The sequence below is a fragment of the Photorhabdus caribbeanensis genome (assembly GCF_018448885.1).
GTDB lineage: Bacteria > Pseudomonadota > Gammaproteobacteria > Enterobacterales > Enterobacteriaceae > Photorhabdus > Photorhabdus caribbeanensis.
In genome coordinates, this window is sequence record NZ_RCWB01000015.1 from 1 (window position 1) to 107,369 (window position 107,369).

Consider the following 107,369-nt stretch of genomic DNA (forward strand, 5'->3'; position numbering starts at 1 on the left):
CAATTGTCTGGCAACCGGACCTTCCTGACCTTTGCTTTCGGCTGCCTGATGGTATAGGGCTACACCGGATTCAACATCATAAGCACTAACCACATGCAGGGCTTCAAATAATGTCCCCTTACAGGTTCCTCTCAGGGTTTTTCCATCAATGGCGATAAGACTTTTTCCTGCCCTGACCCGACGCTGGTTGATCCAGGCATAAAAGGCTTCAACCAGTGCATCTTGCTCTATCATTTTGATAATATTAGCAATACAGTGACGACGGGGAATACCGTGAGTAAAATGCGTGTATTGTTTAAGCCACTCGCTCTGTAACTCCCCAAATTCCTGAATCGATTTCCAGCCAGAAGCGCCGCATAATACAGCGGAGAAGGCTAAAAAAATCACATCCATTAGCTCATGTTTTTTATTGATGTCAGAACGGGGGTCTTCTATCTTGCTGATAAAATTAAAAATACTCATTATTAGGATCGCTTTTTTATGGAAGAGAGAGATCTTAACGTTTTAATGAGAGAAATACCTATAAAAAGTCATGTTCTGATTTTTATTTAACCAAAATAACCTTATTAAAAGTGTGAGATCCCACCCTGGTCAATCAGCAGAATTGAACTGAAAGAAATACTAAACAAGGGTCTTTCAAGCATAATTCAATGGAATAAAACATTCGTCCGTTATGAACATATTGAAAACGGTGGTATTAAAATTTTCTTTGCCGATGGCAGTCACGAAAATGTCGATGTGCTTGTCGGTGCAGACGCCAGCAATTCAAAAGTACGTAAACAGTACCTTCCTTTTATCGAAAGATTCGATGTTGGTGTTAGTATGGTCATTGGTCGTGCGCGTCTTACCCCGGTTCTCACAGCTTTACTACCCCAAAATTTCCTGGATGGCACACCTAACAGTATCGTACCTAAAAGCCCCGACTGGTTGTTCATCTCTATGTGGCGTGCCCCAGTTAATATCCATGTAGAGGCCGCCTCAGCAGAAATCGATAACTTTATCGTATGGGCTTACGTAGCAGCAACAGATAGTTTTCCTGACAATATCACTGATTTTTCCGCTGAAGCCCTCTGCGATTTGGTTCAATCCCGTATGATTTCATGGGACCCAAACCTACATACTCTGATTAAACAAAGTGATATGGAAAACATATCTCCGCTACACTTACGCAGCATGCCCCATCTTCCACCCTGGAAATCGAGTGCTGTCACACTACTTGGGGATGCTATTCATAACATGACGCCAATGACAGGCGCAGGAGCGAATACAGCGCTGCGAGATGCTCTTTTACTTACACAGAAGCTTGCCAGTGTAGCGTCTGGCCACGAAGAGTTAATCAAGGCAATTTCAGATTATGAGCAACAAATGCGCGCATATGCTAATGAGATCGTTGGAATTTCACTGCGCAGCGCTCAGAACGCTGTAGTACATTTTTCAATACCACCATTAAAACAACGGCATTTGAGCATAAGAAGAAAAAATACATCTCAAAGTTATCAGCACCGACGTTAATATTCCGAGTGAATTGTCATACCTGAGAGTTAATTCCATACCATTACTCTAGATATACTGATTACAACGATAAGAATGAGGTGAAGATAAAAAAGACCCGCCACCAGTATATATCATACTGGTGGCTTAGTTTAATTAATTATGCAATTTTTACCCAAGGATAAGCATCAGATGTTTCTGCGCCGTCTGGCACGGTACCTCTATTCCACCATTTAGCTTCCCAATTTTGATTGTTCCAACTCACTCTATCGCCAGCTTTATACACCTTATTTGCATCCCAGACAGGGTAATCACTGCCTGTATCTGGATTAACTGGATCAACCGGCTCAACATTAATACCTTTGAAATAGAATGGCGCCATATCTATTTTTTTCGTAATTAACTCACAACCAAGACCTTCTCTAGCCGCATTGATTAATAAACCACGATCTTGGTCTGCGGTCCATGTAAATATTCCCCCCAGATTCTTTTCTAATGCATATTGTGCTTTAGCTTTAACGGAGCGAGGAGTATCAAGAGAAATAAATAACTTGCTTTCCTTATTATAGAGATAATCAGCATCCGCTATTTCATCGGTATACAAGTCAAAATTATATCTCCCCCTCTTTTCTTCCAAATCTAGATAATTATATATCGTGTCATACCATTCTGTTGTCCCTGATTCAAATGAACCGGTCGTTGTAATCTTCGGATCTTTTTTCGGGACATAGCCAGGATCATAACTGCCAGATAATGGAGAATAACTATCAATCACCGTATTTCTACCATTGCGTGAATAGCCGGTGTAACCAATATTGATTGCAGATGCAGGCACGCCAAGGCTCAATAAGTATTCAACCGCTTTTTCTACACTATTATCACCGCCAGGATAATTGCGGAGATTGGTGTGATGTAACAACCTTTCAGCCCACGGAGTACCAAAGAAATCATAGGTCATAACGTTAATACCATATAACCCAACTTGCAGTAATTCAGGTATTTTTGATTTTTCCATTTTCTCTGGTACCGCCGAACAGGCAATACTTATTTTTATATCTGAACGCCCTGCTTCTTTAAAAGCAGCAGTTAAGTCTTTAATTAAACTAACATAATAATCGCCATCGTCTGGTGCATACATGTTACCTTCATTTCCAGCAACGCCGGGATACTCCCAATCAATATCAATTTCGGTAAACATAGGGAAACGCCGGAATATATCAACTAAACTCGAACAGAAATAAGATTTTAGTGTTTCGTCTCTGACCATATTATAAAAGCCATTACTCATGGTCCAACCGCCAACACTAAATGACATAATAAGGTCATGGCCTTGAGCTTTTGCAGCTTGTTGAACTTTAGCCAACCCACCTAATACGCCCATACTTTTAGATTGCTCAAAATCCCTTGGCATTTGGATATCTTGCCAACCAGAATAGGTACAATTCTGATAAGATTGGCAATCTCCCCAAGCATCTGTGAATGTCACTTCTCCATTATTGGTGCGGGAAAATAATGGCGCTTGCTCTTTAATTTGCTGCTTTTTTTCACCCTCATCACCTAATATTCCACAGAAACCAATAACTAATTTATCATAAGCAAAAGGATTATCTAAAAGGTGCTGTAAATCTATTCCTCTACCTCGACGAATAGGATCTTGATTGCCTTGTAATCTACCATCATATTGCGACCAATCTGTATAATAGCCAAAAACTTTAGGCTTATTCCGTGTGTCATATTTATTGTAGACTGGTAATGCGGTTCTTCCCGATGTGTAACTGAAATTTATTGTTTCAGTTGATGGATTGAAATTATCTATCTGATAAGACTGTTCACTAAGAAAATCTGTCTGGATTATTTTTGACATAAATCACCTCGACTAGATATCAATTTATTTTTCGATGAACACTCCAATTGCTTTACTTGCGTGGTAACATAATTACATTCTAGCTTGTATTCTTAGGAAAACAAATAATTGCTATTTGTTTGATTGTTAATGGTCAACTCAAATTTATGTCAATGAAATTTATATTACCGACTATTTATTATCAAATGGTAAAAACAAATAATTGCAAATTGTAAATATATTCATTGTCATTGTTACAATGATCCATCTAAATTAAATTTGTAAATTAATTTTTACGAACCATTTATTTTAATTTTATTTTCAATTGACTATTCCTTATATTTTATATTTATACTAATTTGTATCCTCAGCGGTGTTCGTTTCTTTGAAATATTATTACCATACTTATATATGGAGATTAAAATGAAAGCTAAAGATGTTCAGCCAACCATTATTATTAATAAAAATGGCCTTATCTCTTTGGAAGATATCTATGACATTGCGATAAAACAAAAAAAAGTAGAGATATCAGAGGAAATCACTGAACTTTTGGCGCATGGTCGTGAAAAATTGGAGGAAAAATTAAATTCAGGAGAGGTTATATATGGAATCAATACGGGGTTTGGGGGGAATGCCAATTTAGTTGTGCCATTTGAAAAGATTTCAGAGCATCAGCAAAATCTGCTAACTTTTCTTTCTGCTGGTACTGGGGACTATATGTCCAAACCTTGTATTAAAGCGTCACAATTTACTATGTTACTTTCTGTTTGCAAAGGTTGGTCTGCAACCAGACCAATTGTCGCTCAAGCAATTGTTGATCATATTAACCATGATATTGTTCCTCTGGTTCCTCGCTATGGCTCAGTGGGTGCAAGTGGTGATTTAATTCCTTTATCTTATATTGCACGTGCATTATGTGGTATCGGCAAAGTTTATTATATGGGAGCAGAAATTGATGCTGCTGAAGCAATTAAACGCGCAGGGTTGACGCCATTATCGTTAAAGGCAAAAGAAGGGCTCGCTCTGATTAACGGCACACGAGTAATGTCAGGTATCAGTGCAATTACCGTCATTAAACTGGAAAAACTATTTAAAGCCTCAATCTCTGCTATTGCCCTTGCTGTTGAGGCATTACTTGCATCTCATGAACATTATGATGCCCGAATTCAACAAGTCAAAAATCACCCTGGTCAAAACGCGGTGGCAAGTGCATTGCGTAATTTATTGGCAGGTTCAACTCAGGTTAATTTATTAACTGGGATTAAAGAACAAGCCAATAAAGCTTGTCGGCATCAAGAAGTTACCCAACTAAATGATACCTTACAGGAAGTTTATTCAATTCGTTGCGCACCACAGATATTAGGTATAGTGCCAGAATCTTTAACTACCGCACGGAAAATATTGGAACGGGAAGTTATCTCAGCTAATGATAACCCATTAATAGATCCAGAAAATGGCGATGTTCTACACGGTGGGAATTTTATGGGGCAATATGTCGCCCGGACAATGGATGCATTAAAACTGGACATTGCTTTAATTGCTAATCATCTTCATGCCATTGTGGCGCTTATGATGGATAACCGCTTCTCACGTGGATTACCTAACTCACTTAGTCCGACACCCGGTATGTATCAAGGTTTTAAAGGCGTCCAACTTTCTCAAACCGCTTTAGTTGCTGCCATTCGCCATGATTGTGCTGCATCAGGTATTCATACTCTCGCCACAGAACAATACAATCAAGATATTGTCAGTTTAGGTCTGCATGCCGCTCAAGATGTTTTAGAGATGGAGCAGAAATTACGCAATATTGTTGCAATGACCATTCTGGTAGTTTGTCAGGCGATTCATCTGCGCGGCAATATTAGTGAAATTGCGCCTGAAACCGCTAAATTTTACCATGCAGTACGCGAAATCAGCCCTCCTTTAATCACTGATCGTGCATTGGATGAAGATATAATCCGCATTGCGGATGCAATTATTAATGATCAACTTCCTCTGCCAGAAATCATGCTGGAAGAATGAAAAGAAAGTCACTGAAAGTTTTTCAACCATCGCTTGACTAAAAATACAGAACCCCCTTTACTGAGGTAGAAACAGTGTAAGTAAATAAGGGGTTTTGTATGATCGTTTTTGTGACAGGAGCAACTTCAGGTTTTGGTGAATCAATTGCCAGAAGATTCATTCAAAACGGTGCTAAAGTTATTGCGACTGGACGACGTAGAGAACGGTTAGAGAAATTAAAAGCTGAACTAGGTGATAACTTTTACTTTGTCCAATTTGATGTAACTGATCGGGCAGCAATCAATCAAGTTGTAGAACAATTACCAGAATCACTCCGTCCTATCGATATTTTAGTCAATAATGCAGGTTTGGCGCTTGGATTAGAACCTGCTCATCTGGCTAACCTGGATGACTGGGAAATAATGATTGATACCAATGTCAAAGGGCTTGTCAATATGACCCATGCTCTGCTGCCTGGAATGGTAGCAAGAAATCATGGGCATATTATTAATATCGGTTCTACCGCTGCAAGTTGGCCATATTCCGGTGGGAACGTTTATGGCGCAACTAAAGCCTTCGTCAAACAGTTTAGTTTAAACTTACGAGCTGATTTGCAGGGAAAAAATATCCGTGTTACTGATATAGAACCCGGTTTAGTGGGTGGAACTGAGTTTTCTTTAGTCCGTTTTAAAGGCGACAATGATAAAGTGAATAAAACCTACGATGGCACTCAGGCATTAACCGCTGAAGATGTCACCGAAGCTGTTTTTTGGGTTGCCAATTTACCTGCCCATGTCAACATTAATACACTAGAAATGATGCCGGTTTGCCAATCATTTGCCGGACTTAGTGTGCATCGGAATGAATAATCACATTCTTCTTGATAATTTGTTGAACATCTTGATGCTATCTTATAATTTATCTATCTGATAGTTTCTTATTGCGCCATCTAAATTGGCTCCATCTCTTTCAAGAGTTCCAAGAGGATAAAAGATGAATATTTGTAATTCTTTGATATTAAAAGCTATGCCAGCTATCGCTCTGGCAATACCACTGTTATGGCAAACGCCAGCATTGGCGGCAACTTGCACTTCGGGAAGTACCTGCGTCACAGTGCATGGCAGCGGAGATTCTGTACTCGATAAAGAAGCCGCCCGTCAAAGCAAAGAACAATGGGATGAAACCAAAAATCTTCGCACTAAGATTAATAAACGTGCTGAGAAAGAGTTCGACAAGTTCGATAAAGCCATTGATGCTCGTGATGCATGTATGAAAAGTACCAATATCAATGCTTATTGGGAACCCAATACCGAACGTTGTTTAGACAGCAATACAGGTATGCCTATCAGACCGTAATGTAAAGGTAATGATAATGAAGATGAAAAAAGCACTTTTATGTAGTGCGCTGTTCTTTACCCTATCTCCACTTGCACTTGCTGCACAAGCTTCATGCGAAAGCGTGAAAGAACAAATTGCGCAGAAGATTATCAATAATGGTGTGCCGGAATCTGGCTTTACATTGGAAATTGTTGCTAATGACCATGTTGAACAAGCCGGAAGTAAAATCGTTGGGCATTGTGAAAATAATGCCAAAAAGATTGTGTATACCCGGCAAGGAAACCAATCTCAACCTCATCCGACCTCCAAATAGACCAACATCATCTTTCTGAAGGAAAACACATACAGTTCAGAAAAAATATTACGCCAATATTTACCATTAATGAGTAGAGGCCGAGGCTATGCGCTTCGGCCCTTTTCCATATTATCTCTCGGAGAACAACATGTTAGCAGTGTTTTCCGTGGCAAGTTGCACCTGAATGATAACCCTAAATACAGTTTCATATGTAAACCATTATTTTTTTTAAAACTGACAATTTAAATAATCAACTCTAATATTATAAAGTTTTAAAACATAAATATTCGCCGAATAATGGTGAGCTAAATATCTTATTTACTCAAAAAATCATATTGAAATTTTAAAATAGGAAATCGTTATGAGTGATCTTATCGCTAAGAAAATTCTCTCTATCATGGTGTTTTTAATAACATTAGCTATCTCAGGATGTAGCGCTGTCGCAGGAAATCAAACAGAAACCGAAAATCTTAATAGCAGTAGCAGTGAGCAATATGTAAAAATTTATTTGCATAATAATACATCACACTTATTAGAGGCTGAAAAAATAGACTTACTTTGGGGAAGCTGGACTAAAAAACCATCGTCATCAATATCTGCATATAATTGCGATTCATTTACCTCAAAAGGTAAGATTTTGAGTGGCACTGAGGGCAAAATTATTTATCGTTTACCCAATGGTGAAAATAAGTTAAATGTTCATTGGAGCCTTTCATATTGGGGTACTCAGAACCAAGATATTCATCTTTCTGAAGGATCAGATAAGTATAAACTTGAAAAAACAGTTAAAAGTTTATCTCCTTCAGGCATAAAGATTGATATCTATCTCACTGAAAAAAATATAGACAGCAATTATAAAATTGCCGTGATGTCAGATCCTCAGCCGTGGCGTTTAGATCCTGAAAAAGGTGATCCTAATGCCGACAAAAAACCGTGGGAAGAATTAAATAGAAAGGTAGCAAACAGTATCAATAATATTTATGAACGTAATCATCTTGCTTTTGGCATCGTTAATGGCGATCTTACCGAATTTGGACGTGCTAGTACCAGAAGAAGCCTTGAGGAGATATATACATCAAAAATCAAATTCCCGCTATTTATGGGATTAGGAAATCATGATTATGCAAATAATGTTAATGATTGTACTTACCCCGAAGGTCTTGATTTCAGTCGTAATGCCTGCGCCAGATCTGCTGTCTTTGATATGGCAGAGAGAATAAGTAATTATAGTAAAGAATTAAATAATTTCTCCTATGACTATGACAATGAAGCATGGAAAGGAAGTCTATCTTATTCATGGGATTTTGGTGATATTCATTACGTTCAATTGCAAAATTATCCTACTTATAGTGTCAATTTGGATCACTATGTCAGTCCAACTGTTTATATTACAAAATCCCTTAACTGGTTGGAAAGCGATCTTAAATCTGCTCAAACAAGAGGAAAAGCAGTGGTTTTAAATTTTCATGATGGGTATGACCATTTTATTAACAACAGCAGCTATGCTGAAAAGGAAAAATTTAAGTCACTGATTAAAAAATACAACGTTATGGCGGTTTTCGTTGGACATTCACATTTTCTTAAAGAATACAAATCCTCTGTATTTGGAAATGCAAGAGTCTATGACAGCGGAGCACTATTTAAAGGTAATTTCTTTATCATTAATGTTAATAAAAAATGCATGCAAATATCTGCATATAATGGAATAGATGGCACTCCCAAGTTTGTTAAAAAAATGACCAGTGTTTGTGGTACATAGAGCTCAAACCTATTTATTATATCGTACTGAAATTTTAGTCTGATGATAAACCTCACTTTCTCACAAGTGAGGTTTTCTTATTGATTGCTTATAGATCACAATCACGATATTTATGTATATACCCGTCATCTTTCAAGATGCAGTTTTTAGCACCTGAAAATGGTCGTTAATTCCAGACATCAGCGAGTCCGCTATATCAGGTAGCGTTGTGGTGAAAAATTTGAATACTTTGTCTCGAAATTCATGTTTATCAGCGAAATAATGGTTATTTCGAACAGGTTCATTCATAACCTTCCATAATCGTTCTATCGGGTTTAAATTTTGGCTATATGAAGGAAGGTAATGTCACTCAATGTTGCTAACATAAGCCTACTCCTCCACAAGATGAGCTTTGTTGTCACCCGCACCATCCACAATAAGATGAATTTTTTAATATTTGCCATTTATTAACCATCCTGAATTCGATGATAGGAATATTTTTGATATTACGTCCCAAATATCACCCGCTAAAACACCATTATCTCAAGAGGAGATACAAGCTCATATTGCTGCCGGCAATAAAAGAAGAAATAAAAAAAGCAAATAATCTTATTATTAGGGAGTAGCATAGGATGCTCCCCTGATAACATTGCTGATAAAAGATCACAGGAAACAATGTACTTGATTAGAAAACCGAACTCTTTAATAAATTTACCCGCTCTTAATTAATAAAACCGACAAAGAAAAAAATAACTTGCATAAAATAACTTATTTTGGTAGCTATAATTGAGAATACTAATGTCAACAATGAGGGCAAACTGAATGACTAAATTCATCCTTACGCTGTCTATTATCCTTGGTCTTACAGGGTGTGTTTCGCAGAAGCAACCACTTTCTCTTGATTACATCGCAGGTAATGAAACATTTCATTTATCCAAACCTTGTATAGAACAAGCTCTTCCTGTAGGAGAAGTCGGTGATGATTTAGCTGTGAATGTCAATAACATTTTTATTAAGGTTAAAAAAGGACTGAATTGTAGTGACCGGTTCAAACTTTTTTTAGCAAGAAACTTAGGGAAAGAGTTGTTTATTTACTTTGACGGTAAGCCAGTCATAAAAACCAGACTTGTTTCTATGATTCATCCAGAAGAAGGCTTCCATCAAGCAATAGAATCGAAATCATTGTCAGATGGAATTCTTAGATCCTTGAATTAATGAAAAGCCTATGGTTGCTACTCTTGTGTTTCATTTATCCATCAAAAAAAGCAAACCATAGGCTCAACTTTAAGCGTTGTAAATGATCCTAATGACTTGACCTATAGAGTAACTTTTAAACCTAATACGATCCGTACCAGCACCATTATTATCCGTAATTTGATGTGATCCAGGTCCCGTTGTACTTATTCGTTTCACTCCAGTCGATACGGGATATTCAATTTCAACACCAAAAGCTGATGGGGCCGATGAGTCGGTATCAAAACTTATGGTATATACTGAAATTCCTGAATGCATTCGAAGATCAACCCACGGTCCCCATGTTAATGGCGGTGCCCAACCTTGCCTTATCGCCATAACAACCTCCTTCCCAATCAGACCATAATTATGAATGGCATTTATAAGATAGACTGTCACAGCATATATGCACATTTTTTTATGTATTTTTTCAGTATATATCACATCCTTGTGTGATTTATATAAGTGAATTCAAAAATTATCGCTTTTATCATAAAAAAACCAAGATTACGGTTTATAAAAAACACAAAATAATTAGACAGGAAATTAACTAAATTCGAATTAATATAAAAATTATAACTCATTATAATAATATTTTATGTAGATTAATGAGTTATTAAATGATATATATCCAAAATGGAGGAAGGTAATGATCTCCATTTCGGATAAAATCAAGCATCTTCAATGACTACGGGTATATTTATGTATATTGGTTCTCTATACCAACTTCACTCTCATTTCCCCCAACTTGTTTAAATATAGTGGCGACATCCAAGTAGCAGGATAAATCTTTTTCTTCTGGACGTAAAATATAAGGAATTTCACCTAACTGTGGCGCATTAATGTGACGGCGTAACCTATCCATCACTTTCGTATAGTGCGATAAACCAGGATTAATTCTGTTAGCTACCCATCCGACTAATTGCAATCCATCATTTATTATTGCCTGCGCGGTTAAAATTGAGTGATTTACACAGCCAGGCTGAATACCAACAACTAAAATGACAGGGATTTTTTCCCGAATCACCCAATTAAAATAAAAAGTGTCATCATCCAGTAATACACGCCAACCACCGTTACCTTCAATAATAACGCGATCTGCTTTATTACTAAGATTATTTAATCCTTTTTTCATCTGTTCGAAATCAACCTGATTTCCTTCACAATACCTGCTTTTCCAGATAACTGGGTTAATTTCTTCATATTTAAGCGGAACGGGAGATGATTTTTGTAGAATCACGCCATCTCGATTACGCATACCTTCTTCTGTTTCGTACCCTTCTGTGGCGATAGGTTTATACCCTACTGCCGTTGCTCCGTCACGATTAAAAACTTGTAATAATGCACGGGTAACAACTGTTTTACCTATGTTGGTATCTGTCCCCGTAACAAATAGGCGCGTTAACATAAATTCTGTTTTCCATAATGACAGATAGAATCCGATTAGTGAGCGCTTAAGTCTAGAGGATGCAACTATAAGGGAGATTGCGTTAGCTCAATGTTTTGTTTAATTGCTACGTCAATTTAGCAAAAAAATCTATATAAAGTTAATATTACAACCAGAGAACCGCTATCAAGCATATTATCCTTTCATTAAATTGATCAATAATGAACCATCATATAAAGCTTTTTTAACTGATGCTACCGCAGATAATGTACCTGAATTATTGAATTTTGTCGCAACTAACTCAATCTGTTTGCTATAAGCAGGCAAAGAGTGCCGTTGAATACATTCATTAATCACCGGATACAAAATTTGCTGTGAAGCATTAAGGGGAGAACCCATCAAAATTTTTTCTGGGTTAAATAAATTAACCATAATTGCGATAATATGACCAATTTTCATCCCAATATCACGAATAATATCTACTGCCAAAGTATCGCCGTTATTAACCGCCTGACAAAATGATTCAATAGTCAGTGGCTCACCGTTCAGTAAAGAATCTGGCACCACTGCCAATTGCTGTTTTGCTCTGGATAAAATATGGCTGATACCCGCAACCGTTTCCAAACATCCCAAATTCCCACAATAGCAGCGTTTACCATCAGGTTCAGCCTGAATATGCCCTATCTCCATTACACCACCGTTGCCAGCATGTAATGTTTGCCCCGCAATAATCACGCCAACGCCAACATATTCATCAATGACCATTTGGATAATATTCTGACAATTTTTTGCCGCTCCATATAATGATTCAGCTATCGTCCAGGCAGTTATTTCATGTTGAAGAAAGACCGGTAATCCAGTGCGACGATGCAGATATTCTCCTATTGGTAACTCTTGAACCTGATAATAAGGGAAACTGTGGATTAAACCTTTGGTCGGATCAACAATGGCGTTTATAGTTATGCTAATTGCCGTCAAACGTTCAAGACGGGATTGATAACGACTAAAAAATGCATCAATCTCATCAATAATACTATCTAAAAAGGATTTTTCCTCGTTGACCGGTAATGGCAATATATCTTCAACAACTAACTTGCTGCTTAAATCACGCAGTCCCAATATTAAACTTCCCAAGTTAATACTGACACACAAGAAATGCCAACTTTCAGAATCAAGCTTCAGTCCGGTCGCCGGGCGCCCTCGGAATCCTAAATCCAAAAATTCCGTTTCCATGACTAAATGCGCATCGACCAATTCACGGACAATCTTAGTAATACTGGCTGGAGCAAGTTGAGCTTTTTTAGATAGCTCAATACGGGAAATTGGACCATATTGATCAATCAACCGATAAACAGCACCAATATTAATCTGTTTTATCTGATCAATATGCCCTGGTTGTCCATCCATTATTTACCCTTTTACGCTCTAATTAATTCACGCTTCAAAATAATTGTTGACTGATTATGTCTAGGTTTTAGGCAAAAAGTATGATTCTTTCAGTAAATATGTGATATTCAGCACGAAATTTAGCTGATTTCTACTTATTTTTTCCATTCAATATATTAGATATGAGTAGGTTTATCAGCCTGTCTGCTGCGGCCGATATTGGCCGATTTTTGTGATTTACCAACCAGACCTCAGAGCAAGAATGATTATCAACTAACGGAATATACTGAACACCATCCACTTTCATGCGGGTAAAAGATTCAGTCACAACACTGACGCCTAATCCCGCAGAAACCAGCCCAAGAATGGTCATTGCTTCACCTGCTTCCTGTGAAATCATCGGCGTCACGCCTGATTGAGCAAGTAATGTCATGATTTCATCATATAAAGCAGTCCCTACTTCACGCTCAAAAAACACCATCGGATAACCTGCCAACATTTCGAGCTTTATTCCCTGAGGAGCATATTCCAGTAAAGGATGTCCATCATAAACAGCAAGCATAAAAGGTTCTCGAAATAATAGCCGATACTCAAGATTATCTGGCAACTGGGTATTACGCATGATGCCAACATCGATCCGTCCAGTCAGTAATGGCGCAATCTGTTGTTTAGTATTCATCTGGTGCATATGAATAGCGACTTCCGGGTAACGTTCCCGAAATTGCCGTAAACTCAGCGTAACCTTATGCATAAAAGGCGTCGTAGAGGTGAAACCGATAGATATTTCACCTAATTCTCCTTTTTGCATTCTTGCTGCTTTTGTTGCAGCCGCATCAACTTGAGCCAGGATCTGATAAGCTTCTTTTAGAAACATGTTACCTGCCGGCGTCAAGCTCACATTCCGGTTATTACGTTCTAACAACTGCGCATTTATACTATTTTCAAGTGATTGAATCTGTTGGCTTAACGGAGGCTGTGAAATATTAAGCCGTTCTGCCGCACGACCAAAATGTAATTCCTCTGCCACCGCAATAAAGTAACGTAAATGCCGTAGTTCGATAGCCATAATCACCTTTAAGATCTAATACATATTATTATTAATGATTAATATATTAGACAAAATATTTTGCAATTCATATGCTTGATCTTCATAAAGATATAAGCTAACTAATGAGTTAAGTAAGGAAATTATGTGAGTACCAGTCATAGTATCAGTGAAAATCCGGCTCCTGATAATCATCTTGTCCAAAATGTTCAAAATAAGAAAAGTTATATCCAGAAAGACGATCCTCTCTATGTTAAAGTTACATTGTCACTCTTTACCGTAGGATTAGCTGCATTTGCCCTACTCTATTTCGTTCAACCAATCTTACCCATGCTGTCGGATGATTTTGGTGTTTCTCCCGCTACCAGTAGTTTATCTTTATCCCTTTCAACTGGCATGCTGGCGTTGGGATTATTAATCACAGGTCCTCTGTCTGATGCTATTGGCCGTAAAAATGTGATGGTGACAGCGCTATTTGCCGCCGCACTTTTCACTTTACTCAGTGCATTTATAACCAGTTGGCATGGAATTTTGATTGTACGCACTTTGGTTGGTTTGTCTCTCAGTGGCGTAGCCGCCGTTGCAATGACTTACCTTAGTGAGGAAATCCACCCTAATCTTGTTGCTTTATCAATGGGACTTTATGTTAGTGGTAATTCTATTGGCGGCATGAGTGGGCGATTAATATCAGGCGTTATCACTGATTATTTCTCATGGCGGGCTTCTGTCATCGTATTAGGTTTATTGGCCTTAATTGCGGCAATGATGTTTTGGCGTATGTTACCTGAATCACGTCATTTTAGACCAAGCTCTCTCAAGCCTAAATCTTTATTAGTCAATTTAAGATTACATTTTCGTGATAAAGGATTGCCATTACTGTTTTTTGAAGCCTTTTTACTCATGGGCAGCTTTGTTACCCTATTTAATTACATAAGTTATCGTTTATTGGATTCACCCTATCATTTTAATCAATCAATTGTCGGTATGTTGTCTATTGTTTATTTGGCAGGGACATACGGCGCCTCTAAAGTGGGCACATTAACCAATCAATATGGGCTTGGAAAAGTGCTGATCGCGACGATAAGTATGATGCTAATCGGTACGCTTATTACCCTCTTCTCATCCGCGGTGATGATTATCATTGGGATGATAGTCCTCACTTTCGGTTTCTTTGCTGCACATGCTGTTGCCAGCAGTTGGGTCGGACGTCGCGCTCGCCGGGCCAAAGCACAAGCGTCTTCTCTTTATCTGTTTTGTTATTACTTTGGTTCAAGTGTGGTAGGTACTTTGGGCGGTATATTTTGGCTCCAATTAGGTTGGAATGGCGTTGTCTTATTTATTGCTATTCTTATCTTTTTGGCTCTACTTTTAGGGTTTAAACTCGCCAAACTTCCAGAGGCAAGATAATAGAAAGGGAGAATGAGGCAGTTAAGGAAACCTGTTTATACCCGTCATCTTTCAAATTGCCTCTTTGTTGGCTGCGCTCACTCACCCCGGTAACATAGTTTGCTATGCTCCCGGGGATTCTCTCTCTTGCCGTCTCGATGTATTTTGAAATCCATTGGGTATATACAACCAAGCCGTTGACTAATTAATAATAACTTCAAAATCTGTAGAAATTAAATTTGCTAAAAAATTTGAACTCACTTTATTTTTTACAAAAAAAGATAGATTTGGAAAAATAGAGCCTTTACCACTATAACTCAACTCACCCTCTTTTATAATATAACAACAGGGTTCAATTAAATTTATGCTGTACTCTCCGGAACCTGTATCATCGGAATATATGCCAAAATTATCAAAACCATTCTCAACGTATTCCCCATTATTGAAAAACCAATCTTGAGTTGGCTTCTCCCTGGACATTTCTGCCGTAGAGTTTCTCGGAGTGAAAAACTGTGCTTTAAACGTGAATGCAAGATAAAGATTTGAAATATTTGGATAACAAAATAAGTTGCGAAATTCTGAAACATTTCGGCCATCCAACCATATAAATCCTGGAGTACCAATGCGAAAATTCAAATTTTCTGCTTTCCACTTCTCTATCTTTCTATCGGGTGCCAATGGGAATTTCATCACGATACCATTTGGAGCATATTTGTTTACATAAATATTAGTCATCATTGTGCCTCATTTTTTAATTGATTTACTTGGCTCAATAGCCCCAACCTTGTTTATTATCTCTTTTTTACAGTATAATGCCATAATCGGATTATCGCTAATATTCCACGGTCAAAATTACTTCACGTTCATCACACGGATAAAAAAATAATAGGATGATTCAGAAAATAGGAAAACACCGAAATTCATTTAGGATAAATGCAAAATATTCACCTATTGAAAAATTATTATCAACACTGATATCAATATTAAAATAATATACAAGAAGATTATTCCCATGTGGGAATAAACAGGAAATCGAGTAACGAGAATACGCCGGATTAATATCTTAAAACCTTTTTGGGATTTTAACTCGATATCTCCGCCTACATTGAGAGAAAATTTACAACAATTTTTACTAACGTGTTGCATGTAACGTTTTTTTGGTTATATTATAGACATCGTTACATGTCACGAGGGTGAAGTATGAATAAGGTTGCAGATCGTGTCAAAAAACACAGACAACAGCTCAGGATGTCAGGATTAAGGCCCGTTCAAATATGGGTGCCTGATACACGCCTTCCTCATTTTAAAGAAGAGTGTCGGCGTCAAAGCCGTCTGGCTATGGCAACACAGGACAAGGAAACGGATACACTATTGGAAAACGCGATAAATGAACTAGCTGATTCAGGAGACTGGGAGTGAAACGGGGAGACTTGATAACAGTTGCTCTACAAGGGGCTTATAGCAAGCCCCGCCCTGCGCTGGTTATCCAATCTGACAACTTTGATGAACATCCCAGTGTTACTATTTTGCCCGTGACCTCAACATTAATTGATGCACCACTTTTCCGGGTGATGATCGAGCCTCTTCCTGAAACAAATCTTGAAAAACCGTCACAGGCCATGATTGATAAAACCATGACTCTCCCGAAAGAAAAAGCTGGCGCAGTATTTGGTAAACTCGATTACGCGACAATGCAACAAGTGGATCGATGTTTAGCTTTGTTTTTAGGTATCGCAAAATAAAAAAATCATCATATAACTTCTTGCAAAATAGTTTTAAATTCAATTTTCAACTTCTCATAAAAGGCGACATCCATGTCGCCCCAAGCCGCTGACATCCAGTTTTACTGAATGGTTGGATGGAGAAGATCGCTGGGTATTAAAAGAGTGCAATGAAGATTACATTTGAAATTTTCTCGCATCGTAAACTCTTATCCTCCCCATCCTAAGAGGCAAGGAGGATAAGTGACTAATTAAGGTGCAGTATCACGTGTATTAACAAGTCGCTATCGGCCGTAAAACAATTTCTGCCGGACAACTCCCTGCTGGATGCTGAAGAATAAAAACAATCGCGTCAGTGACGGATGAAAGCGGGATAGTTCCTACACCATTTGGTAATACCGTGCCTAACACTTCAAGCTGACCCGATGAGATTGCACATATTCGTATACCTTGTTTCCATAGTTCTTGCTGTAACGCTACAGTAAATCCAATGACTGCCCATTTTGATGCTGCATAGCAACTGGCCCCTGGTAAGCTGGCTTTTCCAGCCAAAGAACTAATATTGATAATCGAGGGCTGTGCGCTTGATAATAGATGTGGCAAAGCGAGATATGTCATATGAATTAAAGCAGTGACATTAGTCGTAATAACCTGATCAATTTCTTCCGGTATTAGATCCACCAGATTGCCAAAATGGAAAGCACCGGCATTATTGATTAATACATCCAATCCCCCCAACTTTGCACAGGTGAAATCTATCAACTGCTGGCGGAAATTATCATGACAGATGTCCCCTGCAAATGAATATATTTCGCAGTTATCCTGATATTGTCGGGACAATTCTTTAAGTCGATTCTCACATCTTCCGGTTACCACCATTCGAGAGCCATTGCCTGCAAGCATTTCAGTGATTGAATGACCAAGCAAGCCACTGGCGCCGGTGAGTAACACACGTTTACCATTCAACACTTTCCCTCCCTAATAACTCAAAATAGCGGACCTCCATCCGGTGGTATTATTCACCAATTAGAAATCCGCTCAACTTTATATTGCTATCAAATAGCTACAGAATTATTTATCACTCGTGTTTTGATGATTCGGTACAAGAGCGACAACCAAAGCCAAGCACCCTTCCCGCTTCACTACCAGATAAGGTACGCGGTACGGCCCCAGCCAGACTAACCGGTTGGGAAAAAGTCGCTAACCGGAGAGAATTTTCCATTTGGCCTGTTTCAATCTTGCCCAATTTGGTGTTTTTCATATAATTTACCTCTTTTTTATATTAGTGCGTCTGATATGACGCGGTACTATTAACGCTCGCTAAGCCAGCGCTAACATACATTGCTGAGCTTGCACACGGACATAACTACTGGGATCACTCATGGCAAGGTGATAAATCTGATCACGATATTGTGTATCGGTAGAAAAACTCAGCATGGAAACAAAAGCGATAGAACGTAGCTCTTCACGAGTATGGCTGCTGGCGATTATATGCAGTAGCTCTCTGCTGCGTTCATTGCCTTCTTTCATCAAAACAGAAAACAAGGCTTTATGTGCACGGAATCGTTCAAACCGCCCGTTTTTAATACGTGCAACCTGAAAGCCAGAATTATTTTCCCTATCCAGATCAAATTCATATTGGCGCTGTCCATTCCCTCTGGGTTGAATGATGATATTGATAGAGACGGATAAATTTGGTGGTGGAAATTGAATATGCATATCTTTACTGCGAAAGAAAAATATGACTTTGCCTGGGGATAACATCTGTTCGCCAAAGTAATTCATCGCGACTTCTTCACCCTCAACGCCATCAACACTGTCATAGTCGTACTCATAAAGACGTGTCGTATAGCCATCACCAAAAAAGTTAGTGGTCAAAAAATCAAAATTATGGTCATGAGGTTCTAGCCAGGAAAATGGCGCAGGCGCGGACTGAGGCCCAGGTGGTAACCATAGAACCATACGAATAGCAAATCTCCAGTCGCTGTATAGAATAAATGTCGGCGGCTGAACATCGTTTCCAGACTGGAACTGGTTAGGGGAGACTAATTGGTCACAGATGATGTCCAATATTTCTTGCTTGTTAGCCGCAAAATCTACCAACCATTGACTGGCTATCTCTATCTCTTCCCGCTGGTAATGGCCACAGGAAACATTGTCCACCATATTACTGGTCTTCAAAAGCTGAACCAACTCAGGCAATGCCAATGGTTTACCGGGTTTAGGCGTGAATTCAAGCGTCATGAGTTTTCTCCTGCAAAGTTGCCAATACTGCCTGAATCGCATTACGAACATAGTTGCTATTGTCAGCCAACGCGCTATCAATCAACGATTGTGGGGCCTGATGACGAAGAATAGCAGCCCATGCCATTGCCCTGGCTTCTTCCGACTGGTGAGTTTTAGCAATATGGATCAACAGTTTTTGTGTACGTAGATTCCCCTGATTCGCCATCAATGAAAAAATCGAACGTTGAGAAATTACCCGTTGTAAGCTATTGAATATTGGTTTACCAACAATACGCCCTTCCGATTCCGATAATTCAAAAATCGTTTGTCGGACTGAAGGAATACTTTTAGGAATAATGAGATTCAAAGATGCTGACAACGAAACAGGTTCATGCTGAATGTGCACATCCTTATTCGCGTAATAATAAATAATATCCCCTTCCTCCAGAAACATATCTCCTGCGTAGCTGAAAAGTGTTTCCCCGCTGTCACTCTGCTCGATCTGAGAATAGTCAAAACCATACAGAGAAGTACGATATCCAGGACCAAAAAAACCAACACTCATCAGGTCAAATGCATGATCATGGGCATAACGATAGGAAAAAGGGATACTCCGAGCCTGAAATCCCGCAGGGATCCAGACCATCAAGCGCAATGTAAAAACTGGGCAAGTGTACAAAACATAGCTTTGTGATTGTCCATTATTAGTATCTTGGAAAGTTTCAGGTGTCACTAAGGCATTACTTATATGTTGCAACATTTCATGGCGATTAAGCGCTAAAGCCTTAAGATGAGTTGCCGTATTTAACATATCATCCTGGCTATAACAGGATGCTCTCAAACTCTCAAGCACGCCGGAATCGGTCAGATATTCAATTAAAGCCGTCAAAGTGATTTGAAAGCCAGGCTCGACTGCCAATTTTATCGCCATGTTTAGTCCTCCCTTGCAACGTCAAACCCACTGAGCCGTAAACTATTTTTTGCCGTTTCTCGCATCATCATATCGGTATCTTCACGAGCTATCTGGTGTAACAATTCCAGACACGCAGCACTATCAATCTGTGCAAGACTTTCAACCGCCTCCCAGCGAACAAAATTGGCATAATCAGATGTTGCAAGTTTCTCCAGTACAGCACTTGCGCCATGATATTTCATCGCCCCCAGCAGCCGGACATATAGCTGAATACGTGACGCACTTAAATTAGTACAAATGGTTTCGACTGGTTGTAAGCTCACTCGATCGTAAATCCAACTAATCCACCCTTTAGCATCTGAATGTGCAATGAGTAAGAAAGAGCCATTACGATTCTCATAACCGAAATCAAGAATATCCTCGTAAGCTTTAAAGCTATATAGCTGGTTTGGTTCGAAAGTAAAAACGCCTAATGAAGTCAATGCTTCTGGTTGTATAAATGGATCATTATGATTAATTTTGCATTTATAATAAGGAACTTGTATTGCCTCTTGTGACGGATTGATAATAAAAGTATCGAATTCATTGACGTACAGTCTTTCATTATTGGTTTTGCCAATAAAGCGAACAAGTAAATGAAAGTTTTTCTGTCGGTGAATATAAATACTATCTTCAGAAAGAAGTTCATATTTATCAGTAATTTCTTTCTTTTCTAACAGATCATTCAATATATCGATAATGTTATCACGTGATAACTTACCCAAAACCTCACCAACCGACCAGAAATCTCCACCGTTATCCGCCATCTTCTTGGTAATTATTTTCTGCAATTGGTCTAATTTGGCAATTTCCGCTGCTGCCTGCTCATCGAAATGTAATTTTTTACTCTGACCAGCTTTGGGTAATCCATGTTTTTCATATAACGAGGAAAAATAACTATCACGTGAAGCACGTAACCAGTCTGATAGAGAAATATTTTTTTCTTCTGCTTCAGTGATAAGATTATCAATGCCTTTTTTAGCGATTAACTGGGCAATACCTTTATTAATGAGCATGTTTTCCAAACGATCTTCTGTTTCTTTATTCACTACAATACCCATTCCAACTGAATATTGTGGCGTATTGCCAATATGATAATGATGTGGTGGAAGAATAAATATATCCCCGGCTTCTATTATCCAGTTATCGGCATAAGGCCGTAGTTTCTCCATATTAAACCGATACTTCATCCCCTCTATTTTTTCAAAAATCTCCTTATTAAACAGAGACATTTCTTTGGCATTAGGCCCACAATGGAAATGCACCACCGAACTATAAGGATCATCAAGATGAACACCAAATGGCGTGTACCCATAGTTACCAATAAACAGACAAGTCCCTATGAAAGTATTTCTTTCGCCAAGAATTTTTCGCAAAGGAGCGAAAATAGAAGAAACTGCTTGAAAAATATAATCAGACCAACGTTCAGTATCATTAACAATCACACAGAACCGTTCACCTCCCGTCGCTCGTGATATCCAATTCTCAAATGTCTCGTTTTCATGAGGCTCAGTATAAAGAATAGGATCAATATGTTCCGCGCTCAATCGCCCTTCGATATATACCCGAATTAAAGACTCTTGAGAAACCATCATTTCTTTTTTCAATATGTCAAATAGTGAAAATAAAACATCATCAGAAAACAGCTCAGGATCAAAAGCTTCTTTTATTAACTTAGCTGACATAATCACAGGTTTATTAACTGGATCGTAGGTTTGTTCATCTTCTCTTACCTTATGCGCCTGATAATGCTCACAAACCTCATTAAATTTTTTAACGTAATTAATATAAGCGTTCATATGTGATCCCGCCTTTTGATGATAGCGAAGAGAGAGATAGGTAGATAAAAAAATAATAGGTCAGGATGATAGAATAGCAAGGGACAATTATATAAATTCTCATTAATGTAAATAGGTTTAAAAAGTACTTTGGAGCACATTAATTAAAACAGGAACTGGATAAAAAAAACAAATTCAAGAATATGATCTATAAATAATTTATTTTAGTTTCATAACGAGATAATAATTTATTAAAAATAAAATTATAAGGCAGTTTTTCATAGTAAGTACAATAAAATTAAATAACCAGAGGCACTATATTGACATATAAATGTTAATAAAATCACACATTTGAAAATTAACTATTATAATCATTGACAATATCTCATTCTATGTGCGCCGTTTTGCTTTGTAAATCAAGTGCTTAAGATTATTTATAATCAAAAGTATAGGCTGTTGGAAAGCCTATTGCAAGCCTGACTTATCCTTGCTTAGTAATAAGCTTGAACCTTGAAAGAGGAAGGGGAGTGCAGCATGTCAGGGAAAAGGCTGGTGGCGGGGAAACTATCTACTTTGCGCCAGTCATTGCAAGTCCTATAAGGTTAAACCTGATTGGTTGAATCATAGTTCATAGTGGGTTTCGGGATATCTTTGACTCACGATAGTTTAGGAGTCTTACCAAAGTTTATGACAATTATAGCTAGAAGGTTGTCATATCCAACAACTTTGGCACCTGCTCGGTGAGAGTGGAAATTGGACGTAAGTGGAACCTAAGTAGGACGCATCTTGACTACAGAGAAATGCGGGATCATCTAAGTTGGTTTGAACTAAACAACCAATATGATGACAGAGGCTCCATAGTACCCAATGTAGCTCTGTAATGGAGTAGCAATCGGTTTCAATCCGATCTGAAACCTAAGTATAAGTGATAGAGCAATTTATTTCGAAAGCTTAGATGTAGGGGGAAGGGAGACAGTTAGACACAATACTAATAGAAGCGAGGTTCGATAGTCAGTGCTATCAGCAAGAACACTCAAAGCTCTAAGTGGTATTAACAAAGCAAGTGTACAAGGACATAAGGTCAAGAAATTACACAAGTTAATGTGTAACAACCTTGATTTATGGGCAACGGCATATGCCAACATTTACTCTAATCGTGGTGCCATGACGAAAGGGGTGAATGACAATACGCTTGATGGAATGGGTAATGACAGAGTTCTAAACCTAGTCAGCCTCATTAAATCTTCGGATTACCGCCCCAAACCTTGTAGACGCACTTACATACCCAAGGATGCAAGGAAGCCTAATGGTAAGAAACGACCTCTTGGTATTCCTAGTGGTGATGATAAGTTAATTCAAGAAGTCATGAGAATGCTTCTAGAAGGAATTTACGAACCTGTCTTCAGTGACTGGAGTTATGGTTTTCGTAGAAATAGATCTTGTCATACAGCTCTAACTGAGATTCGTAACAGTTGGAAAGGAACCAAGTGGGTATGTGATGTAGACATAAAAGGTTATTTCGACAACATTGACCATAACCTCTTGCTCAAATTCCTAGGTAAGAGGATAGATGACAAAGCTTTTCTGGCACTGATTAAAAAGTTCTTGAAAGCTGGTTATATGGAAGATTGGCGTTACTTTGGCACCCACAGTGGAACACCACAAGGTGGAATTATTTCACCGATACTTGCCAATGCTTTCCTCCATGAACTTGATGAATTTATGAAATTGAAAATCAAAGAGTTCAGTAAAGGGGATAGAAGGAAGCCTAACCCAGAGTACAGAAGGATTCTACAGAATAGAGCAAACCGCATAAAGTGGATAAGACAAGGATATGGTGTATCTGGTTTTCCTGCTGACGAGCAGAAGCTTGAAAAATGGAAGCAAGAGGCAAATGAGCTAGAAGAAAAACTGGCAAATAAGTCCAGTGTTCTGATGGACGATCCTGACTTCAAACGGATGCGGTATGTCCGTTATGCTGATGACTTTCTAATCGGAATTATTGGCTCAAAAAATGAAGCAGTGCAAGTGATGAAAGAAGTTACTGAATTTGTGGAATCAGAGCTAAAACTTGAAGTTTCTAAAGAAAAATCAAGCATAGTAGATCCTAAGCAAGGTTTTGTCTTTCTCGGATATGAAGTTAAATGTCGTAGGGAAAACAAACGAGTTAAATGTGTTGTGGGACACAACTCGGATGGCAGTAAAACGCACGCTGTGAAGCGTACTATTACTGAACATATTCACCTTGGTGTACCAAGAGAGAAAATCCAAAGATTTTGCGCTCTTCGTGGCTATGGGGAATACGATTCACACAATGATAAGAGTAGTAGCAAGCCTGTAATGGCATTTTTATCTGATTACGAAATAATCAGCCAATACAATGCTGAAATGCGTGGCTTTGCAAACTACTATAACTTGTCGCCAGTTCTGTATCTCAATAAATTACATTGGATATGGATGAATAGCTTATTCAAAACACTGACAAATAAGCATCAGACATCAAGGACTAAGATTGCTAAGCGATTGAAGCAGCCCGATGGAAAATACGTTCATCGTGAGAGTCGTAACAATAAAGTCTACGAACTGGAAATTTTTCAGTTGAAAAACAGAAGTGTGTCGATGGCAGAGTTCGTTGATCCGTTACCGAATACATTTAAGTATACGTCCCGAACTGAACTGCTCGATAGAATGGCAGCCAGAAAATGTGAGTATTGTGGTATTCAATCTGGATATCTGGAAGTTCACCATGTGCGGAAACTAAAAGATATCAAGGGTGATACAGAGCCTTGGAAACGACTAATGATCTCTCGAAGAAGAAAGACTTTAGTTTTATGCAAAGACTGTCACATTGATTTACATCGCGGAAAGTTACCTGACTATCGTAATCTTGCTAAAGTCTAACGGAGAGCCGTATGCATAGAAATGTGCATGTACGGTTCGGTGGGGGGACAACGGCTAACCCTATCGGCAAAAAAAATGTTTGAATAGGGCGCACGTGTTCTACCCAATCTTCTGCCTCAAAAAAACCAAAAGGCGACGCAAGCGTCGCCCAACAGCTATTTTTCGTGGGACTTAACAATCAACCCACAGAATCTTATATCGTCAAACGGCCTCGTAAAATATTACGGGTTTCAATGGACGATTGACTAAACAGAGTTCCGGTACTATTTCGAAATGCTTGATTCACTTCAACAGCTCGAATAGAGGGGTGAACATTTACCGCTTCCGGCTCCAATTGCGTAAGACGAGATAAAGTATAGGCTTCACTTCCCTCAGAAGTACCTGCTGATGAGCTGAGTTCCCAAGTATGATGATTCACTGCATAAGCATTACGTGCAAGGTTGATTAGCCCCGAAGTTGTTGACACCGCACCAAAACCCACAGAGACCCATCCCAAGATATTAGCCGCATTCGCATTACTATCCGCAACAGCGGAAGCTGCTATTCCGGTAGAGAGCGCCACAGCATTAGCACTCAATGACACCGTAGATAAAGCGATATCCCAGCGTCGGCTAGAACGGCTGGCAATTTCACCAAATTCAATAGGTACTGATCCGATAACACCCGTGCTGACCGCCTGGGAACCACTCCGTGCCGATTTTATCAGCGAAGAGGTAAAGGTTATTGCGCTGATACCAAAGCTTAAAACCCCCAACCCCGTACTAATCCAATTTAATACTCCAGCTGTCTTCGGATCTTTTTCCGATAATGCGGCTGACGCAATCCCTATCGAATCAGCAGCCAATCCAATGACGGTCGCAGTAACTGCAAGTGTACTGGTAGAAGCAATCGCCCCCAGAGCTCCCCCTGCGGCAATTAAACCCGCACTAATTGCCGCGCCAGCCCCCAGCGATACAATCCCAACAATGATACCGATTGCCCCCAGCACAATGCCTAATATCCCGCCGGCACTAAGATGACCATTCAGATCAATCCGATTTATAGGATCGCCTTGACAATAAGTGTAGAGATTGACGCCACCCCGACCAAAAGGACTCCAGCTATCAGGACTATGAAATCTCATGAGAACCGGATTGAAAACACGATATCCGTTACCTAAGAAGTACCATCCTGTTACCGGATCAATCTGCACGCCATTCAAACCCGGTAATGAAGAAATTAAACTCCTAAAGCCATAAGGGGTGTAGGATAAAGCCATCAACTCGTTTTCGTTTTGACTGGCTACAACCGTACTATTATGGTCAGTACCGTATTGATAGTAGGCGGACTGGCCATTCTTGGTACTTTGATGACCAAGCCGTTGCTTATCGCTGTTCAGCCAGGTAATGGTTTCATCACCCAATTGGATATTCGTCACTTTACCTGAAGCATAATGCTGACGATTAACCGTACCATTCGCTAAAACTTGTGCGGTTAATTTGTTCAATGCATCATACTGATATTGGCATACCAGATTACCCTTACTGTCTTTGACCTGTACCAAGCGATTATTCTGATCGTAAATAAGCGTCTGCCCTTTTTCGTCGCGCGTCAGATTACCGTTGGCATCATAACTTAACTCTATTTGCTGTTTGTCGCTGGTAATACGAATAAGTTGAGTTGGATCAGTTTGACTGAAATGATAGTTTACGGTTTCCTTACCATCTCGATATGTATTATCAACCCGTTTAATATTTCCCCATTGGTCATAATGGTAAATCTGCTGATTTAACACACGCCCGGTATGATCAACCGGAGATTGTTCCCCCTCGCATTGGTACTGGCTTAAGCGTTGATTACTATCATATTGATAACGTTCATTTTTCATAACCACCCCATCGACGGAGGTGATACGTTGACTAATTTGATTATTCTTTGTGTAGCTTAAGGTCATTACTTGTATTGAGAAATCACTAATTAGCGAGCGTTTTATTTCTCGATCAAAGACATCGTATTCGATTTTTGTAACTAATTGGGATAATGATGCTGTGTCTTTTGTCGTCGTTGTTATTAAGCGTCCAACACTGTCATATTCAAATGTCGCGTATTGTGAGCCCTGCTCTGTTTTAACTAATCTCCCTTGTCCGTCATAACTATAAACATGATCATAACCAAAACTATCTTTATGACGTTGAATTAAGCCGGACATCGTATAACGGTAATCGCCCGATGAAACGGGTTTATTATCCCGTGAAAACGATTCATGCTGTAATACACCCGATGGGAAATAACTGTAATTGCTCTGGGATACCCCTTCTGACGCAGATAATAATGCCCCCGTTTTCGGATGATAACGAAAGTTTTGTTGGCTCGTTTCTGTGGTAAATTTGGACATCACACTGCCGAGAGAGTAAAGATAATCAATGTTTTGTTTATTATGCGCAGGAGTGACAGACTGAATAGGTTTATCACCTTGAGGACCATATAAATATTCCGTTTTGCGACCACCTACCATATCGCTGGTTACTCGCCCAAGACCATCATAAACTAACGAACCTAATTGTGTTCCATTCACGTTCAGCGCAGAAATTAATTCTTCATGGCTAAAGCTTGCATAAGCGGATTCTAATATTGTTCTGTCTGGCAACGTTTTTTTCACTATACGATCAAATACATCGTATTCAATCTGGGTAGCATAACCTTCCGCATCAGTTTCAGTCACCGTACGGCCAAATCCATCATAACGATAGGTGCGAGTGCTATATATCACACCATCAGGATACACAACTTTGATTGAGGCCGGTTGTTCAAAGTTATTTTGCTGAATATTTAACATCCCCAATCCTTTGACCCCTTGGGTAACTGTCCTCGTAATAGGATCATGGATTTCCAGTTCTATCCGACCATCGCTGTATTCAGTGCTGTAACGATTTCCCCAACCATCATATCGATAGGTTTTCGTTGTAACTAAAGGAGTCGTCAAGCGAGTCAAAGGATTAGCAGATAAATCCCATAACCAATCATTTGAAATTTCTTTGATCAATTGCCCCAAAACATCATATTGTCTGGCAAGCACTTTGCGATATGTGCCTTGATAAATCCCCGATGTTCCCCAGGTACTATCATCATCTTGTTCTTCAATCGAACAAATACGCCCCATTCCATCGTAATGGGTTTTACGCCTGACACCTTGGGAATCAATTTCTATCATCACCGGCCAAAAATCATTTTCGTCACCACCGGGATATTGATAAACATAACTACGTTTAATTTCTTTCGTCGTTCCTGGGTCAACAATTTGACCTGTAATTCGTCCCACAAGATCATAAGACTGATCTGTAATTACACGGTTTACATCAACTTTACGAAGCTGGCGATGTGTATAAATAGAGGTGACATTTTTCGATTCCATATGCGTACCATCAAAACCCGTCACCGTAGAGTTTGTGGTAATCTCACTTTCTGAATATTCATATTTAAATGTTGTTACCGTTTGCTGATTATTCATTACCGACGTTATTTTCGCTAACGAGCCATGAGATTTGCTCGTTGGTGAATTAACATAGCTAAAGGTTCTTACTATTTTAGTATCTATAGTTTCTGAAGCTTTGCTGACATATTCTTTTATATAAGCACCGGTAAAAGTGGGCAATTTTTGATATGTGTAGTGAGTCACTCTATTCGCGACACTTTGAGCGGCATCAGGCGCTCCTTTTTGCGTAACTGATTTTAAAAACCGGGAAAAACCCAATGGATCGGCAGGACAATTATTACCTTCACCCTTCACCGGATAATAAACGTATTCTTTCTGTATCCCACTGGTCTCAGTAATAAGTAGAGTATTTCCCCAATCATCGCTTTTAATATTAACCGTCTCTTCTCGTGAAGTATTGGTCTGTAAGTCTGTGTAACGCGTTAATACCCGAGATGGTTGTTGTAAATTTTCCGGCTGCTCGGAGAAACTTTTTGATGGATCTTCATTGTAAGTAATTTCTGTTGTAATTCTCTTATTGTCTTGTGTTCTTGCTTCTTTGGTCATTAAATGGAATTTATTAAACACCCTTTCTGTTACTGAAACGACATTTTGACCGTCTAAAACCCGCTCAATAGATGAATAGGTATATTTCCCTGTAACCAGATACAAATTATCCTGGTTAGAATCAAAGCTTGTCCGGCCAGAAGAATAGCCCAAAAAATTATGCACTGAGCTATATTCGTAGGATTTGCTGATCGCGGGTTGCCCATTACCAGGTTGAATAGTCAATGCAGCAGCATACGGAATAGATTCCGTGTCCGTCACTTTATGTCCATTTTCCTTATAACTCACCAGCTCAACATAACCTGTCGGCGTACGAAAAGTACTAATAACCGGAAATACCCCTTTTAATGTCTGATAGGTCATCTTAAATCTGGCAGAATCAATAGGACCAGAAGCATCATAAGGTACCGTCACTGTAATAAGGAAATCATTACGATAATCGAATGCTATTTTCGCAGAGATATTATTATCATCAGGGTATTCGACTGATGTACAATTATTTCCAGAGTAATTGAGTTTAAGGTAAGTTTTACCGGTAACACGGTATTTTATTTCGGATAATGCAAACCTTGAATTATAAATTAAATCAAATACTTCACCATCTGGAAATTCAAGTGCAACCGTTTTTGCAATGTCACTCGCTCCAATTCGCTTAAGTGTTTCTATAATGCCATTTTTGTTATAAACATAGAAGGTATTGCTATCGAGTTTATATACGCGCAAATCTTTTAGTTTTTTATCTTTAAAGCTAATATCATTATTGTCAGGCGGCAATGGTTTACATTTAAATTGCTCCCCATTTGCCCGGCTAAATGTGAGTGTTTTTACATCCAATGTTGTTAATGAAAATCGCCATCCAATCCCAAACCCATTATTTAACGTTGTTAATGGCGAGAATGATAGATTAAGTACCTGCTCAACATTACCGATATTATTTGGTCTTAACGTGATAATATTGATATTTGCGCTATATTGACCTGTTCTGGGATCGACACCGGTATTAATATAAGATCCAAAATTAAATGCATTGGAATATATATCGTTAACTTTCATTTTAAATTTCCTATTTACTTAACTAAGATTATAGCCAAATAAATGTCAATTTAGCCATTTATTTGCATACAATAACAAATATTGCTATATTTCTATTTCAATAATGGAATATCTTAATTGCCGGTAAACTCATATGCGATTACCGGCATAGGCAACAGTTCTTTACTAAGGAAAATCAACTTATTCTCGCTATGCTTAGCGCACGTCCAATATTAACCGAGGAGATTCTAAATTTATGCTGGCAACCGTAGTTATCAATGATTGTGATATCATAATATCCATCGTAATAACCGGTCGTCCATGAACATCCTGTTACATAGATCACTTCAGCAGCAAGCTGTGTATCTGGGATAGTTACGGTATAAGAATGGTCCATAACACACCCTCCACTCATATTATCCCGCGCATTTACCTTTGAAGTTCCTCGCTTAAATACCCTTGCTCTTGTCAAAAATCTATCATCTGATGAATCGTTACCACGAGCATATATATTATTCACAGTCCTATCATTCCCTTCAAAAACTCTCAAATGATATGGTAATGTCCAAGTATAAAGATTAATGGTTTGACGGTGGGTATCGGATTTCGTCGGTTCTTCTGTTTTATCAAAAAATTCGTTGATATTTTCATGCAATTGATTTGCATTAATTGCATAAGGAGCAATGGATTTTAATAAGATCTTGCTATCAAAAACTTCATCACCAACCGACATATTCGTTGTTAATGTACGCTTCCCATCCGTATCTTCGAAGGTCATTTTTGCTATTAAATATTCTGTACTTGTTCTATTACTACTAACATAACGATAGATAATTTCAGGAACACTTTTCACACTGTTCTGATAATTTTCATTTGTACAACAATCTCCAGCACGATTTATTACAGGATCTTCAATAAAAACATCAGCACGATAAACACCATTTAATAACCCAAGATCATATTTATTTCTCGCATCCGTCGTTGTCCATCCTGAAGGCATTTTTAATTGGTCATATATGAGGCTATCACTCAATGCTGCCACCTGAATCGATCTTTTTTCAGCATCACTCAAGGCTAATTTTACCCAATCACCATTCCTATATTCTTGTTTAAGTACAGAGATTTTCACCATACATTGATGACGCTCATTAGCATAAAAACTATCATCAGTTTTTTCAATGGTAAATGTTGTTATTCTTTTTTCCATAACATTCTCCATAATATTGTAAATTAAGCTGTAATAGAAATAATATCAAGTTCAAAGCCATAATATGGCCCTTGCAATTCGGGAATAATTCTGACGCGATAGCGTTTTGATAATTCGTCTTCAAAGTCCCTCAAGGCGTTCATGATAAATTCGCTGTATTTTCCTTGTGCAAAAAAGATAAATTGCGTGGTTGCAGGATTAATAGCAACATATTTGCCAAGAGCATGGCGTAATGTCTTAATAAACAGTGTTCCATCTTCATTTAATTCGAATAGCTTTTTATCTGTCGTCGTTCTATCCATAAAATTACCTTCACCTAAAAGATAAATATTTATTTCACGATGGTCACGACGCAGTAAAAATTGTTTATTGATATCCAAATCGAATATTCTGGGTTTAACCGTTTTATCAAGTAAATGATCTGGAATAACAAATTCAATCAAGAAACGACGCCCATTCACGATAATAGGCAAATGTTCTCGATCAATTGAAAAACAGCACAAATTTCCAACCCACGAAGAACCTTCTGTTTCCGAATAACCTGAATATAAAGCAGCGACTTTACCTTGCTCTAAAATGTTCATTTTAACCTCTTAAATATTAACAGTAGAGAATAGGATTAGTAAAAGACCACCTCTCCAAGAGGAGGTGGTTTAAAAATGAAAACTAAAATCTCGGCTTATAACTTAGATTTAACATAATCAGTGAGTTCATTTAACGTTGAAATAGAATGATTTGAAAAAAGCTCAGCTTTAATACTAATACCATATACCTCCAATACAAAAACCTGAATTTCCACATAGTCAAGGCTATCAAATTTAAGCGAAACAAAGGAAGATTTTGGTGTTATTTCATCCTCTTCGATATCCTTCATCACTAATATTCTATTCTTTATCTTAGTAAAAATATCATTTTGTGTTGGCATTTCGCTTTCCTTTTATTTCATTTTAGAGACAATTGAAACCTTTGACACGAAAATAGGTTTTTTATCATATAAACATCGATAATGAAAAATACGAATATAGTCTTTAGGGCCATTCTTAATTATTAATGGTGGATTTAATTCAATACAGATATCCGGTGCAGATGATAGTAGTGTACTATTAACAACCATTTTCTTTATTTTAATCGCTTGTCCAGTATGCAAAGTATAAGATTGGTTTAGGTAATCCTGTAACTGATTAAAATGGTAGTGCTCAAAATTAAGAAATTTTGTCGAATTAATGACAAGATGAAAAGCAAGCGCATCCAAGAACCAGCCAACAGAAGTAACACTTGGGAAATAATCTCTAAAGGCAGCATACTTTTCACAAACTTCTTCCCCTGTTATTGTTAACCTTTGGCAGTTATCCTGAACAATCCAATCTTCAATTGACTCCCTTGTATTTTCTACGCTGGTATTGCCAAATAACGTGCTTTCTTTGCTGGGATTTTCCAATTTAAACGTTTTATTTTTATTATCAATCCTCAGTTGATGTGGTAATGCAGTATAAACATGTTGACGGAATGACGTATCAATGTTCAATATTCCAGTTGTAAAAGCTGAAGTTAATTGAGAGAACTGTTGCCTCACATATAGCAGACTCAACATCCCCTGAACCGGATGCTGCTGCATATTGTGTAAAGACTGGCTTTTTGCCGGATAATGGATAGGATTAAAATCCCCAGAGAAATTCGACCAATGTTCAATATCTTCTATTTCAAAAATCAACATATCAGTTACCCTACCTTAGAGATAACCAACGCAGCGTTATGCCCCCCAAAACCTGAACTAATATTGAGCGCCACTTCTGGTTGAGCGGTATAGCAATGTTGATTAGGCAAATAATTAAGGTCACAATCTGGATCGGCCCGATGCAAATTCAATGTCGCCGGCAAGCAATTTTCAGTCAATGCCTTGACACATACGATAGTTTCGAAGCTACCGGCAGCAGCAATGAGATGACCGGTATAAGATTTTGTGCTTGATATAGGAACCTGATAAGCATGTTGCCCCAATGCCGCTTTAATTGACTGAGTTTCATAAAGATCATTCAACTGTGTAGAAGTGCCATGAGCATTAATGTAGTCAATATCTTCCGGCGAAATCTGTGCCTGCTCAATGGCTTTAGTCATCGCTAATATTTTAGGTTCAATATCTTCTGTTGGCCGAGTTAAATTAGTGGCATCTGAATATTGAGCGTAACCTTTAATTTCCGCCAGAATCGTTGCACCACGCTCGACGGCCGAATTGTAATCTTCCAAACAAACCACCGCCGCTCCTTCAGCTAATACAAACCCAGAGCGATCAAGGCTAAATGGACAACATGCGAGATTTGGGTCCGTTTGCTCTTTTGATAATGCATTCAGTACATCAATACTCCAAATATTACATTCCCGAGTCAATGATTCAGAGGCTCCGGCAATCATACATTTTGCACGTCCTGAGCGAATAATTTCAAAGGCATCACCAATTGCCATTGTGCCCGTTGCGCAGGCGGCCGCTATAGTATTCTGATAACCACGCAGTCCATACATAATTGAACATGTCGCCGTCATGGCGCTTGGCATGGTGATGAGATTACTCATAGGATGAGCTAATTTAGCTTTCTTATATTGATAGGCATAATCTCCAGCATTATCGATAGCTCCCCAACCACTGCCAAGGATCACTCCACATTCGTATTTATCGTAATATTCAATAGGTGATATGTTCACACCAAATGCTTGCGTAAGAGCTTGATAAGTTGCTTTCAATGCTGCTTTTCCGCAATCTGAAAGCGTATGAGTCAACTTTTTTGGTAATAACTGATAGCGGGATGGGTTTGGTGCAAGGAAAGAAAAGAAACGTGAATTAATGAATGAATCGGGAAATTCAATTTTGTGAAATCGATGTTGTTTCTCGATAATACTTTGCCAGCATGATTCAACATCTTCACCAATCGGTGTCACCGCTCCCATACCTGTAATAACAACTCTTTGAGCTCTCTGCATATTGATTACCATTTATACATGGATTGAGAATGTCAATTTTTCTAATTATAAAAGTAGGCTAATGAAGATATATCACCATAATCATAAATAAGTATTTTCAATATTTATACTTATTTTAATCGCCATTTGTGAATTATGTAAAACTAATTGATCGATTATTTTCCCCTGTAATAAAACCGATGATAAATATCCATAAGCAAATATATTGTTATTTTAATACCATTATATTATCAATCTGATTATAAAATAATTGGTTACGTCACATTCGGCTGTAATATCAGGATAAATCCTGAAGGTTTATTTATCATTAACTTATTATTCTGTTTAATAAAGCATATCATTGTATAAAAAAATAAAAATAATAGCCTTAATTATTGCACGATTTTTATTTCATAGAATATGAATTCAATTGTTATATTAATAATCCAGAAGTACAATTAAGTAAAAGAAAATAATAAATATTTTATATTATTCTCGTGAATGAGTACATCAACAATGAATACATTAATATTGTCCTACCGCATATTCTCACGGCTAACTGATAGCATACAATGAGGTATATTTTCTAATCATTTTCTGTATCAAAACATATACCCTGCCCCGTTGTCTGTAATATACTGACACAACTGGATAGATACACAGCATTGCGCGTCTTCACTGTCCAGTTAATGTAATAAAACCGGAGGCAATATATGGCTGAAACAGGCAAGAATACAGGAGTGTTCAGTGGTAACAAAATCAGAGGTAAGTCCTGACTCAGTGACAAAGCAGCAATTAGACACCCTCACCATCGATAAAATTACGCAAAGTATCATTATCATCTCAGTCGGTACAATTTTTTACCGACTACAAGAGGGTGAACACGGAGGCAGTGGCGTATTCTTTAACCGCGATGGAGGACATACCCGGTACGGGTTAACGAACGGCACCGTTGGTAATTTATATCTTGCCAACTCGCCAAGAACATCGATGAAGGAGGTGTTTCAACGTCTGCCAGCCATTACAGACCGGGAACTAGATGGGTACCATATGGCGACATTAGTGACAGAAAAAGCGTTACGTATTGTAGACATTACCCGGCTTGCGCCGAAAATGCATATCACCGCCCATCAGCTGACCGGCACAGACTACCGGATCACACAGCAACTCGCGGCGAAGCTGTCACCGCACGCGGATGGACTTGCCTACATGTCCAACGTTACGCTTGAGCCCTGCATCGTGCTCTGGCATGACGATCCTTCTGGCAAAGGCATGATACGCACCGAGGAACTCAAGGTGCTTAGGGAATTTGAGTATGAAGGAGAAATTGCCGAAGATATCCTGGTAAACGACCTGGATATCCCCGTAATATGACAAAAGGGGGAGCTAGCATGTGCCTGTTCCCCTTCTTTATTTATGCAGCATCTTGAGTGCCAAACAACTTGGCTAAACGGATTATATGTTGAAGCTTATCATCCGAAATACCCTCTCTCAGCAAATCAATAATCGTGAACTCTTGGCCTTCTGGTAAACGATAATCCAGTACATTACGTTTCTGCACGAAAAATCCATACTGCATTACACCGCTAAAGTGATTGAGATGAAACAGAATCTCCGCTATCCCCCTGAGCACACCTTTTTCGCCTTTGCTTTCATCATCGGTAAACTGAAAAGCCGGATAAATAAACTCACCATCGTATTCCAGGGCCAGTAATTTACCTGTGTCTTTTTTCTTTTTAACGGTTACTTTACTGACCCCTAGCAAACTCGCTACCTCGGCAGAACTTAACACACCACCGTTTTCACGCACGTTGTCAAAAAAGCGCGCGCGGCTACGCACACGATTAAGTAACCTCTTCTTTTCCGGCGTCAGTTCAGCAAGCGCCCGGGCCGGTATCGCCAAAAACAACATATTCATCAGAAACTGATTATCCGGCAACGCTAGCTGACGCTTGATGTTAGCCTTACCTTTACTGCGAATACCATCAGCCAGTTCCTTAATAATATTCTCCAGACGATCAGCCGCGGCGTTAGCGTCGTCATACTCATCATGAGGTGCCGACACGTTATTATCGAATCTGGTTTTCCTATACAAAGTTTGCATGATGCACCTCAAGTTAACGATTGATATAATCAAGAATATACATACAATCGTTAACCAATGCAAATTTTATCCATCTGTGCCGTGTGCGATTTCTCCTCTTAGCTTCTTTTCTTTATAAAACCTCAAGGTAAAAATTAGCAGGCGTAATAATACGAATACGGCCAAAACATCTACGCTGTAATAAGCCAGCTCGACGAGCTCCAGTTACAAGATAATCTGCTTCACCAGCACATGCCATAGCGAGTAAAAACGCATCGTCAGGATCATGCGTTTCCTCTTTAATATATAATTTCTCCAATACCAGAGCACGTTGTAACTTATTGATCATAGCCCCCACTTTAGCTGGTTGTAAGACAGCTTGGAATTTTGGATAACGACTTGCACGGCGAATTTCATCAAGCTGTAACCGTGAAGTCACCACTTCGAAACGTGCCGCACGCCAAGCTCAGTAAATCGTATCTGGTGCACCATGTGGTGAGATCAAAGCATTAAATAGAATATTAGTATCAAGAACAACCTTCATTAGCGCTTACGAACCCAATCCAGAGCCTCATCAACTATTGAAGCAAGCTCCATCTCACTAACATCAGTGTTAGCCACTTTAACTTGTTCTGCTGTCAATTCTAAAATGTGTGACCGTACTGCCTCTTCTATAAAGCGGGATAAGTCTCCTTTTTTCCACCTCCTTGATTAGCCAGAAACATACGAAGGGATTGGTCAGTGTCAGCAGAGACAACAACGTTCCAACGAACACTATTCATAATATATTTTCCTTGTTTATGTGTTTATACATGAAACGCAAAATCTTACCCACCCGCTAATCTACAACATTCATACTCACCTCTTACACTACATAAATCTTCGTTAATACCCGACAGTAACATAAAATTGTACTGTTGATAAATTGTGAGTTCATTCACAAAACACGATTTTAAAAGTTAAAAACCAACTAATATCTGAAACGGATAATACTGTTGTTAAATAAATATTTTTAATGAAAAAATTAACCATGTTCAGATAAATTTTTATAAAAATAAGTCATTAAGGTTATTTTTATCACTCTTTAAACAGGGTAATTAGAAAAATAAAATTATCAATCACCGATATTTGGAATGAAATAATACATATTTGGCTATAATTATCTTCGGTTCCACATTTGACTGAATTAATTACCATAAACTGATTTCAGGCGTTACAACTTGCAATGTCAATCTAAAAAATGCGTTATTATTGGAGAAATTACGATGAAAAAAACAATAAAAAACATATCATTATTCACAGGAATAATAATTGGAAGCTTAACATTATCTCATGCAGCAATTATTCCACCCGGTACACAACTGGCAACCAACCAGAATATTGTTCGTCATAATGGCTCAGAACCTGCTTCTCTTGACGTGCATAAAGTTGAAAGCGATGTTGAGTTTGATATTATAAACGACTTTTTCAGTGGATTAATTAGTATAGGAAATGATGGTAAATTTAATCCTAATTTAGCTATCCGTTGGGAAACTAACGATAATAAAACCTGGGTGTTTCATCTAAGAGAAGGAATAAAATGGTCTGATGGTTCACCTATTACCGCTCATGATGTGGTTTTTAGTTGGAGACGTTTAATTGATCCCCAAATGGCATCCCCGTATGGCAGTTATATTGAAAACATGTATATAGTAAATGCTAAAGATATTCTTGCTGGTAAGAAAAAAACCGATGAATTAGGTGTAAAAGCATTAGATAATTTAACGATAGAAGTAACATTAGAGCAACCGTTATCCTATTTTTTAAATATGCTGGCACACCCAGTGATGGTTCCTATCAGCCAGAAAGCGGTTGAGAAGTATGGTGAAAAATGGACTCAACCGAATGTGTTTGTCAGTAGCGGCCCATTCAAACTCTCTGAATGGATCGTCAATGAGAAAATAATTGGCATCAGGAATCCACAATATTGGGATAATGAACACACCGTGATTAATAAAGTCACCTATCTTAACGTAACATCAGAAACAGCAGTAGCGAATCGTTACTTGGCAGGAGAGATAGATATCACAAAAAATATTCCGTCAGTTTTATTTAATTCTTTAAAAACCAAGTTAGGCAGCCAAGTCCATATTTCGCCTAAATTAGGTGTTTACTATTACGAATTTAATACCCAAAAAGCTCCTTTTAACGATATTAGAGTCAGACAGGCATTAAATTTGGCTTTAGACAAAGACATCATAACCAATAAAGTCTTGGGGCAAGGCCAAAAACCAGCCTATAATAATACTCCTCCAAACGCAGGAGGAATGAACTTAAAACAACCTGATTATGCATCATGGACGCTGGCAAAAAGAATTGAAAAAGCCCGGCAATTATTGAATGAGGCAGGTTATAACAGAAATAACCCATTAAAATTAAATCTTCTTTACAATACATCGGAGGATCATAAAAGGATTGCTATTGCAGCCACCTCAATGTGGAAGAAAAATCTGGGCGTAGATGCTGTCTTACAAAATCAAGAATGGAAAACCATGTTAGACACCATGCATCAAGGTAATTTTGATTTGGTAAGACACGCGTGGATAGCTGATTACGATAATCCTGCTTCGTTTTTAAATAATTATGTCACCAATAGTTCTAATAATACATCATTATATCATAACGATATTTATGATGACCTGATCAGTAAGGCCAAAGCAACAAACGACATAGAATATTTCCAGCAAGCACAAGATATTCTCACAAGAGATGTCCCGTCAATTCCTATTTATTACTATGTTAGTGCCAGATTAGTAAAACCTTATATTGGTGGATACTATATCAGCCCACTCGGTCTTATGTCATCGAAAGATCTTTATGTTATTAAACATTAATAAGACATCGTTGTAATATTAAAATAAAGATTACGGTTTTTAACCGTAATCTTTTTCAGAGGCAGTCATCTTCTTAAGGGTAAATACGGGCAAATCTAACCTATCCAATACTACACCGGAACAACCGTAGAATTAGCAAGTAATTTGCGTAAATTGCGCATTTCCCTTCCCTGATTAATCGCCACAGCTCCCACTAAGATTTCGTTTTCTGTACCAAATAAAATGGCCTTATCTGATTGCAAATCACCCTGAACATGCCACTCTTCAGCCTGCATGTTGCCAACCATCTGGATGTTAATGCCCCACTGATCGGTCCAGAACCACGGAGCGCCCGGCTGCGGGGGTTCCAACCCCATCATGGCATGTGCGGCGATGGTTGCCTGGCGGTTAGCATTTTCCCAGGTTTCACGGCGCTGGAGATCACCAGTCAGTGGCTCTCTCTGGAGGCAAACATCCCCGGCAGCGAAAATATCCGGTTCAGAAGTCTGACAACGGCTGTCAATGACGATACCGCCATTAGTCACCAAACCAGCATCAGCGGCAAGCTGATCCCTGAATTCAGCGCCGATACCATAAATAATAATATCTCCGATCACCTTTTCTCCGGTGTTCAATATAAGCACTAATTCACTTCCTTGCTTTTGTGCGGAAACAATATTGGTATCAAGGAAGAATTGCACCCCCTTTTCCTGATGACGGTTCAAAAGATAATCCTGCAATAACGGCGGGGCACAACGCCCCATGATGTTATCAGCCTGTTCGATAACTGTAACATTTGCCCCCAATTCACAGGAGGTCGCCGCCAATTCCAAGCCAATCACTCCACCACCCACAATCAAAATCCGTTTGTCTTTTTTCACCGCCTGGCGTAAACGTTGCGCATCATCCAACGTTCTCAGGGTATAAATATTTTCACCCAGTTGATCAAGTAGCGGAAATCGTCTGGCTCTTGCCCCCATAGCAAGCAAGAGCTTGTCATATCTGAGTTCGCCGCCATTTTCTAAAACAACACAATGTTTTGATGGCATAATCTGGCTGACCGATTGGCCTATGCGTAGATCTATCTGGTTTTTCAGATAAAAATCTTCGGAGAACAGATATTTCGGCGTTTCTTCTGGGTTGATTAAATACTCTTTCGATAAAATTGGCCGTTCGTAAGGCGCATGGTATTCCTTACCAATTAAAATAATATCGCCATCAAACTGCTGCTGTCTTAAGGTTGCGGCGGCCATAGCCCCAGCTTGCCCTGCTCCAACGATAACAAAAGTCTGATTCCGCATATATTACGCTCCTATCTGAGTTACAGGTTGAGCACTGACCATTGCCATCCCTGCCAGCCACTCCTTAATAGGTTGGTAATAATGCCGTTGCGCTTTATATTCGCCATAAACAGAAAGCGCTGCAAAAGCCGCAATCCAACAACGAATTTCCTGTCCACCTTTTCCACCCTGAATGGCAATCCCTCCCTCGGTTAATGAAGCAAGACGCCGAATATCACCACTACAAAAAATACGTAATAACTCGTCATCCCACTGTGGATTCAACGGAGCAACGACATTCTCACCACGAGCCAACGATTTTCCAACCTCAATTACCCGGTTTTGCCGTTTCTGGCGCGTTTCTTTTGTCGGATTTCTTCCGGCAATCAGTCCTTCCTCAACTTCCGGCGGCACTTGTCCCATCTGAGGTATCGGGGGATCATGTGATAAACCACCGGAACCTAGCAGCAATACCCGCTGATCTGTGGTGAATAGGAATTGACCAACCGCACGACCTAACGCAACAGCACGACGGCATGTCGGCAATGGTTTAGCTGCACAGTTAATAAATATTGGGATAGTTGGATAACGCTGTAAATCTTGGCAAAGCAACATCAATGGTTGAGTAAAACCGTGATCGGCCTGCATACGCCAGGATTGGGCAACATCAATATCGGCGTTATATAAGGCAGAAATTAAATCCTTCGCTGTGTTCTCAGGAACATTGAGTGGACCTTTACCAATATCCCAATCTCCCACTGCATTCGCCCTTACTCCAACACAAAATGCCGGCATGAGATCATAAAAAAAACCATTAAAATGGTCAGGAGCGAAAATCACTATCAATTGTGGATCGTAGGCTTTTATCTGTTCAGCCAATTGCTGAAAAACCTGCCGAACATGCTTTTGTGTCGTTTCAGGTGGAGAACCAAAGTCCATTAAAGGCGTGTGTGAAGTACAAATCAATTTAACGGTCATTTGAACTCTCCTTTTTGTTCGGAGACATCACCCCCGCTGTGGTTTGGCGAATGCCGCGAATACTTAATCCCGCATCAGCCGTTATCATCACCCCCGTTAAAGTACGGTTATTGGCACGAGAAGCCAGCATGACATACGGACCGGTGAAATCTTCTGGCTGAGGTATGAATTGCAAAGGCAAAATTGCACCGAGACTTTCTAATGACAGGTTATCTGTAATACATCTATCTTGCTGAGATAGTGAAGCCGCCCCGCGCAGATCACTTGGCATACCACAAGGCGCAACACCATTAACCCTGATAACTGGCGCTAATTCATAAGCTAACTGGCGAATCATGCCGACCGCACCGTGCTTGCTGGCGGTATATAACACACCACCGCCACCAGAAAACCATGACGCATTTGACAATGTAAAAATCATGCTGCCTTCTGATGCGGTTAACGCCGGTAACGCGGCTTTAGCCCCTAGAATATATCCTTTCAGGTTCACACCCATCAGCTCATCAAATCCTTTATCAATCTGCTCTGGTGAGGCGTCGAGCAGGCTGATTTTGTGATCCCATATTCCGGCATTACCAACAAAGCAGTCTAGTTTGCCAAAACGCCGAACAGTTTCAGCCACTGCTCGTTCATTGTCCTCAAAAGAAGCAACATCACCGTGAATAACACAAATATCTTTACCAAAACAGTGCGCCAAAGCTGTCGCTTTTTCTGCCGATAGCTCCAAAACGCCCACTTTAGCTCCTTCAGCAATAAAACGTTCTACTAAAGCCAAACCTAAACCGGAGCCACCACCTGTTAATAAAATGACTTGATCTTTGATCCAACTCATTATTACTCCTCCGATACAGTGATATAAATGTTTCCGTCTTTAACAACAACAGGATAGGTCTTCAATGGATCTGTTGCAGGAAGGCAAAGTGCCTTCCCGGTTCTGAGACAAAAACTGGCCGTATGCAGTGGACACTCAACTGTCGCATTGTCTTCCAAATACCCTTCGGATATCGAGGCATTGCCATGACTGCACCGGTCATCAACAGCAAAGAATTCGCCATCATAGTGAAACAACGCAATATCCGGTGTGTATTCAACCTTACGCGCTTCTCCGTCGGGCAATTCTTCAACAGTACATACGAATAATTGGCTCATCAGAATAAGACACTCAAGTTATGGAAAGTTAAGACTGCCTGATCCAAAGTAATTTCACGTTTGCAAATCAGCCAGCTATCCGTTTTCGGATTACGGCGAACACAATCCAGCCGCTTACCAACATAAAAAGCTTCATCTCGCTCTTTTTGTGAGCGGTACAGCAAATAATTGGACTGAACATGAAATTGGTCAGGTAAATCCGTTTCAGTAATCACTAAGTTTGTCAGTAAATGACGTGTACGGGATGGGGGTTCCTCTGCCCATGCCATACCGGTTTCCAACCGGGCTATCCGGCGTTCAAGCTGAAATTTATTATCATTGAACAACCAAGTGGTTGGCGGCTGGATACTCTTACGGCGATCGCGGGTTTGAGCATTGACAATGGTACGCATGGTATAGCTGAGATCTTCTGACAATAGTTCAAGCCAGTCACGAAATTTCCACTCATCCAGTAATGCAATTTCGTAATACAAGAACTGGCTTATTTCATAATGCAGTTCCGGCGATACCCTTTTTTCCTGATTGATAATTAATTCTTTCATTTGACCAACTCCTGCTGATAAACCCGGTTTTTTTCCTCTACTTCATCCCAGGTTTCGCTGGTGAGTAAGTCAGCCCAACGTTGATACATACCACGGGCAACGGTTTCGGAAAAAACATAATTGGTAACACCTGGAATTCCATCATCCCGCACTCTTTCTTGTCCTAATCTCATTTCCATACACAATGCGCTGTTACGAGCTTTGTAACCTCTAAGTACCTTCTGGATTTCTACCCAATTTTCTGAATCATCCTGTTCGAGAAAACCTGCCGGACCGAATGCACGGGTAGTACTGTTCTCAAAAGCGGCTTTTACTTCTGGAGAAGCGGCTTTATCTGCGATGCAGAACGCCCAAACTTCTACCTGATCAGGTCCACGTGGGTGCCACACCCGCATAGTTGCGGTACCGTTAAGCCAGGAAAGTGTCGGGAAAATATTGTTGTGACCGGCAAGACGCAGTGCTCTGACTTTTCCCAGTCGCTGCTCTGCCTCAGCATAGGTTTCACGGTAGTAACGAGCAACGACGCCATCAACCCAAACGTTGGCATCGGGTTTTTCGGTCAAGAAAAATCCACAACCGTGACCATTCTGAGCAAATTGCACAGCATCTTTTGCCGTTTCCCAAACTGGCCGTGAAGTCTGATCAGCACCTAATGCTTTGTTACTGTCGCCCTCTTTTACACTTAAAACCTGTACCGCGGAGGCATGGCTGAATAAAGCATGGTATTGATCACCGGCAAACTGTTCAGCGGGTAATTTCCAGTTACAATTGATTACCCACTTTTGCACACCACCAATAACCTCAGTTCCTCCTTCACGGCGATCAAGCACACCATCAAGATACCAAGCCATATCACCAAGATAATCAATCAGAGAGGGTGCCGTCGTATCCCAGTTACCAAAAATCAATCCCTTATAATTTTCCACACACGGCACTTCCTGAAGTCCCCATTGCTCTTTGCAAAGCCCATGTGGATAAGCACACGCTTCCAACGGAACGTCGATTAAGCTCCCATCCACACCATATGACCAACCATGATAAGGGCAAGTAAACGCACGGGTATTGCCACTATCCGCGTAACAAACCCGCATAGAACGGTGGCGGCACTGGTTAAGGAAAGCTTTGACGGAACCATCTTTCTGGCGGACAACAACAACACTGTCCTCTCCCATATAAGTATTGAAAAAATCACCCGGACTGGGGATTTGGCTCTGATGAGCTAGAAACAGCCAACAACGGCCAAATATTCTTTCGAGTTCTAACTGATAGAGCTCGGGATCGATATAAATCTGAGGAGTTACACGACCGGCTCGGGCATCAATCAGGCGGTAAATATCTGAATTTTTGCTCAATGTCATATTATTTAATCCTCAAGTAAAAGAAAGGTTGACTTTTTGCCAACATGCAAAATGAATGCTATTAATAGATTAATATTTTGTGAAATACATTGTTTGTTTAAATTGAGACTTTTTTTCGATATGTGAGGAAACGGCAATGGAATTAAGACACTTACGCTATTTTATTGCGGTGGCAGAAGAATTAAACTTTACTAAAGCCGCAAAAAAGCTACATACTGCACAACCTTCATTAAGTCAACAAATAAAAGATTTAGAAGATTATATTGGTTCCACACTATTAGAGAGAAATAAACGTAGAGTCTCTCTAACCAAAGCGGGAGAAGTTTTTTTCCAACAAGCAAGGCTTATTCTTGACAATGCAGAGAAAGCAAAAAAAATGGCACGCAGAGCGGCACAAGAACAAATTGTGCTAACTATTGGTTTTGTCCCATCAGCAGAAGTTAAAGTATTACCTGAAGTCATCCCAATATTCCGCCTGGCTCATCCTGGAGCAAAAGTAGAACTTATTAGTTTATTTAATCCCGGACAAGAAGAGAAATTATTACAAGGTGACATTGATGTCGCTTTCATGCGTCCGCCAATAAAGAGTGATTACATTGATTTTAAAGTCATTCTTAATGAACCGCTGGTGGTTCTGATGCCTGCTAATCACAGGCTAAGATATTGTGAGAAAATTTCAGTCAATGACCTACACGGAGAAAATTTTATTACTCCCGATCCAACACAATCTGGCGTATTACAACAGATTATAGAAAATTACTTTACCGAACATAATGTCGTTCCTAATATTATTCAAACAGCTAATAATATGCTATTAATCTTAAACATGGTTAGTCTGAATTTAGGGTGTGCAATAGTACCACTCTATATTACCAGCATCATGACAGATGCCGTTATTTGTCGACCATTATCAGGCTATTCCCCCACAATAGAGTTAATAATGGCATGGCGAAAAGATAACGCTTCAGAATTATTATCGCACTTAATAGATGTTGTAGAAAACAAATACCTGTAAGAATAAAAATAGGCATCATCGTTTTTGCCTTTCAGGCTAGACATATTAAGTATTAGTGAATATTACCCGCTGTCGTTATATTAATAACGTATTAACTTAAAATAAATAAGGGAGATATCATGATGTCAATATCAGCGAATCCTCAACATAAACCTACACAACCTGAATTACGTTCGCTTTGGTCGGCCATTGCCAGTGGTGAAGTCCATCTGCACCATCTCAATGTGAAAGGGATAAAAACCCGTGTCCTTGAAGCAGGTAACGGACCCACTCTCATCTTCTTACATGGTATTGCCGGTCATTTAGAAGCTTATATGCGCAACATACTGCCCCATGCTGCCCATTTTCGTGTACTGGCAATCGATATGCTAGGGCATGGCTTCACGGATAAACCTGTCCGTTCCTATGAGATTATCGATTATGTGGAACACCTGCGGGATCTTATTGAGACATTAAATCTGAAAAAAATTCACCTTTCTGGCGAGTCGTTAGGTGGATGGGTAGCAGCCCGGTTTGCAGCAAAATATCCGCAATATATTCACCGTCTGGTGTTGAACACCGCCGGTGGCATGATTGCTGATCCAAATGTGATGGAACGCCTGCACACACTGAGTTTGAATGCAGTGAAAAACCCGAATCGGGAAACTACTCGCAAGCGTCTTGAATTCCTGATGGAAGATCCTGCCATAGTGACAGAAGACCTGGTTGAAGCCCGTTTTGCCATTTATCGTCAACCGGGAATGTTGTCGGCAATGGAAAACATTATGTGCCTGCAAGATATGGATACCCGCTTACGTAACCTCTTGACCGAAGATGAACTGGCAAAGATCCAGGCTGAAACCCTAGTGCTATGGACCACACACGATCCGACTGCTGCGGTTTCAGTAGGTCAACGCCTTGCCGGACTTATCAAAAAGAGCCGTTTTGTCGTGATGGAAAAATGCGGTCACTGGCCTCAATATGAAGACCCGGATACATTCAACCGGCTCCATATCGATTTTTTACTCAACGGCAACAAATAATGTCTCTTTCAGACGAGTGATATTCCCGTTGGAATGTCACTTCTTTGGGGTTTGATTAGGAGCAACAACAGATGAATAACGTCATAACCCATCTCGGTGAAAAATTATTTCAATCGTGGCAAAATCGCCAAGCTATCGATCCTATCTCTGATGAATATCCAGAACTAACATTACACGATGCCTATCTCATCCAGCAAAAAGTTATTGTTCGCCGGTTGGAAGCAACTGGGGCACAAATTGTCGGCAAAAAAATCGGTATCACCAGCCAGAAAGTTATGGATATATTGGGTGTCGATCAACCCGATTTTGGCATTCTCACCTCAGATATGCATTACAAAAACAACGCCATTGTACCCATTGAGCAATTAATTACACCGAGAGCTGAAGGTGAAATTGGCTTTATCCTGAAACACAATCTGAGTGGACCAGGTATTACGGCGGGAGATGTACTCAGAGCAACAGATTATGTCGTGCCCTGTATCGAAATTGTCGATTCCCGTATCCGTGACTGGAAAATAAAAATCACAGATACTGTTGCTGATAACGCCTCATCAGGGTTATTTGTCATTGGCAATGGCGCCCGTCTGCCATCAGAAATTGATTTAGCTGCCGTTACAATAACGCTAGAGAAAAACGGTAAACTGGTTGACACTGGCATCGGTGCCGCTGCACTAGAACATCCCGCTAACGCTGTTGCCTGGCTAGCGAATATGCTAGGAACACTGAATATGGCATTACTCGGCGGAGAAATCATTCTCTCTGGCTCCCTCACCACAATGGTGCCAGTTAATCCTGGCGATCAGTTGAAAATTAACTTACTCGGCGTGGGATCTGCCAAGGTAAGTTTTACCTGAAAAATTAGCTTTAGTTTATTAATAGGAGTCATAAAAAGCCCCACCAAAGTTACTGGCAACAAAATTACTAGCAACTTAGTAGCAGGGGCGTAACTCACTTATTATCATTTCAAGCCTAATAGAATGTATTTATTACGTTAATATTATTTTTATCAAATTAAAAATAGTAATTTTATAAATATAGTTTTTTCTATATTAACATTATAGGTGACATAAATTATTATCAATCACTTTCTTCATATAATTAAGATGAAAATATAAAATGAAACTTATTATCTTTAATTATAAAAATAGTTAATTAATAATAAAAATACGAAACTATATGCATTCAATTTTCATTTGCTATTTAAATCAACACATTATATCTATCAGTTTAAGTTTCCACTATTTTCAATGATAATCCTATTAAGGATATTTTATTTGCTATTTCCAGCCATAAAAATCATTGCAATTTATATCAGATTCATCTACTCAAGTTCAGCGAACTTTAGATGCTGACAATGAATTATTTCTACAATGGTTAAAAATATTACTCGAAAAATATCAATCAACGGGTAAATTTACAATCTCATATGAAAGCTAACAGTTTATGATCGTTAAACAGAACACACAATGAGAAAACGTGATGCGATCAGATCCCTTATATCAACCATAGAGGATACCAACAGCATGTTGATCCCTTACTTAAGCCCGCTTATTCAACAAAACCCTGCATTGTTCGACCTTAATGCAAACAATAGCAATAAGTGAACATCAACCTCATACTATGCAATAATTTCTTATGGATAGGATAAACAAGTAATACATTTTCCTAAATAAATTGCAGAAAGCTATTATAGCTCTTACCAGAATCATCAAGAAATGCTAAAGTTGAACTATATGAATATTTCAAATGAGCATGCCATATGATCCAGGAAAAACGTGTTATTCGTCGAATCCAGTCTGGTGGTTGTGCGATCCACTGCCAGGATTGCAGCATTAACCAGCTATGCATTCCTTTTACCCTGAATGAACACGAGCTTGACCAGCTTGATAATATCATTGAGCGTAAGAAACCTATCCAGAAAGGGCAAACGCTATTTAAAGCAGGCGATGAGCTGAAATCTCTTTATGCTATCCGTTCTGGCACAATTAAAAGCTACACTATCACTGAAGAAGGTGATGAGCAAATTACAGGTTTCCACCTCGCGGGGGATTTAGTCGGTTTTGACGCTATCCTCAACACTAAACACCCAAGTTTTGCTCAGGCTCTGGAAACATCAATGGTCTGTGAAATTCCATTTGAAACATTGGATGACCTATCCGGGAAAATGCCTAATCTCCGCCAGCAGATGATGCGCCTAATGAGTGGGGAAATTAAGGGCGACCAAGAGATGATATTGCTGTTATCTAAGAAAAATGCGGAAGAACGGTTAGCTGCGTTTATCTACAATCTCTCTCGTCGTTTCGCTCAACGTGGCTTCTCACCAAGAGAATTCCGTTTAACTATGACCCGCAGCGATATTGGTAATTACCTCGGTTTAACTGTTGAAACTATTAGTCGTCTGCTCGGGCGTTTCCAAAAAAACAATATTCTCGGTGTAAAAGGTAAATACATCACGATTGAAGACATGGATAAGTTGTCTGAGTTGGTCGGAAAAAAATCTGTTTCAATTACCTAATCTTCAAACCAGATCATCTTATTTTGTTGATCTGGTTCTCCTCTGACCTGTTCGGTTTGCTTATATTGGTTTATCTTTAGTATTGAAACGTGAGTATTGACGCGTGTTTTGTCTAGCCTCTGCGAGGATACCATTATGGCAAACTATCAAAACCTTTTAGTTGTAATTGACCCAAGTCAGGACGATCAACCGGCATTAAGACGCGCTGTTTATATAGTGCAACGTAACGGTGGCCGGATTAAAGCTTTCTTGCCCATTTATGATCTCTCTTATGAAATGACCACCTTACTCTCCCCAGAAGAAGGTAGTGCTATGCGTAAAGGTGTTACCAGCCAACGCACTGCCTGGCTTAAACAACAAGCGTACTACTATCTGGAAGCCGGTATTGATATTGAAATAAAAGTGATATGGCATAATCGACCTTATGAAGCGATTATCCAGGAGGTCATTACAAGTAATCACGATTTACTTCTGAAAATGACACATAAACATGACAAGCTAGGCTCCTTGATTTTTACCCCGCTTGACTGGCAGTTACTCCGCAAATGCCCATGTCCAGTATGGATGGTAAAAGATCAGATATGGCCTGACCAAGGCTCCGTTGTAGTTGCAGTCAATTTATCTAATGAAGAGTCATATCATCATGAACTGAACCTGAAACTGGTTAAGGAAACTCAGGAACTGGCAAATCAGGTAATGAAAAATCCAGAAATTCATTTGGTCAGCGCTTATCCTGTTGCACCACTGAATATCGCTATTGAGCTACCCGATTTCGACCCAAGTGTTTATAACCATGCTCTACGTGGCCAGCATCTTATTGCCATGAAAGAATTACGCCAAAAATTCTGCATTGATGAAAAATATACTCATATCCATGAAGGATTGCCGGAGAGTGTTATTCCCAAAATGTGTGATGAGATGAATGCGGGCATTATTGTTTTTGGTATCCTCGGCAGAACTGGGCTGTCCGCTGCTTTTCTGGGAAATACCGCAGAACATGTGATCGACCAGCTTAAATGTGACCTTTTGGCGATAAAACCTGATGGTTTTGAATGCCCAGTTAAAGCCGCTAAAGAGTGATAGTAATAGCATGATAATTATCCATTTGGCGATAAAACCCGAAACAGATTTTCATCTCAGGTTTTATCGCCAGATAAACGGCTCAGGCAGTGTAACACCAAGGATCTCCTCACGCGCTATACGCCAGAAAAGACGAATACCCGCTTTAACTTGATAAGTTTCTTTTCCCAATACTTTAAAGATTAGACCACACTGATTAGGTAAACGACTGGCGCCACTCGCTATACCCGTTTCAGCATCGTACTGAGGAGTTATACGCGCCAGAATACGATCATGGTGAACCTGAGGTGTCAGCAAGATCACGTTACCGAATACATGGAACGGCCCCATCACCCCTACGCTGTTCAACGGTTGTTTTTTAGGCTCTAGTACATAACGTTCTGCAAACAATACCTTGCCATCAAAATCAGTTGCGGTAATGCGTGATGAGTAAACATCAAATTTAAACCCTTGGTCAGCCAGATGATACTTGCGACCAGACATAATCACCTCAGAATAAATCAAGGTGGCTGTCGGATGAATGGTTATATGAGTGTCGGTAATAAACCGAGAACCACTGTGAGGTATAACCGGATCGGGCATCATTTCCAGATAGCCTCCCTGCTCTACCTGGATAGTTTGTACTTGCGCTGCGTAGTTATTCTCCATCGAATGAATCTTAGTCGCCGATTGGGTCGTAACATGACCAAACGCCTCTGGAGCGACATGGATGTCCAATGCCAATCTATCCCCTTGCAATATACATCCCGACGTGGAGATCATAAATACACACGGCATCTGAGGTAATGCTTCATCCCAATACAGCGCCCGCTGCACTAAATAAGGAACCCGGCGTTTCATTTGCGCCAAAATGCTACGCTCACCACGCCGGGCAAATCCCAACCGCAGATAACCACTTTTACCTACATCACCGCTTGCCATCTGGGGCGGTTCATCCTGAAATCGGGCAAGCTCCGGCGCATTGACACCAAGATTATTCGCCCGTTGACATGCTTCTCCAATATTTTGCGGTGAGCTGGTGGAAGTCATTGCGTCGCCTGTAATGAATGGGTGAACAGGAAATCACGCATGATCATGTTTACCAACGTTTCAACACCTTCACCGGTTTTGCAATTGGTAAGGATATAGGGACGCTGACCACGTACAACTTGAGTGTCATGCTCCATTACCGCCAAGCTGGCGCCAACATAAGGCGCTAAATCAATTTTGTTGATCACCAGAATATCGGCCTGTACCAAACCCGGTCCGTTCTTGCGCGGAATTTTCTCCCCTTCGGCAACATCAATCACATAAATATAAAAATCGGCCAGCGCCGGACTAAAAGTGAGTGTCAGATTATCACCACCACTTTCAATCAATACAACGTCGCTGTCGGGAAAACGCGCTTCCATCTCCTCTACCGCAGCAATATTCATGCTAGGATCTTCACGTACCGCGGTATGAGGGCAAGCACCGGTTTCCACACCAAGTATCTTTTCTTCATCCAAAATGCCTTTCAAGGTACGTTTAACCTGTTTAGCATCCTCAGTAGTGACAATATCATTGGTGATAATCAGAGGTTTTATGCCACGTTGAATCAAGATAGGTGTGATCACTTCAATAACGGCAGTCTTGCCTGAACCCACCGGACCGCCGATACCAATTCGGGTAATTTTTTTCACAAAGATTTCCTCACACGATTAAGAGATGGTTAAAGCGATATCAGGATCAAGTTAATTACTGAACAGCCGGGTAAACGCGCTAACGTGCAATGCTGCCAGAACATCGGTCATCGGTGCATAAGATGTCATCTGTTCAATCCCTCCCTTTTCCGCCTCATCACAAAACAGTTCAATATCTTGATTCAATGAGAACAAGATACGTTGAATTTCAATATGGGTAACACGCATCAGGCGTATAGCCGCACTGAGTATCGTCATTGCAACGCCATATTGATGCATGACGATTACTTCACGTGGCGCCGCACCCAACGCACTCATAACAACCGCCAAAGTAATCGGATAGGTACCGGCGGTAATATCGCTCTTTATTTGTGCTAGCCACCATGCAATTAACGATTCACCGGTCACTTCAACCGCCATTTCCGCTAATTTTTTCCCCATCCGCGTGACCATAGTGCGGCTTTCTTCATTTAATTTGCGGTTAAGTACTGCCCAATCATGGGAGATAGCGGCATCATGTTGCCCACAATTCAGCGCCTGACACGCGGCCACTACTGCGCGACCATCACTACTCACCGCCTGTAACAGCGCTGTTCGCGTAAACTCGCTTAACGTTGCCACGTCATACACGATTTTGCTCTGAATGGCCGATTCCAGACCGTTTGAGAAAGAAAAGGCGCCAACAGGCAGTACTGAATCCGCAAACTGCATGATTCTGATTAAGCGGAGAGCATTCATTTTAGTTTGATCACATGCTGGTTCAGAAATGTATTATCGACATGAACGTGTGTCGCGGAATCCTCTGCACCACCGAATAATAAGCGAGCTTCTGAGTTGTTAAGAGAAGGCAATATCTCTTCGCCTTTAACAAAGGAGTAAGGCAATGCATGAAAACCGTGGGTTTTCATGACTGAATCCATGACTTTAGTTGATACTGTCAGCGGAATATAAATCTGATTATTTTTAATCACTGACTTCCAATGCTGATTACCTAAAGCATGACCAAGTTCAAAGCTAGTTTTCATTACCGTCTCTAAATCTGATGACAACAATGACTTCAAGTGAATAACCATCACATCACGCAAACTCATTTGAACAATAACCGCCAGTCCTTGAGCTTCGTCCCACAACAAAACGTCACCATCAGACAATACCTGATGACGGTCAAGGGAAATACCTAAATCCAATCCGTTAAGGGTGGATTTACGACAACGGCTTTTTTGCGCTTCCCATTGCGAAAGCACCAAGATATCCGGCGAGATCCCTTGCAGGCGATCTCGCCAGAAAACATCCTTTTTGGCATTACCAAGAATCTGTTCAATAACAATCATAAGATAATCCTCTGAACGCATGGATCGGTTAATCCGGCCAGAAAAATATTCTCTGACCGGCAGCAAAAAATAGATTAACTAAAGAAATAGCGCTGATTGAGCGCGACTGTCCTGACCGGTTTTACTGTGGCATATTCACCATTCACCTTGACAGCAAAAGTTTCTGCATCCACTTCAATAACGGGCGTTTCAGCATTACGAACCATATCTTTCTTAGAGATAGCCCGGCAGTTGCGCACCGCCATAACCTGACGTTCCAAACCAAGGCTCTCTTTTACCCCCAGTTCCATTGCCGCCTGGGATACAAAAGTAACACAGGTTTCCTGAAGAGTTTTGCCCAATGCGCCAAACATCGGACGATAAAATGTCGGTTGCGGTGTCGGCAGTGAAGCATTTGGGTCCCCCATCACCGCCCAATTAATCATACCGCCTTTAATGACCAACTTAGGTTTTACGCCAAAGAAACGTGGCTCCCACAGCACAAGATCAGCTATTTTTCCCACTTCAACCGAACCGAGCACATGACTTATTCCCTGAGCAATAGCCGGGTTAATCGTAATTTTGGCGACGTAACGTAATACACGAAAGTTATCGTTATGTGCTGCATCCTCCGGCAACTTGCCACGTGCCGCTTTCATAGCATGAGCAGTTTGCATCACACGCAGCCAGTTCTCTCCCACTCGCCCCATTGCCTGAGAATCACTGGAAAACATCGACAGTACGCCCATATCATGCAGAACATTCTCCGCTGCAATGGTCTCTGGACGCACACGGCTTTCCGAAAATGCAACATCGGCCGGTACTTTGGGATTAAGGTTATGGCAAACCATAATCATATCAAATAGTTCTGCCTGACTATTGATACCGTAAGGCAGAGTGGGATTAGTCGAGCTGGGCAACACATTCATCTGGCTGGCAACTTTAATGATATCCGGTGCATGTCCGCCACCGGCGCCTTCGGTATGGAAAGTATGAATGGTGCGACCTTCAAAAGCGTCGATAGTATCCTCAACATAACCACCTTCATTCAGGCTATCAGTATGCACTGCAACTTGGATATCCATTTCATCCGCTACACGTAAGGCATTACGTAATGCGGAATTAGTTGCGCCCCAGTCCTCATGCACTTTCAGCCCGGCAACACCCGCTTTGATCTGTTCAACCAGCGGCATAGCCACCGCAGCATGGCCTTTTCCCAAGATACCTACGTTAACCGGTAAACTTTCAAAAGCACGCAACATGCGATGGATATGCCACGGACCGGCGGTGACAGTGGTGCCATTAGTGCCATCAGTGGGACCAACACCACCGCCAAAGAAAGTCGTCACACCATTGGATAAAGCGTGCTCAACCTGTTGAGGAGAAATAAAGTGAATATGGGTATCAATGCCAGCCGCCGTGAGGATGAGATGCTCGCCAGATATAGCATCCGTACTAACGCCAACCACCATGCCGGGGGTAACACCATTCATCATGTTAGGATTACCACTTTTACCTATCCCGACAATGCGTCCCCCTTTTATGCCGACATCCGCTTTAATAACGCCTTGTCGGGCATCCAAAATCGTGACGCTGGTAATCACCAAATCCAAGACGTTTTCGCTGGTCATACGGTTATCCGCCCCCATACCATCACGCAGCGATTTACCTCCGCCATAGACCGATTCATCACCATAGCCACGCAGATCTTTCTCAATTTCAATAAATAGATTGGTATCACCCAGGCGGATTTTATCGCCGGTCGTTGGACCAAAAAGACCTACATATTCCTGTCGGGAAATGGTTGGCATAGTTTATTCCTTTGTTCGAAAAATTTTCCGACGTTTGTCAACTCTACCTTGAATTTATTCGATAATCTTATAACTCAATTCTACTACCCGGCATGTAACCAAGTTTTCTCCACAGGCTCCTCAATGGCAACCTGACTTTTACCCGCCCAACCATCAACTAAATTATTAAATCCATAAACGTTTTGTTTCCCACCAATCGGGATTAATGACACCTCGATTTCATCACCGGGTTCAAAACGGATAGCGGTTGTTGCCGTGATATTAAGTCGTTTACCAAACGCAGCCGCACGATTAAATTGCAAAGCTTTATTTACTTCAAAAAAATGGAAATGAGATCCCACCTGAATAGGACGATCACCTGAATTACGAACTTTTAATTGAATAACCGGACGATCTTCATTAAAGGAGATCGGGTCTTGAGCCAGAATATACCCCCCCAACGGAGTAATATCTTCTTTATTATTTTTTTCCATCGGAAAATCCCCACGTTAAGACGTGAATCAAGACATAAGTTAATATTTTGTCTAGATAATTTTTCCTACTATTTATAATTTATTTAAACAATTATTGAATGGGATCATGCACCGTAACTAAGCGACTGCCATCAGTAAATATTGCTTCAACCTGCACATGCGGAATAAGATCAGCCACGCCATCCATCACATCTTCTTTAGTCAGAACATGCCTGGAATCATCCATCACTTCTTCCAATGTTTTTCCCTCTCTTGCGCCTTCCAATGCCGCCGCAGTAATAATCGCGACGGCTTCAGGATAATTGAGTTTTAAGCCGCGAGACTTACGCTTTAATGCGACATCAGCCAGTGTATATACCATAAGTTTTTCGATTTCCCTTGGCGTTAATTGCATAAAACCCCCTAATCATTGGTTATTCCATACGGTCACACTGCTATGTCAATATATAACTTAATACGATTTTCCCAACAGACTTTATTCAAAAGCTGCTGTCCCTATCCGAATATTGATTTAGATAATCCTTTAGTAAAAAATCTTTGACATAAAGACCATAATATGTCAATTAAGATCATTCTTCTCAACACAGGTTAGTCCTCTTACCTCTTATTTAAATTTATCCAAGGTAATATTACAAGCTGATTAGTATGCCTACGTCGTAAAAAAATTATAGGTCATGGAGTCAGAAAATACTTACTGTTTTTTTGAACTTCTAGCAATCCCCCGTAAGGCGGGTTTTACATTTACAGATTTACAGGTATTCCATATTATGAACAATCTAACGGATAAAAAACGTGCTTTATCTCTTCTTATTGTTTTGATTGCCGCCAACGTGTTGGCCTGGGTTTGGGCATTTATCGCTTTCCGTCATCATGCGATTATGATGGGGGCAGCTCTGCTGGCTTACGGTTATGGATTGCGCCATGCGGTGGATGCTGATCATATCGCCGCAATTGATAACGTCACCCGTAAATTGATGCAACAGGGTAAATCACCCATTGCCGTCGGCGCTTTCTTTTCTCTTGGGCACTCTACCATTGTTATTCTAGCCTGTTTCGCCATCGTTCTGACCTCAATGGCGTTTAAAGATCAAATGGGCTGGGTTCATGACTATGGCGGCATTGTTGGCACCTTAGTTTCTGCCTGCTTTCTGCTAGCGATAGCGCTGATTAATTTGCTGATATTGAAAAGCGTCTACCAGAAGTTTCAGGAGCTAAAACGCGGCAGAAATCTGACTAAAAGTGAATTAACTGAACTGGAGACGACACCGGGGGGGATCATGACGCGTCTGTTTCACTCGGTCTTCCGGCTGGTAAGTAAAAGCTGGCATATGTATTTAGTCGGTTTTCTGTTTGGATTGGGTTTCGACACCGCCACCGAAGTTGGGCTATTAAGTATATCTGCCGCCGGTTCTCTCAGTGGACTTCCTCTGTGGTCGTTGATGGTATTCCCGGCGCTATTTACCAGCGGTATGGCGCTCATTGACTCACTGGATAATTTTGTGATGGTGGGGGCCTATGGTTGGGCATTTTCCCAACCGACACGCAAACTCTACTACAACATGACCATTACCGCCGCTTCCGTTGCCGTAGCGCTGTTCATTGGTGGATTGGAAGCGCTTGGACTCATTGCTGAGCAATGGGATCTGCATGGCGTTTTCTGGGACACCATTGGGACATTAAACGATAACATGGGCAATGTTGGTTTTTGGGTCGTCGGGATTTTCATTCTATTCTGGACATTATCTGTGATGAATTACCGCTGGCGGGGGTACGATACGCTGGAAATTAAATAACAAACGCAGAACTCTTCACATAACCGTGCGATGTATTACATCCTGAAATGTTGTTATGCTCGCTATCTAATGATAGCATTTGTGTTACTAGTGATATCATTGTGAGAAAGGTTATGCATAAACAAACGAAACAGACAATAACCCTTCGCTTAGATGAAGGGTTAAAAACACGCATTAAAGCGTTGGCTGACACGCAAGGCATTTCTGCCCATTCGCTTATGGTACGTTCAATCGAAAGTGAAATTGATACTTTGGAGGCCAGACAACAATTTTTACGTGATGCCGAAAACGCTTGGTTAGAATATGAAGCCACCGGTTTACATTTAACTGGCAGTGAACTTTGTAATTGGCTGGATGCGATTGTACGTGGCGAGGATAAGGAGCCACCTGAATGCCATCTGTAATAGTCACTCCCGCAGCAACAAGGGATATAAATCGTCTTGTTGATTTCTTATATCAACGCGATACAGTTGCTGTGAAGTCGGTACTTAGTATCATTAGCAAACACATCCAAGCACTGGAATCTAACGTCTTATCTGGACGGCCAACAGAAATTTATCCACTCTTTGAGTTAATTATCCCTTTTGGTGGTACAGGCTATATATTGTTATACAGAGAACTTCCCGGAAGTAATACGCGTTACATTTTGGCTATCCGTCACCAGCGAGAAATCAACTATAAGCACTAACTTAAGCATTAATAACTAGTGAATCGCAAATAAAGTAAAACAACGAATGTAATTTCTGTCTCTTAATCAAGAAATCTGACTAAGAGACAGTAAATCCATCATAGCTGTAAGTTAAAACAATAGAAAATCACAGTGCACGCAGGATTGCCTCTACGCTCGCCTTCGCATCACCGAACAACATCTGGCTATTGTCTTTAAAGAACAATGGATTTTGCACACCGGCGTAACCTGTGTTCATAGAACGTTTGAACACAACAACATTTTGTGCTTTCCAAACCTCCAGAACGGGCATACCCGCAATCGGGCTGTTGGGATCTTCCTGTGCCGCAGGGTTAACGGTGTCGTTGGCGCCAATGACCAACACAGTATCGGTATCAGAGAAATCATCATTGATTTCATCCATTTCCAAAACAACGTCGTAAGGCACTTTTGCTTCTGCCAACAGCACGTTCATATGCCCAGGCAGACGTCCCGCAACGGGATGAATACCAAAGCGAACGTTGACTCCCTTCTCCCGCAGTTTGGCTGTGATGTCATGTACCGGATACTGCGCCTGTGCAACAGCCATGCCGTACCCCGGCGTGATGATAACAGAAGTTGAGTTTTTCAATAGTTCAGCAACCTCTTCCGCCGTGGTTTCGCGGTACTCGCCCATCTCTTGCTCATCACCGGTTGAAGAACCATCAGAACCAAACCCGCCGGCAATCACACTGATAAAAGACCGATTCATGGCCTTACACATGATGTAAGAGAGAATCGCCCCCGAAGAACCAACCAGCGCACCCGTTACAATCAACAAGTCATTGCTCAACATGAAACCCGCTGCTGCTGCGGCCCAGCCCGAATAGGAGTTCAACATTGAAACCACCACTGGCATATCCGCACCACCGATGGAAGCAACCAAATGCCAACCAAACGCCAATGCGATTGCTGTCATGAGCAACAACGTGAACACTTGCAGACCGGTACTTTCCGTTTTCACAAAGGTAATCAACAACACAAAGGAGATAACAAGCGCTGCAAGGTTTAATTTATGACGATTTGGCAGCATCAACGGTTTAGAGGAAATTTTTCCACATAATTTACCAAATGCCACAACAGAACCAGTGAAAGTAACCGCACCAATGAAAACCCCTAAGAAGACTTCTGTTAGATGGATATTCTCCATCACGGGTTCTGCAAAACTATCGTGAGCAATAAAACTATTAAAACCGACCAGCACGGCGGCCAAACCGACAAAACTGTGCAGAATAGCAACCAATTCCGGCATTTCAGTCATTTCAACTTTATTTGCCAGACGAATACCAATCACCGCACCAATCACCATCGCCAGAATAATCCAGACAACACTTCCGGTATCAGGCCCGAAAATAGTCGCAATCAATGCGATTGCCATTCCAGTGATACCAAAAATATTTCCACGTTTAGAACTCTCATGACGAGATAAACCTGCCAGGCTGAAAATAAATAAAACGGCGGCAACAATATATGCTGCTGTAACGACTCCACTCGACATTAGTTACCCCTTAGTCCTTACGAAACATTTTCAGCATACGTTGAGTGACAGTGAAGCCACCGAAGATATTAATGCTGGCAATAAGAACAGCAATAAATGAGAAGAAACTTACCCATCCACCATCACCAATTTGTAATAACGCCCCAACGACAATAATCCCCGAAATGGCATTAGTTACCGACATTAACGGTGTGTGCAAAGCATGGCTGACATTCCAAACCACGTAGTAACCCACCACACAAGCCAGCGCGAAAACAGTAAAGTGAGATAAGAACTCTTTTGGTGCAACATTGGCTAACCAACCAAACAAGATAACAGCCAATGCCAATAAACCATATTTCAACCAAGGTGAAACAGGTTTCGCCGCTGGTTTTTCTGCTTTAACTGATACCGGTTTTGCCTGCGGCTGGGCCGAAACTTGAATAGGCGGTGCCGGCCAGGTAACTTCGCCCTCTTTGATGACTGTCACGCCACGAATAACAACATCGTCAAAATCAATATTGATTTCGCCATTTTTCTCTTTGCACAATAAATTAAGCAAATTAACCAAGTTAGTGCCGTAGAGTTGTGAAGATTGTGTTGGCAAGCGACTGGGCAAATCTGTGTAACCAATAATTTTCACGCCATTTGCAGTAATAACCAATTTATCTGCTTGCGTTAACTCGCAGTTTCCTCCCGTCTGAGCAGCCAGATCAACAATCACACTACCTGGCTTCATGGATTCAACCATCTCTTTGGTGATAAGACGTGGAGCGGGTTTCCCAGGAATTAAGGCTGTGGTTACAATGATATCAACTTCTTTTGCCTGTTCGGCAAAAAGCGCCATCTCCGCTTTAATGAAGGCTTCGGACATGACTTTTGCATATCCGTCACCACTACCGGCTTCTTCTTCAAAATTCAGTTCAAGAAACTCCGCCCCCATGCTCTGAATTTGTTCTTTAACTTCAGGACGAGTATCAAATGCACGAACAATTGCGCCCAGACTGCCCGCAGCACCTACAGCAGCCAAACCAGCAACACCGGCGCCAATAATCATCACCTTGGCTGGCGGGACTTTTCCTGCCGCAGTAATCTGACCCGTAAAGAAACGGCCAAATTCGTGAGCCGCTTCGACTATTGCACGATAACCCGCAATATTTGCCATAGAACTCAACGCATCCAGCGATTGCGCTCTGGAAATACGCGGCACTGAATCCATAGCCAACACTGTGACTTTACGGTCTGATAACTTCTGCATTAACTCAGGGTTTTGTGCTGGCCAGACAAAACTAACCAACGTACTCCCTTCTTTCATTAATGCTATTTCGTCATCCTCAGGAGCATTAACCTTTAAAATAATATCTGAACGCCAAATATCATGACGATCAGTAATTTCAGCGCCTACTTGTTGGTAAGCACTATCCTCAAAGCTGGCTAAATGCCCTGCTCCACTCTCAACAACGACATTAAATCCCAATTTCAGCAAGTGTTCTACAGTGTTCGGTGTGGCTGCAACACGTGCTTCATTGACAAGTCGCTCCTTCGGTACACCAATACGCATAATGTTCCCTTCCTAAAGCCTAAGATTAATGATGATTATTGCTTGCTACAGTCGATTTAGCGACTAAATTAACTTTATTACTGCCATCAGTAAAATCTATCAACAAATATTTTGATAACCAACTGAAAATATTATCGGTGATCGATCGCTAATGGGTAAAAAATAACTAAGCAGTATTACCGGTGTAAATCACACTTTTAACTGACTCACTCCCTATGTTGCTAAAAACTTATAGCGTCCTATTCTATAAACTTGCATTCATTCATACTGATAGCATAAATTCGTGGGACATTAGCTATTATTACATGTAATAATTATCGGCTATGTGATACACAACCATGTTCAGCAAGTTACAACTATTATTTAATGCGCAAGGTGGAAGGATTTTTTATGAAGCTGAAAACAACGATGATTGCAGCAGCGGTACTCTCATTAACGGGTATTACCACTGTTCAAGCAGCTCAGGAGTTATCCCCGGAGAAAGCAGCGGAGCTGAAACCGTTTAAACGTATTACGGTTACAGGCCCTTTTAATGCTATTTATGAAGCTGCTGATGCGGTTTCCCGTCGTGCAGATAAAATGGGGGCAGATGGGTTTTACATTCAAAGCCTTGACGATCTGAATAATAGTGGCAACCTGCGCGTTGTAGCTGATCTGTATCACAAAGATGCAGAGAAAATTGATAATTCACCTAAATATCGTGAGTTTCGCGGCATCAAAGAATTACCCAAAACAGAAGCTGTAACGTTGGAGCCATTCGATACGGTCACTATCAGCGGCTTTTATGACACTGAACCCGATTTGAATGAAGCCATTGCAAAAGAAGCCAAGAAAAAAGGCGCAGCGGCTTTCTATATTGTTCGTCAGGTTGCAATCAATGACGGCGGTAATCAAACGATTACTGCTTATGTTTATAAAGATGATGCGCCAAAACGCCAAATTCAGGCTGATGAAGCTGTCATCCCGGCAGATTCCGATTCTGGACGCACCGCATTGGCTGCTGGTGGCGAATCGGCTAAGAAAGTAGAAATTCCTGGTTTAGCTTCTTCAACTTCGACCAGTAATTCTGTTGGCCGTTTCTTTGAAACTCAGTATTCTAAAGGTGAACGTTACACCGTAACTCTTCCTGATGGTACGAAAATCCAGGAATTAAATAAAATCAGCGCTGCTCAGATGGTCCCTTTTGATTCCATTACCTTTTCAGGTTACTACAACAGCATGCCTGATGTTTCCTATGAAGTCGCTAAACGTGCCGCGGCTAAAGGCGCTAAGTACTATCATATTACTCGTGAATGGCAATCCAGTGGTGGTACTTCCACTATCAGTGCTGACCTGTTCAAATAACCCTATTGAACCAAAAACAAAAAAGGCACACATGATAATCATATGTGCTTTTTTTATTTATAAAGATAATAAAGTTCTTCAAATTAGTTAGCGGATTCCAACTTCGAATCGATACAATCAATAGCATTCTGTATCGTCACTATTTTTTCCGCTTCTTCATCATCAATAGTTATTCCAAAATGCTCTTCCAGAGCCATAATCAGTTCAACATTATCTAACGAGTCAGCACCTAATTCCTCGAATGTTTGTGTATTAAGAATCTGGGTTTCAGGTATCCCAAGTTGTTCTGCAACAACACTTTTGACACGATTCTCTAAATTTTCCACGCTGTATTTTCCTAGATGTACCCATTACGAGGGGAAACAGGTTGTTTCCCCCATTCTTCATTAACACTAAGATTAAATATTTACACGACCGTCAGGTGCATGAATGCCCCTGTGAATCTGGCACTTTCAGGGATAAAACATAACAGACGCTGATCTTTCTTCAATTTACCCGACTTCATAAGCTCATCCAACATGATATAAATAGAAGCCGATCCGGTATTTCCTTTCATTGTTAAGTTAGTAAACCAACGCTCTTGTGCAATACCAAAATTAATATCTTCAAGACCCGCGGCAAATTTCATGCGGAAATATTCAGATGAGTAATGAGGCAAGAACCAATCAATAGATTCTGCCGATAAATTACGAGCAGCAACTACCCGGCTCAAGGGTTCGGTAAGTGTGAATTTAACAACCCTCTCATTTAAATATCTGACATCTTGTTTGATGCAGAAAACAGAATAGGCAAGCCAATCAGCCTGACTCATTTGAGCCCAACCTTTCAAACTGCCATCTGCTAACTTTTCTCCACCTGAGTACATACATGTCTCTTGCTCATTAGCAAAAGAGTAAATATCTATCCAATCAATTCGTAATGAAACACCATCAGGTCGAGGTTTGTTTTCAAGTAAAGCAGCACCAGCGCCATCAGAAAGCATCCAACGTAGAAAATCTTTTTCAAAAGCGATTTCAGGGCGTCGTTCCAGTTCTGCAACCCGAGCTTCGTTTTCACTCTGGAAATTGCGGGCATGCAATACAGTGGAAGGTACTTCCGACGTTGTTGAAACCGCATTACTTGTCGTTCCCGAGAGAACAGACAAATAAGCATATTTCATCGCTGTAATACCCGCAGCACAAGCACTAGAAGTTGAGATAACTTCACATGGTTTATTTTTGAGCTCTCCATGAACCATGAGACCATGACCCGGTATAATTTGATCAGGAGTACCACTGCTTGCTGCCAGAATTTGCATATCGTCTAAAGAGAAGTGTTCATCAACCAAACCTTTTACTGCCTCAGCCGCTAATTGAGCAGATGTGTAAGTTGCCTCACCGGTCTCCGGATCCAGTGCATAATGGCGATATTTAATACCATTATTGCGAAGGACTATATGACGAGATCTTGATGGACGACCGCCAACAAAACCAAGGACAGATTCCATTGTATCATTATCTATTGGGTTTCCCGGCATAAACGCGGAAACTTTAGTGATATAAACGTTGTTACTCATTTACTTATTTATCTCCTTATCATCATAGCGGGCAGAACCAGAAGGTTGTTCATAGTATTTCTGTAATTCATTAAGACGTTCTTTAAGTAATGGGGTAAGCAAACGGCGAACAACTACTGAAATAGGAAAAACAACTAGTACCATCAATATCAAATAGGTTACAAATAACGCTAATAAAGAGCGTCTTACCCATATCCCTCGTTTGCCTACACGGCAAATCAGCCCGGACCAAAATCTAAACCCTCGATGCGCCGCACGTTCACCGAAAATAAAAGCTTGGTCGACAACGGCCGCTCCCATACCTTTCAACATTGGAGCATCAACTTTCTCTTTATCCGTTTTGAGCGCTGCCAACAATGCATTACCAAAACGTGGAGCATCTTTAACGTCTTCCTCCGATACGCCCGCCCGCGGTAAGCTAGGAAATGGCTGTCTTTTTCCTGTCATTAGCCATATCGGGGTTGTGAATACTGTCGCAAAAAAGTTTGCTTTATCAACAAAAACCACGTTATCGCGCAAATATGCTCCACTTTCATGCAACAATCTTTTGACAGTTTCCTGAGCTATCAACCACATGTTTCGGCAAGCAATAACCGTCACCACCGGTCGGCCATTAAGTACACGCTTTCCTTCTTTACTCTTAAGAAATGCTGTTATCGGAGGAGCCGGCGATAAATACCAAACTTGGTAGCCTAATATGACCAAATCAAAAGGTTCTTCGTCTTCCAGATTCAAAGGCGCTAGCTCAGGCGGATGTAATTGCACTGTTTCTGGAAAAACATCAACAAATTTGGAAAATTTCCAGGGAAATTCAAATTCTGGAATCGGTTTCAGAACAACTTCACGGATGTATATCTCGTCAGACTCTTGCAGAGGTGAGATTAAACTTTTTACCACCTCGATCAATTGGCCACTTTGGGAATATGACACTACAAGAACACGTTTCATATGTTCTAACCTTTATGAATATTTAATACTGAGCCATTCATCGGCACCTAAAAGATAAGAATTTGAATGACAGTTGACCTCTAACCATCTGAGAATATTTTTTGGCATATGTACATATAATCATTCCTGAAAATTAAAAACATACACAAGAAAAATAAGTTAATAAATGGCAGAGTAATATTTTCACAAACAATATAAATCAAAGCTGTCGTTGTCAACATGATTTTTTTATTTTTATATAAGATTAGTTTTATATCACATTGTGGGAATTTAATTAGTTACTGATAGAAAAATTAATAAAAAATATATTAACCTGAATATAAAATTAACAAAATCAATTAAAATTAAGAAAATATTTAAATAAAATCAATAAATTAAAAAAACACCCCGCATGTTTTAATTTGATAAGATATTCATAACATTATGAAACTACATATTCGATAGATTAATTTAATAATCTGACATGAAAACAAGAGATGATTATTACTTAGCAGTAATATTACATAACAAAATAAAAATTTATCTTTCACAACCACTTTTATTAAATTTTGAGATCAGTCGAAAAAATTAAAATAAAAATTACTTAATTAGTAATAACACCATAGTACTTCATACTTATCACCTATTTACCTCAGCACAACAAACAGCATTATAAAAATAACTCATATAAGCTTATAAAAAATAAACTGCATCTCACCACATTTAATCATCACCAAACTCACCATCAAACAATGCATAAATTTTATAGTTATTTGCATAGAAAACCATTGCATCCAGTTCATACCCTTCGTAGAATCCCCCCTCTATTTCTAGGTTCAATCAGTCTGTCTTTCTGTTCTGTACAGCTTGGAAGCGACAAAAACCCGATACCCAGCTCATCTTTATGATCGGGGTAAAAAACTGGCTAATAATGCAGTTTATGTCACATTAGGAACATATCTTTGGAAAAGAAACTCGGTCTCACAGCTCTTACTGCTCTGGTACTCAGCTCTATGGTCGGTGCAGGCGTTTTCAGCTTACCGCAGAATATGGCTGAAATCGCCAGCCCGGCAGCGTTAATGATTGGTTGGGGAATAACAGGTGTCGGTATCCTGTTCCTGGCTACTTCACTGTTATTGCTCTCTCGTCTTCGTCCGGATCTTGATGGCGGGATTTTCACTTATGCCAAAGAAGGCTTTGGTGAACTAATAGGCTTCTGTTCTGCCTGGGGATATTGGTTATGCGCAGTTGTTGCCAATGTTTCTTATCTAGTTATCGTTTTTGCCGCCCTAAGTTTCTTTACTGACAAAGAAGGCGCTGTCATCTTTGGTGATGGCAATACCTGGCAGTCCCTATTGGGAGAATCTATTCTACTCTGGTTCGTTCATTGGTTGGTACTCCGTGGCGTTCAAACCGCAGCCGGAATCAATAAATTGGCGACAATGGCAAAGTTGTTGCCTTTAGGTGCTTTCATCATACTTGCCGCCTTAGCCTTTAAAATGGATATCTTTGATCTCGATTTTAAAGGCATCGAGCTAGGGGTTCCTGTCTGGCAACAAGTAAAAGACACCATGTTGATTACCCTCTGGGTTTTTATCGGTATTGAAGGTGCTGTCGTAGTTTCAGCCAGAGCAAAAAAACGGGCAGATGTTGGTATTGCAACCATGCTAGCTGTCGTTGCAGCATTAGCAATATACATCTTAGTCACCCTACTCTCCCTTGGATTAGTACCACGACCTGAATTAGCAGAAATACGCAACCCATCAATGGCAAACCTGATGGTGGGACTTGTTGGTTCCGCAGGTGAAATCATTATTGCCGCCGGATTGATTATCTCCGTCTGTGGTGCTTATCTGAGTTGGACGATCATGGCAGCAGAAGTGCCATTTATCGCTTCCCAACATGGCTCTTTTCCAAAAATATTTAGCCAGCAAAATCGCAATAATGCACCATCATCTTCATTGTGGTTCACTAATGGCGCCGTACAACTCTCTCTCATTTTAATCTGGTTAAGTGGAAGTAATTACAATTCATTACTGGCAATTGCATCAGAGATGATTTTAGTGCCCTATTTCCTTGTCGGAGCATTTCTTTTAAAAGTCGCTTTTGAGCGTAGCAATAAAGGATTATTACTCATTGCCGTTGGAGCTTGTATTTATGGCATATGGCTACTTTATGCATCCGGTTTGATGAATTTACTATTGTCTGTTGTTCTCTATGCACCAGGTCTTATTGTTTTTCTGTATGTACGCCGTCAAAACCCACAGAAAAATAGCTTACATCTGGCTGAAAAGCTCACTATTGTCGTGTTGCTGGTAACAGCCATTCCTGCCACTGGGTTGCTAATCAAGTAGTCCCGCCAGATTCAGGCCATTACTTCCCTGTGATGGCTTTCTGAATTTTCATATAGCAGTTTGTTTGGTTTTTTATGGTTCTGTCATATTTTTGTTGGTGTTATCTTTAATAGTATGTTGTAACTAATATTGTTAATGTAATTTGATGGGTTTGGAAGAAAACCTCATCGTAAAAGAGTCGATGCTTGCCGTCGCGATGCATCTTGAAATCCATAGGATATATAACCTATTAGCGTGGTTTTTTGCATGGCTGGACCTCAAACCTCTATTCCAGATCATCATCGGCAAAGGTGTAAAACGGGTATCTATTTGTCCCTATTGAAGTCGTCTCTGCCTGGGGCATTCGCACCGTAACAAATTCAGTACGAACGCCCTAATAAAGACCTGATATTATCTTTAAGTTATTTCAGTTTGTCGGCCCAATCCGCAATTGCATCCGCTGTTTCGATCGGCTTCTCAGCGGGTAATGCATGGCTGGCCCCTTCAATCACTGCGACAGTAACGCGGCTGCCAAACTCATCCTTCGCCTCCATTCGAGACGATTCAGGTCGAAACGGGTCTGAACCCGCCTGTAGATCGAGGATTGGCGCCGCCCCGCCAGCCCACCAATCCTTGCGATTGGTCAGCTCGCGCGCCGAGGACTGACTTTTTATGACATCAGAATGCCAACCCTCAAGCCAAGACGTTGGATCATTGCCTTCCGCGAAGAAGGCAAGCCTAAGTTTCGTCAGCCGCTCCTCACGAGTGGATTTCGGATCACTAATCACCATAATCGCATCCGAGAGCTCCGAGGGCCAAGATTTCGCCGCCCCAGCCAAAAGCACTATACCGCGCGTCATTTCGGGATAATCCGAGGCAATTGTCTTAGCGATCCAGTGACCATAAGCATGCCCCACTACGATTGCCTTACCTCCTTCCGCCGCAACCACAGACGCAAAATCGTCGGCAAAGTCGTGGAAGGTCACATTTTCCATCGGACCGGTTGACCTTGAGATTCCGCGTGGCTCCGGCAGTGCAACACGATAGCCTCGCATCGCCAGTCGATCCGCGAGTGGCGCGAATTCCGCTGTTCCTCGCCCGGTTGAAGCAATCACCACAAGCAGTGGCCCCTCTCCACGCACCGAATATTCGATCGATGCCACGCCATTGGTAGCAATTTTTTGTTCTACATGCATGGCCGAAGCAGGATGCGCGGCTGCAAGCACGATGGATAAAAAGCCTAATATCAAGACGAACTGTTTCATTTTCCTCCCTTACAGGGTTAATTGTGTTGAGTACTTATAACGTTAACTAAGATAGGCATCGCTATAAACAATAAAATAGAAAGATCACATGAGAAAACTATAGAGTAGTTTTTTCCTGATAACTTACTCCATTAGAATAAAAACTTTCAAAGAGAAAATGATAGCAAGAGGTAATAACATCAAAATAATAGAACAAAAAAATAAATTCTTAAGCGTGATAAATTAATTGTGACATAAATCACAATTAATTTTATAACCAATTATTAATTAAAAGATATTCTCATTAATTAGCATAATGATTTATTACATACAATAAATCACCTTAATATTAAAAAATAATCCTGTTTAAGCAACAAATACAGATAAAAGTCTTAAATACAACACATTATCCAGTCATTCTTTGGATTTTTCCTAATTAATCGCTATGATCACCCTGCTTTATCCCAAAAAAGACACAGTTTGAGTTATCGCTATTGTGATTGGGTAAAAGTCATAAATATTTACACGCTGTATTGATGTTTATACAGTTCCCATTAAATCAATATTTCTATTTCCCTAACGCCATACTCGGCAGGGTTAGGATCTATTTAAAATGAAAGCTAAACTGATTATTTCATGCTTACTTGCATCTTCCGTATTTATTTCTGTAGCAAACGCAGCCGACGGAAAAATCAACTTTACAGGTAATATCATCGCAAATGCCTGTAAAATCGATACTGACTCTGCAAATCAAAACGTAAACATGGGAACAATTAGCTCAAATGCATTTAGTGGTGTAGATAGTACCGCAGCAGCAACACCCTTTAGCATTAAAATGAGTGATTGCCCACCAGAATATACTCATGCACAAGTTAAATTTGACGGGCAAATAGATAGTAGAAATAACAATCTTCTGGCCTTATCCAATGATAAAGGCCATGACGTCGCCGATGGTGTTGCTATTGGTATCTATGAAGAAGATAACTCAACGCTGGTCCCTTTAGCAAAAGCTTCCAAATCTCAAGCTTTTACTGACCAAAAAACAGCAGAGTTAAAGTTCATTGCAAAATATGTTGCTACAGCTCAAGCAATTAGTCCAGGCTCAGGTGATGCAGTCGCCAATTTTACGATTGTTTATAACTAAGGCAGGCTAAATTTAGAACAAAGCTTCATTCACGTTTTGTTTCTAACAAAGCAGTACGGGGCATGGATGCCCATAAAATAACACATAAAAACACGATAAAACGGAGATGCTACCGTGCAGTATCAACGCCTATTCACAATAATTTTTCTATATGTTATCAGTATAAATTTCGCTATCGCTGGTGTCGTCATTGGTGGAACTCGTGTTATTTATATGAGCGACAAAAAAGAAGCCTCCATTTCTATAAACAACCCAGAAAAAGATGCACCTTATCTGATCCAATCTTGGATCCAAGATGAAAATGATAATATGAAGTCCCCTTTCATCGTTACTCCCCCCATCTTTAAACTCGCAGCAGGCCATGAAAATATCTTGCGTATTGTAAAAACAGAAAGTAACTTGCCTCAAGATCGGGAATCACTTTTTTGGTTAAATGTAAAGTCGATTCCTACCTCGGTGAAATCAGATCAGAATCAATTACAAATAACAGTTAAATCAAAGTTTAAATTATTTTACCGCCCTGCAAATTTGGCGGAAAAGTCAAGTACCGCATACAAAGAGCTCAAATTTCGTACAGAAAATAACTCATTAATCGCAGAAAATCCTACACCTTACTTCATTTCATTCTCTTACCTTAAAGCAGATCAACATGAAATAAAACCTGCTGGTATGATTAAACCTTTTAGTCAACTAAGCTGGCCTCTGCCGGCAAAGAACATAAAGCAGGTAAATTGGAAAGCAATTAATGATTTTGGCGGTGTTACTGCCGAGGAAAAAACAGCCATTTAATAAAACCGTTACATTACTTTACTCTATGCCAAAAAGTTAATTATGGGAAAGTGCTCACAGCATAAGATTAATAAGCAACCATATGATATTGAACATTCATGGCTCTTATTATTGCCATTTATCGCTGCTGGCATATTTTTTTACCCTGCTAAAACTTATTCTGAAGATTATTTCAACATTCATGCACTGGAAATAGTTACTGATTCTGGTTCACCTGAAGATATTGATCTCTCTATTTTCACACAAGATGACTATCCACCCGGTATTTACTGGGTAGATATTTACCTTAATAAAGATAAAATAGATACCAGGAACGTAACCTTTGTCACGATAAATAACAAATTGCTGCCCAAGCTGACAATTCAGCAATTACAGAATATGGGAGTAAAAATTGATACATTTCCAGAGCTGATCAGTTTACCACCAGAAACAGAGTTGTCTGATTTAAGTCAGTATATTCCATCAGCAAACACTCTCTTCAATTTTAGTCAACAAAGACTGGATATCAGTATTCCACAAGCAATGCTAAACAATCAGGCAAGAGGTTATGTTTCCCCCGAATTATGGCAGCAAGGATTAACTTCATTATTAATTAACTATAATTATAGCGGCTCAAATACCTGGCAAGATAACCCCTCTGGCTCCACGCAGACCCATTATCTAAATCTTCGAACAGGTGCTAATTGGCAAGCATGGCGTCTACGCAATTATTCTACCTATACCAGCCGTGACAAGAATTGGAAAAGTATTAACACCTATTTACAACGAGATATTCACGCACTAAAAGGACAATTAACGCTAGGTGACAGCTTTACCCCCTCCTATATTTTTGAGGGCGTCCAATTCCGCGGCTTACAATTAGCTTCTGATGACAATATGTTACCAGACAGTTTACAAGGTTTCGCCCCTAGTGTTCGAGGAATTGCTCAAAGTAACGCTCAGGTTACAATCAAGCAAAACGGCTATATCATTTATCAAACTTATGTTTCACCGGGTCCATTTGTCATTAATGACCTTTTCCCAACCACAACAAGTGGAGATTTGGAAGTTATCATTAAGGAAGCAGATGGTCAGGAATACCGATCTACTCAATCCTTTTCAACTATACCGATTATGTTACGAGAAGGCGGTCTCCAATATTCGATAACACTGGGCCAATACCAATCATCAAATCATCATGGGCGAGAACCTAATTTTATCCAAAGTGCATTAGTCCATGGTTTTTCTAATAATATCACTACCTATGGCGGTACGATTTTTTCAAAAGATTATCAATCCGTCGCTTTAGGATCAGGTTATAACCTTGGTATATTGGGTTCTCTCTCTTTTGACATTACTCATGCTAACACTGATTTACCATCCAATATAAGTACCAAAGGGCAATCTTATCGTTTTCAATATGCAAAAGATCTTTCATTAACAGGAACTAATTTTACTTTGGCTGGCTATCGCTATTCGACACGTGGTTTTTACGATTTTAAAGAAGCCAATGACATAGATGATGCTAATAAAAGTGACTGGCGTTACCGCACCAATAAAAGAAGTAAATTGCAACTGCATATTAATCAATCTTTAGGAAATTTCGGCAGTTTATATCTGTCCGCTCTTCAACAAAATTATTGGCAACAACCTGGCTATGAACGTAATATCAACGCAGGTTATAGCATCAATTATAATAATATTAATTACAGTCTGAATTATACCTATAGCCAACTTCCAGATGCGGATAAAAATGAGCAGCTTTTTTCATTCAGCATACAGATCCCATTAGATCGCTGGCTAAAGAACAGCTGGACCAGTTACAATTTCAATACCAATAAAAACAAGGATATTTCCCACCAAATCGGTTTAAGCGGCACCGCGCTGGAAGATAATAATTTAATCTATAGCTTGCAGCAGAGTTACACAAATCACGGTACCGGCGCTGGCGGTCATATTCATGCGGAATATAAAGGCGCTTATGGTCAACTTAGTACCGGTTATAGCTATGATCGCCATTCTCACCAATTGAATTATGGCCTTCAAGGGGGCATTGTCGCTCACCCATACGGTATTACTCTTTCACAACATTTGGGAGATACATTAGCATTAGTCCGGGCTGATGGCGCTCAAGGAATAAAGATCCAAAATAATGTTGGTATTGCCACCGATTGGAATGGTTATGCGGTTATTCCTTATGTCAGCAGTTACCGGAAAAATCGGATTGCATTGGATACTCATTCATTAGCAGATAATGTCGATATTGACGTTAATACTCAAACCGTTATTCCTACTCGGGGGGCATTAGTTCTGGCCGATTTTAAAACCCGGATAGGTCACAGAGTTCTCATCAATCTCTACTATCAAGAAAATCCGATTCCTTTTGGCGCGGTTGTCACGTTAGAAAAACACCATGACATTGATGAGATAAACAGCGCGATTGTCAGTCACGAAGGGCAAGTTTACCTCACTGGTCTACCCGATAGTGGACAATTATTAGTTAAATGGGGTTATAAAGATATTCAGGAATGTGTCGTTAATTATAAATTACCAGAAAAAAGTCCTTTATCCGGTATTTATATAATATCAGCGCACTGTAAATAACCACCCACAGGAAAACGCTATGTTTAATATTTACAATAAACTTAAATATTTTCTCATTATCACCAATTTATTAACCGGTTCGATAGTCAGTTCTTATAGTTTTGCCGCTAACTGCCAGTTTGAGAAAGGATTTAAACCAGAAATCACTCATCTCTCCTTTGGAACCTTATATGTCCCAAGAGATCAACCTATTGGCACAACCATTTACGAATATCGTGCAGAGGAATTAGACAATAAAAACAATATCTTCTATTGCGATACAAACGTTAATACATCATGGGGATATACATCCTATAAAAGTGCGGATTATAACAAGGATGCGATTTACGAATCCGGTGTCCCCGGTGTTGGTATCAGAATAAATACCTGGGGTCCCGGCTATGGTATCGACTGGTTACCGCGTATTGCTAATAATCCTGTAAGCTGCGACAATTCTGGTCGTTGGTATTGTGGTAAAACATGGGGTTATCTGACAATCCAGCTAATAAAAATAGCACCAACAACAGGTTCTGGTTTTGTCAGAAACGAACAATTAATTCAGGCTCGGGTAAATAATCATATCGTGCATACTTACCGTTTGGGAAATACCCGAATTATTACTAAAAGTTGTTCACTGAAAAATAGCAACATTACTGTTCCTATGGGTGATATTAAAAAAATCGATTTTTCTGGTATTAACAGCACCGCAGGAGGAAAAGATTTTGAGATTATTTTAGATTGTGATGATGATGTCCAGATTCAATTAATGCTTGATGGCAAGAGAGCAAAAAATAACTTATATCATGTCTGGGCGCTTGATCAAAATGATAATCGCACAACTGCTTCCGGTGTGGGTATGCAAATTCTTTACAACAACCAACCTGTCATTATCCATTCACAAATAAATATTGGTAATAGCTATTCAGGCGGGAAGTTATCTATCCCTTTACACGCCCGCTATTTTCAGACCGATCGCAATATTACCCCTGGGCAGGCAAATGTAACCGCAACCATGACATTAACTTATCAGTAATAAATTTGTCTGCATCAGTTATAGAAAGTTTATTTCTTGGCTGATGCGCTGTTATTTTATTAGTTTTATCTGAAAAAGTTTTGAGAAAATTCAGCAGATTATGCCCACTAATTCACATGTTATGTGTTAGTAATAATAGCATCAATTGCTGAGAGAGTTTATCCTCGTGAAATGACAACATTACATATAAAATCTTTTTTCTTTATTTTATTAGAGTCAAGGAATGTAATAACCGGAGTAAATACGCAATATTTATCACCATTGATATCAACTAGCGGCGTAATACGTTTACAAGTTAATTCCATTTCTCCTATTGAAGTCAGAAGCCGATAAGTTCATATTCAGGCTACGGGCTGCGTCTACCAGATCTGTTGTGAGGTATATTAGTTTCATAAATTAATTTACAAAAAATTTCTTTTATTTACAAAATTATGCTTTTAAAAATGTTTATTAAGTTTAAAGTTAAATTTATTAATATTTACTAATGGAAACAAGTATGACTTGGCAATATTCACAAAGCACTGGTGTACTTACACATAATGGCTCTTTTATTGCAAAAGGCTATAGCGGTCATGGCGCAGGGTTGAATAACCCATCCATGCAGGACGCATATTTAACAGGACCTATACCACAAGGTCATTATAGAATTAACGGATACAATAATCATAAGGGCCCATATACTGTAAAACTCATTCCCATTTTAGGAACAAACACTTATGGGAGAGATGCTTTTAGAATCCACGGAGATAGAAATGATGGTTCATATCATCAAGCTTCTGAGGGGTGTATCGTTATAAACGGGGCAGAATTGAGAAAAAGTATTGCTTCATCCAGTGATGATATATTAGTTGTAGTACCATGAAAAAATTACTTCCAATACCAATAATAGCTTTAAACCTTTTAGCTTTTAATTTCTTTGCAACTGAGTTAGAGAAGAATAATCCATACCCTAATCTGACACCAAAGCAAATTATTGAAAAAGTAAATTCAATGGGAGCAAGGAAATTCGTAACATCGACCTTACCTAATACCGATGACAGCACATGGGATTACATTTTATCCCATATATCAAGTGGTGATCCTGAATGGTTGAACATTGTTCCGATATTATCAACTGGGGTTGATGCAGGCTCAGCAGAAGATCTCACAATAGCAGTTGCAACAGCAATACCAAAGAATTCCGCTGTTGTTCTGTCTGTCCTTAATAATGCCAACATTTCAATTAGCACTGAATCTGTCTGTTCTCTACCTTTTTATCAAGGAACAGAAGCAAAATTAAATCAGTATGTCGTTGATAGTATTCGTGCACTTTATAAAAATAAAAGTGGTGAAAAATGCTTACAAAAGCTTATTTCTGCCACCGGTAATTCAAAATCATTTTCTGAAGGAGATTAATAATGGCTATTTCTCTATAAGTCGACTAAATAGCCATTAACCACGCATTAAATACGCGACTATATTAAATATATTTTTCGACTAGAAAAGATTTTGATAAAGAATTGTTGAGGAAAAGAGGCTGAATATGAAAATAATAGTCATTAATAACGATACCCATATGGTTTTTTTACATTTCATTCTAATATGAAAAAATAGTTAACTAATATAGTTAAGAAGAAAAACGTTATAATTGACATAAAAAGCATGGCCATGAATGGCATTTTGCACACCTTGATAGAAATATCATCCATTCTGACAGTTGGGCTGAAAGGGTATAACTGCTTATCCCTATAAGCGATAATATATATATCAGACCTGAGCTGACAGTTACCGATTATTTATACAGGTATCTGTTAGGCTAAAAGCGTTTACTGGGTACTAATCTTCTTTATTTCTTGCTTTGTCAACTCAGCCAATAGATGACCTCACAATAAAAGCAGCGTAGAAATGAAAAAAACCACAAGAAGCCGTTCGGCGGGCTGATGTATGATTTTAGAGTAGAAGATAAACGCGATACAGAGCGAAAGCCAGAGACGGCAAGCCAAGTATCCAAAGAATAATGGTTAATTGCATACCCTTTAATTTGCCATCAAAAGACAATGAACTCTTTTCAATAGATGACTCAATTCGAGATATAGCGTTATCAAATTTGTTCTCGATTTCTGCAAATCTAGCATCAAACTTGCCCTCTACTTCTGTAAATTTGGAATCAAATCTATTCTCTAGCTTTGTTAAGCTGGCATCAAACTTACCCTCTACTTCTGTAAGTTTGGAATCAAATCTATTCTCTAGCTTTGTTAAGCTGGCATCAAACTTACCCTCTACTTCTGTAAGTTTGGAATCAAATCTATTCTCTGACTTTGTTAATCTGGCATCAAACTTACCCTCTATTTCTGTAAGTTTGGAATCAAATCTATTCTCTGACTTTGTTAATCTGGCATCAAACTTGCTCTCTACTTCTGTAAGTTTGGAATCAAATCTATTCTCTGACTTTGTTAATCTGGCATCAAACTTGCTCTCTACTTCTGTAAATTTGGAATCAAATCTATTCTCTGACTTTGTTAATCTGGCATTAAGCTGTTCTTCACTTGGTTTCTTAGACAAAGTATTATTGATTACATCTAATTTTTGCATGACAACAGCAACGTCGGTCTTCATTGTACCAACATCACTGATGACTGATTTCAGATCAGCCTTCACATCGCTCATTGTGGCTTTGATATGCTCAACGTCTGATTCAAGTTTTGCTACACGAGCTTCCAACATATCACCACCTCCACCACCATTGCCGTTTCCATACTTCATAGTATTGGACAAATGTTTATGACTTGCAATAATTGCTATATCATTGGCAGAGAATCCGTAAATCTTAGCCATCACTTACCTTCCATGTTAGATGTAACAACAAAATAACTCTCATTTACGTCTATAATTTTGCTATCTGCGGAGTCTAATTCCCCCGAATACAGCTCAACAATAAGCTTATAAATACCTTCATTGGGAAAGTGAACCCTCTTTAATGTCATTGATGAGACCATAATATATTGGTCTGTAGACGTAAAACCAGACAAGTGAATGTATGCTGTATCATTTCCCTTATCTTGATCATCAAGAACCGATTTATCATCAAAGAACACGTCAATTTTAGTGTAATACAACTCATCTTTACGCAAGAAAACGCCTAAAGCTACATTAAGATACTCTACAGATGGAAAACTATCAGCATATATCCACATACTAGGAGAGTGCATCACATCAATTAACATTCCTTGTCTGATATGTACCGGGTAAGCGAATGATATTTTCTCTAACGTCATGATATTCCTCATATGTTTACTGCTGCTTCACACTCGATACTATTGCTTCTGTAAGAACAAATCCATGACGGCAAGCTCCGTTTGGTGGACAGGACTTAATTAAAACAAAGGACTGGATAAAAATCCAGTATTTTGTCAATAACCTGAGCCACCTTTAGTCTTCTTTGATCAGGAAGCAATTTGCTCCATCGTTTGCAAAATTCTCTTATCAGAGACCGGATATGGCGTGCCCAGTTGCTGAGCAAACAAGCTGATCCGCAGTTCTTCAATCATCCAACGAATTTCTTGTACCTCAGGCAACTGTTTCTGTTGCAGTGATAATTTTGCCAGCCATTGCTGCCACTGTTGCTGAACATTTTCGACACGCCCCATTTGTGCTCTATCTCTGTGCGGATCAATCGCCAATTTTTCAAGACGGCGCTCAATGCCTTGCAGATAACGCAGGACATCCGGCAAGCGTTTCCAACCATTAGTGGTGACAAATCCTTTGAAAACCAAACCGGAAAGCTGCTCTTTGATATCCGATAATGCCAGGGCCAGCGAAATATCAATTTTCCCCTTAAGGCGTTTATTAATAGCAAAAATGGCGGTGAGTATCTGTTCCACTTGCTTAGCTATTTCCACGACAGTATCGTTCAACTCAGCCCGAACTTTGTCCTGTAGCTGAATAAAACCTCGCTCATTCCAAGCTGGCCCACCATTCACTGCCATCAATTTATCCACACCACAAGAGATACAATCGTCAATTAAATCCAATACCTTGCCATAAGGATTAAAATAGAGCCCCAATTTGGATTTATTCGGCAATTTCTCATGTAAATACTTAATTGGTGAAGGAATATTGAGCAACAACAGACGACGAGTGCCTTCCCACATGGCAATCTGTTGCTCCAATTCAGTTTCAAACAATTTGATACCGATACTCTCTTTTTCATCCACCAGCGCAGGAAAGGCTTTAACAGAGTAACCACCACGTTTTTGCTCATATCGTCCCGGTAATTCACCGAAACTCCAAATATGCAGCCCACTCTGTTCAATCCCATCATCGGCAACAGCGGAAAGTGTCTCCTGAACTTTTTCTTTCAAGCGTAATTTCAGTGCAGATAAATCTTTACCTTCCGCGATAGTCCGATTCTTTTCCCCCACCACTCGAAATGTCATTTTGAGGTGATCGGGTACTTGTTCTAACTGCCAATCATCACGTGACACCGTAACGCCAGTTATCCGCCGTAACTCCCTCTCAAGACTATCTAACAACGTGGATTGAGGTTGAGATACTCGCTCCATAAATGCCTGAGCATAGTTTGGCGCAGGGACAAAATTACGACGAATCGGTTTTGGCAGTGATTTAATCAGTGCAACAACTAAGTCATAACGAATACCTGGGATCTGCCAATCAAATCCTTCATCCTTAACCTGATTCAGCACCGGAAGTGGAATATGCACCGTCACGCCATCAGCTTGCGTACCCGGTTCAAACTGGTAGCTAAGCCGTAATTTCAGTGTATCCTGATACCAATAATTGGGGTAATCCAACGCACTGATTTTATCGGCATCACCTTTGATCAACATATTTTTTTCAAAGTTGAGCGAGTCCGGTTGCTCTTTACCTGTCTTCATCCACCAGCGATCAAAATGGCGAGCAGAAACCACATTCTGAGGTATCCGTTGATCATAGAAACTAAACAAGGTTTCATCATCCACCAAAATGTCACGACGACGGGATTTATGTTCTAACTCCTCAATTTCCTCACGTAATTTCAGGTTCGCTCGGAAAAATGCATGCCGAGTTTGCCAGTCGCCTTCCACCAACGCATGGCGGATAAACAACTCACGACAGAGCATTGGATCAATTTTGCTGTAATTAACCTGACGACTCGCCACAATTGGCAAACCATATAAAGTGACTTTTTCCTTAGCCATTACCGCACCCTGCGATTTTTGCCAGTGCGGTTCACTATAGTGATACTTCACCAGATGCCCGGCTAACGGCTCAACCCATTCAGGTTCTATCCGCGCAGCAATACGCCCCCACAAGCGACTAGTTTCAACCAATTCCGCTGCCATTGACCATTTAGGCGGCTTCCTGAATAAGCCAGAACCAGGAAAAATAGCAAAACGCGCATTACGCGCACCGGTATATTCCTGTTTATCAGTATCTTTTTGGCCAATATGGGATAACAACCCAGAAAGTAATGAAGTATGAATACTGCGGTAATCTGCATCCTGGCTATTTATCGACAAACCAATTTCTTTCACCACTTGTCGTAACTGTGCGTATATATCCTGCCACTCTCTGACTCTCAGGTAGTTAAGGTAATCTTGACGGCAAAGCTTGCGAAATTGCGAAGAAGAAAGTTCTTTTTGCTGCTCTTTCAAAAAATCCCATAATTTCAGAAATGCAATAAAATCGGAGTCTTTATCAGCAAATCGACGGTGTTTCTCATCAGAAGCCTGCTGTTTCTCCAGTGGCCGCTCCCTTGGGTCCTGAATAGACAGCGCAGAAGTGATAACCATCACTTCACGCACGCAACCATGATGACGAGCTTCCAATACCATACGCGCCAACCGAGGATCAACCGGGAGCTGAGCAAGTTGTCGCCCAATTGATGTAAGACGGTAATTACTCTTAGTCATTGCGCCTTGATTAATGGTGCTCTGATCAATAGCCCCAAGTTCTTCCAGAAGCCGAACACCATCCTGAATATTACGTTTATCAGGCGGTTGCACAAATGGAAATGCGCTGACATCCCCAAGACCAATCGCTGTCATTTGTAGAATGACCGATGCCAGGTTAGTACGCAGGATTTCTGGATCAGTAAATTCTGGCCGAGAAAGGAAATCATCTTCTGAATACAGCCGGATACAGATCCCGTCAGATACACGTCCGCAACGCCCTTTCCGCTGATTAGCCGACGCCTGTGATATCGGCTCAATCGGCAATCTCTGTACTTTCGTCCGATAACTGTAACGGCTAATACGTGCATATCCGGTATCAATCACATATTTAATTCCCGGTACCGTCAACGAGGTTTCTGCCACGTTCGTTGCCAGCACAATTCTCCGCCCCGTATGTGACTGGAAAATCCGGTTCTGATCACTGTTAGAAAGACGCGCAAATAGCGGCAGTACTTCGGTATGACGCAAATCCAGTTTATTCAGCGCATCGGCTGTATCACGAATCTCCCGCTCACCACTCATAAAGATCAGAATATCCCCGGGCCCTTCCCGGTTGAGTTCATCAACAGCATCAATAATTGCCTCAAGCTGATCCCGCTCTCCATCATTATCTTCCCCCATGACTGGACGATACCGCACTTCTACCGGATAGGTTCGGCCAGAAACTTCAATAATTGGCGCATGGTTAAAATGGCGGGAAAAACGTTCAGGATCGATAGTCGCCGAGGTAATAATCACTTTCAAATCAGGACGTTTTGGCAGCAACTGACGCAAATAACCTAGAATAAAATCAATATTCAGACTACGCTCATGCGCCTCATCGATAATGAGTGTGTCATACTGTTTAAGCAGCCTGTCATTTTGCAGTTCCGCCAGCAAAATACCATCGGTCATCAGCTTAACCAACGTGTTATCGCCCACATGATCACTAAACCGGACTTTATAACCGACAGCAGAACCCACGGAGGTTTCCAATTCTTCCGCCAGACGATTGGCAACCGCGCGAGCAGCCAATCGACGAGGTTGAGTATGACCGATAAGGCCCTTTATTCCCCGACCTAGTTCAAGACAAACTTTCGGGATTTGCGTTGTTTTACCCGAACCGGTTTCACCGGCAATAATGACAACTTGATGGTCACGAATAGCTTTGTAGATATCATCTTTCTTCTGGCTGACGGGCAAGTTTTCTGGGTATTTGATCGTTGGACAAGCAGCCTGACGGTTAATGATTTTCTGAGACTCTTTCACTTATATTGATCCTTGTAACTTCTTAACTTTACTGATTAGCCAGCTTTTATTGATGATGCGGTTCTTATTGACGACATGATTCTTATTGGCGACATAGTAGCACATCTTATTTATTGGTAATAATTTCGGCGGATATTTCCCCATCACGCTATATCAACGTGGGTAAAAGTTTTTCAATAAATTTGAATACTGAACTCTAAATATTGCTCTATTACCAGAAGATAATAACTCATAGAATCACTATATCGTGATTAACAAGTGAATTACCAAAAGTTAACTTAAGGAATAAAAATGAGTAAAGTTCTGGTTCTTAAATCCAGCATTATGGCGCAGCATTCACATACTAACCAAATGGCCGATTTCTTCATTGAAAAGTGGCAAGCCAATCATGCTGATGACAGCATTACGATACGTGATCTGGCCGCACAACCCATTCCTGCTCTGGATAATGAACTGGTTCATGCATTACGCCCGAGTGGCAATGAAATGACTGTTCGCCAAAAAGAGGCATTAGCATTATCTGACGAACTGATTGCAGAATTGCAAGACAATGACATTATTGTTATGACTGCGCCTATGTACAATTTCCACATTCCAACCCAACTGAAAAGCTATTTTGATCTGATAGCCCGTGCTGGCGTAACTTTTCGTTATACCGAAAATGGCCCTGAAGGTCTGTTAAAAGACAAACGTGTAATCATCTTGACCAGCCGTGGCGGCATCCATAAAGACGGCCCTAGTGATCTATTAGTGCCTTATTTGCGTCTGTTCTTGGGTTTCATTGGCCTCACTGATGTAGAATTTGTATTCGCCGAAGGTGTAGGGTTAAGCCCTGATGCCGCAAATCAAGCGCAACAAACTGCCCGTGAAGTTTTGGAAGCTATCGCTTCCTAATAACCACGTTTTGTTCATAATTCATACATCACCTATATTTTTATATTGCTGTTTTTTGCGCGTCATCCGACGCGCCTTTATTTTTTCAGCCATTTACCATTAATACCAAGCACATACTCACCAGGTTCAGCTCGGTTCACCAATTTTTCGCCAGTAAGTTTAGCCACTTGCTCTGTAGGAATATGATTGCCAGCCGCAATTTCTGCGTATTTTTTTTGACGGGCTTGATTAATCTCTGTCACCAAAGCCTGTGCTTGACTATCTGCTTTCACTATAGCCAGATAACCACTGAATGTTTCACCGACCAACCCTTTCTGCTTCGCCTCATTCAAGGTCATTCCCCCAACAGAGGAACTGAACAATACACTGACTAATAACAATATTCCCGTACCCGTTCTCTTCATAATGCCAACCCCCCTAGAATAAGCCCGTGTTATTCTTGAGCATCTCTTCAACTTGCCTGTCCACTTTTATCTGAATTTCATGCTCAATTTTGACATTCATATTAATATTAATGGGCTTCTCAGGTGTTGCCACTTCAAGGCGTATACAACCTGACAGCATTAAAGGCCCTATTGATAGTAAGAACAGCTTCACTCTGGTTTGTTTTGTCATTTATCACTCCTATTCAATATAGATATATTTTGCTGTAACCAATCTTCAAGATTGTTGCCAAACCGTAAGCTGCGCCATAAGTGAAAGATATTCTCTTCATGATGGTAATTCAGCTTGACTTGCCGTTTCTTATCTCTTAATGAATTAACACCCTGAATTTCAGCATTAAGTGTCAAAACCCCTAAATTATCAAGACTCACTTGCGCCCGTAAGCGGCTGATTTCTAAATAGCGTAACCAATCCATAGCGGCGCCAGCGGAAATATTATCTTTATTAATGGAGTCTATCGTGTCTTTATCCAGACGTAAGGTCATATGGTCGATATTAGCAATCCGACCTTGCTGAACTATCCAGCGTTCATTGTTAATAAACAACGGCAATCTTCCGCTGATTTTGCCGGACATCGCAAATTGTTTAACTTTCAACACAGTAAAAAGGCGGCTTAACTCCAATTTATCAAGCGTCAAAATAGCAGGATGATGCTGAGGAAATCTTAATTTATCCAGGTTAATACACCCATCCAACACACCTACATTCACATTAGTCAATTCCAGCGGTTTTTGTTCCGATGGCGGATAAAACCCCTGTAAATCCGCCGTCAGATTATGCATTACAAACAGATTATTAATTGTTTTCATTCGTAGCTGAACCGGCGATTTAACACCAAATTGCCAGGTACTATCTCTCAGCCGCCACGGTAAGACAAAATCAAGGCCATTGATTTCACCATCTTTAAGCCACATGCTGCCATTTTTTACTACCCAGTGCCCTCCCACGACAAAACCTTGCCCTTGTGTGGCAGAAAAAGCGGCCTGTGCATAAAGATCACCTGAGCGCAAGTTTATCCCTAAATCTTTAGGTATCAACGGCTGAAATGCGAGTAAGGATTGAGTAGGCCAACGCGCTTCACCACGTAATCTTGTTCCATCCCAACGACTGTAAAAAGGAATCGGGCCAATATTTCTTGATGAAAGATCACCATTAACCATAAAGTTGTTCGGGCTTTCCCCTGTCAATTTGGCTGTCAGTTCAGTGGGGGGCAAGAAACCACCGGACCGGAACGATATTTTCTTCGTTACCAGTCGTAACTCCCCCTTAAAGGTGGGAGATTTCTCTGAACGTTGCCACTCCAATGGTTTTGTTAACTGTAGACGCGGCATATCCACCCGGATCATGCCGTGTTTAATAACATTAAAGCCGGTAGCCATTTTGTTGACGCTAATCAATGTGTCACGCCAGCGCCCTTTTCCAGCGATATCCCATTTGGCCTGTAGTAGCGGCAAATCGCCATCCCCCCAATAGTTCCAACGCCAATAGCCTCTATCCGGCGTAAAATTCTCGGCATGACCATCAAGATGCAAACGGAATTTTCCCCAGTCACGGTGTTGTGCATTAACAATTGCCTGTAACCGACCAGTAAAACCTTCACGTGTCAGGTAAGTTCCCGCTAACGGTGATCGGGCATCTTTAATAATCAACTCGTCAGACAAACGCCCCCAAGCCCGAAACAACGAACCTGACTGGAAAGTCATTTTCGGATTAACCAGGGGACCATTAATTACCGCAGGCAATGACATAGCCATCATCATATCCTGAACATTAATCTGACCGGTTAATTGAAAAGGAAGTTGCGTATCTAACGAGCTTATCCGACCCGGTTTTATCGTTAACACAATATTCGCTTTACCACGTTTGCCCTGCGTGACCAAATTTATACGCCCACTAATTAGCAGGTTATCTAATCCTTGTTGCCAATGAGCAATCTTAATATTCACTCCACCCATAAGAGGTTGTTCCGCACTCATCCACTGCCATTTACCATCAGTAATATCAAACTGGTCTTGGTTAAACCGCCAGGGTAATTCGGCCAAAGGTACTGTTGTCCCCTCTTCTCTGATAATAAGTTTGCCGGATTTCTCTTGCCAACCTAACTTGATATTTATCGGACGGGCATATTGCCCGGCAATAATTTTACCGTTTACTTCACCATTAGGAGGTAGTTTGTTCACATTAAGTGGTAAAGTCATTTCACCATTAAGGCTGATTTCCTGTTCTGGTAATTTAATTGCCAGTTGGTCAATAATTAGCGATTCTTTACCATAAATATGCGCTGATAATTTAACATTCTTTCCCTGATAACTCAGTTTTTGCCCCAGAGGAGAGGAATTGAATTTTAGTTTTCCGGCAAGATCTTGCCAGGGATAAAAAGAAAGATTTTCCACGGACAAACTTCCTTGTGGAATAAGCGCTAAAATATTAGCAACAGACAATGGAGCAAGGCCCTGCGTAGATTTGGGCAACTGATTTAAGCAATTGATATCTCCCTTAATATCTGCGGCATTTAATTGCCAATGATAACTGTTCTCTATCTCTGAATATGGATAGCTAACAGATAATCGCGATACATGAATAAGCCTGCAATCCTTCACCTGCAATGAAATATCAGCTAGCTGCAAAGCCCCGTTTTTCCATTCTGGTTGTTCCAATGAAACCGTCATACCTGGAGATAACCAGTGACCGGTGACTTTAGATAACCAATGAGGAATAGAAAACCATCCCGCCACTATCAGCAATACCAACAACATTAGTATGGTAATGAATATTTTTAACCCTTTGGCTATCAACTTCTTGCCTCTCCTTATTAAGCCTTAGATCGGTTACTTCTATTGTTATTCCATAATTTAGCAGACACACCTTAAACTAAGACATTGATTATTAAGAAAATTATGTAGAACATATAGGGGAACAACAAGCAATACACTTATAGAGTTAATTAATTTATTGGTTTATTTAACCCTTTACGTCAGCAATAATTTAAGCCCAAAACAATTTATTAGCTACTTAAATTATGGCGGAGATAATCCCATGAAATTAGTCGTTTACAGTACCAAACAGTATGACTATAAACATCTGGAGCAGGTCAATAAAGAGCTCGGATTTGGTTATGATTTTGAGTTTTTCGACTTCCCTCTCAGTTCAAAAACTGCCAAAAACGCTATTGGCGCAGATGCTGTTTGTATTTTCGTCAACGATAATGCTGACCGTGAAGTACTTGAAGAATTGGCTGAAATGAATATCAAAATCCTCGCATTACGTTGTGCAGGTTTTAATAATGTCGATCTGGATGCGGCAGAAGAATTGGGTATTCAGGTTGTACGGGTTCCAGCCTATTCTCCTGAAGCTGTTGCTGAACATGCCGTCGGATTAATGTTGTGCTTAAACCGACGTATTCACCGAGCTTATCAACGTACCCGTGATGCCAATTTCTCTCTTGAAGGCTTAATTGGTTTCAATATGCACAACCGTACAGTAGGAATTATCGGAACCGGTAAGATTGGTATTGCTACCCTACGTATTCTTAACGGATTTGGTATGCGTCTGCTAGCTCATGATCCCTACCCCAATCAAGCTGTTTTGGATCTCGGTGCTAAATATGTCGATCTGGATACGCTGTATGCACAATCCGATGTCATATCCCTTCATTGCCCGTTAACACCAGAAAACCATCATCTGCTGAATGAAGTTGCTTTCAGCAAAATGAAAAATGGCGTAATGATCATCAATACCAGCCGAGGAGCCCTAATTGATTCCGTGGCAGCCATTAATGCATTAAAACAACAAAAGATTGGCGCTTTGGGTATGGATGTTTACGAGAATGAACGCGATCTCTTCTTTGAAGACAAATCTAATGACGTAATTCAGGATGATATTTTTCGTCGCTTGTCTTCATGTCATAACGTGCTGTTTACCGGTCATCAGGCATTTCTAACAGAAGAAGCCTTAACCAGTATCAGTGAAATTACGCTGGGAAATATCCAGCAATTACTCAACGGGAAAATTTGCCCGAATATTGTCAGTAAGTGCCCTTAAAATAATATATAGGAGATAAACATGAAAAAAATACTACCTTTGGCAACAGCAACTTTATTGTTAGCCACATTCCAAGCTTCAGCGACGGAGAACGTGTCAGTTGATGATTTACAACATCACAAATTTGTCCTGGTGAGTGTTAACGGCGAAGACGCGCAAAATCAAGATGGTCGCGTACCAACTATTGAGTTCGGTGAAAAAATGCATATTTCTGGTTCCATGTGTAATCTCTTTATGGGTCAAGGCAAACTGAAAAATGGTGTACTAACCGTGAAAAACCTGGCCAGCACTCAGATGCTTTGTGCTGATGATAAGTTGAATCAATGGGATTACCTGATTGGTAAAGTATTAGCCGATGGCGTTAAAGTGAAGTTGAAAGACCAAAAACTGACACTATCTCACACCGATAATACATTGGTTTATAAACTGAAAGATTACGTTCAATAATTAAAAAACTCATTTATAGAGTTAGCATTAAACATTTAGCAGAGTGAAATTCCTTGAATGGACTCAGGATTAAACTCTGTTTGTCCAAGTGTTTTATTTAGGTGCCGGAAAATACTTCTCGGCACCTTTAGATATAAGATTTAAGCAATAAATTTATCACTAACATTAAACTTTTAAATATTATAGGAGAACTAAATCGACATAAATAGATATAGATAATGTAATTTATTTTTAACTTATTTCTTCCAATTTAAATAAATAGTTATGCACTTTTACATTTAATAGATAATTTACTAACTAAATAAAAGGAAATAATTTATGTCTAATATTACATCGACAGATATTCAATTTATCGACCTCATGAACGAAATGCGTCAACACGCAAAACGTATGTTAAATGATTCTAAAATTGAACAATTTGTGCCATCGACACCTGAACTCCAGGCATACGCAAATATGCTTGGTGAACAATACGAAAGTATAGACATTACCGAAAATAAGGAAGTAGATGGTATTATTAATCAATTGAAAGATTCAGTGAAATCTGGTGCTAATTCAACAACAAACATTTCCAAGACAAGTGTAACTGATAGCACACAGAAATATAAGGAAGCAATTGCCGCTGATCCAGATAACGCAGACCAAGACTGGATCGATAACATGAATAAATCTCGTCAAAGAACCAAAGACGAGAATAACAGGCAAATTGATGCAAGCTACGATAAAGCTATTCAATTTGGGTTGCAATTCCCTAACGCCAGAGCAACAATCCAAAGTTTTATGGAAAAAACTAATGCGTTCTTCTCCAGTCTGTTTGGCAGACTTTCAAATTTTATACTTGATGCAGCCAGGCAACTCTCTGAATGGATAAGCAGAGCATGGGAATCAATTAAATCGTTTTATGATAAAATTAATGTTTGGATTTCCGGTGCTTTGTAATTAATTAATAATGGTTCGAGTTAGTTCGAACCATTATATTTACCTCAGATATAACCTGGCAAAATTAATTATTTATTAGGCAATTTAATCTTGGAAATAATCGCTAGTCTATCCATATAATATTCCGCATTACCCCACAACCAACTCTGCTCTTTACTGATATCATCTTCAACTAAAATATTTTTTAATTCACAAGTCATAACATCATAGCCGTAAACATAAAACCCAAATTGTAACGCCTCATACATTCTGGCTTGCCAAAAAGAGGTGCCTTCTATTATTTGACTTATATTTGAAGCGACAACATCATAAGTTTTAATCAGATAGTGGAAAAAGATTTTAGCGGCCAAATCACTTAATGCCGCTTTATGTTGTGGCTTCCTCGTTCGCCACACAAGTATCTGCGAAACGGGACGACAGTTAAGCACCAGGTCACTTATTACAATCACTTTGTTGTAATAAACCACCTCTTTTGTTTCATCACTAAGTAATGCTAATTCAAAGTAAGGCTCATCTATATCATCCAAATCTAACCGGTTATCAACCCTGATCAACCGGTAACTTGGCGGAAAAATGAGTTCATCCACATCATGCACAATATTAGTACCAGAGGAATCAAGAGCATCATACAGAACACGATTGAACTCTAACTCGCTCAATTGGATGAAATCATTGGTAATCTTTTCTATGTTTCCCACATGTATTGGCATACTTTATGCCTCCTATAATAGACCACAGGTTCAATTACCTAACGGTAATAGTATAGATGCAATTATATACAATCAACCTTTAGTTTATTCTTGGTGGATATACCCATTGGAAGCGTGCTCCGGAGCAAGCTTCCAACTTGGGAAACACAGAAAATATTTATTAAATTATAGTGAGTTGAATCATTATCAAGGTTTATTAATAATATGATCTTCCCATTCCACAACATCAATTTCCCGTACAGCGATATGCCTAACTGAAATTCTTTCGCTATGCATTGCTGATTTGGAACCTTTAATCAGAGGATGCCACGGTAACAATGACTTCCCTTCTTCAAGCAAACGATATGCACAAGTCTTTGGCAACCATTCGAAAGTCGGCAAATTATAACGGGTTAACTTGATACAATCCGGCTCATATCTGAAACGTTCTTCATAATTTTTGCATTGACACGTTTTTATATTGAGCTGATTGCAAGCAACATTAGTAAAATAAATTTCATCGGTATCATCATCCATCAATTTATGTAAGCAACACTGCCCACAACCATCACATAATGACTCCCATTCTTCATCTGTCATCTGATCTAGGGTTTTTACCTGCCAGAAAGGCTGAGACATAACTTCTACTATTCCTTATACTATTCAAATCACCCTAGTAGTGAGTGAATTATCATTCAGAGTAACCTTTAACACATCACCGGTTTCCAATGCTCCAACACCTTCCGGTGTGCCAGTGAGAATCACATCTCCCGGCCGCAAAGTGAAAAAGTGCGACATATGGCTGATCAGAGGAACGATTGTTGTCAGCATATCACTGCTATTACCGTTCTGCCGTAGCTCATCATTGACTGTCAGTGAAAACTGGACATTCTGCGGATCACCAAAATGACTTATTCGAATAAACCCAGATATCGGGCAAGAGCCATCAAACGCCTTGCTTTTTTCCCACGGTTGACCCGCTTGCTTGAATTTAGATTGCAAATCACGCAAAGTGAGATCCAATGCAACAGCAAAACCGGCGATAGCGGCACTGACTCGCTCTTCACTTGCCTGTTTCAACGGCGTACCAATCAGCACAGCCAATTCAACTTCATGGTGAACGGCACCAAAATCTTTTGGAATTGCAATTGGCTGATGTATATCACACAGTGCAGTTTCCGGCTTAATAAAAACAACCGGCTCTTCCGCAGGCTGAGTTCCCATCTCTTTAATATGTTTAGCGTAATTACTACCAACGCAAACCACTTTATTGACAGGAAGATCCAGTAATGCCCCCTGCCAGTCTCTGTGTTGATACATATTCGTTCCTCACTCTGGTTTATTAGGCAACACATCCATAATTATAGCACTTATTGCCACATCTCATCGGCCACCACGCCAAGGCTAATCGCAAAATAAGGAGCACAGGAAACGGAAAGAAGCTACCGCTATTCAAAGGAAATTTTTCCTCTGAGATACAAACCTGATTGTTTTCCTTTAAAAGCACAACTCACTATGAATATTGTGGTGGTTAATAAAACCACAATGACGATTAATTTTGCTCATCAAGCTCTTGGATTCTTCTTATTTTTCCATCTGGCTCAGATGCACATTCATTAAGTTTTCGACCGGAGGCGGGATTTGCAGGTAAAAACCCTGCTCAATTAACGATATTTTGACCTTTTCTATATCGGCGCCTGCCAGCTTCTTTCTGTCTGCCAGAGAGATCGTCATTGTATATTGAGGCTGACCAAAACTTTTCAGTAACTCTTCGGGAACACGAGAGAAATTATCTCTTTTTTCAACATAAAGATATGTTTGTTCCCTTTTCGGACTTCTGTAGATGACACAAATCATTATAATAAACTCTTTTAAATTCAGGTCACAACTTGCTTGAATAATTCAGTAATTATAACATGTTTATTGTATTTCAAAATATCGTATCCCAGAGGTTGTTCTGGGGTGATCTCAAATTTGCTGAATCTGAGTCAGGATAGATGTCACAGTCGCCAATTGAGCTAAAAGGCAGTAATTTTACGCTTTCGGTTGTTCATTTACACAGTGACCAACCAGAAATCATTCTACAGGCCCTACAGGAAAAAGTGGAACAAGCACCGGATTTCCTGAAAAATGCGCCTGTTGTCATTAATATCTCCGCTCTGCCGGCAGACGCTGATCTGAAAGCACTGCATCACGCTATTGATTCAGCAGGATTCCGCATTGTCGGAATGAGCGGTTGTCGTGATGAGCAACAACGCAGAGCGGTAATAAAAGCCTCCCTACCACTACTAAGTGAAGGCAAAAAACAAAAAGCCTCGGCAAAGGAAAATAAACCGGCAGAACCCGAGATTAAAAAAACCCGCATAATTAATTTACCTGTTCGTTCAGGTCAAAGGATTTATGCCCAAGGCAGTGATCTTATTGTCACCAGTAATGTAAGCGCCGGCGCCGAATTGATTGCCGATGGCAATATTCACATCTACGGCATGATGCGTGGTCGGGCATTAGCCGGTGCATCCGGTGATCAGGCGTGTCTGGTTTTTTGCACCCATTTAAATGCTGAACTTGTTTCTATCGCAGGGCAATATTGGCTTGGCGATAAAATCCCGACTGAATTAGCAGGAAAAGCCGCAAAACTTAGCCTGGTAAATAATGAATTAACTATTGAACCTTTAATCTAGCCCTTTTAATAAGGAATCACTTCATGGCACGCATTATTGTTGTTACATCAGGTAAAGGTGGCGTTGGCAAAACCACTTCAAGCGCGGCCATTGCTACCGGCCTTGCTCAAAGAGGTAAAAAGACCGTTGTTATCGATTTTGATATCGGCCTGCGTAACCTCGATCTGATTATGGGATGTGAACGCCGCGTAGTTTATGACTTCGTGAACGTTATCCAAGGTGACGTCTCGCTTAATCAGGCATTAATTAAAGACAAACGTACTGAGAATCTTTATATCTTGCCTGCATCACAAACCCGCGATAAAGACGCTCTCACCCCTGAAGGCGTTGAGAAGGTTTTAACTGATCTGGATAAACAAGGTTTCGATTTCATCATCTGCGATTCCCCGGCAGGGATTGAAAGTGGTGCGTTAATAGCACTCTATTTTGCTGATGAAGCGATCATCACAACCAATCCTGAGGTCTCTTCCGTACGTGATTCGGACCGTATCTTGGGCATTCTGGCTTCTAAATCTCGGCGAGCTGAACGGGGTGAAGATCCCATTAAAGAACACCTGCTATTAACTCGCTATAACCCGGGCCGTGTAAGTCGTGGTGATATGCTAAGTATGGAAGACGTTCTGGAAATTTTATGCATTCCTTTAATCGGTGTTATTCCAGAAGATCAATCTGTACTGCGTTCATCTAACCAAGGGGAGCCAGTCATTCTGGATACAGAATCCGACGCAGGAAAAGCGTACGCAGATACTGTTGAACGTTTATTAGGAGAAGAACGTCCTTTCCGTTTCATTGAAGAAGAGAAAAAGGGCTTCTTAAAACGCCTATTTGGGGGATAAAACATGGCCTTGCTAGATTTCTTTCTGTCGAGAAAAAAGACGACAGCAAATATCGCTAAAGAGCGGTTGCAAATCATCGTGGCAGAGCGTCGCCGTGGTGATTCTGAACCTGCTTATCTGCCTGATATGAAACGAGATATCTTGGCGGTAATCTGTAAGTATATACAGGTAGATCCAGATATGCTCTCTGTGCAATTTGAACAAAAAGGTGATGATATTTCCGTGCTGGAACTTAATATAACATTACCCGAGACAGAAGAAGCTCAAAAATAACACAGATAGACAGGGCTGTTTTATTATTACCGCCATCAAAGTAACCAAGCTCATTATATGGCAATCTGAGATGGGGTACCCCTAACGGGAACCCCTTTCTCGCGCTTTAGCCTGACATCAAGCTAATGCTCTGATATATACCTTATGGATTTCAAGATGCATCGCGACGGCAAGGGAGCGAATCCCCGGGAGCATAGATAACTATGTTACCGGGGTGAGTGCAGCCAACAAAGAGGCGACTTAAAAGATAACGGGTATAGATTAATCAGGATAGTTCGACAAAATCTCGGCAACAGGTTCAGCCAACAACTCTCCCCGCCATCCACTAAGCAGTTCAGGTTTGCCATTTAATTGTTTTAATTTCCAATGAACACTGAGTAATTGATTAATCTGACGACGAGATGCCAATAATTCAGAATTAAATTTGTGCTGCTCACTTACCTGATGGATCAGCGCTTTGATATCCTTAAACGCTTTACGATAACCAGGTTGATCAATCAGGTTCGTCACTGGCGGCGGGCATTCGCTTTCAGGGATATTTCCACTTTCAGCGACCATAGCCAATAGACGACGACCATGACAACGGATCTCCTGCCCACTTAACCCTAACGCATCCAACTCTGCCAAAGAAGTTGGCATATAACGTGCTACCTGCCACAGGTTTTCTTCACGAATGACGAAGTTCACGGCTAAATCGCGTTCTCTGGCTTGAGTCAAACGCCATGCAGCCAGCTTTTTCAAACACGCAAGCTGTTGGGGACGTAATTGACAGATATTGCCTATCTGTTTATAAGCACATTCTGGTTCCAATATCTCTTTACGGCGTCGGCTGATAAGCTGACACTCACCCGTCGCAGCCTCCATATATCCGGCCTGTGCTGTTGCAGTCATCAGGATATCCGCTAAGGGCAACAGATAATAAACATCCGCTGCCGCATATTCGCACTGTTTTTCACTTAATGGGCGGGCCAGCCAATCAGTTCGGGATTCACTTTTATCCAGCTCGACATGAATATATTCAGCCACCAGCGCGGCAAAGCCACATGAAAGCGGGTGGCCAATAAAAGCCGCCAGAACCTGAGTATCAATCATCGGTTCCGGCAAGCATTGAAAAGCATTCAGAAAAACTTCCAAATCTTCACTACCAGCATGCAACAACTTCAATATTTGAGGATGAGTAATTAACTCGCGAAAAGGTTGCCAGTTGGTAATGTTAAGCGGATCAATCAGAGAAAGTTGTTCGCCATCATACAGTTGTATCAAACCTAATTGTGGGTAATACGTCCGTGTGCGTACAAATTCAGTATCCAATGCTACTTTTGAGTATTTTTTTGCCCTCTCGCAAACTTGTTGCAACTGAGCATCTGTGGTGATCAACTGATAATTCAAAACATAGTTCTCTTAGCCATTCATGGAATAAGCACGACAACGCCGGCTGATACCGGCGTTGTCGTGCTTATCAATATTATGAAGAGGATCTCAGGCTATAGCTACATTCCTGACCTTTTCCTCTTCATCACGCAGTTCCCTGCGAAGAATTTTACCTACATTAGATTTAGGCAATTCATCCCGGAACTCAATGATCTTCGGTACTTTATACCCTGTTAGATAACGACGGCAATGGGTTCTAAGCTCATCCTCGGTCAAACTAGGATCTATCCGAACCACAAACACTTTGACAGTTTCACCGGAACTTTCGCTTGATACACCTATTGCTGCTGACTCTAGCACTTTAGGGTGAGCTGATACAACATCTTCAACTTCATTAGGATACACATTGAAACCAGAAACCAAAATCATATCTTTCTTACGATCTACGATATGAATGGAACCTTGTTCATTAACATTCGCAATATCACCCGTTGCTACCCAACCATCTTTCAACACTTCTTCTGTTGCATCAGGGCGATTCCAATAACCAACCATCACCTGTGGACCACGTATCCACAATTCCCCCTGCTGGCCCATCTCTACTTCATTACCATCATCATCCACAAGTTTGATTTCCGTTGAAGAGACCGGGAAACCAATACTGCCAGTATAATGTTTCGAGTTATAAGGATTACAGGAAACCAAAGGTGAACATTCCGTCAGACCATAACCTTCAAGCAGATTGGTGCCTGTCACTTTTGCCCATTTCTCAGCAACCGCTTTCTGTACCGGCATACCACCACCAACAACCAGACGCAGCGTAGAAAAATCAAGCTTCTTAAATTCTTCATTATTCAACCAGGCGTTAAACAATGTATTTACCCCAGTGACAGAAGTGAACGGATAACGACCTAATTCTTTAGCTGTACCCGTGATATCACGCGGGTTAGTGATCAGAAGATTGCACCCACCCAAGTAAATAATTAACAAGCAATTCACCATTAACGCAAATATGTGATAGAGAGGCAACGCCGTAACAATCAGCTCTTGGCCTGCACGTAATAATGGAGAATAAACCGCTTTTGCCTGTTCAAGATTTGCCAATATATTACGGTGAGTCAACATAGCACCTTTAGCTACGCCGGTAGTGCCGCCGGTATATTGCAGAAAGGCCAAATCATTGCCGTTAATCTCCGGTTTTACATATTGCATGCGATACCCCTTCTGTATCGCACAACGGAATGAAATGGCATCAGGCAAATTATACTTCGGCACCAACCGCTTAATGTATTTCACCGCAAAATCAACCAATGTACCCTTAGGACGTGATAGTTGGTCCCCCATACGTGTCAAAATAACATGCTTAACTTTAGTGTTAAAAACGATCTTTTCCAATGTATGGGCAAAATTAGAGACAATCACAATAGCGGAAGCGCCGCTATCATTAAGCTGATGTTCAAGCTCACGTGGCGTATACAGCGGGTTTACATTTACAACAATCATACCTGCACGCAGAACACCAAACAGTGCAACGGGATATTGCAGCAGGTTTGGCATCATCAGCGCAACGCGATCTCCTTTACTTAATCCCAAACCATTTTGCAAATATGCTGCAAATGCCCGACTACGCTCTTCCAACTTACGGAAGGTCATAATCTCACCCATATTGATAAATGCAGGTTGATCTGCATAGTGCGCTACGGCATTTTCAAACATCTCAACCAATGATGCATAACGATCCGGGTCAATTTCCGCAGGAACATCTGCCGGATAGTGTTTTAGCCAGACTTTCTCCAAGGTAATACTCCTGAAATTTTAATTGCTATGTTATCACTCGCCTAATAAATAACGCACGCCTTGATTTAACAAATTATTAACTCAGCGTACCAGTTTAAAAAAGAAACATTGTTCAGGTTGAGATACACATCACTAATTTCATGTTAATCCTTATACATAAAAGCAAAGAGAATTGTGTCGTCTGTAAATTATTTTTAATTATCAGTATATTATTGCCACAGTTAATATTTAACTTAGTAGCTATTGGTTATACATTGACCTACTTATTTTTTGCTTAAGATAGCATTTTTGAAATAGCATTTATTGCTTTCGTCTATTCCAATACGCTATTAAAAATAAAATGGTAATAAAAAATGGTTATAAATAACATTACAATCAGAAGGGCAACCTATGAAGATAGTGCAATCATCCGCGATATAGAACGCCAAGCAGCTACTCTTTTCCCAGAAAAACTCTTACCAAAAGCACTCTGTAACCAAACTCTACCCATGTATGAAATTAAATCAGGTATTCAGAAACAGCAACTTTGGGTCGCTGAAAGTGATCAAAAACTTGTTGGATTTGCGCTAATCCGCCGCTTAAATCAATTGATGCTGCTAGCTGAGATTGATGTGTTGCCAAAATATAATAGTCAAGGTATTGCCAGCACCCTGCTTCGCTCAATCATTGAGCAATTAGAGCAGAGCAAGGAAACCGCGCTTTATCTCACAACTTTTCGTGATTTCATGCCAAGCCGTAAATTATATGACAAATTCGGTTTCGTCATACTGCAATCGAATGATATTCCTGATGAACTACAGAAAATTCTGGCAGAGGAGATGACTGCGGGTTTAGGTGCAAGAATTGCAATGAAATTAATGATTAGTCCAAAGATAGACAGGAAATAATAGATAAATTACCGCCACATATTATTGCGGCGGCCCAAACCGGAAATAAAGTTACAATGTCACAAAGTATATAACTCTATCTGGTCAAAATAGTCTCAACAGGTGCGGGGTCGGGGTAATACCAATTCCATCCCCAACCTGAATAATATGGATAGCCATAATAATTCCAAGGCCCCGGGCCATAAGGCATCAATACTCGCTGAACAACTTTCCAGCGTTGATAGCCCATCGCATTAATCACAACATAATCGTAATCCGCACAACCAATTTTTCCCTTTTGCAATCCCACTATCGGGCCTACGACAGTGACGTAATTTCCTTTAAAATCGTCAGGATCAAGGAAATCATTAACATAAACATAGATACGGCCAAGGGAAGGCTCATGTAGCTCCGGACTGGCATCCGATGCTAATGGCAATGACGATATTTCCAGACGAGTACGGTGATTTTCATTTACTACACCAAGTACCTTACCGCCGAATCGCCCTTCTTGACCGATAAACAGCTCAGGCGTTCTCTTAATAGAAAGCAGATCTTGAACAGGTGTCGGTGACGTTCCTTTTACTGAATCAGGAACAGTGATACAGCCTGTAAGCATTACAGCACCTAACAAGATTAGCGCTTTAACACTCGTCCGGTAGTTTATTACTCTTAACATAACCACCTCCTCCTGAAAATTGTCCCAATCATCATGTTTAAAATAGCTCTGTCTATTTGATACTTTCTTTTACTACAAGTTTCATCAATAGATACTTAACGGCCTGGTAATTTTTTCCAAGTAACTTCATTGCGCAAGTATACCGGTTCAGCATGTTCTACAGTCGTCACCTCACCGTTTTGCCACATCTGTATCGCTATAGGTAACATATCTTCAGCATGAGGTAATGTGATACTACTATCAGTTAGCGTTAAATGACTTGCCATCAACTGAGGATAAGCCTGCCAGCCAGTACCAGCAACCATCCAATCGCCACTCAATGAAGCCATGAATGCCTGTACCTGTTCCGGTTTCAACACAGCTTCTGTTTCACTTCCTTGCCATTTACCTTGCTGATCACGGATATATTGCCCCCAGTAAATCTCGCCCATCCGGGCATCAATGGCGGTTAATACCTGAGTTGCACCTAGCAGACGAAAAACACCTTGCGCCATTGCATTGAGTGTTGACACGCCAATCACCGGCAGTTCAGCCCCCAAAGCCAAGCCCTGAGCAATACCAACACCAATACGTACACCGGTAAAACTACCCGGCCCACGGCCAAAAGCTAAAGCGTCAATCTGTTGTAAACTCATCCCTGCTTCTGCCAGAACAGATTGAACCATAGGTAAAATACGTTGCGTGTGTTCACGTGGAGAAATTTCAAACTGTGCCAAAACGGCACCATCATTCCAAAGAGCAACAGAACAAGCTTCCGTTGCAGTATCAATAGCCAGAATTCGTACAGGCATGCCTTAAGCACCTCGGCAAGAAATATAATCCAAAATAAGGCGCTATTTTATCATAGCCTAGTCGATTTTACCCAGTTGGCAGCCATATGAAGGCCATTACCCTTTGCCATATGTACACAGGGGATAGCTGTGTTTTTATGAATTATCAGATAGAAAAGAGATAAGTTTACCTGTGCTCCATCGCTTCTCAACGTGATCTGCTGCTATAATTATGGAGCAATCCTTAATTATGTCATGCAATAGCCTGAATTCCGTTCTTCTTAACTATCGTAAGCAACCTCAAGGCTGGGCCTCCGGGTTTTTTTGCTCCACGCTCCCAGTCTGATATAAGATTTTTGCTCACATTCAAATATCGGGCAAAAACAGGCTGTGACAAATGCTCCCGCTCACGAAGAGAACGTATTTCCTCTGGAGATAGTGATTCTATGGGAGTCAAACAGGCAGCATCAAACTCACGCATAGTTTGCTTACTGACAGCCCCTATTTCGCTTAATGCCTCCATCGTTTCGTGAATTGCAGCAAACGCATCACTACGATACTTTTTAACCATATTTAATCACCTCCGAAAAATGACCTTTTTCAATTAGTCTAGCTAATTGTTCATCTGATAACCCTAAAACGTGGGACGCCATCTTCTTAAACTGCATCTCTTCATCATATTCAATATTAGATCTATCACTTTTAGCAAACCCGTAAACAAAAAAGCATGCTCTGCGGTCTGGTACAAAATCACTGTGCGAAACCCACCAGACTTTCCTTGCCCTTTACGTGCCACCCGCTGCTTAATTACACCACCGCCCAAATCAGCATCAATCTGACCTCTATTGGCTCTTTCAATAGCATCAAGTAAAACCTCATCTGGAATACGCTGTTTTCTGGCAAAACGCTCGAACCATGCATTTTTAAATACTTTCAAAAAGTAGTTCCACTATTAAATCAATTAAAGTATAACACAAAGCATGACACAAAATGGCGATTAAAACAACAACAGGGATTAATCTAACTATCAATAATACCCTATAAAAATATTTACTTTACATAGTGTTGCGTACAGTTATACCTCTGATGTCGATACTCTTATCTGCACTATTAGCTCTTCCTCCTTTAGTTTAATTTGTTTCTGTTGCTATATAGATTCATAATTGTTCGCTCAATTAGCAGATAATATTTTCTACACTTAACTTAATCTTTAATGTTAGGAGATTGCCGAGCTTGCAGGAAAGCGACCGCTTTCGTTAAATCTCGGGTTCGTGGTGAAGGTGGCAAACTATTCAAAAACACTTCACCATATGGACGCATCACTAAACGATTATCACAAATGACAACAACGCCATAATCATCAATATCACGAATAAGCCGCCCGACACCTTGTTTTAAACTAATAACCGCATCCGGCAACTGAACTTCATTAAATGCATCACCACCTCTCAGTCGGCAATCTTCAATACGGGATTTTAACAGTGGATCATCCGGCGCCGTAAAGGGCAATTTATCGATAATGACACAGGAAAGCGCCTCGCCGCGCACATCGACACCTTCCCAAAAACTGCTGGTTGCCACCAATAAAGCGTTGCCGGCAGCAATAAATTGCGAAAGTAGCTGACCTTTACTGGTTTCACCCTGAACCAAAACCGGCAATGTCATGTTGGCACGGAACGCTTCTGCCAGATTGCGCATCATTTGGTGTGAAGTACATAAAAAGAAACATCGACCTTTATTGGCTTCAATGAGTGGTTTGAGCATCTCTGCCAACCATTTTGCACTACCAGGCTGATTTGGTGATGGTAGATGACGGGGAACACAAAGTAGCGTCTGACTTTGATAATCAAATGGACTTGGCAGTAATAAGGTTTTCGCCTCTTTTAAACCTAGCCGTTCAGTGAAATGGGAAAGTTGCTCGTTAACAGAGAGTGTCGCTGAGGTGAACACCCAACAACCTGATTGCTCATTAATTATCTCACTAAATTTATCAGCAACAGACAGCGGTGTGAGTGCTAAAAGAAAATGGCGACCATAACTTTCAAACCAATAGCTATAACCGGGGATAGTCACCTCTTTCAAGCGCTTAAGACGATTACGATAAATTGTTGCCCTTTCAAATGCCGCGTCCAACATAACTGAACGCCCTAAAGATAATTTCATCACGTCATAACAAAGCTCAAGTGCATCATCAAGCAATACCAATGCCCGCTGCACTTGCGGATTCTGCAATAACTCCCGCAAATTACCCCGATAACCGTTCTCTCCCAACGCTAGCCGGAAATCTTGTGTACTCTGACTCAGACGATCTGCGCTCTTTTGTAATTGAACTTGATCCCGGACTTCCGTGCGATATGCCATAGTGATGTCTCTGGAGAGATCCATCAGTTGGCGGCTACTTAATTGCTGACCAAAATATTGACTGGCAATATCAGGGATTTGATGTGCCTCATCAAATATTTTGACTTCTGCTTGCGGGATCAACTCACCAAATCCCGTTTCTTTCACTACCATATCCGCCATAAACAGATGATGGTTAACAACAATAACATCCGCCTCCATTGCCCGACGGCGAGCTTTGAGAACAAAGCATTCCTGATAACGCGGACAATCACTACCCAGGCAGTTATCGTTCGTACTAGTGACCAACGGCCAAACCTGGCTATCTTCCGCCACTTGGTGACAAGTACTGATATCACCCTCTTCAGTTTGTGAAGACCAACCTCTTAGTCGAACAATATCTGACAAAATTTCTGCTTCCAATTGTCCGCCCCCAAAAGAGTGCTGTTCCAACCGTTCCAAGCACAGATAATTTGCACGGCCTTTCAACAACGCCAATTTACCGGTGAAATTAATTGCTTCAGCGACTGTCGGTAAATCACGATTATAGAGCTGATCCTGTAATGCCTTAGAACCTGTGGAAATAATAACTTTCTGCCCAGAACGCAACGCGGGTGCTAAATAGGCAAATGTCTTACCTGTTCCCGTACCTGCTTCTACGACCAATTGTTGATGGTTTTTAATCGCACACTCAATAGCCATTGCCATTTCTCTTTGAGCATCACGGGGTTTAAAACCTGTTATTGCTTTAGCAAGGGCGCCATTTTTCGCAAAATCGTCTGACACAAACCGTCTCTTTCAATAGAATGGATGGAGATTATGCCAATAGTATGTTCTGATCACCACCCAAAATCAGGCAGATAGTCATTCACAGGAAGGAGTATCCATGACAATTGAACGTATTGATCCTCAAGATCGCTGGTCCGAAGCGGTAGTTTACAATAAAACTATTTACTACACCGCCGTACCGGAAAATCTGGATGGTGATATTACTGAGCAAACAGCGAATACACTGGCCGCTATTGATATTATGTTACAGCGTCTCGGTTCTGATAAAAGCAAAATTATCGACGCCACTATTTTTCTGGCTGATGGAAAAGAGTTTGCTGGCATGAATGCCGCCTGGGATGCATGGGTTGTTGCAGGAAATGCGCCAGTACGCTGCACCGTTGAAGCTAAACTAATGAACCCCAAATATAAAGTCGAGATAAAAGTTATCGCAGGTATTTAATATTAATTTTGGGATATTCTCTATCGCCTACATTTATATTTTAATTATATGGAGGTTATTCAGAATATCCCAATATACCCTCAAGGCAGATCGGATAATGAAGCATCTCAAGCAATGTTAATAGTCGGAAATAAAAATCTAAGTCAATTACAGACCTGTTTAGAAACCGCACATAACTTTAATATCTCAGAGAAAAAAGCAAAAGAAATCTTTAATAGACAAATATCAATAATCCAAGATAATTGGAAGAATATCTGTGAAGAAGCTGAGTTAAGTGAAATAGATAAAAAGTTGTTCTGGCATAGACAATTTTTAAATCCATTATCCATAATTTTTTGAGAACTTTAGAACCTGTACATAAATTTATTGTAAACCCATCTTATGGGCCAAAATACCTATTCTATTTCAGCAATGGCCCTTAATAATTCATTTTAGAAATATATGTTATATTTGAGCCGCTGATAATACTCTGATGATCAATGTAAATAAAATAGTTTCCAATATTGCTTATTACAAACAGCGTTAATTTCATCTGATAGAGTTAACTCACCAAATGGATTTTCCATTATTTACCTTTACAATGTTGAATTATACTTATACGTCGTCCATACTTTCTAATAAGCACATCAGTGTTTGGCCACTGTTTAGTGAATATAAATATGGCCTAATCTTCAATAACTTTTATCACTTGGTATGGAGCATTCTATGGATGTTTGTTCAGGTTGTAATGATTCCCTTCATGATTCCGTTGTTGCGGAAGTAGAAGGCAAGATCTATAAAAGTTGCCCATGTTGTTCCACCGCAATGGGTCAACATGTTTTTTATCACTATGAAGACTTTGGTATGAGGGATATGGGTGATGGCCGCTATATTGTTCAGTCTTGGTGTCCTGGTTGTCGTGTGAAAGATGGTAATAAACCAGATATATGTTTTACCTGCTAAAAGTCGTTTTATTCATGTCTGCTGGTTATTATGCAATAACAGTTGCATGCCAGCAGATAATATAAGAAATAAACAATAAAATTCGTTACTTAAAAACCTGAACGCTAATAATGTCTTTTTATCCTGATCTTAAGCATTAAAGCGGGAGGAGTTATACAGTATTTAATCAAAATACCTGAGCAGAGAAAAAAATAGTTATAAACTGCATCAAGGACAATAAAATTAAAACAATCTCTATGAATCATACTCCCCCCAGATTGGGTTATTCCACAGCTTAAGCCATCTTGATCATCACCACGCCCAACAGCAACAAGGCAATACCACCCCAACCTTTACAATTCAAACGCTGATTAAACATAATCCAGCCAGCAGCAACCGTCGCGATAATACCGAAAGCGCCCCATAAGGCATAGGCAATGGACAGCTCAATTCCCTTCACTGCCTGAGCAAGCGCACTGAATGCCCCAAGGACGGCAATAAGCGAGAGAATCCCCATCCAAGGACGCCTAAAACCATTAGAAAGTTTCAGTAAAATATTCGCTAAAATATCCAACGCGACAGCAAGGAATAAGAACGCCGCATGCCACCATTCAAATTGTTGCAACATGTTACGCCTCCTTTATTTTACTGTTTTTAGTTGTTGCGACACTGACAGCCTTATTTGCCATCTGTTTCACTACCTCTGCCGATTTTTTAACTGCCGCTTTTCTAGTACCGGATTTAATCAACATAATTCCTGTTATCAGCAGAGCCAAACCACCTACTTTCATCAATGACAGTGATTCATCAAACCACATGACACTAAAAACAGTAATAAATAGGATGCCAACCCCTTCCCACAAAGCGTACGCAACGCCCAATGCAACTTTTTTCACCGCCATTGCCAGCAAAATATAGGATGTGGCGATCATAATGTACATAACGGCGATGCCAACTACACCACCGGAAACGCTGGCATGTTTCATCGATAAGGTACCGATAACTTCGGTGACAATTGCCATTGCAAGGAATAACCAATAAATCATTTTCTTTCTCCTGACCACGTAAATACGCACATCAAGACGCAAGCTAATAATCGATCTAACCCACCTATATATGAGATGAGAAATAATAACCTGACGTTTTGACGAAATAGAAACACCGGTTGAGAACCGGTTAACAGGAGTCAGACGCTATAATGCGCCACACCAGTAATGCTCACTGGATAAAATGGCAGAAAGGAAAAGCACGTGGGTGGAACTTTGAAACTTGACGCTTTTGGCGCTGTTCATGATATCTCATTCCTTCATCGCACTGATATTCCGCGCGATATACTAAGAATCCTCATAAATAGTGTTAATGTTCCTATTACTTCTACCATACGAAATAATAGAAAGCAACCATTCAATTTTGCTTATTTTTCATCTGATAAACAGAGTTGAATCAAAAAACAGAATTGATATCAATATAAGCTAATACCTTGTTGGTAACAACCCAAGCCGCTTACAGAGCGGCTTGAGCCTCAACAGAAAGGTTTGTCAATTACTCAAATTCATTCCATGAACGGCCATCTCGGGTGATCATCGCAACAGAAGCGACCGGCCCCCACGTCCCCGCCTGATAAGGCTTAGGCGCATCATTATCCGCTGCCCATGCATTCATAATAGAATCAACCCATTTCCAAGCCTCTTCCACCTCATCACGACGCACGAATAGCGCCTGAATACCTCGCATAGCTTCCAGCAGTAATCTCTCATAAGCATCTGCTAATGGAATATGGTTAAACGTTTCAGAGAAACTCAGATCCAACTTAGTCGTTTGCAGACGATGCTTGTGTTCCAGCCCCGGGGCTTTATTCAAAACTTCAATATCAATACCTTCATCCGGTTGCAGACGAATCGTCAGTTTATTCTGCGGTAGTTGTTGATAAGATTCAGAGAACAAATTCAGCGCCGGTTTTTTGAAATAAACCACCACCTCGGAACATTTCGTTGGCAGGCGTTTACCCGTTCTCAGATAGAAAGGCACCCCGGCCCAACGCCAATCATCAATATCGACACGGATAGAGACAAAAGTTTCCGTCCGGCTGGATTGGTTCGCCCCTTCTTCTTCCAGATACCCCGGTACTTTATGTCCCTGAACAAAACCGGCAGTGTATTGACCACGTACTGTTTTCTCCCGCACATTCGTGTGATCAATACGGCGCAGAGAACGCAATACTTTTACTTTTTCATCACGGATACGGTCGGTCGTCAGATCTGCCGGAGGAGACATGGCAATCATGGTCAGTATTTGCAACAGGTGATTCTGAATCATATCGCGCATTTGCCCGGCTTGGTCAAAATAACCCCAACGACCTTCAATACCGACCTCTTCAGCTACCGTAATTTGTACATGATCAATTGTCCGGTGATCCCAGTTATTCACAAACAGAGAATTAGCAAACCGCAGTGCTAATAGATTCAATACGGTCTCTTTACCCAGATAATGATCGATACGATAAACCTGACGCTCATTGAAATATTTTGCCACTTCATCATTAATAGTTCTGGATGATTCAAGATCGGTGCCTAAAGGTTTTTCCATCACAACCCGGTTTGGCTCCTTATTTAACCCGGCAAGGCCCAACCCATGACAAACCGAACCAAAAGTGCTTGGCGGCATCGCAAAATAGTGGATTGCAGGCTGATGTTCCTGCTTAAGAATTGCCTTCAATTTGGCAAAATCTTCCTTTTGATTAACATCCAGATTGCAAAACGCCAAACGCTCACTCAATGTCTTCCATAGCTTTGGATCTAATTTTTCCGGCAAGAACGTATTTAAAGCTTCTTCAACAACCTTGGTATAAGCTTTTTTATCCCAATCAGCCCGGCCAACACCGATAATCCGGGTTTCTGGGTGGATATAACCCGCTTTCTCAAGCTGATAAAGGGAAGGCAACAATTTCCGGCGTGCCAAATCCCCTTTAGCGCCAAAAATGACTAAATCACAAGCCTGAGCTGTAGAAGCAACCGCCATATGTCTCTCCTCGTTGCGGGATATTGTAATTTTGTTACAGCATTAACCGATAATGTACTCTTTTGGCTATGGCGCGTAAACAGTGATAACGAATAACCATGACCTTTTGTTGGCAATATGTTTTATTACTGATAAGGATGTGATAAATTTATGTAAATTTACAACGTTTATGAAAGATAATTACCAATATGAAAGTTAGACACTTGTCATACTTTTATGAAAAACATTAAATTATTGTGACTTCCTACTGCCAGCTTCAATTTGCTAATAGTATATTTTCATGAAAATTTATATAGATTTCTTCTCTGAATGAAATCGTCAAAACCACAGGTAACTGCGTTTTATGAATACACTGGAACGGGTACAAAACAGTATCGAATTTTTGAGTAAGTCAGAAAAAAAAGTGGCGCAGACAATCCTGGCTTCACCGCAAACTGCGATTCATGCCAGTATCGCAACGCTGGCAAAAATGGCGGAAGTTAGTGAACCTACGGTTAACCGTTTTTGCCGCCGCCTGGATACTAAAGGTTTTCCCGATTTCAAACTCCATCTAGCCCAAAGTCTTGCCAATGGTACGCCTTATGTAAATCGCAACGTTGAAGAGAGCGATACAGTTAGTGCCTACACCAATAAGATATTTGAATCGGTAATGGCGACTCTGGATACCGTCAAAAACAATTTGGATATCACAGCCATTAACCGAGCTGTTGATTTACTGACTCAAGCCCGGAAAATCTCATTTTTTGGCTTAGGGGCTTCTGCTGCCGTCGCCCATGACGCAATGAATAAATTTTTCCGGTTCAACATCCCCGTTATCTATTTTGATGACATTGTGATGCAACGGATGAGCTGTATTAACAGTGCCGAAGGTGATGTCGTCGTACTCATTTCCCATACCGGCAGGACTAAAAGTTTGGTTGAAGCAGCACAACTTGCGCGAGAAAATGATGCGACAGTTATCGCAATTACCTCCCAAGATTCTCCCCTCGCCCACGAAGCAACACTCGCTATTCTTCTGGACGTCCCGGAAGATACAGATATTTATATGCCAATGGTCTCAAGAATCGCTCAATTAACTGTTATTGATGTTTTAGCTACGGGTTTTACCCTGCGCCGTGGTTCAAAATTCAGAGATAACCTGAAAAGAGTCAAAGAAGCGCTACGAAATTCACGCTTTGATAAAATTGACTTTCCCTCAACCTGAAAATAGTCCTCTCACTATTAGGCTGACTCGCAACTATTGCGTAGTCAGCGATCGTTTATGACCCATTGAGCACCAGTAAATAATTTGCACTAGCCGAGATAAACAAGAAACTACAGAATTATGGCGAGAAAATCCTATATTATTTAGTTAATTCAATAAAATAATGACAATTTAAAGTGTAAAAATTAAATCAGAAAGTATTATTATAAAAAAATCACCGAAATAAATAGAGAAATAGAAATCAGAAATAAAAAATAGCTTTCAAGTATTGAATATAAATTATTTAGATATTTACCTGCTCAACCGTTTCGTATTTTTTATTTCCACCCATTATACAAAAACTATTATACCTCTAAGTTATAAGAATGCTTCATTATGTTTTTTCCGAGCTAAAATATTATTGACATATATTGCTTAAAATTAATTTTTTAATAATTCAATATGTTGTTTATAAAAGCATATTATTTATATCTGAGGAAAATATATGAATCTCAAGAATGATTTTAAAGCTTTTTCTATTGGTAATAATGCTAATATAGTCAGTCAAGAAGCCTATGAAGAAAGCCGAAGTTTGAAAACTGGGTTCCCCCCAAGTGAGATTACTATTCATTTGCTAAACAAAGTATTACGTCAATCATCAACCATATCCTCTGTCGTCGCTAATTTTATCGCGACCCAATCTGGCAATGATATTCTGGATGATGGTGATATAGCTAAACTCATTACTCAATTAAATAGAGCGTTAGAACAAAAAATTACAACAACAGTGCCAAGTGCCTCATTAACACAACAAGGCGTTATTCAACTCACAGACAATACAGGCAACAGTAATACCCTTGCTGCAACGCAGAAACTTGTTTCCGATGTCAATCACAATGCGAATAACCGGCTGGCAAAAGACCAAAACGGCGCAGACATTCCTGATAAGGATGCTTTTGTGAGAAACCTCAGTTTGTTTGAAAAATTGATCCCGGTAGGGGTGCCACTCCCCTGGCCGACGACCACCCCACCAGAAGGATGGACGCAATGTAACGGCGCTTCCTTTGATAAAACAAAATATCCGAAATTAGCGCAAGCCTACCCTAATGGAGTACAGGGCGGGATTCCACTTTGTATTTAATTTAATCAAAGATAAGTTGACTACGGAATTCCCCTGACCAAATGGCTCTTCGACGTTTAGCCGCCTGACTGTCTTTTATACTGGTATTCTGTTTAATCAC

Annotated in this window: 94 protein-coding genes and 8 pseudogenes; 41 read left to right on the plus strand and 61 right to left on the minus strand. The window is 40.3% G+C overall.

The genetic code is table 11. The annotated features are described in order from the left end of the window. Positions 1 to 462 (minus strand): annotated as a pseudogene (locus EAE90_RS11675) (ISAs1-like element ISPlu18 family transposase); the annotation flags it as partial. A 129-nt stretch (positions 463 to 591) separates the two neighbouring features. Here EAE90_RS11675 and EAE90_RS24260 point away from each other — a divergent pair. After that, positions 592 to 1,512: pseudogene (locus EAE90_RS24260) on the plus strand (stiblene epoxidase); the annotation flags it as partial. A 139-nt stretch (positions 1,513 to 1,651) separates the two neighbouring features. On the opposite strand, the gene EAE90_RS11685 reads toward EAE90_RS24260, so the two are convergent. Beyond that, positions 1,652 to 3,355 (minus strand): glycoside hydrolase family 18 protein, encoded by a 1,704-nt coding sequence (locus EAE90_RS11685; RefSeq protein WP_214053648.1) that lies wholly within the window; start codon positions 3,353 to 3,355, stop codon positions 1,652 to 1,654. 402 nt (positions 3,356 to 3,757) lie between these two features. Between EAE90_RS11685 and stlA the strand changes: the two genes are divergently transcribed. The 5 genes from stlA to EAE90_RS11710 all read left to right on the plus strand — a co-directional run bounded on the left by stlA (position 3,758) and on the right by EAE90_RS11710 (position 8,727). Beyond that, positions 3,758 to 5,356 carry a phenylalanine ammonia-lyase StlA gene (stlA, locus tag EAE90_RS11690; RefSeq protein WP_214053649.1) on the plus strand — a complete coding sequence of 533 codons (1,599 nt, stop codon included), beginning with the start codon at positions 3,758 to 3,760 and terminating at the stop codon, positions 5,354 to 5,356. Between the two features lie 98 nt (positions 5,357 to 5,454). Next, positions 5,455 to 6,204: a bifunctional NADP-dependent 3-hydroxy acid dehydrogenase/3-hydroxypropionate dehydrogenase YdfG gene (gene ydfG / locus EAE90_RS11695; RefSeq protein WP_214053650.1), complete on the plus strand. Its 750-nt coding sequence runs from the start codon at positions 5,455 to 5,457 to the stop codon at positions 6,202 to 6,204. 124 nt (positions 6,205 to 6,328) lie between these two features. Further along, positions 6,329 to 6,691 (plus strand): DUF1283 family protein, encoded by a 363-nt coding sequence (locus EAE90_RS11700; RefSeq protein ID WP_214053651.1) that lies wholly within the window; start codon positions 6,329 to 6,331, stop codon positions 6,689 to 6,691. Between the two features lie 16 nt (positions 6,692 to 6,707). After that, a complete protein-coding gene (locus tag EAE90_RS11705) occupies positions 6,708 to 6,986 on the plus strand; it encodes a DUF1161 domain-containing protein (protein ID WP_214053652.1) in 279 nt (92 codons plus the stop codon). A gap of 343 nt (positions 6,987 to 7,329) precedes the next feature. After that, positions 7,330 to 8,727 (plus strand): metallophosphoesterase, encoded by a 1,398-nt coding sequence (locus EAE90_RS11710; protein ID WP_214053653.1) that lies wholly within the window; start codon positions 7,330 to 7,332, stop codon positions 8,725 to 8,727. A 132-nt stretch (positions 8,728 to 8,859) separates the two neighbouring features. Here EAE90_RS11710 and EAE90_RS11715 read toward each other — a convergent pair. Beyond that, positions 8,860 to 9,156, minus strand: a pseudogene (locus EAE90_RS11715) (transposase); the annotation flags it as partial. A 372-nt stretch (positions 9,157 to 9,528) separates the two neighbouring features. On the opposite strand from EAE90_RS11715, the gene EAE90_RS11720 reads away from it, so the two are divergent. Beyond that, positions 9,529 to 9,921, plus strand: coding sequence for a hypothetical protein (locus EAE90_RS11720; RefSeq protein WP_214053654.1), 393 nt, complete (start codon positions 9,529 to 9,531; stop codon positions 9,919 to 9,921). 69 nt (positions 9,922 to 9,990) lie between these two features. Here the strand turns inward: EAE90_RS11720 and EAE90_RS24265 are convergent, their stop codons facing one another. From EAE90_RS24265 to EAE90_RS11735, 4 genes are all read right to left on the minus strand, one after another. Next, a complete protein-coding gene (locus EAE90_RS24265) occupies positions 9,991 to 10,353 on the minus strand; it encodes a colicin Z C-terminal domain-related protein (protein WP_343221353.1) in 363 nt (120 codons plus the stop codon). A 286-nt stretch (positions 10,354 to 10,639) separates the two neighbouring features. Further along, a complete protein-coding gene (gene bioD / locus EAE90_RS11725; protein ID WP_214053655.1) occupies positions 10,640 to 11,347 on the minus strand; it encodes a dethiobiotin synthase in 708 nt (235 codons plus the stop codon). Between the two features lie 174 nt (positions 11,348 to 11,521). Further along, positions 11,522 to 12,733 carry a sugar metabolism global transcriptional regulator Mlc gene (gene mlc, locus EAE90_RS11730; RefSeq protein ID WP_214053656.1) on the minus strand — a complete coding sequence of 404 codons (1,212 nt, stop codon included), beginning with the start codon at positions 12,731 to 12,733 and terminating at the stop codon, positions 11,522 to 11,524. Between the two features lie 130 nt (positions 12,734 to 12,863). Then, complete coding sequence (locus EAE90_RS11735; protein ID WP_214053657.1) at positions 12,864 to 13,778, minus strand: LysR family transcriptional regulator; 915 nt, start codon at positions 13,776 to 13,778, stop codon at positions 12,864 to 12,866. Between the two features lie 144 nt (positions 13,779 to 13,922). On the opposite strand from EAE90_RS11735, the gene EAE90_RS11740 reads away from it, so the two are divergent. Further along, the gene (locus tag EAE90_RS11740) at positions 13,923 to 15,164 is read left to right on the plus strand and encodes an MFS transporter (protein WP_339921333.1); all 1,242 of its coding nucleotides are present in this window, start codon (positions 13,923 to 13,925) and stop codon (positions 15,162 to 15,164) included. A gap of 180 nt (positions 15,165 to 15,344) precedes the next feature. On the opposite strand, the gene EAE90_RS11745 is transcribed toward EAE90_RS11740, so the two are convergent. Further along, entirely contained in the window at positions 15,345 to 15,881 is a 537-nt protein-coding gene (locus tag EAE90_RS11745; RefSeq protein WP_214053659.1) for a hypothetical protein, read from the minus strand. A 462-nt stretch (positions 15,882 to 16,343) separates the two neighbouring features. On the opposite strand from EAE90_RS11745, the gene EAE90_RS11750 reads away from it, so the two are divergent. After that, positions 16,344 to 16,562: an antitoxin MazE family protein gene (locus EAE90_RS11750; protein ID WP_214053660.1), complete on the plus strand. Its 219-nt coding sequence runs from the start codon at positions 16,344 to 16,346 to the stop codon at positions 16,560 to 16,562. Next, on the plus strand, positions 16,559 to 16,885 hold the full coding sequence (locus EAE90_RS11755) for a type II toxin-antitoxin system PemK/MazF family toxin (protein ID WP_214053661.1): 327 nt from the start codon (positions 16,559 to 16,561) through the stop codon (positions 16,883 to 16,885). Before EAE90_RS11750 ends, EAE90_RS11755 begins: the two co-directional genes overlap by 4 nt. Positions 16,886 to 17,137: 252 nt before the next feature. Here EAE90_RS11755 and EAE90_RS11760 read toward each other — a convergent pair whose 3' ends face one another. From EAE90_RS11760 to EAE90_RS11780, 5 genes are all read right to left on the minus strand, one after another. Beyond that, a complete protein-coding gene (locus tag EAE90_RS11760) occupies positions 17,138 to 17,830 on the minus strand; it encodes an SDR family oxidoreductase (RefSeq protein ID WP_214053662.1) in 693 nt (230 codons plus the stop codon). Between the two features lie 112 nt (positions 17,831 to 17,942). Continuing rightward, entirely contained in the window at positions 17,943 to 18,125 is a 183-nt protein-coding gene (locus EAE90_RS11765) for a hypothetical protein (protein WP_214053731.1), read from the minus strand. Between the two features lie 59 nt (positions 18,126 to 18,184). Continuing rightward, entirely contained in the window at positions 18,185 to 19,108 is a 924-nt protein-coding gene (locus EAE90_RS11770) for a hypothetical protein (protein WP_214053663.1), read from the minus strand. Next, a complete protein-coding gene (locus tag EAE90_RS11775) occupies positions 19,098 to 20,021 on the minus strand; it encodes a hypothetical protein (protein ID WP_214053664.1) in 924 nt (307 codons plus the stop codon). Before EAE90_RS11775 ends, EAE90_RS11770 begins: the two co-directional genes overlap by 11 nt. 2 nt (positions 20,022 to 20,023) lie before the next feature. Beyond that, on the minus strand, positions 20,024 to 21,841 hold the full coding sequence (locus EAE90_RS11780; RefSeq protein WP_214053665.1) for a HEAT repeat domain-containing protein: 1,818 nt from the start codon (positions 21,839 to 21,841) through the stop codon (positions 20,024 to 20,026). 993 nt (positions 21,842 to 22,834) lie between these two features. Between EAE90_RS11780 and EAE90_RS11785 the strand changes: the two genes are divergently transcribed. Then, positions 22,835 to 24,721, plus strand: coding sequence for a reverse transcriptase domain-containing protein (locus tag EAE90_RS11785; protein ID WP_214053666.1), 1,887 nt, complete (start codon positions 22,835 to 22,837; stop codon positions 24,719 to 24,721). 193 nt (positions 24,722 to 24,914) lie between these two features. Here EAE90_RS11785 and EAE90_RS11790 read toward each other — a convergent pair whose 3' ends face one another. The 6 genes from EAE90_RS11790 to EAE90_RS11815 form a co-directional block, all read right to left on the minus strand. Next, positions 24,915 to 29,792 carry an RHS repeat domain-containing protein gene (locus tag EAE90_RS11790; RefSeq protein ID WP_214053667.1) on the minus strand — a complete coding sequence of 1,626 codons (4,878 nt, stop codon included), beginning with the start codon at positions 29,790 to 29,792 and terminating at the stop codon, positions 24,915 to 24,917. A gap of 175 nt (positions 29,793 to 29,967) precedes the next feature. Continuing rightward, on the minus strand, positions 29,968 to 30,978 hold the full coding sequence (locus EAE90_RS11795; RefSeq protein ID WP_214053668.1) for a hypothetical protein: 1,011 nt from the start codon (positions 30,976 to 30,978) through the stop codon (positions 29,968 to 29,970). 23 nt (positions 30,979 to 31,001) lie between these two features. Continuing rightward, entirely contained in the window at positions 31,002 to 31,562 is a 561-nt protein-coding gene (locus tag EAE90_RS11800; RefSeq protein WP_214053669.1) for a hypothetical protein, read from the minus strand. Between the two features lie 95 nt (positions 31,563 to 31,657). Then, a complete protein-coding gene (locus tag EAE90_RS11805) occupies positions 31,658 to 31,903 on the minus strand; it encodes an acyl carrier protein (protein ID WP_214053670.1) in 246 nt (81 codons plus the stop codon). A gap of 12 nt (positions 31,904 to 31,915) precedes the next feature. Further along, positions 31,916 to 32,692 (minus strand): hypothetical protein, encoded by a 777-nt coding sequence (locus EAE90_RS11810; protein ID WP_214053671.1) that lies wholly within the window; start codon positions 32,690 to 32,692, stop codon positions 31,916 to 31,918. A 5-nt stretch (positions 32,693 to 32,697) separates the two neighbouring features. After that, on the minus strand, positions 32,698 to 33,951 hold the full coding sequence (locus EAE90_RS11815; RefSeq protein WP_246550642.1) for a beta-ketoacyl-[acyl-carrier-protein] synthase family protein: 1,254 nt from the start codon (positions 33,949 to 33,951) through the stop codon (positions 32,698 to 32,700). A 726-nt stretch (positions 33,952 to 34,677) separates the two neighbouring features. Between EAE90_RS11815 and EAE90_RS11820 the strand changes: the two genes are divergently transcribed. Continuing rightward, on the plus strand, positions 34,678 to 35,304 hold the full coding sequence (locus EAE90_RS11820) for an RES family NAD+ phosphorylase (protein ID WP_214053673.1): 627 nt from the start codon (positions 34,678 to 34,680) through the stop codon (positions 35,302 to 35,304). A gap of 40 nt (positions 35,305 to 35,344) precedes the next feature. On the opposite strand, the gene EAE90_RS11825 is transcribed toward EAE90_RS11820, so the two are convergent. From EAE90_RS11825 to EAE90_RS11835, 3 genes and pseudogenes are all read right to left on the minus strand, one after another. Next, complete coding sequence (locus EAE90_RS11825; RefSeq protein WP_246550644.1) at positions 35,345 to 36,034, minus strand: hypothetical protein; 690 nt, start codon at positions 36,032 to 36,034, stop codon at positions 35,345 to 35,347. 112 nt (positions 36,035 to 36,146) lie between these two features. Further along, positions 36,147 to 36,467, minus strand: a pseudogene (locus tag EAE90_RS11830) (PIN domain-containing protein); the annotation flags it as partial. 89 nt (positions 36,468 to 36,556) lie between these two features. Continuing rightward, positions 36,557 to 36,795: pseudogene (locus EAE90_RS11835) on the minus strand (ribbon-helix-helix domain-containing protein). A gap of 483 nt (positions 36,796 to 37,278) precedes the next feature. Between EAE90_RS11835 and EAE90_RS11840 the strand changes: the two are divergent. Continuing rightward, on the plus strand, positions 37,279 to 38,886 hold the full coding sequence (locus EAE90_RS11840; RefSeq protein WP_214053675.1) for an ABC transporter substrate-binding protein: 1,608 nt from the start codon (positions 37,279 to 37,281) through the stop codon (positions 38,884 to 38,886). Positions 38,887 to 38,996: 110 nt separating this feature from the next. Here the strand turns inward: EAE90_RS11840 and hcaD are convergent, their stop codons facing one another. From hcaD to hcaE, 6 genes are read right to left on the minus strand one after another with little or no spacing between them, the layout of a single operon-like run. Then, entirely contained in the window at positions 38,997 to 40,166 is a 1,170-nt protein-coding gene (gene hcaD / locus EAE90_RS11845) for a phenylpropionate dioxygenase ferredoxin reductase subunit (RefSeq protein WP_214053676.1), read from the minus strand. 3 nt (positions 40,167 to 40,169) lie between these two features. Beyond that, complete coding sequence (locus EAE90_RS11850; protein ID WP_214053677.1) at positions 40,170 to 41,123, minus strand: 3-carboxyethylcatechol 2,3-dioxygenase; 954 nt, start codon at positions 41,121 to 41,123, stop codon at positions 40,170 to 40,172. Then, positions 41,113 to 41,955, minus strand: a complete 843-nt coding sequence (gene hcaB / locus EAE90_RS11855) for a 3-phenylpropionate-dihydrodiol/cinnamic acid-dihydrodiol dehydrogenase (RefSeq protein WP_214053678.1) — start codon at positions 41,953 to 41,955, stop codon at positions 41,113 to 41,115. Before hcaB ends, EAE90_RS11850 begins: the two co-directional genes overlap by 11 nt. 2 nt (positions 41,956 to 41,957) lie before the next feature. Then, positions 41,958 to 42,272 (minus strand): 3-phenylpropionate/cinnamic acid dioxygenase ferredoxin subunit, encoded by a 315-nt coding sequence (gene hcaC / locus EAE90_RS11860; protein WP_139656928.1) that lies wholly within the window; start codon positions 42,270 to 42,272, stop codon positions 41,958 to 41,960. Continuing rightward, positions 42,272 to 42,814: a 3-phenylpropionate/cinnamic acid dioxygenase subunit beta gene (gene hcaF / locus EAE90_RS11865; protein ID WP_214053679.1), complete on the minus strand. Its 543-nt coding sequence runs from the start codon at positions 42,812 to 42,814 to the stop codon at positions 42,272 to 42,274. Before hcaF ends, hcaC begins: the two co-directional genes overlap by 1 nt. Next, on the minus strand, positions 42,811 to 44,172 hold the full coding sequence (hcaE, locus tag EAE90_RS11870) for a 3-phenylpropionate/cinnamic acid dioxygenase subunit alpha (protein WP_214053680.1): 1,362 nt from the start codon (positions 44,170 to 44,172) through the stop codon (positions 42,811 to 42,813). Before hcaE ends, hcaF begins: the two co-directional genes overlap by 4 nt. Before the next feature lie 136 nt (positions 44,173 to 44,308). On the opposite strand from hcaE, the gene hcaR reads away from it, so the two are divergent. From hcaR to uspE, 5 genes are all read left to right on the plus strand, one after another. Then, positions 44,309 to 45,187, plus strand: coding sequence for a DNA-binding transcriptional regulator HcaR (gene hcaR / locus EAE90_RS11875; protein WP_214053681.1), 879 nt, complete (start codon positions 44,309 to 44,311; stop codon positions 45,185 to 45,187). Between the two features lie 119 nt (positions 45,188 to 45,306). Beyond that, positions 45,307 to 46,209 (plus strand): alpha/beta fold hydrolase, encoded by a 903-nt coding sequence (locus EAE90_RS11880; protein WP_246550646.1) that lies wholly within the window; start codon positions 45,307 to 45,309, stop codon positions 46,207 to 46,209. 71 nt (positions 46,210 to 46,280) lie between these two features. Further along, a complete protein-coding gene (locus EAE90_RS11885) occupies positions 46,281 to 47,063 on the plus strand; it encodes a fumarylacetoacetate hydrolase family protein (protein WP_214053682.1) in 783 nt (260 codons plus the stop codon). A gap of 905 nt (positions 47,064 to 47,968) precedes the next feature. Next, entirely contained in the window at positions 47,969 to 48,724 is a 756-nt protein-coding gene (fnr, locus tag EAE90_RS11890; RefSeq protein ID WP_214053683.1) for a fumarate/nitrate reduction transcriptional regulator Fnr, read from the plus strand. 135 nt (positions 48,725 to 48,859) lie between these two features. Next, positions 48,860 to 49,804, plus strand: coding sequence for a universal stress protein UspE (uspE, locus tag EAE90_RS11895; RefSeq protein WP_214053684.1), 945 nt, complete (start codon positions 48,860 to 48,862; stop codon positions 49,802 to 49,804). Positions 49,805 to 49,867: 63 nt separating this feature from the next. Here uspE and EAE90_RS11900 read toward each other — a convergent pair whose 3' ends face one another. The 7 genes from EAE90_RS11900 to EAE90_RS11930 form a co-directional block, all read right to left on the minus strand. After that, the gene (locus tag EAE90_RS11900; RefSeq protein ID WP_214053685.1) at positions 49,868 to 50,833 is read right to left on the minus strand and encodes an urease accessory protein UreD; all 966 of its coding nucleotides are present in this window, start codon (positions 50,831 to 50,833) and stop codon (positions 49,868 to 49,870) included. Further along, positions 50,830 to 51,465 (minus strand): urease accessory protein UreG, encoded by a 636-nt coding sequence (gene ureG, locus EAE90_RS11905; RefSeq protein WP_011146430.1) that lies wholly within the window; start codon positions 51,463 to 51,465, stop codon positions 50,830 to 50,832. Before ureG ends, EAE90_RS11900 begins: the two co-directional genes overlap by 4 nt. A 51-nt stretch (positions 51,466 to 51,516) precedes the next feature. Continuing rightward, the gene (locus EAE90_RS11910) at positions 51,517 to 52,203 is read right to left on the minus strand and encodes an urease accessory protein UreF (protein ID WP_214053686.1); all 687 of its coding nucleotides are present in this window, start codon (positions 52,201 to 52,203) and stop codon (positions 51,517 to 51,519) included. After that, the gene (locus EAE90_RS11915) at positions 52,200 to 52,796 is read right to left on the minus strand and encodes an urease accessory protein UreE (RefSeq protein ID WP_214053687.1); all 597 of its coding nucleotides are present in this window, start codon (positions 52,794 to 52,796) and stop codon (positions 52,200 to 52,202) included. The genes EAE90_RS11910 and EAE90_RS11915 overlap by 4 nt, the downstream gene beginning before the upstream one ends. A 74-nt stretch (positions 52,797 to 52,870) precedes the next feature. Next, positions 52,871 to 54,586: an urease subunit alpha gene (locus EAE90_RS11920; RefSeq protein ID WP_214053688.1), complete on the minus strand. Its 1,716-nt coding sequence runs from the start codon at positions 54,584 to 54,586 to the stop codon at positions 52,871 to 52,873. Positions 54,587 to 54,669: 83 nt separating this feature from the next. Next, positions 54,670 to 55,059, minus strand: a complete 390-nt coding sequence (locus tag EAE90_RS11925) for an urease subunit beta (RefSeq protein WP_214053689.1) — start codon at positions 55,057 to 55,059, stop codon at positions 54,670 to 54,672. 91 nt (positions 55,060 to 55,150) lie between these two features. Then, positions 55,151 to 55,453: an urease subunit gamma gene (locus EAE90_RS11930; RefSeq protein WP_011146425.1), complete on the minus strand. Its 303-nt coding sequence runs from the start codon at positions 55,451 to 55,453 to the stop codon at positions 55,151 to 55,153. A 373-nt stretch (positions 55,454 to 55,826) separates the two neighbouring features. On the opposite strand from EAE90_RS11930, the gene EAE90_RS11935 reads away from it, so the two are divergent. From EAE90_RS11935 to EAE90_RS11945, 3 genes are all read left to right on the plus strand, one after another. Further along, positions 55,827 to 56,852 (plus strand): HoxN/HupN/NixA family nickel/cobalt transporter, encoded by a 1,026-nt coding sequence (locus EAE90_RS11935; RefSeq protein ID WP_214053690.1) that lies wholly within the window; start codon positions 55,827 to 55,829, stop codon positions 56,850 to 56,852. Between the two features lie 113 nt (positions 56,853 to 56,965). Continuing rightward, entirely contained in the window at positions 56,966 to 57,256 is a 291-nt protein-coding gene (locus tag EAE90_RS11940) for a CopG family ribbon-helix-helix protein (protein ID WP_036806311.1), read from the plus strand. After that, complete coding sequence (locus EAE90_RS11945) at positions 57,244 to 57,540, plus strand: type II toxin-antitoxin system RelE/ParE family toxin (protein WP_214053691.1); 297 nt, start codon at positions 57,244 to 57,246, stop codon at positions 57,538 to 57,540. The genes EAE90_RS11940 and EAE90_RS11945 overlap by 13 nt, the downstream gene beginning before the upstream one ends. Positions 57,541 to 57,667: 127 nt before the next feature. Here the strand turns inward: EAE90_RS11945 and pntB are convergent, their stop codons facing one another. Together pntB and pntA are read right to left on the minus strand one after the other, a co-directional pair. Further along, positions 57,668 to 59,056, minus strand: coding sequence for a Re/Si-specific NAD(P)(+) transhydrogenase subunit beta (pntB, locus tag EAE90_RS11950; RefSeq protein WP_214053692.1), 1,389 nt, complete (start codon positions 59,054 to 59,056; stop codon positions 57,668 to 57,670). Positions 59,057 to 59,066: 10 nt separating this feature from the next. After that, positions 59,067 to 60,596: a Re/Si-specific NAD(P)(+) transhydrogenase subunit alpha gene (pntA, locus tag EAE90_RS11955; protein ID WP_214053693.1), complete on the minus strand. Its 1,530-nt coding sequence runs from the start codon at positions 60,594 to 60,596 to the stop codon at positions 59,067 to 59,069. Positions 60,597 to 60,986: 390 nt separating this feature from the next. Here pntA and ydgH point away from each other — a divergent pair, with 390 nt between their 5' ends. Next, positions 60,987 to 61,940: a DUF1471 family protein YdgH gene (ydgH, locus tag EAE90_RS11960; protein WP_214053694.1), complete on the plus strand. Its 954-nt coding sequence runs from the start codon at positions 60,987 to 60,989 to the stop codon at positions 61,938 to 61,940. An 83-nt stretch (positions 61,941 to 62,023) separates the two neighbouring features. Here the strand turns inward: ydgH and stlE are convergent, their stop codons facing one another. From stlE to stlC, 3 genes are all read right to left on the minus strand, one after another. Further along, positions 62,024 to 62,266, minus strand: a complete 243-nt coding sequence (gene stlE / locus EAE90_RS11965; RefSeq protein ID WP_036775642.1) for a stilbene biosynthesis acyl carrier protein StlE — start codon at positions 62,264 to 62,266, stop codon at positions 62,024 to 62,026. An 80-nt stretch (positions 62,267 to 62,346) separates the two neighbouring features. Continuing rightward, on the minus strand, positions 62,347 to 63,495 hold the full coding sequence (stlD, locus tag EAE90_RS11970; RefSeq protein WP_214053695.1) for a beta-ketosynthase StlD: 1,149 nt from the start codon (positions 63,493 to 63,495) through the stop codon (positions 62,347 to 62,349). Further along, the gene (stlC, locus tag EAE90_RS11975; RefSeq protein ID WP_214053696.1) at positions 63,496 to 64,443 is read right to left on the minus strand and encodes a stilbene biosynthesis aromatase StlC; all 948 of its coding nucleotides are present in this window, start codon (positions 64,441 to 64,443) and stop codon (positions 63,496 to 63,498) included. It lies immediately after the preceding gene. Positions 64,444 to 65,384: 941 nt separating this feature from the next. Here stlC and EAE90_RS11980 point away from each other — a divergent pair. Beyond that, positions 65,385 to 66,776 carry an amino acid permease gene (locus EAE90_RS11980; RefSeq protein ID WP_214053697.1) on the plus strand — a complete coding sequence of 464 codons (1,392 nt, stop codon included), beginning with the start codon at positions 65,385 to 65,387 and terminating at the stop codon, positions 66,774 to 66,776. Between the two features lie 401 nt (positions 66,777 to 67,177). On the opposite strand, the gene EAE90_RS11985 is transcribed toward EAE90_RS11980, so the two are convergent. Continuing rightward, the gene (locus EAE90_RS11985) at positions 67,178 to 68,020 is read right to left on the minus strand and encodes an alpha/beta fold hydrolase (protein WP_214053698.1); all 843 of its coding nucleotides are present in this window, start codon (positions 68,018 to 68,020) and stop codon (positions 67,178 to 67,180) included. Positions 68,021 to 68,612: 592 nt separating this feature from the next. On the opposite strand from EAE90_RS11985, the gene EAE90_RS11990 reads away from it, so the two are divergent. The 6 genes from EAE90_RS11990 to EAE90_RS12015 all read left to right on the plus strand — a co-directional run bounded on the left by EAE90_RS11990 (position 68,613) and on the right by EAE90_RS12015 (position 74,922). Next, entirely contained in the window at positions 68,613 to 69,143 is a 531-nt protein-coding gene (locus EAE90_RS11990; protein ID WP_214053699.1) for a fimbrial protein, read from the plus strand. 114 nt (positions 69,144 to 69,257) lie between these two features. Further along, positions 69,258 to 69,932, plus strand: a complete 675-nt coding sequence (locus EAE90_RS11995; RefSeq protein WP_214053700.1) for a fimbrial biogenesis chaperone — start codon at positions 69,258 to 69,260, stop codon at positions 69,930 to 69,932. 42 nt (positions 69,933 to 69,974) lie between these two features. After that, positions 69,975 to 72,515, plus strand: coding sequence for a fimbria/pilus outer membrane usher protein (locus tag EAE90_RS12000; protein ID WP_214053701.1), 2,541 nt, complete (start codon positions 69,975 to 69,977; stop codon positions 72,513 to 72,515). Positions 72,516 to 72,534: 19 nt separating this feature from the next. Next, complete coding sequence (locus tag EAE90_RS12005) at positions 72,535 to 73,527, plus strand: fimbrial protein (RefSeq protein WP_214053702.1); 993 nt, start codon at positions 72,535 to 72,537, stop codon at positions 73,525 to 73,527. A 496-nt stretch (positions 73,528 to 74,023) separates the two neighbouring features. Beyond that, positions 74,024 to 74,389 carry a tlde1 domain-containing protein gene (locus EAE90_RS12010; protein ID WP_036806337.1) on the plus strand — a complete coding sequence of 122 codons (366 nt, stop codon included), beginning with the start codon at positions 74,024 to 74,026 and terminating at the stop codon, positions 74,387 to 74,389. Beyond that, positions 74,386 to 74,922, plus strand: coding sequence for a hypothetical protein (locus EAE90_RS12015; RefSeq protein WP_214053703.1), 537 nt, complete (start codon positions 74,386 to 74,388; stop codon positions 74,920 to 74,922). The genes EAE90_RS12010 and EAE90_RS12015 overlap by 4 nt, the downstream gene beginning before the upstream one ends. Positions 74,923 to 75,456: 534 nt before the next feature. On the opposite strand, the gene EAE90_RS12020 is transcribed toward EAE90_RS12015, so the two are convergent. The 3 genes and pseudogenes from EAE90_RS12020 to hrpA form a co-directional block, all read right to left on the minus strand. Continuing rightward, the gene (locus EAE90_RS12020) at positions 75,457 to 76,341 is read right to left on the minus strand and encodes a hypothetical protein (protein WP_214053704.1); all 885 of its coding nucleotides are present in this window, start codon (positions 76,339 to 76,341) and stop codon (positions 75,457 to 75,459) included. After that, positions 76,341 to 76,781: a hypothetical protein gene (locus EAE90_RS12025; RefSeq protein WP_214053705.1), complete on the minus strand. Its 441-nt coding sequence runs from the start codon at positions 76,779 to 76,781 to the stop codon at positions 76,341 to 76,343. The genes EAE90_RS12020 and EAE90_RS12025 overlap by 1 nt, the downstream gene beginning before the upstream one ends. Before the next feature lie 168 nt (positions 76,782 to 76,949). Beyond that, positions 76,950 to 80,696 (minus strand): annotated as a pseudogene (gene hrpA, locus EAE90_RS12030) (ATP-dependent RNA helicase HrpA); the annotation flags it as partial. A 303-nt stretch (positions 80,697 to 80,999) separates the two neighbouring features. Between hrpA and EAE90_RS12035 the strand changes: the two are divergent. Next, complete coding sequence (locus tag EAE90_RS12035; RefSeq protein WP_214053707.1) at positions 81,000 to 81,602, plus strand: FMN-dependent NADH-azoreductase; 603 nt, start codon at positions 81,000 to 81,002, stop codon at positions 81,600 to 81,602. Positions 81,603 to 81,679: 77 nt separating this feature from the next. On the opposite strand, the gene EAE90_RS12040 is transcribed toward EAE90_RS12035, so the two are convergent. Genes EAE90_RS12040 through EAE90_RS12050 form a run of 3 tightly spaced genes read right to left on the minus strand, consistent with a single transcriptional unit; the run spans position 81,680 to position 84,841 of the window. Next, positions 81,680 to 82,006, minus strand: a complete 327-nt coding sequence (locus EAE90_RS12040; RefSeq protein ID WP_214053708.1) for a YdbL family probable chaperone protein — start codon at positions 82,004 to 82,006, stop codon at positions 81,680 to 81,682. Positions 82,007 to 82,019: 13 nt separating this feature from the next. Then, the gene (locus EAE90_RS12045; RefSeq protein ID WP_214053709.1) at positions 82,020 to 82,217 is read right to left on the minus strand and encodes a YnbE family lipoprotein; all 198 of its coding nucleotides are present in this window, start codon (positions 82,215 to 82,217) and stop codon (positions 82,020 to 82,022) included. Then, positions 82,214 to 84,841, minus strand: a complete 2,628-nt coding sequence (locus EAE90_RS12050) for a YdbH family protein (protein ID WP_214053710.1) — start codon at positions 84,839 to 84,841, stop codon at positions 82,214 to 82,216. Before EAE90_RS12050 ends, EAE90_RS12045 begins: the two co-directional genes overlap by 4 nt. Before the next feature lie 241 nt (positions 84,842 to 85,082). On the opposite strand from EAE90_RS12050, the gene EAE90_RS12055 reads away from it, so the two are divergent. From EAE90_RS12055 to EAE90_RS12065, 3 genes are all read left to right on the plus strand, one after another. Beyond that, positions 85,083 to 86,087 (plus strand): 2-hydroxyacid dehydrogenase, encoded by a 1,005-nt coding sequence (locus EAE90_RS12055; protein WP_214053711.1) that lies wholly within the window; start codon positions 85,083 to 85,085, stop codon positions 86,085 to 86,087. 21 nt (positions 86,088 to 86,108) lie between these two features. Next, positions 86,109 to 86,534: a heat shock protein HslJ gene (gene hslJ, locus EAE90_RS12060; protein WP_214053712.1), complete on the plus strand. Its 426-nt coding sequence runs from the start codon at positions 86,109 to 86,111 to the stop codon at positions 86,532 to 86,534. Positions 86,535 to 86,852: 318 nt separating this feature from the next. After that, entirely contained in the window at positions 86,853 to 87,473 is a 621-nt protein-coding gene (locus EAE90_RS12065; RefSeq protein ID WP_214053713.1) for a hypothetical protein, read from the plus strand. Positions 87,474 to 87,541: 68 nt separating this feature from the next. On the opposite strand, the gene EAE90_RS12070 is transcribed toward EAE90_RS12065, so the two are convergent. The 4 genes from EAE90_RS12070 to EAE90_RS12085 form a co-directional block, all read right to left on the minus strand. Continuing rightward, positions 87,542 to 88,183 carry a hypothetical protein gene (locus EAE90_RS12070; RefSeq protein WP_214053714.1) on the minus strand — a complete coding sequence of 214 codons (642 nt, stop codon included), beginning with the start codon at positions 88,181 to 88,183 and terminating at the stop codon, positions 87,542 to 87,544. Positions 88,184 to 88,369: 186 nt separating this feature from the next. Continuing rightward, positions 88,370 to 88,801: a YcgN family cysteine cluster protein gene (locus tag EAE90_RS12075; protein ID WP_036775592.1), complete on the minus strand. Its 432-nt coding sequence runs from the start codon at positions 88,799 to 88,801 to the stop codon at positions 88,370 to 88,372. A gap of 24 nt (positions 88,802 to 88,825) precedes the next feature. After that, a complete protein-coding gene (locus EAE90_RS12080; protein WP_214053715.1) occupies positions 88,826 to 89,482 on the minus strand; it encodes a fumarylacetoacetate hydrolase family protein in 657 nt (218 codons plus the stop codon). A gap of 264 nt (positions 89,483 to 89,746) precedes the next feature. Continuing rightward, positions 89,747 to 90,019, minus strand: coding sequence for a YcgL domain-containing protein (locus tag EAE90_RS12085; protein ID WP_214053716.1), 273 nt, complete (start codon positions 90,017 to 90,019; stop codon positions 89,747 to 89,749). 140 nt (positions 90,020 to 90,159) lie between these two features. Between EAE90_RS12085 and minC the strand changes: the two genes are divergently transcribed. The 3 genes from minC to minE are packed head-to-tail and all read left to right on the plus strand — an operon-like array spanning position 90,160 to position 91,952. Continuing rightward, entirely contained in the window at positions 90,160 to 90,843 is a 684-nt protein-coding gene (gene minC / locus EAE90_RS12090; protein WP_214053717.1) for a septum site-determining protein MinC, read from the plus strand. A 23-nt stretch (positions 90,844 to 90,866) separates the two neighbouring features. After that, positions 90,867 to 91,679, plus strand: coding sequence for a septum site-determining protein MinD (gene minD / locus EAE90_RS12095; RefSeq protein ID WP_036775582.1), 813 nt, complete (start codon positions 90,867 to 90,869; stop codon positions 91,677 to 91,679). 3 nt (positions 91,680 to 91,682) lie between these two features. Beyond that, positions 91,683 to 91,952, plus strand: coding sequence for a cell division topological specificity factor MinE (gene minE / locus EAE90_RS12100; protein ID WP_036775580.1), 270 nt, complete (start codon positions 91,683 to 91,685; stop codon positions 91,950 to 91,952). Between the two features lie 261 nt (positions 91,953 to 92,213). On the opposite strand, the gene rnd is transcribed toward minE, so the two are convergent. Both rnd and fadD read right to left on the minus strand, forming a co-directional pair. Continuing rightward, a complete protein-coding gene (gene rnd / locus EAE90_RS12105; protein ID WP_214053718.1) occupies positions 92,214 to 93,341 on the minus strand; it encodes a ribonuclease D in 1,128 nt (375 codons plus the stop codon). Positions 93,342 to 93,431: 90 nt separating this feature from the next. Further along, the gene (gene fadD / locus EAE90_RS12110) at positions 93,432 to 95,120 is read right to left on the minus strand and encodes a long-chain-fatty-acid--CoA ligase FadD (RefSeq protein ID WP_214053719.1); all 1,689 of its coding nucleotides are present in this window, start codon (positions 95,118 to 95,120) and stop codon (positions 93,432 to 93,434) included. A gap of 353 nt (positions 95,121 to 95,473) precedes the next feature. Here fadD and EAE90_RS12115 point away from each other — a divergent pair, with 353 nt between their 5' ends. After that, on the plus strand, positions 95,474 to 96,007 hold the full coding sequence (locus tag EAE90_RS12115; RefSeq protein WP_214053720.1) for a GNAT family N-acetyltransferase: 534 nt from the start codon (positions 95,474 to 95,476) through the stop codon (positions 96,005 to 96,007). Between the two features lie 76 nt (positions 96,008 to 96,083). Here the strand turns inward: EAE90_RS12115 and EAE90_RS12120 are convergent, their stop codons facing one another. From EAE90_RS12120 to yoaA, 5 genes and pseudogenes are all read right to left on the minus strand, one after another. Beyond that, positions 96,084 to 96,665 (minus strand): Slp family lipoprotein, encoded by a 582-nt coding sequence (locus EAE90_RS12120; protein ID WP_214053721.1) that lies wholly within the window; start codon positions 96,663 to 96,665, stop codon positions 96,084 to 96,086. A 95-nt stretch (positions 96,666 to 96,760) separates the two neighbouring features. Further along, the gene (gene tsaB / locus EAE90_RS12125; protein WP_214053722.1) at positions 96,761 to 97,456 is read right to left on the minus strand and encodes a tRNA (adenosine(37)-N6)-threonylcarbamoyltransferase complex dimerization subunit type 1 TsaB; all 696 of its coding nucleotides are present in this window, start codon (positions 97,454 to 97,456) and stop codon (positions 96,761 to 96,763) included. A 232-nt stretch (positions 97,457 to 97,688) separates the two neighbouring features. Next, positions 97,689 to 98,006, minus strand: a complete 318-nt coding sequence (locus tag EAE90_RS12130) for a helix-turn-helix domain-containing protein (protein WP_011146385.1) — start codon at positions 98,004 to 98,006, stop codon at positions 97,689 to 97,691. Next, a pseudogene (locus EAE90_RS12135) lies at positions 97,999 to 98,372 on the minus strand (type II toxin-antitoxin system RelE/ParE family toxin). The gene EAE90_RS12130 and the pseudogene EAE90_RS12135 overlap by 8 nt, the downstream one beginning before the upstream one ends. A 266-nt stretch (positions 98,373 to 98,638) precedes the next feature. After that, on the minus strand, positions 98,639 to 100,561 hold the full coding sequence (yoaA, locus tag EAE90_RS12140) for a DNA repair helicase YoaA (protein WP_214053723.1): 1,923 nt from the start codon (positions 100,559 to 100,561) through the stop codon (positions 98,639 to 98,641). Between the two features lie 100 nt (positions 100,562 to 100,661). Here yoaA and EAE90_RS12145 point away from each other — a divergent pair, with 100 nt between their 5' ends. Together EAE90_RS12145 and EAE90_RS12150 are read left to right on the plus strand one after the other, a co-directional pair. Further along, complete coding sequence (locus EAE90_RS12145) at positions 100,662 to 101,006, plus strand: RidA family protein (protein WP_214053724.1); 345 nt, start codon at positions 100,662 to 100,664, stop codon at positions 101,004 to 101,006. A gap of 705 nt (positions 101,007 to 101,711) precedes the next feature. Then, a complete protein-coding gene (locus EAE90_RS12150) occupies positions 101,712 to 101,948 on the plus strand; it encodes a hypothetical protein (protein ID WP_214053725.1) in 237 nt (78 codons plus the stop codon). Positions 101,949 to 102,222: 274 nt separating this feature from the next. Here the strand turns inward: EAE90_RS12150 and mdtI are convergent, their stop codons facing one another. The 3 genes from mdtI to zwf form a co-directional block, all read right to left on the minus strand. After that, entirely contained in the window at positions 102,223 to 102,555 is a 333-nt protein-coding gene (gene mdtI, locus EAE90_RS12155) for a multidrug/spermidine efflux SMR transporter subunit MdtI (protein ID WP_281422335.1), read from the minus strand. A 1-nt stretch (position 102,556) separates the two neighbouring features. Beyond that, positions 102,557 to 102,973, minus strand: a complete 417-nt coding sequence (mdtJ, locus tag EAE90_RS12160) for a multidrug/spermidine efflux SMR transporter subunit MdtJ (RefSeq protein WP_214053726.1) — start codon at positions 102,971 to 102,973, stop codon at positions 102,557 to 102,559. Between the two features lie 496 nt (positions 102,974 to 103,469). Continuing rightward, a complete protein-coding gene (gene zwf / locus EAE90_RS12165; RefSeq protein ID WP_214053727.1) occupies positions 103,470 to 104,945 on the minus strand; it encodes a glucose-6-phosphate dehydrogenase in 1,476 nt (491 codons plus the stop codon). Positions 104,946 to 105,288: 343 nt separating this feature from the next. Between zwf and EAE90_RS12170 the strand changes: the two genes are divergently transcribed. Further along, positions 105,289 to 106,149: a MurR/RpiR family transcriptional regulator gene (locus tag EAE90_RS12170; RefSeq protein WP_214053728.1), complete on the plus strand. Its 861-nt coding sequence runs from the start codon at positions 105,289 to 105,291 to the stop codon at positions 106,147 to 106,149. A gap of 484 nt (positions 106,150 to 106,633) precedes the next feature. Then, positions 106,634 to 107,239: pseudogene (locus tag EAE90_RS12175) on the plus strand (tail fiber protein); the annotation flags it as partial. Between the last annotated feature and the right edge of the window lie 130 nt (positions 107,240 to 107,369).

Coding starts and splice junctions, on each gene's coding strand:
- EAE90_RS11795 (WP_214053668.1), bottom strand. CDS start 30,978: ATGGAAAAAAGAATAACAACATTTACCATTGAAAAAACTGATGATAGT.
- hcaB (WP_214053678.1), bottom strand. CDS start 41,955: ATGAGTTGGATCAAAGATCAAGTCATTTTATTAACAGGTGGTGGCTCC.
- ydgH (WP_214053694.1), top strand. CDS start 60,987: ATGAAGCTGAAAACAACGATGATTGCAGCAGCGGTACTCTCATTAACG.
- stlD (WP_214053695.1), bottom strand. CDS start 63,495: ATGAGTAACAACGTTTATATCACTAAAGTTTCCGCGTTTATGCCGGGA.
- EAE90_RS12015 (WP_214053703.1), top strand. CDS start 74,386: ATGAAAAAATTACTTCCAATACCAATAATAGCTTTAAACCTTTTAGCT.
- EAE90_RS12035 (WP_214053707.1), top strand. CDS start 81,000: ATGAGTAAAGTTCTGGTTCTTAAATCCAGCATTATGGCGCAGCATTCA.
- EAE90_RS12150 (WP_214053725.1), top strand. CDS start 101,712: ATGGATGTTTGTTCAGGTTGTAATGATTCCCTTCATGATTCCGTTGTT.
- EAE90_RS11985 (WP_214053698.1), bottom strand. CDS start 68,020: ATGAAACAGTTCGTCTTGATATTAGGCTTTTTATCCATCGTGCTTGCA.
- hcaR (WP_214053681.1), top strand. CDS start 44,309: ATGGAATTAAGACACTTACGCTATTTTATTGCGGTGGCAGAAGAATTA.
- hcaC (WP_139656928.1), bottom strand. CDS start 42,272: ATGAGCCAATTATTCGTATGTACTGTTGAAGAATTGCCCGACGGAGAA.
- EAE90_RS11850 (WP_214053677.1), bottom strand. CDS start 41,123: ATGACCGTTAAATTGATTTGTACTTCACACACGCCTTTAATGGACTTT.
- EAE90_RS12000 (WP_214053701.1), top strand. CDS start 69,975: ATGGGAAAGTGCTCACAGCATAAGATTAATAAGCAACCATATGATATT.
- minC (WP_214053717.1), top strand. CDS start 90,160: ATGTCACAGTCGCCAATTGAGCTAAAAGGCAGTAATTTTACGCTTTCG.
- EAE90_RS11790 (WP_214053667.1), bottom strand. CDS start 29,792: ATGAAAGTTAACGATATATATTCCAATGCATTTAATTTTGGATCTTAT.
- EAE90_RS12045 (WP_214053709.1), bottom strand. CDS start 82,217: ATGACAAAACAAACCAGAGTGAAGCTGTTCTTACTATCAATAGGGCCT.
- EAE90_RS11935 (WP_214053690.1), top strand. CDS start 55,827: ATGAACAATCTAACGGATAAAAAACGTGCTTTATCTCTTCTTATTGTT.
- EAE90_RS12020 (WP_214053704.1), bottom strand. CDS start 76,341: ATGGCTAAGATTTACGGATTCTCTGCCAATGATATAGCAATTATTGCA.
- EAE90_RS11770 (WP_214053663.1), bottom strand. CDS start 19,108: ATGACGCTTGAATTCACGCCTAAACCCGGTAAACCATTGGCATTGCCT.
- EAE90_RS11815 (WP_246550642.1), bottom strand. CDS start 33,951: ATGCAGAGAGCTCAAAGAGTTGTTATTACAGGTATGGGAGCGGTGACA.
- EAE90_RS11765 (WP_214053731.1), bottom strand. CDS start 18,125: ATGAAAAACACCAAATTGGGCAAGATTGAAACAGGCCAAATGGAAAAT.
- EAE90_RS11840 (WP_214053675.1), top strand. CDS start 37,279: ATGAAAAAAACAATAAAAAACATATCATTATTCACAGGAATAATAATT.
- EAE90_RS11685 (WP_214053648.1), bottom strand. CDS start 3,355: ATGTCAAAAATAATCCAGACAGATTTTCTTAGTGAACAGTCTTATCAG.
- stlC (WP_214053696.1), bottom strand. CDS start 64,443: ATGAAACGTGTTCTTGTAGTGTCATATTCCCAAAGTGGCCAATTGATC.
- EAE90_RS12065 (WP_214053713.1), top strand. CDS start 86,853: ATGTCTAATATTACATCGACAGATATTCAATTTATCGACCTCATGAAC.
- fnr (WP_214053683.1), top strand. CDS start 47,969: ATGATCCAGGAAAAACGTGTTATTCGTCGAATCCAGTCTGGTGGTTGT.
- EAE90_RS11930 (WP_011146425.1), bottom strand. CDS start 55,453: ATGCAATTAACGCCAAGGGAAATCGAAAAACTTATGGTATATACACTG.
- EAE90_RS11810 (WP_214053671.1), bottom strand. CDS start 32,692: ATGTTGATTTTTGAAATAGAAGATATTGAACATTGGTCGAATTTCTCT.
- EAE90_RS12130 (WP_011146385.1), bottom strand. CDS start 98,006: ATGGTTAAAAAGTATCGTAGTGATGCGTTTGCTGCAATTCACGAAACG.
- EAE90_RS12025 (WP_214053705.1), bottom strand. CDS start 76,781: ATGACGTTAGAGAAAATATCATTCGCTTACCCGGTACATATCAGACAA.
- EAE90_RS12070 (WP_214053714.1), bottom strand. CDS start 88,183: ATGCCAATACATGTGGGAAACATAGAAAAGATTACCAATGATTTCATC.
- EAE90_RS11780 (WP_214053665.1), bottom strand. CDS start 21,841: ATGAACGCTTATATTAATTACGTTAAAAAATTTAATGAGGTTTGTGAG.
- EAE90_RS11915 (WP_214053687.1), bottom strand. CDS start 52,796: ATGATTGTTATTGAACAGATTCTTGGTAATGCCAAAAAGGATGTTTTC.
- EAE90_RS12080 (WP_214053715.1), bottom strand. CDS start 89,482: ATGTATCAACACAGAGACTGGCAGGGGGCATTACTGGATCTTCCTGTC.
- pntB (WP_214053692.1), bottom strand. CDS start 59,056: ATGTCGAGTGGAGTCGTTACAGCAGCATATATTGTTGCCGCCGTTTTA.
- EAE90_RS11880 (WP_246550646.1), top strand. CDS start 45,307: ATGATGTCAATATCAGCGAATCCTCAACATAAACCTACACAACCTGAA.
- EAE90_RS11825 (WP_246550644.1), bottom strand. CDS start 36,034: ATGCAAACTTTGTATAGGAAAACCAGATTCGATAATAACGTGTCGGCA.
- EAE90_RS12120 (WP_214053721.1), bottom strand. CDS start 96,665: ATGTTAAGAGTAATAAACTACCGGACGAGTGTTAAAGCGCTAATCTTG.
- hslJ (WP_214053712.1), top strand. CDS start 86,109: ATGAAAAAAATACTACCTTTGGCAACAGCAACTTTATTGTTAGCCACA.
- EAE90_RS12170 (WP_214053728.1), top strand. CDS start 105,289: ATGAATACACTGGAACGGGTACAAAACAGTATCGAATTTTTGAGTAAG.
- EAE90_RS11750 (WP_214053660.1), top strand. CDS start 16,344: ATGAATAAGGTTGCAGATCGTGTCAAAAAACACAGACAACAGCTCAGG.
- EAE90_RS11710 (WP_214053653.1), top strand. CDS start 7,330: ATGAGTGATCTTATCGCTAAGAAAATTCTCTCTATCATGGTGTTTTTA.
- EAE90_RS12115 (WP_214053720.1), top strand. CDS start 95,474: ATGGTTATAAATAACATTACAATCAGAAGGGCAACCTATGAAGATAGT.
- EAE90_RS12040 (WP_214053708.1), bottom strand. CDS start 82,006: ATGAAGAGAACGGGTACGGGAATATTGTTATTAGTCAGTGTATTGTTC.
- mdtI (WP_281422335.1), bottom strand. CDS start 102,555: ATGTTGCAACAATTTGAATGGTGGCATGCGGCGTTCTTATTCCTTGCT.
- stlA (WP_214053649.1), top strand. CDS start 3,758: ATGAAAGCTAAAGATGTTCAGCCAACCATTATTATTAATAAAAATGGC.
- EAE90_RS11720 (WP_214053654.1), top strand. CDS start 9,529: ATGACTAAATTCATCCTTACGCTGTCTATTATCCTTGGTCTTACAGGG.
- hcaE (WP_214053680.1), bottom strand. CDS start 44,172: ATGACATTGAGCAAAAATTCAGATATTTACCGCCTGATTGATGCCCGA.
- pntA (WP_214053693.1), bottom strand. CDS start 60,596: ATGCGTATTGGTGTACCGAAGGAGCGACTTGTCAATGAAGCACGTGTT.
- EAE90_RS11920 (WP_214053688.1), bottom strand. CDS start 54,586: ATGCCAACCATTTCCCGACAGGAATATGTAGGTCTTTTTGGTCCAACG.
- EAE90_RS11700 (WP_214053651.1), top strand. CDS start 6,329: ATGAATATTTGTAATTCTTTGATATTAAAAGCTATGCCAGCTATCGCT.
- EAE90_RS12075 (WP_036775592.1), bottom strand. CDS start 88,801: ATGTCTCAGCCTTTCTGGCAGGTAAAAACCCTAGATCAGATGACAGAT.
- bioD (WP_214053655.1), bottom strand. CDS start 11,347: ATGTTAACGCGCCTATTTGTTACGGGGACAGATACCAACATAGGTAAA.
- EAE90_RS11885 (WP_214053682.1), top strand. CDS start 46,281: ATGAATAACGTCATAACCCATCTCGGTGAAAAATTATTTCAATCGTGG.
- EAE90_RS11945 (WP_214053691.1), top strand. CDS start 57,244: ATGCCATCTGTAATAGTCACTCCCGCAGCAACAAGGGATATAAATCGT.
- EAE90_RS12005 (WP_214053702.1), top strand. CDS start 72,535: ATGTTTAATATTTACAATAAACTTAAATATTTTCTCATTATCACCAAT.
- zwf (WP_214053727.1), bottom strand. CDS start 104,945: ATGGCGGTTGCTTCTACAGCTCAGGCTTGTGATTTAGTCATTTTTGGC.
- minE (WP_036775580.1), top strand. CDS start 91,683: ATGGCCTTGCTAGATTTCTTTCTGTCGAGAAAAAAGACGACAGCAAAT.
- EAE90_RS11775 (WP_214053664.1), bottom strand. CDS start 20,021: ATGGCGATAAAATTGGCAGTCGAGCCTGGCTTTCAAATCACTTTGACG.
- EAE90_RS12055 (WP_214053711.1), top strand. CDS start 85,083: ATGAAATTAGTCGTTTACAGTACCAAACAGTATGACTATAAACATCTG.
- EAE90_RS24265 (WP_343221353.1), bottom strand. CDS start 10,353: ATGTGCATATATGCTGTGACAGTCTATCTTATAAATGCCATTCATAAT.
- EAE90_RS11800 (WP_214053669.1), bottom strand. CDS start 31,562: ATGAACATTTTAGAGCAAGGTAAAGTCGCTGCTTTATATTCAGGTTAT.
- EAE90_RS11900 (WP_214053685.1), bottom strand. CDS start 50,833: ATGACTTCCACCAGCTCACCGCAAAATATTGGAGAAGCATGTCAACGG.
- EAE90_RS11940 (WP_036806311.1), top strand. CDS start 56,966: ATGCATAAACAAACGAAACAGACAATAACCCTTCGCTTAGATGAAGGG.
- tsaB (WP_214053722.1), bottom strand. CDS start 97,456: ATGCCTGTACGAATTCTGGCTATTGATACTGCAACGGAAGCTTGTTCT.
- EAE90_RS12085 (WP_214053716.1), bottom strand. CDS start 90,019: ATGATTTGTGTCATCTACAGAAGTCCGAAAAGGGAACAAACATATCTT.
- EAE90_RS12145 (WP_214053724.1), top strand. CDS start 100,662: ATGACAATTGAACGTATTGATCCTCAAGATCGCTGGTCCGAAGCGGTA.
- mdtJ (WP_214053726.1), bottom strand. CDS start 102,973: ATGATTTATTGGTTATTCCTTGCAATGGCAATTGTCACCGAAGTTATC.
- EAE90_RS11735 (WP_214053657.1), bottom strand. CDS start 13,778: ATGGCTATCGAACTACGGCATTTACGTTACTTTATTGCGGTGGCAGAG.
- mlc (WP_214053656.1), bottom strand. CDS start 12,733: ATGGATGGACAACCAGGGCATATTGATCAGATAAAACAGATTAATATT.
- EAE90_RS11705 (WP_214053652.1), top strand. CDS start 6,708: ATGAAGATGAAAAAAGCACTTTTATGTAGTGCGCTGTTCTTTACCCTA.
- hcaF (WP_214053679.1), bottom strand. CDS start 42,814: ATGAAAGAATTAATTATCAATCAGGAAAAAAGGGTATCGCCGGAACTG.
- minD (WP_036775582.1), top strand. CDS start 90,867: ATGGCACGCATTATTGTTGTTACATCAGGTAAAGGTGGCGTTGGCAAA.
- EAE90_RS12010 (WP_036806337.1), top strand. CDS start 74,024: ATGACTTGGCAATATTCACAAAGCACTGGTGTACTTACACATAATGGC.
- EAE90_RS11805 (WP_214053670.1), bottom strand. CDS start 31,903: ATGCCAACACAAAATGATATTTTTACTAAGATAAAGAATAGAATATTA.
- hcaD (WP_214053676.1), bottom strand. CDS start 40,166: ATGCGGAATCAGACTTTTGTTATCGTTGGAGCAGGGCAAGCTGGGGCT.
- EAE90_RS11990 (WP_214053699.1), top strand. CDS start 68,613: ATGAAAGCTAAACTGATTATTTCATGCTTACTTGCATCTTCCGTATTT.
- uspE (WP_214053684.1), top strand. CDS start 48,860: ATGGCAAACTATCAAAACCTTTTAGTTGTAATTGACCCAAGTCAGGAC.
- EAE90_RS11745 (WP_214053659.1), bottom strand. CDS start 15,881: ATGATGACTAATATTTATGTAAACAAATATGCTCCAAATGGTATCGTG.
- EAE90_RS11910 (WP_214053686.1), bottom strand. CDS start 52,203: ATGAATGCTCTCCGCTTAATCAGAATCATGCAGTTTGCGGATTCAGTA.
- EAE90_RS11925 (WP_214053689.1), bottom strand. CDS start 55,059: ATGGAAAAAAATAATAAAGAAGATATTACTCCGTTGGGGGGGTATATT.
- ydfG (WP_214053650.1), top strand. CDS start 5,455: ATGATCGTTTTTGTGACAGGAGCAACTTCAGGTTTTGGTGAATCAATT.